118 protein-coding genes and 1 tRNA gene (2 of these 119 running past the window's edge) are annotated in these 113,931 nt (G+C 45.7%); 58 read left to right on the plus strand and 61 right to left on the minus strand.

What is annotated here, in order from left to right:
* From BC343_RS05905 to BC343_RS05925, 5 genes are all read left to right on the plus strand, one after another.
* Positions 1–1,812: the 3' portion of a SusC/RagA family TonB-linked outer membrane protein gene (locus BC343_RS05905; RefSeq protein ID WP_078346834.1), read on the plus strand. 1,221 nt of this gene lie to the left of the window's left edge; 1,812 of the gene's 3,033 nt are visible here — the last part of the coding sequence; its start codon lies off the left edge, out of view; its stop codon occupies positions 1,810–1,812.
* Positions 1,813–1,822: 10 nt separating this feature from the next.
* Complete coding sequence (locus BC343_RS05910) at positions 1,823–3,367, plus strand: RagB/SusD family nutrient uptake outer membrane protein (protein WP_078346835.1); 1,545 nt, start codon at positions 1,823–1,825, stop codon at positions 3,365–3,367.
* A gap of 176 nt (positions 3,368–3,543) precedes the next feature.
* Entirely contained in the window at positions 3,544–6,750 is a 3,207-nt protein-coding gene (locus tag BC343_RS05915; protein ID WP_162276828.1) for a VCBS repeat-containing protein, read from the plus strand.
* 17 nt (positions 6,751–6,767) lie between these two features.
* Positions 6,768–7,133, plus strand: a complete 366-nt coding sequence (locus BC343_RS05920; protein ID WP_078346837.1) for a cupin domain-containing protein — start codon at positions 6,768–6,770, stop codon at positions 7,131–7,133.
* A gap of 1 nt (position 7,134) precedes the next feature.
* Positions 7,135–10,515 (plus strand): FG-GAP repeat domain-containing protein, encoded by a 3,381-nt coding sequence (locus BC343_RS05925; RefSeq protein WP_078346838.1) that lies wholly within the window; start codon positions 7,135–7,137, stop codon positions 10,513–10,515.
* Between the two features lie 8 nt (positions 10,516–10,523).
* Here the strand turns inward: BC343_RS05925 and BC343_RS05930 are convergent, their stop codons facing one another.
* On the minus strand, positions 10,524–11,462 hold the full coding sequence (locus BC343_RS05930; RefSeq protein ID WP_078346839.1) for a GyrI-like domain-containing protein: 939 nt from the start codon (positions 11,460–11,462) through the stop codon (positions 10,524–10,526).
* 186 nt (positions 11,463–11,648) lie between these two features.
* Between BC343_RS05930 and BC343_RS05935 the strand changes: the two genes are divergently transcribed.
* The 3 genes from BC343_RS05935 to BC343_RS05945 all read left to right on the plus strand — a co-directional run bounded on the left by BC343_RS05935 (position 11,649) and on the right by BC343_RS05945 (position 15,675).
* Complete coding sequence (locus tag BC343_RS05935; protein WP_078346840.1) at positions 11,649–12,977, plus strand: vanadium-dependent haloperoxidase; 1,329 nt, start codon at positions 11,649–11,651, stop codon at positions 12,975–12,977.
* A 9-nt stretch (positions 12,978–12,986) separates the two neighbouring features.
* Positions 12,987–15,020, plus strand: a complete 2,034-nt coding sequence (locus BC343_RS05940; protein ID WP_078346841.1) for a glycosyl hydrolase family 95 catalytic domain-containing protein — start codon at positions 12,987–12,989, stop codon at positions 15,018–15,020.
* Between the two features lie 103 nt (positions 15,021–15,123).
* Complete coding sequence (locus BC343_RS05945; protein WP_078346842.1) at positions 15,124–15,675, plus strand: REP-associated tyrosine transposase; 552 nt, start codon at positions 15,124–15,126, stop codon at positions 15,673–15,675.
* A 185-nt stretch (positions 15,676–15,860) separates the two neighbouring features.
* Here BC343_RS05945 and treA read toward each other — a convergent pair whose 3' ends face one another.
* Both treA and BC343_RS05955 read right to left on the minus strand, forming a co-directional pair.
* The gene (gene treA, locus BC343_RS05950; protein WP_078346843.1) at positions 15,861–17,435 is read right to left on the minus strand and encodes an alpha,alpha-trehalase TreA; all 1,575 of its coding nucleotides are present in this window, start codon (positions 17,433–17,435) and stop codon (positions 15,861–15,863) included.
* A gap of 69 nt (positions 17,436–17,504) precedes the next feature.
* Positions 17,505–18,173, minus strand: coding sequence for a phosphatase PAP2-related protein (locus BC343_RS05955; RefSeq protein WP_078346844.1), 669 nt, complete (start codon positions 18,171–18,173; stop codon positions 17,505–17,507).
* Between the two features lie 174 nt (positions 18,174–18,347).
* Here BC343_RS05955 and eat point away from each other — a divergent pair, with 174 nt between their 5' ends.
* The 8 genes from eat to BC343_RS05995 all read left to right on the plus strand — a co-directional run bounded on the left by eat (position 18,348) and on the right by BC343_RS05995 (position 26,380).
* On the plus strand, positions 18,348–19,694 hold the full coding sequence (gene eat / locus BC343_RS05960; protein ID WP_078346845.1) for an ethanolamine permease: 1,347 nt from the start codon (positions 18,348–18,350) through the stop codon (positions 19,692–19,694).
* A gap of 40 nt (positions 19,695–19,734) precedes the next feature.
* Positions 19,735–21,120, plus strand: coding sequence for an ethanolamine ammonia-lyase subunit EutB (locus tag BC343_RS05965; protein ID WP_078346846.1), 1,386 nt, complete (start codon positions 19,735–19,737; stop codon positions 21,118–21,120).
* Positions 21,108–21,875: an ethanolamine ammonia-lyase subunit EutC gene (gene eutC / locus BC343_RS05970; protein WP_078346847.1), complete on the plus strand. Its 768-nt coding sequence runs from the start codon at positions 21,108–21,110 to the stop codon at positions 21,873–21,875. Before BC343_RS05965 ends, eutC begins: the two co-directional genes overlap by 13 nt.
* Positions 21,876–21,932: 57 nt before the next feature.
* The gene (locus tag BC343_RS05975) at positions 21,933–22,433 is read left to right on the plus strand and encodes a hypothetical protein (RefSeq protein ID WP_078346848.1); all 501 of its coding nucleotides are present in this window, start codon (positions 21,933–21,935) and stop codon (positions 22,431–22,433) included.
* A 198-nt stretch (positions 22,434–22,631) separates the two neighbouring features.
* A complete protein-coding gene (locus BC343_RS05980) occupies positions 22,632–23,402 on the plus strand; it encodes an FkbM family methyltransferase (RefSeq protein ID WP_078346849.1) in 771 nt (256 codons plus the stop codon).
* A 176-nt stretch (positions 23,403–23,578) separates the two neighbouring features.
* Entirely contained in the window at positions 23,579–24,151 is a 573-nt protein-coding gene (locus BC343_RS05985; RefSeq protein ID WP_078346850.1) for a Crp/Fnr family transcriptional regulator, read from the plus strand.
* 309 nt (positions 24,152–24,460) lie between these two features.
* Positions 24,461–24,904, plus strand: coding sequence for a carboxymuconolactone decarboxylase family protein (locus tag BC343_RS05990; RefSeq protein WP_078346851.1), 444 nt, complete (start codon positions 24,461–24,463; stop codon positions 24,902–24,904).
* A 267-nt stretch (positions 24,905–25,171) separates the two neighbouring features.
* Entirely contained in the window at positions 25,172–26,380 is a 1,209-nt protein-coding gene (locus BC343_RS05995; protein WP_078346852.1) for a GAF domain-containing sensor histidine kinase, read from the plus strand.
* Positions 26,381–26,444: 64 nt separating this feature from the next.
* Here BC343_RS05995 and BC343_RS06000 read toward each other — a convergent pair whose 3' ends face one another.
* Complete coding sequence (locus BC343_RS06000; RefSeq protein ID WP_078346853.1) at positions 26,445–26,789, minus strand: hypothetical protein; 345 nt, start codon at positions 26,787–26,789, stop codon at positions 26,445–26,447.
* 182 nt (positions 26,790–26,971) lie between these two features.
* Between BC343_RS06000 and BC343_RS31320 the strand changes: the two genes are divergently transcribed.
* Positions 26,972–27,577 (plus strand): hypothetical protein, encoded by a 606-nt coding sequence (locus BC343_RS31320; protein ID WP_202909735.1) that lies wholly within the window; start codon positions 26,972–26,974, stop codon positions 27,575–27,577.
* Positions 27,578–27,610: 33 nt separating this feature from the next.
* A complete protein-coding gene (locus BC343_RS31325) occupies positions 27,611–27,907 on the plus strand; it encodes a sugar phosphate isomerase/epimerase family protein (protein ID WP_262493366.1) in 297 nt (98 codons plus the stop codon).
* A gap of 67 nt (positions 27,908–27,974) precedes the next feature.
* On the opposite strand, the gene BC343_RS06010 is transcribed toward BC343_RS31325, so the two are convergent.
* Positions 27,975–28,499: an OmpA family protein gene (locus BC343_RS06010; RefSeq protein ID WP_078346854.1), complete on the minus strand. Its 525-nt coding sequence runs from the start codon at positions 28,497–28,499 to the stop codon at positions 27,975–27,977.
* Positions 28,500–29,028: 529 nt separating this feature from the next.
* On the opposite strand from BC343_RS06010, the gene BC343_RS06015 reads away from it, so the two are divergent.
* On the plus strand, positions 29,029–29,478 hold the full coding sequence (locus BC343_RS06015; RefSeq protein ID WP_078346855.1) for a KTSC domain-containing protein: 450 nt from the start codon (positions 29,029–29,031) through the stop codon (positions 29,476–29,478).
* Between the two features lie 11 nt (positions 29,479–29,489).
* On the opposite strand, the gene BC343_RS06020 is transcribed toward BC343_RS06015, so the two are convergent.
* The 4 genes from BC343_RS06020 to ychF form a co-directional block, all read right to left on the minus strand.
* Complete coding sequence (locus BC343_RS06020) at positions 29,490–29,843, minus strand: hypothetical protein (protein WP_078346856.1); 354 nt, start codon at positions 29,841–29,843, stop codon at positions 29,490–29,492.
* A 116-nt stretch (positions 29,844–29,959) separates the two neighbouring features.
* Positions 29,960–30,031, minus strand: a tRNA-Arg gene (locus tag BC343_RS06025).
* Positions 30,032–30,197: 166 nt separating this feature from the next.
* Complete coding sequence (locus BC343_RS06030) at positions 30,198–32,624, minus strand: outer membrane beta-barrel family protein (protein WP_078346857.1); 2,427 nt, start codon at positions 32,622–32,624, stop codon at positions 30,198–30,200.
* Between the two features lie 188 nt (positions 32,625–32,812).
* A complete protein-coding gene (gene ychF / locus BC343_RS06035; RefSeq protein WP_078346858.1) occupies positions 32,813–33,916 on the minus strand; it encodes a redox-regulated ATPase YchF in 1,104 nt (367 codons plus the stop codon).
* Between the two features lie 211 nt (positions 33,917–34,127).
* On the opposite strand from ychF, the gene mgtE reads away from it, so the two are divergent.
* Together mgtE and BC343_RS06045 are read left to right on the plus strand one after the other, a co-directional pair.
* Positions 34,128–35,498 carry a magnesium transporter gene (mgtE, locus tag BC343_RS06040; RefSeq protein WP_078346859.1) on the plus strand — a complete coding sequence of 457 codons (1,371 nt, stop codon included), beginning with the start codon at positions 34,128–34,130 and terminating at the stop codon, positions 35,496–35,498.
* A 53-nt stretch (positions 35,499–35,551) separates the two neighbouring features.
* Positions 35,552–36,034: a DUF5362 family protein gene (locus BC343_RS06045; RefSeq protein WP_078346860.1), complete on the plus strand. Its 483-nt coding sequence runs from the start codon at positions 35,552–35,554 to the stop codon at positions 36,032–36,034.
* Between the two features lie 80 nt (positions 36,035–36,114).
* Here the strand turns inward: BC343_RS06045 and BC343_RS06050 are convergent, their stop codons facing one another.
* Positions 36,115–36,435, minus strand: coding sequence for a DUF3276 family protein (locus BC343_RS06050; protein ID WP_078346861.1), 321 nt, complete (start codon positions 36,433–36,435; stop codon positions 36,115–36,117).
* Positions 36,436–36,685: 250 nt separating this feature from the next.
* On the opposite strand from BC343_RS06050, the gene BC343_RS30705 reads away from it, so the two are divergent.
* The gene (locus BC343_RS30705) at positions 36,686–37,261 is read left to right on the plus strand and encodes a hypothetical protein (RefSeq protein WP_143822080.1); all 576 of its coding nucleotides are present in this window, start codon (positions 36,686–36,688) and stop codon (positions 37,259–37,261) included.
* A 22-nt stretch (positions 37,262–37,283) separates the two neighbouring features.
* Here BC343_RS30705 and BC343_RS06060 read toward each other — a convergent pair whose 3' ends face one another.
* The 3 genes from BC343_RS06060 to parS form a co-directional block, all read right to left on the minus strand.
* On the minus strand, positions 37,284–39,071 hold the full coding sequence (locus tag BC343_RS06060; protein ID WP_078346863.1) for an ABC transporter ATP-binding protein: 1,788 nt from the start codon (positions 39,069–39,071) through the stop codon (positions 37,284–37,286).
* Between the two features lie 77 nt (positions 39,072–39,148).
* On the minus strand, positions 39,149–39,613 hold the full coding sequence (locus BC343_RS06065) for an RES family NAD+ phosphorylase (RefSeq protein WP_162276829.1): 465 nt from the start codon (positions 39,611–39,613) through the stop codon (positions 39,149–39,151).
* Positions 39,610–40,095, minus strand: coding sequence for a type II RES/Xre toxin-antitoxin system antitoxin (gene parS, locus BC343_RS06070; RefSeq protein WP_078346865.1), 486 nt, complete (start codon positions 40,093–40,095; stop codon positions 39,610–39,612). The genes BC343_RS06065 and parS overlap by 4 nt, the downstream gene beginning before the upstream one ends.
* A gap of 195 nt (positions 40,096–40,290) precedes the next feature.
* On the opposite strand from parS, the gene BC343_RS06075 reads away from it, so the two are divergent.
* From BC343_RS06075 to BC343_RS06110, 9 genes are all read left to right on the plus strand, one after another.
* Positions 40,291–41,376, plus strand: a complete 1,086-nt coding sequence (locus BC343_RS06075; RefSeq protein ID WP_078346866.1) for a Glu/Leu/Phe/Val family dehydrogenase — start codon at positions 40,291–40,293, stop codon at positions 41,374–41,376.
* A 49-nt stretch (positions 41,377–41,425) separates the two neighbouring features.
* Positions 41,426–42,373, plus strand: a complete 948-nt coding sequence (gene nusB / locus BC343_RS06080) for a transcription antitermination factor NusB (protein ID WP_078346867.1) — start codon at positions 41,426–41,428, stop codon at positions 42,371–42,373.
* 7 nt (positions 42,374–42,380) lie between these two features.
* Positions 42,381–42,809, plus strand: coding sequence for a DUF1573 domain-containing protein (locus BC343_RS06085; RefSeq protein ID WP_078346868.1), 429 nt, complete (start codon positions 42,381–42,383; stop codon positions 42,807–42,809).
* Positions 42,810–42,824: 15 nt separating this feature from the next.
* Positions 42,825–43,169, plus strand: a complete 345-nt coding sequence (yajC, locus tag BC343_RS06090; protein ID WP_078346869.1) for a preprotein translocase subunit YajC — start codon at positions 42,825–42,827, stop codon at positions 43,167–43,169.
* A 155-nt stretch (positions 43,170–43,324) separates the two neighbouring features.
* Positions 43,325–44,269: a CdaR family protein gene (locus tag BC343_RS06095; RefSeq protein ID WP_078346870.1), complete on the plus strand. Its 945-nt coding sequence runs from the start codon at positions 43,325–43,327 to the stop codon at positions 44,267–44,269.
* Positions 44,269–44,877, plus strand: coding sequence for a dephospho-CoA kinase (gene coaE, locus BC343_RS06100; RefSeq protein ID WP_078346871.1), 609 nt, complete (start codon positions 44,269–44,271; stop codon positions 44,875–44,877). Before BC343_RS06095 ends, coaE begins: the two co-directional genes overlap by 1 nt.
* The gene (locus BC343_RS06105) at positions 44,874–45,812 is read left to right on the plus strand and encodes an MBL fold metallo-hydrolase (protein ID WP_078346872.1); all 939 of its coding nucleotides are present in this window, start codon (positions 44,874–44,876) and stop codon (positions 45,810–45,812) included. Before coaE ends, BC343_RS06105 begins: the two co-directional genes overlap by 4 nt.
* Entirely contained in the window at positions 45,812–45,973 is a 162-nt protein-coding gene (locus BC343_RS31200) for a DUF5522 domain-containing protein (protein ID WP_162276830.1), read from the plus strand. Before BC343_RS06105 ends, BC343_RS31200 begins: the two co-directional genes overlap by 1 nt.
* A gap of 36 nt (positions 45,974–46,009) precedes the next feature.
* Positions 46,010–46,462 carry a MarR family winged helix-turn-helix transcriptional regulator gene (locus BC343_RS06110; RefSeq protein WP_078346873.1) on the plus strand — a complete coding sequence of 151 codons (453 nt, stop codon included), beginning with the start codon at positions 46,010–46,012 and terminating at the stop codon, positions 46,460–46,462.
* Between the two features lie 194 nt (positions 46,463–46,656).
* Here the strand turns inward: BC343_RS06110 and BC343_RS06115 are convergent, their stop codons facing one another.
* Positions 46,657–47,226 carry a phosphatase PAP2 family protein gene (locus tag BC343_RS06115; protein WP_078346874.1) on the minus strand — a complete coding sequence of 190 codons (570 nt, stop codon included), beginning with the start codon at positions 47,224–47,226 and terminating at the stop codon, positions 46,657–46,659.
* A 129-nt stretch (positions 47,227–47,355) separates the two neighbouring features.
* On the opposite strand from BC343_RS06115, the gene glmM reads away from it, so the two are divergent.
* The 3 genes from glmM to BC343_RS06130 all read left to right on the plus strand — a co-directional run bounded on the left by glmM (position 47,356) and on the right by BC343_RS06130 (position 50,471).
* Entirely contained in the window at positions 47,356–48,741 is a 1,386-nt protein-coding gene (glmM, locus tag BC343_RS06120; protein ID WP_078347037.1) for a phosphoglucosamine mutase, read from the plus strand.
* A 91-nt stretch (positions 48,742–48,832) separates the two neighbouring features.
* The gene (locus BC343_RS06125) at positions 48,833–49,969 is read left to right on the plus strand and encodes a cysteine desulfurase family protein (protein ID WP_078346875.1); all 1,137 of its coding nucleotides are present in this window, start codon (positions 48,833–48,835) and stop codon (positions 49,967–49,969) included.
* Between the two features lie 211 nt (positions 49,970–50,180).
* On the plus strand, positions 50,181–50,471 hold the full coding sequence (locus tag BC343_RS06130) for a hypothetical protein (protein WP_078346876.1): 291 nt from the start codon (positions 50,181–50,183) through the stop codon (positions 50,469–50,471).
* A 190-nt stretch (positions 50,472–50,661) separates the two neighbouring features.
* Here BC343_RS06130 and BC343_RS06135 read toward each other — a convergent pair whose 3' ends face one another.
* Both BC343_RS06135 and BC343_RS06140 read right to left on the minus strand, forming a co-directional pair.
* The gene (locus tag BC343_RS06135; RefSeq protein WP_078346877.1) at positions 50,662–50,991 is read right to left on the minus strand and encodes a YbjQ family protein; all 330 of its coding nucleotides are present in this window, start codon (positions 50,989–50,991) and stop codon (positions 50,662–50,664) included.
* A 37-nt stretch (positions 50,992–51,028) separates the two neighbouring features.
* Positions 51,029–51,949, minus strand: coding sequence for an alpha/beta fold hydrolase (locus tag BC343_RS06140; protein WP_078346878.1), 921 nt, complete (start codon positions 51,947–51,949; stop codon positions 51,029–51,031).
* Between the two features lie 84 nt (positions 51,950–52,033).
* Here BC343_RS06140 and BC343_RS06145 point away from each other — a divergent pair, with 84 nt between their 5' ends.
* From BC343_RS06145 to BC343_RS06165, 5 genes are all read left to right on the plus strand, one after another.
* Positions 52,034–52,816: a Rossmann-like and DUF2520 domain-containing protein gene (locus BC343_RS06145; protein ID WP_078346879.1), complete on the plus strand. Its 783-nt coding sequence runs from the start codon at positions 52,034–52,036 to the stop codon at positions 52,814–52,816.
* Positions 52,817–52,836: 20 nt separating this feature from the next.
* Entirely contained in the window at positions 52,837–53,169 is a 333-nt protein-coding gene (locus tag BC343_RS06150; protein ID WP_078346880.1) for a 2Fe-2S iron-sulfur cluster-binding protein, read from the plus strand.
* A 27-nt stretch (positions 53,170–53,196) separates the two neighbouring features.
* A complete protein-coding gene (gene iscX, locus BC343_RS06155) occupies positions 53,197–53,439 on the plus strand; it encodes a Fe-S cluster assembly protein IscX (protein ID WP_078346881.1) in 243 nt (80 codons plus the stop codon).
* Positions 53,440–53,600: 161 nt separating this feature from the next.
* On the plus strand, positions 53,601–54,122 hold the full coding sequence (locus tag BC343_RS06160; RefSeq protein ID WP_078346882.1) for a KdsC family phosphatase: 522 nt from the start codon (positions 53,601–53,603) through the stop codon (positions 54,120–54,122).
* A 41-nt stretch (positions 54,123–54,163) separates the two neighbouring features.
* Complete coding sequence (locus tag BC343_RS06165; protein ID WP_078346883.1) at positions 54,164–54,736, plus strand: Maf family protein; 573 nt, start codon at positions 54,164–54,166, stop codon at positions 54,734–54,736.
* A gap of 181 nt (positions 54,737–54,917) precedes the next feature.
* On the opposite strand, the gene BC343_RS06170 is transcribed toward BC343_RS06165, so the two are convergent.
* Entirely contained in the window at positions 54,918–56,903 is a 1,986-nt protein-coding gene (locus BC343_RS06170) for a M1 family metallopeptidase (RefSeq protein ID WP_078346884.1), read from the minus strand.
* Between the two features lie 109 nt (positions 56,904–57,012).
* Between BC343_RS06170 and BC343_RS06175 the strand changes: the two genes are divergently transcribed.
* Genes BC343_RS06175 through BC343_RS06200 form a run of 6 tightly spaced genes read left to right on the plus strand, consistent with a single transcriptional unit; the run spans position 57,013 to position 60,698 of the window.
* The gene (locus tag BC343_RS06175; RefSeq protein WP_078346885.1) at positions 57,013–57,762 is read left to right on the plus strand and encodes a prolipoprotein diacylglyceryl transferase; all 750 of its coding nucleotides are present in this window, start codon (positions 57,013–57,015) and stop codon (positions 57,760–57,762) included.
* Positions 57,755–59,158, plus strand: a complete 1,404-nt coding sequence (locus tag BC343_RS06180; RefSeq protein WP_078346886.1) for a radical SAM protein — start codon at positions 57,755–57,757, stop codon at positions 59,156–59,158. The genes BC343_RS06175 and BC343_RS06180 overlap by 8 nt, the downstream gene beginning before the upstream one ends.
* Positions 59,159–59,161: 3 nt before the next feature.
* Positions 59,162–59,413 carry a hypothetical protein gene (locus tag BC343_RS06185; RefSeq protein ID WP_078346887.1) on the plus strand — a complete coding sequence of 84 codons (252 nt, stop codon included), beginning with the start codon at positions 59,162–59,164 and terminating at the stop codon, positions 59,411–59,413.
* A gap of 2 nt (positions 59,414–59,415) precedes the next feature.
* Entirely contained in the window at positions 59,416–59,697 is a 282-nt protein-coding gene (locus BC343_RS06190) for a hypothetical protein (protein WP_078346888.1), read from the plus strand.
* Between the two features lie 2 nt (positions 59,698–59,699).
* Positions 59,700–59,981, plus strand: coding sequence for a hypothetical protein (locus BC343_RS06195; RefSeq protein ID WP_078346889.1), 282 nt, complete (start codon positions 59,700–59,702; stop codon positions 59,979–59,981).
* Between the two features lie 48 nt (positions 59,982–60,029).
* Complete coding sequence (locus BC343_RS06200) at positions 60,030–60,698, plus strand: carboxypeptidase-like regulatory domain-containing protein (protein WP_078346890.1); 669 nt, start codon at positions 60,030–60,032, stop codon at positions 60,696–60,698.
* Positions 60,699–61,009: 311 nt separating this feature from the next.
* Here the strand turns inward: BC343_RS06200 and BC343_RS06205 are convergent, their stop codons facing one another.
* The 4 genes from BC343_RS06205 to BC343_RS06220 form a co-directional block, all read right to left on the minus strand.
* Positions 61,010–61,960, minus strand: a complete 951-nt coding sequence (locus BC343_RS06205) for a Ppx/GppA phosphatase family protein (RefSeq protein ID WP_078346891.1) — start codon at positions 61,958–61,960, stop codon at positions 61,010–61,012.
* A gap of 74 nt (positions 61,961–62,034) precedes the next feature.
* Complete coding sequence (locus BC343_RS06210) at positions 62,035–63,288, minus strand: ABC transporter permease (protein WP_078346892.1); 1,254 nt, start codon at positions 63,286–63,288, stop codon at positions 62,035–62,037.
* 3 nt (positions 63,289–63,291) lie between these two features.
* Positions 63,292–64,200: an ABC transporter ATP-binding protein gene (locus tag BC343_RS06215; protein ID WP_078346893.1), complete on the minus strand. Its 909-nt coding sequence runs from the start codon at positions 64,198–64,200 to the stop codon at positions 63,292–63,294.
* Positions 64,201–64,249: 49 nt separating this feature from the next.
* The gene (locus tag BC343_RS06220; RefSeq protein WP_078346894.1) at positions 64,250–64,873 is read right to left on the minus strand and encodes a hypothetical protein; all 624 of its coding nucleotides are present in this window, start codon (positions 64,871–64,873) and stop codon (positions 64,250–64,252) included.
* A 302-nt stretch (positions 64,874–65,175) separates the two neighbouring features.
* Between BC343_RS06220 and BC343_RS06225 the strand changes: the two genes are divergently transcribed.
* Positions 65,176–65,622: a hypothetical protein gene (locus BC343_RS06225; protein ID WP_078346895.1), complete on the plus strand. Its 447-nt coding sequence runs from the start codon at positions 65,176–65,178 to the stop codon at positions 65,620–65,622.
* 225 nt (positions 65,623–65,847) lie between these two features.
* Here BC343_RS06225 and dnaJ read toward each other — a convergent pair whose 3' ends face one another.
* The 5 genes from dnaJ to BC343_RS06250 form a co-directional block, all read right to left on the minus strand.
* Entirely contained in the window at positions 65,848–67,011 is a 1,164-nt protein-coding gene (gene dnaJ / locus BC343_RS06230; RefSeq protein ID WP_078346896.1) for a molecular chaperone DnaJ, read from the minus strand.
* 149 nt (positions 67,012–67,160) lie between these two features.
* Positions 67,161–67,736: a nucleotide exchange factor GrpE gene (locus BC343_RS06235; protein WP_078347038.1), complete on the minus strand. Its 576-nt coding sequence runs from the start codon at positions 67,734–67,736 to the stop codon at positions 67,161–67,163.
* A gap of 234 nt (positions 67,737–67,970) precedes the next feature.
* The gene (locus BC343_RS06240; RefSeq protein ID WP_078346897.1) at positions 67,971–68,654 is read right to left on the minus strand and encodes a cell division ATP-binding protein FtsE; all 684 of its coding nucleotides are present in this window, start codon (positions 68,652–68,654) and stop codon (positions 67,971–67,973) included.
* 3 nt (positions 68,655–68,657) lie between these two features.
* Entirely contained in the window at positions 68,658–68,861 is a 204-nt protein-coding gene (locus BC343_RS06245; RefSeq protein WP_078346898.1) for a fructose-6-phosphate aldolase, read from the minus strand.
* Between the two features lie 181 nt (positions 68,862–69,042).
* Positions 69,043–70,068, minus strand: coding sequence for an acyl-CoA reductase (locus BC343_RS06250; protein WP_078346899.1), 1,026 nt, complete (start codon positions 70,066–70,068; stop codon positions 69,043–69,045).
* A 107-nt stretch (positions 70,069–70,175) separates the two neighbouring features.
* Between BC343_RS06250 and BC343_RS06255 the strand changes: the two genes are divergently transcribed.
* Both BC343_RS06255 and BC343_RS06260 read left to right on the plus strand, forming a co-directional pair.
* A complete protein-coding gene (locus BC343_RS06255) occupies positions 70,176–70,529 on the plus strand; it encodes a 4Fe-4S dicluster domain-containing protein (RefSeq protein ID WP_078346900.1) in 354 nt (117 codons plus the stop codon).
* A 154-nt stretch (positions 70,530–70,683) separates the two neighbouring features.
* Positions 70,684–71,409, plus strand: coding sequence for a C40 family peptidase (locus tag BC343_RS06260; RefSeq protein ID WP_238381712.1), 726 nt, complete (start codon positions 70,684–70,686; stop codon positions 71,407–71,409).
* A 4-nt stretch (positions 71,410–71,413) separates the two neighbouring features.
* On the opposite strand, the gene BC343_RS06265 is transcribed toward BC343_RS06260, so the two are convergent.
* From BC343_RS06265 to BC343_RS06320, 12 genes are all read right to left on the minus strand, one after another.
* Complete coding sequence (locus BC343_RS06265) at positions 71,414–71,653, minus strand: hypothetical protein (RefSeq protein WP_143822081.1); 240 nt, start codon at positions 71,651–71,653, stop codon at positions 71,414–71,416.
* A gap of 201 nt (positions 71,654–71,854) precedes the next feature.
* A complete protein-coding gene (locus BC343_RS06270; RefSeq protein WP_078346903.1) occupies positions 71,855–72,757 on the minus strand; it encodes a WD40 repeat domain-containing protein in 903 nt (300 codons plus the stop codon).
* Positions 72,758–72,940: 183 nt separating this feature from the next.
* The gene (gene hisIE, locus BC343_RS06275; RefSeq protein WP_078347039.1) at positions 72,941–73,528 is read right to left on the minus strand and encodes a bifunctional phosphoribosyl-AMP cyclohydrolase/phosphoribosyl-ATP diphosphatase HisIE; all 588 of its coding nucleotides are present in this window, start codon (positions 73,526–73,528) and stop codon (positions 72,941–72,943) included.
* A 172-nt stretch (positions 73,529–73,700) separates the two neighbouring features.
* Positions 73,701–74,459: an imidazole glycerol phosphate synthase subunit HisF gene (gene hisF / locus BC343_RS06280; RefSeq protein WP_078346904.1), complete on the minus strand. Its 759-nt coding sequence runs from the start codon at positions 74,457–74,459 to the stop codon at positions 73,701–73,703.
* A 138-nt stretch (positions 74,460–74,597) separates the two neighbouring features.
* Complete coding sequence (locus tag BC343_RS06285; RefSeq protein ID WP_078346905.1) at positions 74,598–75,347, minus strand: 1-(5-phosphoribosyl)-5-[(5-phosphoribosylamino)methylideneamino]imidazole-4-carboxamide isomerase; 750 nt, start codon at positions 75,345–75,347, stop codon at positions 74,598–74,600.
* Between the two features lie 5 nt (positions 75,348–75,352).
* Entirely contained in the window at positions 75,353–75,943 is a 591-nt protein-coding gene (gene hisH, locus BC343_RS06290) for an imidazole glycerol phosphate synthase subunit HisH (RefSeq protein ID WP_078346906.1), read from the minus strand.
* An 85-nt stretch (positions 75,944–76,028) separates the two neighbouring features.
* A complete protein-coding gene (gene hisB, locus BC343_RS06295; RefSeq protein ID WP_202909737.1) occupies positions 76,029–77,177 on the minus strand; it encodes a bifunctional histidinol-phosphatase/imidazoleglycerol-phosphate dehydratase HisB in 1,149 nt (382 codons plus the stop codon).
* The gene (gene hisC, locus BC343_RS06300) at positions 77,174–78,220 is read right to left on the minus strand and encodes a histidinol-phosphate transaminase (protein WP_078346907.1); all 1,047 of its coding nucleotides are present in this window, start codon (positions 78,218–78,220) and stop codon (positions 77,174–77,176) included. The genes hisB and hisC overlap by 4 nt, the downstream gene beginning before the upstream one ends.
* A gap of 159 nt (positions 78,221–78,379) precedes the next feature.
* Positions 78,380–79,669, minus strand: a complete 1,290-nt coding sequence (hisD, locus tag BC343_RS06305; RefSeq protein WP_078346908.1) for a histidinol dehydrogenase — start codon at positions 79,667–79,669, stop codon at positions 78,380–78,382.
* 157 nt (positions 79,670–79,826) lie between these two features.
* Positions 79,827–80,678, minus strand: a complete 852-nt coding sequence (gene hisG / locus BC343_RS06310; RefSeq protein ID WP_078346909.1) for an ATP phosphoribosyltransferase — start codon at positions 80,676–80,678, stop codon at positions 79,827–79,829.
* A 540-nt stretch (positions 80,679–81,218) separates the two neighbouring features.
* Positions 81,219–82,757: a hypothetical protein gene (locus BC343_RS06315; RefSeq protein ID WP_078346910.1), complete on the minus strand. Its 1,539-nt coding sequence runs from the start codon at positions 82,755–82,757 to the stop codon at positions 81,219–81,221.
* Between the two features lie 299 nt (positions 82,758–83,056).
* A complete protein-coding gene (locus BC343_RS06320) occupies positions 83,057–83,548 on the minus strand; it encodes a D-glycero-alpha-D-manno-heptose-1,7-bisphosphate 7-phosphatase (RefSeq protein WP_078346911.1) in 492 nt (163 codons plus the stop codon).
* A 251-nt stretch (positions 83,549–83,799) separates the two neighbouring features.
* On the opposite strand from BC343_RS06320, the gene gltB reads away from it, so the two are divergent.
* The 3 genes from gltB (at position 83,800) to BC343_RS06335 (ending at position 90,616) form a co-directional block, all read left to right on the plus strand.
* On the plus strand, positions 83,800–88,323 hold the full coding sequence (gene gltB, locus BC343_RS06325) for a glutamate synthase large subunit (RefSeq protein WP_078346912.1): 4,524 nt from the start codon (positions 83,800–83,802) through the stop codon (positions 88,321–88,323).
* Between the two features lies 1 nt (position 88,324).
* Positions 88,325–89,806, plus strand: a complete 1,482-nt coding sequence (locus BC343_RS06330; RefSeq protein WP_078346913.1) for a glutamate synthase subunit beta — start codon at positions 88,325–88,327, stop codon at positions 89,804–89,806.
* 111 nt (positions 89,807–89,917) lie between these two features.
* The gene (locus tag BC343_RS06335; protein ID WP_078346914.1) at positions 89,918–90,616 is read left to right on the plus strand and encodes a peptidase associated/transthyretin-like domain-containing protein; all 699 of its coding nucleotides are present in this window, start codon (positions 89,918–89,920) and stop codon (positions 90,614–90,616) included.
* Positions 90,617–91,052: 436 nt separating this feature from the next.
* Here the strand turns inward: BC343_RS06335 and BC343_RS06340 are convergent, their stop codons facing one another.
* The 3 genes from BC343_RS06340 to BC343_RS06350 form a co-directional block, all read right to left on the minus strand.
* Positions 91,053–91,712, minus strand: a complete 660-nt coding sequence (locus BC343_RS06340; RefSeq protein WP_078346915.1) for a YdeI/OmpD-associated family protein — start codon at positions 91,710–91,712, stop codon at positions 91,053–91,055.
* An 85-nt stretch (positions 91,713–91,797) separates the two neighbouring features.
* Positions 91,798–92,328, minus strand: a complete 531-nt coding sequence (locus BC343_RS06345) for an RNA methyltransferase (protein WP_078346916.1) — start codon at positions 92,326–92,328, stop codon at positions 91,798–91,800.
* A gap of 111 nt (positions 92,329–92,439) precedes the next feature.
* Positions 92,440–93,609: a galactokinase gene (locus BC343_RS06350; protein ID WP_078347041.1), complete on the minus strand. Its 1,170-nt coding sequence runs from the start codon at positions 93,607–93,609 to the stop codon at positions 92,440–92,442.
* Between the two features lie 130 nt (positions 93,610–93,739).
* Here BC343_RS06350 and BC343_RS06355 point away from each other — a divergent pair, with 130 nt between their 5' ends.
* Positions 93,740–94,033 carry a YciI family protein gene (locus BC343_RS06355; protein ID WP_078346917.1) on the plus strand — a complete coding sequence of 98 codons (294 nt, stop codon included), beginning with the start codon at positions 93,740–93,742 and terminating at the stop codon, positions 94,031–94,033.
* A gap of 76 nt (positions 94,034–94,109) precedes the next feature.
* Here the strand turns inward: BC343_RS06355 and BC343_RS06360 are convergent, their stop codons facing one another.
* Positions 94,110–94,535, minus strand: coding sequence for a hypothetical protein (locus tag BC343_RS06360; RefSeq protein WP_078346918.1), 426 nt, complete (start codon positions 94,533–94,535; stop codon positions 94,110–94,112).
* A gap of 101 nt (positions 94,536–94,636) precedes the next feature.
* Between BC343_RS06360 and BC343_RS06365 the strand changes: the two genes are divergently transcribed.
* The gene (locus BC343_RS06365; protein WP_078347042.1) at positions 94,637–95,161 is read left to right on the plus strand and encodes a VOC family protein; all 525 of its coding nucleotides are present in this window, start codon (positions 94,637–94,639) and stop codon (positions 95,159–95,161) included.
* A gap of 115 nt (positions 95,162–95,276) precedes the next feature.
* Here the strand turns inward: BC343_RS06365 and BC343_RS06370 are convergent, their stop codons facing one another.
* The 3 genes from BC343_RS06370 to BC343_RS06380 form a co-directional block, all read right to left on the minus strand.
* A complete protein-coding gene (locus tag BC343_RS06370) occupies positions 95,277–96,140 on the minus strand; it encodes an aldo/keto reductase (RefSeq protein ID WP_078346919.1) in 864 nt (287 codons plus the stop codon).
* Between the two features lie 276 nt (positions 96,141–96,416).
* On the minus strand, positions 96,417–96,821 hold the full coding sequence (locus BC343_RS06375; RefSeq protein ID WP_078347043.1) for a DUF1761 domain-containing protein: 405 nt from the start codon (positions 96,819–96,821) through the stop codon (positions 96,417–96,419).
* Between the two features lie 139 nt (positions 96,822–96,960).
* The gene (locus tag BC343_RS06380; protein WP_078346920.1) at positions 96,961–99,687 is read right to left on the minus strand and encodes a hypothetical protein; all 2,727 of its coding nucleotides are present in this window, start codon (positions 99,685–99,687) and stop codon (positions 96,961–96,963) included.
* A gap of 104 nt (positions 99,688–99,791) precedes the next feature.
* Here BC343_RS06380 and BC343_RS06385 point away from each other — a divergent pair, with 104 nt between their 5' ends.
* On the plus strand, positions 99,792–100,274 hold the full coding sequence (locus BC343_RS06385) for a CYTH domain-containing protein (RefSeq protein WP_078346921.1): 483 nt from the start codon (positions 99,792–99,794) through the stop codon (positions 100,272–100,274).
* Positions 100,275–100,517: 243 nt separating this feature from the next.
* Here the strand turns inward: BC343_RS06385 and BC343_RS06390 are convergent, their stop codons facing one another.
* Together BC343_RS06390 and BC343_RS06395 are read right to left on the minus strand one after the other, a co-directional pair.
* Positions 100,518–100,730, minus strand: a complete 213-nt coding sequence (locus BC343_RS06390; protein WP_078346922.1) for a hypothetical protein — start codon at positions 100,728–100,730, stop codon at positions 100,518–100,520.
* 147 nt (positions 100,731–100,877) lie between these two features.
* Positions 100,878–101,432 carry a GNAT family N-acetyltransferase gene (locus BC343_RS06395; protein WP_078346923.1) on the minus strand — a complete coding sequence of 185 codons (555 nt, stop codon included), beginning with the start codon at positions 101,430–101,432 and terminating at the stop codon, positions 100,878–100,880.
* Between the two features lie 123 nt (positions 101,433–101,555).
* Here BC343_RS06395 and BC343_RS06400 point away from each other — a divergent pair, with 123 nt between their 5' ends.
* Positions 101,556–102,053, plus strand: coding sequence for a hypothetical protein (locus BC343_RS06400; RefSeq protein WP_078346924.1), 498 nt, complete (start codon positions 101,556–101,558; stop codon positions 102,051–102,053).
* Between the two features lie 103 nt (positions 102,054–102,156).
* Here BC343_RS06400 and BC343_RS06405 read toward each other — a convergent pair whose 3' ends face one another.
* From BC343_RS06405 to BC343_RS30945, 8 genes are all read right to left on the minus strand, one after another.
* Entirely contained in the window at positions 102,157–102,348 is a 192-nt protein-coding gene (locus BC343_RS06405) for a hypothetical protein (RefSeq protein WP_078346925.1), read from the minus strand.
* A 75-nt stretch (positions 102,349–102,423) separates the two neighbouring features.
* Complete coding sequence (locus BC343_RS06410; RefSeq protein WP_078346926.1) at positions 102,424–102,615, minus strand: hypothetical protein; 192 nt, start codon at positions 102,613–102,615, stop codon at positions 102,424–102,426.
* Positions 102,616–102,688: 73 nt separating this feature from the next.
* Positions 102,689–102,880 (minus strand): hypothetical protein, encoded by a 192-nt coding sequence (locus tag BC343_RS06415; RefSeq protein WP_078346927.1) that lies wholly within the window; start codon positions 102,878–102,880, stop codon positions 102,689–102,691.
* Positions 102,881–102,934: 54 nt separating this feature from the next.
* On the minus strand, positions 102,935–103,126 hold the full coding sequence (locus BC343_RS06420; protein WP_078346928.1) for a hypothetical protein: 192 nt from the start codon (positions 103,124–103,126) through the stop codon (positions 102,935–102,937).
* A 54-nt stretch (positions 103,127–103,180) separates the two neighbouring features.
* The gene (locus BC343_RS06425) at positions 103,181–103,372 is read right to left on the minus strand and encodes a hypothetical protein (RefSeq protein WP_078346927.1); all 192 of its coding nucleotides are present in this window, start codon (positions 103,370–103,372) and stop codon (positions 103,181–103,183) included.
* Positions 103,373–103,426: 54 nt separating this feature from the next.
* Positions 103,427–103,624 (minus strand): hypothetical protein, encoded by a 198-nt coding sequence (locus tag BC343_RS06430; RefSeq protein ID WP_078346929.1) that lies wholly within the window; start codon positions 103,622–103,624, stop codon positions 103,427–103,429.
* Between the two features lie 63 nt (positions 103,625–103,687).
* Positions 103,688–103,831, minus strand: coding sequence for a hypothetical protein (locus BC343_RS30940; protein WP_156088736.1), 144 nt, complete (start codon positions 103,829–103,831; stop codon positions 103,688–103,690).
* Between the two features lie 36 nt (positions 103,832–103,867).
* Positions 103,868–104,008 (minus strand): hypothetical protein, encoded by a 141-nt coding sequence (locus tag BC343_RS30945; protein ID WP_156088737.1) that lies wholly within the window; start codon positions 104,006–104,008, stop codon positions 103,868–103,870.
* Between the two features lie 333 nt (positions 104,009–104,341).
* On the opposite strand from BC343_RS30945, the gene BC343_RS06435 reads away from it, so the two are divergent.
* On the plus strand, positions 104,342–105,781 hold the full coding sequence (locus BC343_RS06435; protein WP_078346930.1) for a tetratricopeptide repeat protein: 1,440 nt from the start codon (positions 104,342–104,344) through the stop codon (positions 105,779–105,781).
* Between the two features lie 9 nt (positions 105,782–105,790).
* On the opposite strand, the gene BC343_RS06440 is transcribed toward BC343_RS06435, so the two are convergent.
* The 5 genes from BC343_RS06440 to BC343_RS06460 form a co-directional block, all read right to left on the minus strand.
* Entirely contained in the window at positions 105,791–106,084 is a 294-nt protein-coding gene (locus BC343_RS06440) for a hypothetical protein (protein ID WP_078346931.1), read from the minus strand.
* Positions 106,085–106,305: 221 nt separating this feature from the next.
* Positions 106,306–106,674: a helix-turn-helix domain-containing protein gene (locus BC343_RS06445; RefSeq protein WP_238381713.1), complete on the minus strand. Its 369-nt coding sequence runs from the start codon at positions 106,672–106,674 to the stop codon at positions 106,306–106,308.
* A 162-nt stretch (positions 106,675–106,836) separates the two neighbouring features.
* Entirely contained in the window at positions 106,837–109,134 is a 2,298-nt protein-coding gene (locus BC343_RS06450) for an ATP-dependent helicase (protein WP_078346932.1), read from the minus strand.
* Positions 109,135–109,479: 345 nt separating this feature from the next.
* The gene (locus BC343_RS06455) at positions 109,480–109,869 is read right to left on the minus strand and encodes a hypothetical protein (RefSeq protein WP_202909738.1); all 390 of its coding nucleotides are present in this window, start codon (positions 109,867–109,869) and stop codon (positions 109,480–109,482) included.
* An 18-nt stretch (positions 109,870–109,887) separates the two neighbouring features.
* Positions 109,888–110,712 (minus strand): energy transducer TonB, encoded by an 825-nt coding sequence (locus BC343_RS06460; RefSeq protein ID WP_078346933.1) that lies wholly within the window; start codon positions 110,710–110,712, stop codon positions 109,888–109,890.
* 95 nt (positions 110,713–110,807) lie between these two features.
* On the opposite strand from BC343_RS06460, the gene BC343_RS06465 reads away from it, so the two are divergent.
* Positions 110,808–112,829, plus strand: coding sequence for a thioredoxin domain-containing protein (locus BC343_RS06465; RefSeq protein ID WP_078346934.1), 2,022 nt, complete (start codon positions 110,808–110,810; stop codon positions 112,827–112,829).
* A gap of 90 nt (positions 112,830–112,919) precedes the next feature.
* Positions 112,920–113,420 carry an FKBP-type peptidyl-prolyl cis-trans isomerase gene (locus tag BC343_RS06470; protein ID WP_078346935.1) on the plus strand — a complete coding sequence of 167 codons (501 nt, stop codon included), beginning with the start codon at positions 112,920–112,922 and terminating at the stop codon, positions 113,418–113,420.
* 95 nt (positions 113,421–113,515) lie between these two features.
* Here BC343_RS06470 and BC343_RS06475 read toward each other — a convergent pair whose 3' ends face one another.
* A protein-coding gene (locus BC343_RS06475; protein WP_078346936.1) for a toxin-antitoxin system YwqK family antitoxin crosses the window boundary here: on the minus strand, positions 113,516–113,931 show its 3' portion. It continues 289 nt past the right edge of the window; only the last 416 of its 705 coding nucleotides appear in the window; its start codon lies beyond the right edge, outside the window; its stop codon occupies positions 113,516–113,518.

Genomic DNA, 113,931 nt, shown 5'->3' on the forward strand with positions numbered 1-113,931 from the left:
ACTGCTCCTGTTTACGATGATCAGGGCCGCTTGTTCAACCTGAACGGTTACAATGCTGATGGTTACCCTAATGGTAACAGTTTCCGTAACCCGGTTTCGTTGTTGAACCAAATTGACGACAGGGATAATATCAACAGGTTCCTGAATAACATTACAGCCACTTTAAGATTATTTGCAGGTATCAGCTACAAAGGCAACTTCGGTGCAGATATGTCTACCGGTTTAAGAAAAACTTTCTACGACCCTAAAGTGATCGGCTTTACCGATGCTATTGGTATCAGGAACACAAACTTCCCTTCGCCAACAGGCAATGGTACTGCAATATACCAGCACAACAAAGTGCGTAACTACACCACAGAGCATACCCTTAACTGGGATAAAAAATGGGCAGATAATAGTTCGTTAACCGCTTTGGTTGGTTACTCATACCAAACTTTCAAAAACTATAACTACAACGAGTTTGGCTTTGGTACTAAAACAGCCGGCGTATTGGTTAAAAACTATGATGATTTTAAACAACACCTGCCTTACCCTGTAGGCGATACCGCCAGCTACAAACTGCAATCGTATTTTGCGCGTGTTAACTATTCTTACAAAGACCGCTATATCCTGACCGGTACTATACGCCGAGATGGTTCGAGCAAATTTGGTGCTAACCACAAATACGGTAACTTCCCGGCTTTGGCTGCTAAATGGCGCGTAAGCAACGAGAGCTTTATGCCAAAAGGTGGTTTCTTCGACGACTTGTCGCTTAGGTTAAACTATGGTAAAACAGGTAACCAGGAGTTCCCCCCATACTTATCGCAAACTGTAAAACAGGTGCAGAGCTTTAACGGCGGCATTGTTAACAGGTTGTATCAAGGTAATGCCGACCTGAAATGGCAAGCTAACACCACTTACGGTGCCGGTATCGATTTCACCATCATGAAAGGCCGCGTGTCGGGTTCGGTAGATTACTTTAACAAGTCTATTTCCGACCTGTTGTTTAATCAATACCTTGCTCAGCCGTCTTTCTCTACCAACTTGTACAACAACCTTGAAGCCACTGTGGAAAACAAAGGTGTGGAGTTCAACGTAAACATTGGTGCCATACAGGATAAAGACTTTAGTTGGGATATTGCTTACAACATGAGCTTTATCAAAAGCTCAGTAAATAACTTCAAGAGCCGTACCATTATTACAGGTAGTATAGAAGGCCAGGGTTTATCGGGTGCTTATGCGCAAGCTATTGTTGACGGCTACCCGCTGTTTACCTTCAACGTGCCTAACTATGCAGGCTTAGATAATAACGGTTTTGGTATATATCCACAAGGTATAGATGCATTAACGCTGCAAGGAAGCCCTAACCCTAAATTTGTGGCCAGCTTAACCAACAGCTTTGGTTACAAAAACTGGTCGTTCAGCTTCTTCCTGAACGCTGCTACCGGTTTCCAGATCTATAACAACACTGCCAACGCATTCTTTTACAAAGGCAACCTTGTAAGTGGCCGTAACGTAACAAAAGCAGTAGCTGCTACTAACGAGAGCCCGCTTAACTCGGGTGAGGTTTCTACCCGTTTCCTTGAGAAAGGCGATTTCCTGAGGTTAGCAAACACTACACTTGGTTATACCGTCCCGCTTAAAGGCAGCACCATAAAAACACTTCGTGTGTCTTTAACAGGCCAAAATTTATTCGTGATAACCAGCTATAGCGGTCTGGATCCGGAAGTTAACACAGACAAAGCAATTGGAGGCGTAGCGTCAAGAGGTATCGATTATACTTCGTATCCAAAAGCACGTATATTCACTTTAGGTATAAACGCAGGTTTCTAAAAATATGACAATGAAAAAAATAATATCTCGTGCAACTATTTGTGGTTTTGCCCTTTTAGCTGCTTCAGGTTGCGCAAAACTGGATGAGAAACTTTACGGATCTAAATCGTTAGACGATCCGAATGCAACAGCAGGCGCAGCCGACCTTAACGGCGTGTATTCTCAACTATATGGCCAAACAGACCAGGCCAATACTTATGCATTACAAGAGCACCCAACCGACGAAATGATGGGCCCGACCCGTGGTACCGACTGGGGCGATTTTGGTACATGGCGTAAATTGCATACCCATACCTGGACACCTACCCACAATCAGGTAACTGACACCTGGGACCAATTGAATATTGGTGTGTTCCGTGCTTCGCAGGTTATAAATGCCGCTTCGGATAATAATATCAAAGCGCAGGCCAGCTTTCTTCGTGCATATTTTACCTTCCAATTGGTAGATCTTTACGGGCAGGCACCTTTCCGCGATCCAAGCGCTCCGCCAAGCTCTATACCATCGGTAAAAACGCGCCCGGAAGCTACTGCTTTTATGATAGCAGACCTGGAGTTTGCCGAAACTAACTTGCCGGCAACATCTGCAAATATTGGCGTTGCCAACAAAGCAGCGGCTCAGGCCTTATTAGCTAAAGTATATTTGAATAAAGCAGTATACACCGCTGCTACGGTTGGTGGCCCTTTCACATTTGCTAAAGCAGATATGGACAAGGTTATTGAGTATGCCAACAAAGTAACCGCTGCAGGTTATACGCTTGAGCCTGCCGGTAAATACTTCCAGGATTTTGCCTGGGATAACTCAGAGCAATCTCATGGTAACATATTTGGTTTTTACAATACAACTACCAGCGCGCCTGCATCGGCAAAAAACCGTTGGAGAATGGGCTTGCACTACAACCAAACACCCGATGGCTGGAACGGCTTTACCACATTGGCCGATTTCTACAATTCATTTGAAGAAAGCGACGAACGCCGCGGTGTTGACTATCCGGGCCTGACAGACATTGTAGGTTTAAGGGCAGGTTTTGCTAAAGGCCAGCAATATGGCCCGGGCCACAAAGCCTTAACACAACGTAGCGGTAAACCTTTGGATTTCACCGAGAAAGTTGATCTTAACTTCTCTACAGAAGCACAAGGTATAAGGGTGTTCAAATACTTCCCGCAGCCAAATGCTAACGGTACAGTTAACGATGATAACTCATCTAATGACTACGTTATTCTGCGTTATGCCGACGTTGTATTAGAGAAAGCCGAAGCTATTATGCGTGGTGGTACCGATCCGTTGGGCCAAACAGCGCTTAGCCTGGTAAATTCTGTACGCACACCACGTGGTGCAACTGCATTTAGCACTATCGACGATGCAAAAATGCTTGCGGAGCGCGGCCGCGAATTATATTGGGAAGGTTGGAGAAGGAACGACCTGATCCGTTTCGGGAAATTTAACGACCCGGTTGATCAGCGCCCATTGGCAACTGATAAAACACGCACATTGTACCCAATTCCTCAACGTGCGGTTGATACCAACCCTAACCTGAAACAGAACCCGGGTTATTAATAAAAAGGAGTATTTTCAGTTTATATTTGATTTTGAACGTAGCGAAGTAATTCGCTACGTTTGTTTTTTCCTGCGTGCTCCAAATGCTAAAAAGAACGCCCCTTATATTTTTAACCCTCGTTGTTACCGCCTTGTTTTCATGCCGCGAGAGTAGTGTAGATAATACCTTATTTACCTTGCAGGATAACAGCGCCATTGGCGTAAATTTTGAAAACCGGTTAAACGAGCAAGACCGTACCAACGTGTTCACTTTCCGCAATTATTATAATGGCGGCGGTGTGGCCATTGGCGATATTAATAACGATGGGCTTAACGATGTTTACCTAACCAGCAACCAGGGTGGCAACCAGCTTTACCTGAATAAGGGTAACTGGAAATTTGAGGATATTACCGATAAAGCAGGTGTAAAAGGCACCAAATACTGGAGCACCGGCGTAACCATGGTTGACATTAACGGTGATGGCTGGCTGGATATTTATGTTTGCCACAGCGGCAACATTATTGACAGGAAAGGCAACGAACTTTTTATAAACCAACATAACGGCACCTTTACCGAGGAAGCCGCTAAATATGGCCTGGTAGATAACGGGCTTTCTACCCAGGCCATATTTTTTGATATGGAGAACGATGGCGACCTGGATTGTTTTGTACTCAACAATTCTTTCCGCCCCATTGGTTCGTTTGATTTTAGCAAGAACCTACGTGGTGTTGTAGACCCGCTTGGCGGCGCGCGTTTATACCGTAATGATGGCGGGCATTTTACCAATGTAACAAGTACAGCGGGTATTTTCAGCAGCGATATAGGCTTCGGGCTGGGCGTATCTGTAGCCGACGTAAATAACGATGGCTACCCGGATATTTACGTATCTAACGATTTTTTTGAGCGAGATTACCTATATATAAATCAACACAACGGCACTTTTAAAGAAGATATTCAAGCCGAAACAGGGCACCTAAGCCTGGCCTCGATGGGATCGGACATTGCCGATATAAACAACGATGGCAACCTGGATATTTTTACTACCGAAATGCTTCCCGAAGGCGATAAGCGCCTGAAGCAAATGACCTCGTTCGAATCATTCGACGTTATAAAACTGAAACAGCACGATGGTTATTTTAACCAGTACATGCAAAACTGCCTGCAACTGAACAATGGCGACGGCACTTTCTCGGAAGTGGCTTTTAATGCAGGTGTAGCCGCTACCGACTGGAGTTGGGGTGCGCTCTTTTTTGATATGGATAACGACGGCTGGAAGGATATTTTCGTATCTAACGGCATATATAAAGACCTTACCGATCAGGATTACATCGAATTTTTGGGCAACCGCGAGAACATGGATAAAATTGCGGAAAAGAAAAGCTTCGATTATAAAGATTTTACGGATAAGATGGTGAGCACGCCACTTACCAACTACGCTTACCAAAACAACCACAACCTCACCTTCACCAACAAGGCAAAAGAATTTGGGTTGGATAAGCCATCTTTCAGCAATGGCGCGGCCTACGGCGATCTGGACGGCGATGGCGATAACGACCTGGTAGTAAATAACGTAAACTCGCCGCTATACATCTACAAAAACAATGCGGAAACGCTGAAGAATAACTTTATTCAGTTGAAACTACAAGGCGAGGGGCAAAACCGCTTTGGCGTTGGTAGTACCATAAAGGTATTTGCTAAAGGCGAGGCATTGGTTTATTACCAACAGCCAACGCGTGGTTTTCAAAGCAGTACATCGCCAAACTTGATTACCATTGGTTTGGGAAAAGAGAACAAAGTTGATTCGGTGCAAGTAATATGGCCGGGCGGCAAATACCAACTGGTTAAAAACGTGCAAACCAATAAGGTTTACACTTATAAGCAGATCGACGCAAACCTCACTTATGACTTTAGGCCGAAAGTTGTTAAGCCCATGTTTACAGAGGTGGAGAAAACGCTTTTTGATTCGGTACCTACACATGCCGAGAATGGCTTTATAGATTTTGATAACGAGCGCCTGATGCTGCAAATGCTATCTACCGAGAACCCCTACATGACCAAAGGCGATTTGAATAATGATGGGTTGGAGGATTTTTACTTCGGCAGTTCTAAGGATAACCCTGCATCGCTGTACATTCAGCAAAAAAATGGCAGTTTCCATCAATACGTACCCGAGGATTTAGGCAAACAAAGCTATTTGGAAAACGCTGGTGCTGCTTTTGGCGATTTTGATGGCGATGGCGACCAGGACTTAATAATTGGAGTGGGTGGCAATGAAGAAAAGGCCGACGACCCGATATATTTCCCGCGCTTTTTTGAGAATGATGGTAAAGGCAACCTTCGTCGCAACGCGCAAAAAGCTATCCCTGCGCCGGTAAATGCATCGATTATAATGGCCTGCGATTATGATAAGGACGGCAAACTTGATTTGTTTATTGGCGGGCGCAGTGTGCCGGGTACCTATGGCGAGTCGCCAAAGTCGTATGTGTTTCATAACAATGGCGACGGACACTTTACCGATGTATCGGCCCAGGTGCTGGGTGCCGATACCAAATTGGGTATGGTTACATCGGCACAATGGGCCGATATTGACGGCAATGGCTACCCCGACCTTGTGGTGGCAGGCAACTGGATGGGGATTAAAATATTCAAAAACGATAAAGGCAAATTTACAGCCGATAACCAACTGGATAACTACAAAGGTTGGTGGAGCGCCCTGCAAATAGCCGACGTAAATGGCGATGGCAAACCCGATATTGTGGCCGGCAATATTGGATTGAACATTAAATTCAAAGCATCATTTGAGCAGCCGATGACGCTTTATGTGAAAGATTTTGACAAGAACGGCACTAAGGAATGCGTAACATCGATGTTTAAAAACGATGGTGTTGCCTATGTTTGGCACATGAAACCCGACCTGGTAGGGCAGATGCCGATATTGAAAAAACAATACCTAAAATATACTGACTATGCCGGTAAGCCCTTTAAAGAAATATTTGCCGACGAGATGCTGGAAGGGGCAGAGGTTCACCAAATGAACTACTTAGCTTCGGCAGTGTTTATGAACGAGGGCGGCAAATTTGTGGCTAAAGCTCTTCCTTACAACGCGCAACTGTCAAACGTAAATACCATTATTTGTGATGACCTGGATAACAGCGGCATCCCATCTATTATACTCGCCGGCAACTTTTATGGTTTTAAACCCGAGGTGGGGCGTTTAGATGCAAGCCACGGGCAAATTTATAAGTATACTAATAGTGGATTTACGTATATTTCGCCTGCCCAAAGTGGCATAAACCTAAGCGGACAAGTACGCTCATCGCTGATGATAAAAGACAGCCGGGGGCAAAAAAACTTTTTATTCGGGTTGAATGATGATAAGCTTAAAGCCTACAGGTTGCATTAAGCGGATCGGAGGATGTGATGAGTATTGAAAAGGTAAACATCGAGGATAAGTTATCGCAGTTTTCGGCACATTGGAGCCCTAAAATTGTGGGCGAACTAAACGGGCAGCATGTAAAACTGGTAAAGTTTGCAGGCGAGTTTGTTTGGCATAAGCACGATGACGAGGACGAACTGTTTTTTGTGGTGAAAGGCGCCTTTGAAATGCACCTGAGAGATAAGGTGGTGGAGCTAAAGGAAGGCGACTTTATCATCATCCCTCGCGGCACCGAACATAAACCCGTTGCTGCCGAAGAAGTGCAGGTTATGCTGTTTGAACCTGCCGGTACGCTGAACACAGGCGATAAAATTGGAGAACTAACCGTGGATAACCCGGACTATTTATAAAATGAAAAAAGCAAAGCGCAATAAACGCTTACCTGTTACTACCCCTAAAAAGCCCCGCATAGCTTTAAAATGGCCCACCATAGCCGTTTGCAGCGCTATTTTGGTGTGTATTGCTTTTTTCAATTCATGCGAAAAAAAGAAGGCCGGCGATGGCATTTTCAAACTGGTAGCCACCGGCGATAGCCACGTAGATTTCGTAAACCACAACATTGTAACCGATTCGGTTAACATTTTAGATTACCTCTATTTCTACAATGGCGCAGGTTTAGCTTCGGCTGATTTTAACAACGATGGCCTGCCGGATCTTTACTTCACCAGTAACCAGGGCGAAAACAAACTATACATTAATAAAGGCAACCTGTCTTTCGAAGATGTAACCGCCAAAGCTGGGTTAAAAGGAGCGGGGAACTGGAAAACGGGCGTTACTGTTGTTGATATTAATGGCGACGGTTTGAAGGATATTTACCTGTGCGTAGTAAGCAACTTCAAAGGCTTTAAAGGCAAGAATCAGCTGTTCATTAATAACGGCGACCTCACCTTTACCGAGTCGGCGGCCAAATACGGCTTAGATTTTTCGGGCTTCTCTACCCAGGCAAGTTTTTTTGATTACGATAAGGATGGCGATCTGGATATGTTCCTGCTCACTTCATCGGTACACAGTAACGATACCTACGGCGACAGCACGCAGCGTTTTAAATACAGCCACGATGCCGGCGACCATCTTTTCCGTAACGATAACGGGCATTTTACCGATGTTACCCAAGGTTCGGGCATTTACTCGGCACCAATAGGATATGGCTTGGGCGTAAGCATAGGCGACCTGAACAACGATGGCTGGGATGACATCTACGTAAGCAACGACTTTTTTGAGCAGGATTACTACTACGTAAACCAGCGCAACGGAACCTTTAAGGAGGAAATGAAAAGCGCCTTTGGGCACAGTAGCCTTTTCTCGATGGGGAACGCTATAAGCGATGTAAATAAAGACGGGCACCTTGATGTGATAAGTACCGACATGCTCCCTGAAGATATGAAGGTGCTGAAATCGACTATAAACGATGAGCCGCTTGACATTTACAACCAGGAAGTAAACGCGGGGTATTACTACCAATACTCCAAAAACAGCCTGCAAATTAACGTGGGCAACGGGCAAAAGTTTGTGGATGTGAGCCTATACTCGGGCATGTCGGCTACGGATTGGACATGGTCGCCCCTGGTGCAGGATTTTGATATGGACGGGCGTAAGGATATCTTCTTTAGCAACGGTATAAAAAAGCGCCTGAACGATATGGATTACCTGAAATATTTGGGCGACCCTAACGTGATAAAAGATTTTAAAACCAGCCGCTTCTTCGATAAAGAGAAAATAAACCTGATGCCCGACGGGCAGGTGCACAACTACCTTTACCACGGCGAGGACCTGCTGAAGTTTACGGATATATCTGCAGGCAATGATATGCGCGACACATCGGTATCGGCAGGTGCTGTAGCTATAGACCTGGATAACGACGGTGATTTGGATATGGTAACCAATAACATGGACGCCCCCGCATTTATTTATCAGAATACCACCATGGAGAAGATAAAGGAAGGCGATGCCAAGCCGCTTTACCTCAACTTCAGCGTAAAATATACCGCCCTTAACCCGGATGGCATAGGCACTAAATTCTTCCTCCGCTCCGAAAAAGAGTTAGACCACCAGGAGATACAAACCAGTACTGCTTACGAGGCAACGCAGAATAATAATCTCACGTTCACCTTTCTGCCCGACGATAAGCCGATAGAATTGATGGTGGTCTGGCCGGATAATTCGTACCAAATTATTAAAAACTTCAGCTCGAATAAAAAAACGCTGATTACCTACAACAAGGCGCAAACGCAAACCACTACGGATATGGTGGCGCTGATAACCGGTTACATAAAAGGCTCGGCGCAGTTTACATCAGTACCGGTTAAGGCAGATGTATTGGCTACGCTACAGCAATATGATACGCCCGATTTTAACTATTATAATCTGCTGCCGCATACTTATTTGCCGCATACCCCGGCTGTTGCAGTGGGCGATGCCAATAAGGATGGCTTGGGCGACATATATGTCGGCGGGCTTGCCGGAGATGAAAAGTATATTTTAGCCGGCAATAGCACCGGCGGTTTCACCAAAATTGCTGTTGATGCTTTTGCAGCCTTTAAAGATTATGGCGATACCGAAGCCCATTGGGCAGATGTAAATAACGATGGCCTGCCCGATTTGCTGGTAACCACAGCTAACCACCCGTTAGCCGAGCCGGATAAGCGTATGCCGCCGCGCCTCTATATTAACAAAGGCAATTTAAAATTTGAATACGCTAAACTTCCTATGCTCGAAAATACTACTGGCAAGCTGTTCGTTTACGATTTTAATGGCGACGGGCTAAAGGATATATTCTTTGCAGCAGCGGTATCATTCATCAACTATACCACACCAGCAAAGGGAACCGTGTTGCTAAATAAGGGCAACGGTACGTTCGCCTTAGCAGCGGCAAATGCTTATGAGCAGCTAACTACTATCTCTTATATTACTTCGGTATCGGCAAGCGATGTTGACCGCGACGGTAAAGATGATATCATTATTTCCTCGGAATGGGCACCCATACAAATATTCCTGAACAAGAATAAACAGTTAACTAAAGCAGAACTGCCCGTGCTTGACGATGCCAAAGGTTGGTGGCAAAGCGCCGCAATTACCGATTTTGATGGTGATGGCAAAGCCGACCTGATAGCCGGCAACTGGGGGCAAAACAATAAGTACAACGTCACCGCCAACCAGCCGCTTTATGCCTACAACCAGGATTTTGATAGCGATGGCAAAAACGACCTGATTGTTTCTTATGCTTATAAAGGCAAATATTATCCTTTCCGCCCTAAGAATGATCTGGAGCAGGAGTTGCCTTATTTGAAGAAAGAGTTCCTGAGTTTCCAAAAAATGGCGGATAAAACCACCGAAGAGATATTTGAAGGCTTGGATAAGGATAAGCGCATGGCCGCTAATCAGTTTAATAGCATATTGGTAAGCGATGTGCTGAATGCAAAAACTATAACCGAACTGCCCTACATGTATCAGCAGGCACCGATCCGTTCCATCAGCAGTTTAAATAAACAAGGCGATGTATTACTGAATGGCAATTTTTGGGGTGTGGTACCCTACGAGGGTAAGTACGACGCCTTAGGTTTGGTTGCTATGCACTACGATAAGCAGAGCAAACAAATAGCCCAGCCCGAGTATTGGGTAAATGCGCTATTCAACTTCCAGGAAATGGATGGCCCGAAGCCCATAAAAACATCTGCAGGAGATGCTTTTGTTGGGGTTACTTATGAGGGTAAATTGTTGCTGATCAGGAAATAGATACACCGTTACAATATTGGCCAGTACAACCTGGTAACCCATTTTGCGGTGTCTTTCTCCATGCTACGGTCGGTAACCATTAGTTCGAATGGCATGGCCACGCCGGTTAGCTTATAATCTTTGCGGAAGTTTTGCAACTGGGTAAAGGCGTTATCTATGGATTTTCTTCCTCCCTTTACTTCGGTTTTCAGGATGTTACCGCCAACCGCCATTTTATTAACCACCGAATTTGCACCGGGTTTTATTTCTTTATTGATAGGTATGGCCACCATCACGTGATATTCGTTGTCATCTGTTTGGTTAATATTCAGCATGGGTTTATTGGTTTCGGCGGCATTTTGTACAGCAATTTCTTTACGAAGTCCTGCTACCATATCGTATACCTCGGTAACCGTTGGGGTTGCTTTGAACACCTTATTGGTTGCCAGCATCAGGCCGTCTTTCACATGCTCTACTTTTATGCGCAATCCGTATACATTGGTATCAGTTTGCATAAAAGTTTTAAAGCGGCTTAGTATGGTATCCATATTTTGCTGCTCTGCCTTAATGCGCACAAATTCTGAAATGCGCGTAAACGGGTTAAGGCTGCTTTGCATTTGCCCTTCCCAATTTATAGTGGTGGCTACTTCATTCTCGGCCAGGTAGTTTAGTTTACTATCCAGTTGAACTTTGCCGGTATTAATGCCCAATTCTATAAAGCTGTTAGCATCTTTTTTTATGGTGTAAGTAGTGCCGTTGTAGGTGAATATGTTGGTGTCTTTGGCGTTATGCTCGCCGGGCCACCACTTAGGCCAAGCCTTCTTCTGCACCAGGAACCTGAACACATTACCATCGGTGGCATCAACCGAGATGCTGCTTTTGGCAGTGATGTATTGCGGGATGATAAAGTAGATGCTGATAAAGGCCAGTAATAAAATGCCTAATACTAACAGGGCGGGTTTCTTCATAAAAATAACTAACAGAAATAGGGGCTTGCCTAATTGGTTTTGCGTTGCAAATTAATCAATTCAGCGGCTTAAAATCAAACGGTATTTATCGGCCGCAATTGTGGCAAAAGCCTTATATTAGCTTCAAAAACAATAGAAAACACCGCTATTGAGGCAAATGTGTTTTCTTGAAACCAATTAATATTTATGAACCGTTTCCTGCTATTGCTTGCCGGCGCTGCGCTGTTTTTTGCATCGTGTAAAAAAGCTGATTACCAAAAAGTTACTCACGACCCCGAACTATACCGAACCACCGTAAAAAAGCTGAACGATATAGTGCTTGAAAATAACTTCCCCCCGGTAATTGCCTCACGTAACTATGTATACGCCAATATTGCCGCCTACCAGGTAATAGCAGCCGGCGACCCGAAGCACTACCGCTCCTTATCGGGCCAAATAAAGCACCTGCCTGCCACGCCACAGCCGCCGAAGGATAAAGAGATCGATTTTCAGTTCGCCTCGCTATTATCTTTCTGTTTTGTTGGCAACGCTGTAACGTTTCCCGAAGGAAGTATGTCAACCTATGTAGATGATTTAAAAGAAAAGGCGAAAGATGCAGGTATGCCTTCGGAGGTATTTGAAAACTCGGTAGCCTACTCGGATACTGTGGCCAAGTACATTATGAAGTGGAGCAAGAAAGATAATTACGCCCAAACCCGCTCGGCCAGCAAGTACACCGTAAAACGTAGTGATGGACGCTGGATACCCACACCGCCGATGTATGCCCAGGCATTGGAGCCGCACTGGGGCGAGATACGCCCGATGGTGTTAGATTCTGCCTCGCAAGTGCCCGCCCCCGAACCACCTGCCTATAATATGACGGATAAGAACAGCGTATTTTACAAGAACGTAATGGAGGTGAAAACCTGGGTTGATAGCCTGAATACCGATCAAAAACATATGGCCGACTTTTGGGATGATAATGCCTTTAAACTTACCGTGGTGGGCCATGCCTCGTTTGGTACTAAAAAGTTTTCGCCGGGTGGCCATTGGATGAATATAGCAGGTACAGGTTCCATCATTAAAAAAGCTGATTTTAGTACTACCGTTGCGGCATATACGGAAACATCGATAGCCCTTTTTGATGCTTTTATAAATTGCTGGTACGTAAAATACAAAGCCAACAGCGTGCGCCCCGAAACGGTAATAACCAAATTGATAAACCCCGACTGGCGCCCTTACATTCAAACCCCGCCTTTCCCCGAATACATTAGCGGGCACGCCGTTATTTCGGCAGCTGCTGCCGAAGTACTCACGCACGATTTTGGTGATAACATAGCTTATACCGATTCGTCAGAGTCGGAATTTGGGATTGAGCCGCGTAAATTCCCATCATTCCGTGCTGCTGCCATGGAGGCGGCCATGTCGCGCGTTTACGGTGGCATTCATTATAAAATAGCTTGCCAGGTAGGTAACGAGCAAGGCCGAAAGATAGGACAACTGGTGAATGAGAAACTACAACTGAAGATAAAGTAAACCTCTTTTATGAAGAAAAATATAGCGCTGGGCCTTGTGCTTGGCTTATGTGCATCGCTTAGCCTGAAGGCGCAAAGCCCCTGGGTAATAAAAGCCGATAAGATAGACCCTGCAAACTATTACGGTATTACGGTTGCCAATGGTATGATAGGGGTGGTATCGTCGCCGGAGCCATTTAAGGTTAAGAACGTGGTACTTGCCGGTGCTTATGACCAATATGGCCGCGGGCGGGTGAGTAACTTTTTGAATAGCTTTAACCTGCTGAATATGTACTTAGAGGTTGATGGCCGCCGCATTGACGCCAAAATGGTAAGCAACTTTAGGCAGGAACTGGATATGCAGCACGCCGCCATGACCACTACTTTCGATTATGGCGATAAAGCGACCATCAAATACACCTACTACTCGTTAAGGCAATTACCGTTTACCGTTTTGATGGATGTGGCTGTTACCGCCAAAAAGCCCATCAATATTACGGCTGCCAGCGTAATGGAAGCCCCCGATGCGCTGAAACAGGTAGAGAACTATTATAACGAGATAGATAGGCCGCATGTAACCATCAGCTTGCTTACCTCAACAGCTAAAAGCCCTACCGGGAAGCTGCAGCTTTGTGCATCAACATCGTTTTTGTTTAACGAAGAGCACGGCAAAGAGCCCCGCGTGATACACGAAATGTGGGATAACAACATGCACCTGATGAAGTTTAGCCACAAAATGGATGCAGGGCAGACTTACAGCTACGGTGTAACCGGTTCGTCCATAACCTCCGCACATCACCCCGACCCATTGAACGAAGCTGAGCGCTTAACCATTTTTGCTTTGCTGGAAGGCAAAGACAGGCTAATTAAATTCCACAACCAGGCTTGGGATAAATTGTGGGAAAGCGATATACAAATAGAAGGCGATGCACAGGCACAGCAGGATGTGCACAGCATGCTGTACCACCTTTACTCGTTCTCGCGCGAGGGGACAGCCTTGTCGCCATCGCCAATGGGTCTCTCGGGTTTAGGTTACAACGGCCACGTATTTTGGGATACCGACCTGTGGATGTATCCTGCCATGCTGGTGCTGCATCCCGAAATTGCCCGCTCGATGGTGGAATACCGTTTTGAGCGTTTAGAGAATGCCCGCAAGAATGCTTTTTCGCACGGGTTTAAAGGGGCGATGTTCCCATGGGAAAGTGCGGATAGCGGGGTAGAGGAGACGCCTGTTTGGGCGCTGAGCGGCCCCTTCGAACATCATATTACCGCCGACGTGGCCAACGCCGCCTGGAATTATTACTGTGTAACGCAGGATAAAGAATGGCTGCGCGAAAAAGGCTGGCCCATACTACAAGCCACTGCCGATTTTTGGACAAGCCGTGTAGAACGCAACGGCCGCGGCCACTACGATATCAAGAACGTGGTAGCAGCCGACGAGTGGGCCGAGAATATAGATAACAATGCCTTCACCAACGCTGCAGCACAGGTGAACCTTAAGAATGCCACCGCCGCCGCCAAAATATTGGGCCTAAGCGCCAACCCCGATTGGATGAACGTAGCCAATAACATCCCTATTCTGAAGATGGATAACGGCGTAACCGCCGAGTTTGCCACCTACAAAGGCGAAGGCATTAAACAAGCCGACGTAAACCTGTTAGCCTACCCGCTAAAAACCATCACCGATCCCGCACAAATAAGAAAAGACTTAGAGTACTACGAAACCCGCGTACCAAACGAAGGCACTCCGGCCATGACGCAAGGCGTTTTCGCCCTGTTATACGCTCGCTTAGGCAATGGCGAAAAGGCTTATCATTGGTTTAAAGATGCCTACGAACCAAACCTTAACCCGCCCTTCCGTGTAATAGCCGAAACAAAAGGCGGCACCAACCCATACTTCGCGACCGGCGCAGGTGGCATTATACAGGCTATGGTGATGGGCTTCGGAGGGATAGATATCACGCCAACAGGCATCACCCAAGTGAAAAGTAAACTCCCGCCTAACTGGAAATCGTTGAAGATAAGCGGGGTAGGGGTTAATAAGGTGACTTATACGGTGAAGTAGTGTCCGCTTTTGGTTTGCGATTGGGGACAATAACTGGTCTAAGTTTAGCGAAGCGTAACTTAGACCTAAAACACGGCAAGCATTCTGCTTGCGGAACACGACAATGGGGAGAAAATACAAATTCCACGAGAACGACAGCCTTTACTTTGTAAGTTTTGCAACGGTGAATTGGGTGGATGTATTTACGCGCCGAATTTATTGTGATATTATTGTTGATAGCCTGAAGTACTGTATTGAGAAGAAAGGACTGGAGCTATACGCATGGTGCATCATGTCCAACCATGTACATCTTATTATTAGTACTGAGAAAGGTAATTTATCGGATATTTTTCGGGATATGAAAAGGCATACCTCTAAAGCTATTTTAAAGGCCATTGAAGAGAATGCACAGGAAAGCCGAAGGGAATGGATGCTTTGGATGTTTAAACGGGCAGGGCAACACAATCCAAATAATGAGGTGTATCAGTTCTGGCAACAAAATAATCATCCGATAGAATTGTCGACCAACGAAATGATGCAGCAACGGCTTGATTATTTGCACAACAATCCAGTGGAATCCGGTTGTGTAGAATATCCGCCTGAATATCTGTATAGTAGCGCAAAGGATTATTACACAGATCAACCTGGCTTGTTGCCGATAATTTTAATAAGTTGAAAAGAATTCCTGGTCTAAGTTTAGCGAAGTCTAACTTGGACCTAAATCTTCGTAAGCACCTGCTTGCGAAGCACAGTTATGGATACGGCAGTTTGCAATGGGCAGTTCCGTTAAGCTGAAAGCTTAAACAATTTTAGGTCTAAGTTACGCTTTGCTAAACTTAGACCAGTGTTCGGGCTGATAACTTATTCCCCCTTCTTCTCCTCAAAATTATAACTGTTCATCAACTTTAAAAGCACCCCATTCGTCCAGCCGAAACCGTCTTGCAGGGGGTATTCGCCGCCGCCTGCCGTTAGGCTGGTATCTACCACGTTATATTTCTCTAATAGCTTTCCGGTCTGCTTAAATACCCGGATGTTGAGGGTCATCCAGCGGGTGGCTATGTCTTTGGCCAGTGCGTGATAGTTATAGTTCTCTAAGCCATCTATAGCAATATATTGCAATGGTGCCCAGCCGTTAGGGGCATCCCATTGCTGCCCGCTGAAGTTGAGCGTGGTTACCAGTCCGCCCGGTTTCAGAAAGTTGGCTTTGATACCATCTGCAACTTTTTTTGCCTGTACAGCGGTAGCAATTTTAAATTCGAGCGGGAAAGTACCTGCCAGCGTAGGGATGGCGCTCTTTTGGTTATTGGTCCAGTTATAGTCCACAAACCAAGCTGTTTTTTCGTTCCAGCAATATTTCAGGATAGCTTTTTTGCGGGCAGCTGCTTTGGCGGTGTAGATTTTATATTGCGCCGTATTGCCTTTTACCTGGTAGCTACGGGCAATAGTTAGCTCCATGTTATACATCAGGCAGTTCAGGTCTACAGGTACCAGGTCGGTAGTTTGTATAGTGCCAATTTTTGCCGGGTCGGTAAACCAGCGGCTGCTAAAGTCCCAGCCCGAAGCTGCCCCCGCGCGGATGTGATGGTAAAACTCTGGCAGCGGCGTTTTGGTGGTTTTGGCGGCATCCACATCTTTTATATACGATTCTTCGCGTGGTTGGTCGCTCTCGTCCCAATAGCGGTTCAGCAGCGTGCCATCGGGCATGCGCACTGCACGGTGAGTGGCTTTGCCTTTGGCTAAAGTTGCTCCGCCAAGCATCCAGTAATTATATTCTTTGATGAGTTGAGGCTGGTATTTGGTGTAAATGGTATTGCCCTCGCTTTTGGCCAGCAGGTTCACCATCATGGCGAAGAAGGGCGGCTGGGAGCGGGTGAGGTAGTAAGCGCGGTTGCCGTTAGGTATAAAGCCGTAGGTATCTATCAGGTATGCAAAGTTATCTACCATGTTCTCGATAACCTTTTCCTGGTGGCTTTGCTGCAGGCCCAGCATGGTAAAATAGCTATCCCAATAATATATTTCGCGGAAGCGGCCGCCCGGCACAATGTAAGGGTTGGGCAAGGCGGCTAATGACGATAGCTTGCTGCCCGCATCGGGCTTGCGCTGCAACACCTGCCAAAGCGTATCTATATGTTTGCGAATACCTTCTTCGATATTGGTTTGAAACGCATGCGTAGGTGAGGCCGGCGGCGTAAAGTTAAACAGCACGAATTCCTTCAGGTTGAAGCCGGTTTTACCCTTTTGCTCGTTGAACGATTTCATGATCTGGCTCGGCTCGTACTTGGGTGTACAATCCACAAAAGTTTTATTGTCAGGGAATATATCCGACGATTGCACCGCCTCGAACAAGCCCGGGAACAATTGGCGCGGTGTTTTCTGCTGGGCATGCGCGTAAGTGCCGGCGAAGGCCAAAGCGATCAGAATGATTTTTTTAAGCATAGGATAGCCGTTTATATTGGTACTAACGAGCTATAAAATTAAGATATTATGCTTTAAACACAAGCTTTTTTAAGCGTTGTTGCCGACGGATTTCGGAGGATTCTGCAGCTTTAGGAAACGGTTGGTTATGAGGAATATGATATACACAAAAACCGGGGCAGCCAGTACATCAATGGTGTAGTGGATATGTTGGATAAGTAGCAATACCATAACGCTTATGGTAGCGATAAAACTGATGATTTTATCCCTTCGTTTTTCGAGGCAGAGGAAAACCAGCACCATGGTAGAGGTATGCCCGCTGTAGAAAAGATCTTTCGTTATAACCTTGTTCCCATAGAAAATACCGGAGATAGGATCTATAAGATAAACCATACCATGCGGCGGGTTTAGCGCGAATAGCAGGATAGTGGCCATGCGGGTAAGGTTCACAAAAAACAGCGTCCAGGCGTATCTGATGTAGATATTGGGGTTGTATAACGCGCGCGATACGATAAGCCCGCCCATGCCCCAGATAAGTGCAAAAATAATGATGGATACGTTGTATGAGGGGATGCGCGCCAACAGCCAGTCGTTTAGCACCACGCCATTGCGTTTTTCGATGTAACCGAAAAAGAAAGGCATGCCCGATAAAATAAAGATGGTAACTACAGATGCCAGCAGTATTTTTGAACGGGTTTTAGGCTCCTGCAGGGCCTCTACCCAAATCTCTTTAATGGTACGTTTATTATTTTGCTGCACTACTAATGCTCGAATTATCAGGGCTGCAAAGTTAAAAATTAGTGCCAATATTAAGCAGGAGTTACATTAATATTAGATTAGAATGCAGTGTGGCGCGTTTTGCTATGTTTAACGCACTATATTTTCGATAGCCGTTAAAAAATCGTACCTTAAAGGCACATTTAACTGATCGGTTTGGAAAAAGTAGACACATCGCAGCTCAAAAAGGTGCTAAAACCTGTCCATTTGTGGGCAATAGCCGTAGGATTGGTTATCAGCGGCGAATATTTCGGTTGGAATTTTGGTTGGGATGTTTCGGGTACTATCGGCTTTCTGATCGCTACCATCATAGTTACGGTTATGTACGTAACTTTCATTTTCAGCTATACCGAACTCACCACTTCTATACCTCATGCAGGCGGCGCGTTTGCCTATGCTTATCGTGCCATTGGGCCAATAGGCGGATTAATAGCAGGCTATGCCACTCTCATAGATTTTTTATTAGCTACGCCGGCCATCGCTTTTTCGTTGGGGAGTTATGTGCACTTTTTGCATCCGGGCATTGGCGTGCTGCAGGCGGCGGTAACATTTAACATCGCTTTTATCCTGTTGAACATTTCTGGCGTAAAGGAGTCGGCTACATTTTCAGTTTTCATTACCATTTTGGCCGTAGGCGAATTATTGATGTTTATGGGCATAGTTGGCCCACATTTTAAAATGGATAATTTCATGAGTAATCCCATGCCTTTTGGCTGGAGCGGCGTTTTTGCGGCTTTGCCCTTTGCGGTATGGTTTTATTTGGCCATAGAAGGCGTTGCCATGGTGGCCGAAGAAGTGAAAGACCCTAGGCGGAACATTCCCCGTGGTTATATTTATGCTTTGGCAACGCTGGTGTTTTTGGCATTAGGCGTAATGATACTAACCGGCGGCGTTACCGATTGGCGCAAACTCAGCAAACTCGATTATCCTCTTCCTGAAGCTATTGGCATCGTTTTAGGCAAAGGCAGCGGACTAACGCAGATATTTGCCAGCATAGGCCTGTTCGGGTTGATAGCTTCCATACATGGCACCATATTGGCCTCATCCCGCCAGGTGTTCGCCATGGCCCGCAGCGGATATCTGCCAAAAGGATTGGCAAGTGTGAACAGCAGGTTTAAAACGCCACATTGGGCTATTGTTGTTGGCGGGCTTATCAGTTTTATTGCGCTGTTTACCAGCAATACGAGCGATATTTTGGTACTATCGGTAATGGGAGCAGTTACGATGTATATGATGAGCATGATAAGTTTATTTATGCTTCGCAAAAAGGAACCAAATTTAGAGCGTCCATTCGCCGCGGTGTTTTACCCGGTATTCCCGGCAATAGCGCTGGTGATATCTGCGGTTTGCCTGTTGGCTATAATGTATTATAATTTAAAAATAAGCCTGGTATTTTATGCCGGACTGGGTATAGCGCTGGCAGTGTTCGTTTTATTAAACAAGCATAAAGCAAAAATTATGGACGATGAGATGCTAAATGGGCCGCAAGCTATTTCGCTTTAAAACCATTCACCACTCACTAATTACTACTCACCAGAAAAACATGTACCGCCATACTATCCTCGGCAAAGTTTATAGCTTTGGTTCTCTTCGCGAGTTGCTGGCTAAAGCTTCTCCGCATCGCACGGGTGATGTGCTGGCCGGGGTGAATGCTACCAGTTACGAGGAAAGGGTTGCTGCGCAGATAACCCTTTCGGATGTACCGCTCACCGACTTTTTGAACGAGGCGGTTATACCTTATGAAACAGACGAAGTAACGCGGCTGATCATCGATAGCCACGATAAAGAAGCTTTCAAACTCATCAGCCACTTGACCGTGGGTGGCCTGCGCGATTGGCTGCTGCTGGAAGAAACTAATGCCGCCATATTAAAAAGTATTGAGGATGCACTAACGCCCGAAATGGTAGCGGCCGTATCAAAGATAATGCGCAATCAGGACCTCATAGCGGTAGCGAAAAAATGCGAAGTAATTACCCGTTTCCGCAACACTATTGGCTTGAAGGGGCACTTTGCTACTCGCCTGCAGCCCAACCACCCAACCGACGATCCGCGTGGTATCGCCGCCAGCCTGCTCGAGGGTTTGTTATATGGTAGTGGGGATGCTTGCATTGGTATAAACCCCGCTACAGATAGCCCGGCCGCTGTACTGAAGATAGTGATGCTGATTGACCAATTGCGCGAACAATTTGATATCCCCACACAATCCTGTGTACTCAGCCACATTACTACTACGCTGGAGTTAGTGATTAAGGGGGCACCGATAGATCTCTGTTTTCAATCTATAGCCGGTACGGAAAAGGCGAACGCCAGTTTTGGTATTAATTTATCCCTGGTACAGGAAGCTTACGAAGCAACACTTTCGCTTAAACGCGGTACCATCGGCCAAAATGTGATGTATTTTGAAACGGGGCAGGGGAGTTGCCTTTCGGCTAATGCTCATTTCGGGCTTGATCAGCAAACCTGCGAGGCAAGGGCTTATGCGGTGGCTAAGAGATTTAAACCACTGTTGGTAAACTCGGTAGTAGGTTTTATTGGTCCGGAGTATTTATACGACGGGAAGCAGATCACCCGCGCTGCTTTGGAGGATCATTTTTGCGGCAAACTACTGGGTCTGCCCATGGGGATGGATATTTGTTACACCAACCATGCCGAAGCCGACCAGGACGATATGGATAACCTGCTTACCTTGCTTGGCGTGGCGGGCTGTAATTTTATAATGGGTGTGCCCGGCTCTGATGATATTATGCTGAACTACCAGAGCACTTCCTTCCACGATGCTTTGTACCTGCGCAAAGTACTGGGCTATAAACCGGCGCCCGAGTTTGAGCAGTGGCTGCTACGGCAGGGGATATTAGATGACGATGGTAATATCCTGAAGGGAGCAAGCGAAAGATTGTTGAACAAAACCGGGCAGCTATGGCTAAGTTGATCAAACATCAGCCACACCCTGACGAGCCTCTTAACTTTTTAAAAGAGTTTACTCAAGCTCGTATAGCTTTAGGTAGCGCAGGCAGCAGCATACCCACCAAACCTGCTTTGGAGTTTAAGCTGGCCCATGCCCATGCACGTGATGCCGTATATTCGGTAATGGAAGTGGAGACCCTGGCTGATGCGCTGGAACAATTCCACCTGCCTGTTTTACACCTGTATAGCCAGGCCGCCAGTCGCGAACAATACCTGCAGCGGCCGGATCTGGGCCGCTTGCTCGACGAAACATCTGTAAACCGCCTGGCCGATCAGATAGCGAACGATGGCATAGTACTGATACTGGCCGATGGCCTATCGGCAACGGCCATCAACCAAAACGCGGTTGAATTGCTGCAACTGCTTATCCCCAAACTACGTGCGGCCAAATTAAAACTGGCCCCGCTTTGCCTTGTAGAGCAGGGGAGAGTGGCCATTGCCGATGGTATCGCTGCTGAACTGGGCGCGTCATTATCAGTAATTTTGATAGGCGAGCGCCCTGGATTGAGTTCGGCCGATAGTATGGGCGCTTATCTTACTTACATGCCCAAGCCCGGGCTGACCGATGATTCCCGCAATTGCATCTCCAATATCCGCCCCGAAGGTTTGCCGGTGGCACAGGCGGCCGACAAGTTGTTTTACCTGATACAAGAGTCGTTGAGCCGTAGGTTATCGGGCGTTGCCTTGAAAGATAACGAGGGACTGCTGCCTGATAAATAATTTCAATTTGCTGCAAAGCCATAATAATGCTGTATATTACCGCATTATATCATCCCTATGCAACCTAACCCAGCCCTCGAGTTAACCCCTGCAAAGTTTCTTCAGCGCATTACCATCATTCATCTGGCACTTGTAGCCGGGCAGATACTTGTTGCTATAGTAGCATTGGTGCAAACCGATAAGCTTGTCATCAATGTGCGTTACATGAATGACCCATTGCTATTTGTTGTACCTATTGCCGCTATGGGCGGGTTTATTGGTAGTAATGTATTGTACAAAAAGAAGATAAGCGAAATAAACCGGAATACCGCGTTGAAAAGTAAACTTACAGCTTATATCACGGTATTCATTATCAGGATGGCCGTGTTAGAGGGGGCCTCGTTGCTGGGAATCGTTGCTTTTTTGGTGACGGGGCAATTATTGTTCTTGTTGATATCGGCTGCTATCATTATTTATTCTGTAGCGCTGCGGCCCACTAAGCAAAAGGTGGAAGATGTTTTGGAGATGGATTTTAAGGAGAAAATGGCATTTGGGCAGGGGGATAGGGTGTTGGATTAATGTTCTGCAAAAAAACAATAGGCATTTATTTTAATATATTACTCTAAATATAGCCCATTGAAGCTACTAATTGCCCCAAGTTATTGAAAATGGATTTCCAAAGTCTGAGGCATTTATAAAGCTTTAAGGCTAATTAAATGCGATATATTTGCGGCTATATTTACAAAATATATCAACCTCTTTTGAAAAGCATTACAAATGAATCTATCATTACTATATAAACCTTTACGTTTGGTTGAGAGAGTTGCACTTGAAATAAAACGTAATCGCCGTTTCAAAAAGCTAAAAGGTACGCCAGCGGCAACTCTTGGTTTAGGGCATATCGATTCGATGGAACTTTTGGAAATTGTTCGGGATAATGCTGCGCCTACTTTACGGTTCAATATTTTCGATGTTGGAAGTAATGTCGGTACATGGACTTTGTTAGCTAAGGCGATTTTCCCAAATGCCAGAATAGATGCCTTCGAACCGCTGCAGGATCAAAATTTGCAATTTGAGGAAAATTGCAAGCGATTGGATAACATATATCTACACAAATTTTGTTTGGGTAGCGAGGAAGCAGCGGGGATAATTAACGTCTCCAGTTACCCTGATTCGTCAAGCTTGCTTGAAGCAACACCGCTTGAATTTGAACACTTCAAAATAAAAAAGGAAAGTGAGCTTTCAGTTGAAGTAAAACGCCTTTCGGGCTTAATTGATAACAGCACTGTGCCCTTACCGGATCTTATTAAACTTGATGTACAGGGGTTTGAATTGGAGGTTTTAAAAGGGTTGGGGGAATATCTAAATTCAATAAGCTATGTCATTTGCGAAGTATCATTTAAGGAATATTACTACGGCCAACCTCAATTTTTAGAAATCGCCAATTATCTTGCTGCTTACAATATACAGTTGTTTGCATTTGGTAACAATACACCCACAGGTACTGAGTTGAATCAAATAGACGTTTTGTTTAAGCGCCGTAATTAGGGATGAAAGTTCCAGTTAGGATACTTACCGTTGCCTGTTTATTGCGAATTGCCCAAAAGCGATTCGCCGGTTGTATGTGGTACAAATTATTGATGATATTGTGTTAAACAACTATGTCTAAATCGGTAAAAGAGATATAAAGGTTTGCTTATGAACTGGCGTAAATTTTAAACTACATGTACCCCGAACTTCTTGCCCATATTAAACGCTACATCAGCCTCACGCCGGAAGAAGAGGAGATGCTGTGTGCCCGCATGGAGCTTAAAAAGTTTAAGAAGAAAACCATGATACTGGAGCCTGGCAAGCACTGCGCCGGTAATTATTTTGTTCTAAGAGGACTGTTGCGCCAATATTTGGTCAATAGCAAACTAAACGAGCAAATTATCCAGTTCGCGTTAGAAGGTTGGTGGATAGCCGACCAGGACAGCTTGCTGAACAAGATTCCCGCTACTACGTATATACAAACAATAGAGGAGAGCCACGTGCTTTTACTGCATGAGAAAGACAGGATAGAACTCTTTCAAAAAATACCCGCACTGGAAAGCTACTTCCGCATTATGATGCAAAAATCGTTTATTGCTGCCCAGCGTCGCGTGAGTTATATCTTTAACCAAAACGATGAAGAGCGCTACCGATACTTCAGCAGCCTGTTCCCGGGCTTTGTGCAGCGCATACCGCAATATATGCTGGCATCGTACCTTGGCTTTACACCGCAGTTTTTAAGTAGGTTACGGGCTAAAAAGGTTTAGTTTGTTTAGGCTGGTTAATTTCACCGCGTATACTGAGGTAAAAACATGGGGGGGCTGAGTTTTGCAAACTCAATTAAGCCTACACGTGAAAATTTAAACTAATTACCACAATAACTCATTAATCCATTTACAAATCTCTGTGCCTCTCTGCAGGTTGCTGTCGCTCGGTGATTAGCCCCCCCCCCGCAAATCAAATTCGTGAAATTAGTTTTAATTAGAAAAATTCGTGTTCCCCCGTTTTCTTAAACTCAGTTCATTTTTTGAGACGTCTCTTATCCCCAACTTTGTCTCAACAAAAACAATAAGAAAATGAGCAGATTAAAATTAAACACCGCAGAACCCGCCGCCTATAATGCCATGTTAGGTTTAGAAAAATATATGGCAGGCAGCATTTTATCACCAAAACATAAAGAGCTGATCAAAATTCGTGCATCGCAAATAAATGGCTGTGCTTTTTGTATTGATATGCACACTCGTGATGCGCGCAAACTGGGCGAGACCGAACAACGTATTTATGCCTTGAACGCCTGGCGGGATACCAACTTTTTCGACGAGCAGGAGCAAGCCATACTGGCTCTTACCGAAGAAGTTACATTGATAGCCGGCAAGCACGTATCTAACGAAACCTATGACCGCGCCGCTTCGGTACTCGGGGAGAAATACTTGGCACAGGTATTAATGGCCATAATCATTATCAATGCCTGGAACAGGATAGGTATTACCACTGAGTTAATGCCGGAGTTGCAGAAATAAAACGAATGTATCGGGTGAATATGAATTTCACGAATTGAGGAGAATTTTCGCAAATGTGGGGCAGCAAATATTAGGTTGTGCCGCTCTGAGGCGATGAAGCTTGTCAAGATTGGTGAAATTCTTATTTATTCCCTTGCGTTTTTACGGTAAGACTTTCTCACATATCCTAAACGGCTGGTTAGGCACATTTTTTGAACGCTGAAAGGGTAGATAATAAACATCTGCCCCTAAAACAACGTAGAATAGGGCAGAAGCAATTTTAATAATATGCATACTACCCCGATGCCCCAAAACGAGATGGGCCGCATTATCAGCCTGTCCGACTACGACCTTGATTACACCAGTTTTCAGGATACGTTTAAGGACTTGGCCAAACTGGCGGCCAAAGTTGCCGGTACTTCTATCTCGCTGGTAAACTTGATAGATACCTTTACACAATGGACCATCACCAACCATGGGTTGGACATTGACCAGATGCCGCGCGAGGATTCGGTTTGCCAATACACTATATCCGTGCCCGAGCCGCATTTTGAGGTTAAAGATCTTACGGTTGATGACCGTTTTAAAGACAAATTTTACGTGGTTGACGACCCCAACCTGCGTTATTATTTCGGCATTCCTCTTAAAACAGATGAAGGTTATAACCTTGGTGCGCTTTGCGTTTTAGACAAGGACCTTAAAACTTTGCCACCCGAGAAGATAGAGATGCTGAAAATAATTGCTGATGAAATTGTGAACCGGCTAAAAACGCATAAAACCATAACCGGGCTTAAAAGCAAATTGCATGATGCTGTTGAAACCAAAAAGAAAGTGGCGCACGATATACGTGGCCCGCTGGGCGGTATAATAGGGCTGGCACAGGTTATCAGTGAACAGGGACACGAAAACGAGATAGATGAAGTATTAGAATTTATTAACCTGATACAACGCAGCGGCCGCTCTTTATTGGAATTGGCCGACGAAATATTGAGCACCGATTTGCCTAAAACTAAAGAACTTAAGACCGATGAATTTAACCTCATTGTTTTTAAGGATAAACTGGAAAAGCTATACACGCCGCAAGCCATCAATAAGAAGATCGGTTTCGTTATCAATACTTCGGTAAACTCATCTACCATTCCGTTCAGCAAGAACAAATTGCTGCAAATTACGGGCAACCTGATATCGAATGCCATGAAATTTACGCCTGTAAACGGCAAAATAACGGTTGACTTAAGCCTGAAGGTTGAAGAAACACAAAACCTGTTGCAGATAAACGTAACCGATACCGGCGTAGGATTGAATCAAGAGGCGATTGACACTATCCTGAAAGGTAAAGCAACGTCTACAGATGGCACCAGCGGCGAAGTCGGCTATGGTTTTGGTTTGGCGTTGGTGAAACATTTAGTCGACACGCTAAAAGGAACCATGCATATTTACTCTCAGCCGGGGCAGGGGGCAAATTTCGAGATACTGTTACCTCAGGCACAGGTTTAAACACCCTGCAATTCGGCCACTAAGCATTTATGCAACACGGACATAGTAACATGCCTGTGTTGCGTTATTTAAACTTAGAGATATGTTTGGTTTTGATAGACAGCACCATGCTTTTTCCAAGTGATATTTTCACGTTTCGGCCTTGCAGTAAGGGTTTCGCGCGCTCATCGGTAGTGAGTATTTCATAAAGGTCGCGCGCTACGGCAGAGCCGCTGATGTTATTAGTGGCTTTGCCGTTCTCCATTTCTAAATTGAAAGTGTAGCCGCTTTTGCCGCGATCGCCCGCCGAATCAAAATCTATGGCATCCAGGTTTAGCGTTTGTTCGGTTTCGGCACTGGCTTTAAGGCGCATGCGTATAACCGGTAAGTATTTATTCCAGGCTTTTTGGTATTTCTTCTCTAAACTCATGGGGTAAAGGTAACAATGTATAGGCAGCTATTGCCAACAAATTAATATTTGCTGTACCGGAAAGCATCATGCCTGTTGGCGCGACTATTGTGTCGTGGTAACACTTTTAATACAAACTTTGCTGCTATCAATAAAGTGATAACTTTGGTTTCAACCAAATTATCCAAAACCAATTAACATTTATGGAAAAGCATTACTTAAGCAGGCGCAGCTTTATAGGTGGCGGCGCTATTGCTGCCACGGCGTTTTTATTGTCAAGGTCGGCATTTGCAGGAGCTACTTTAAAGTCGGCCGGTAAACCCAACTCGCTGGTTAATGGCGTGCAAATAGGCGTTATCACTTATTCGTTTCGTAGCATGCCGGGTACCGCCGAAGACCTGCTGAAGTATTGTATCGACTGCAATATCAACGCGATCGAACTGATGGGTGACGCTGCCGAAGCTTATGCAGGTGCGCCAAAGCGCGCGCAGGGCGAAGACTGGGCTACATTTGCCCCCAAAATGGCCGAATGGCGCGCTGCTGCGTCTATGGATAAATTTGAAGAGTTGCGCAGGATGTATAAAGACGCCGGTGTGAACATCTATGCCTGGAAACCAAATGCCCTCGGTAAAAAGAATACCGATGCCGAAATTGAATACGCCTTTAAAGCCGGGAAGGCACTGGGTGCCAATCATGTTACCGTAGAACTGCCCGACGATGAACAAACCAAACGCCTTGGCGACTTGGCTGCTAAGCACAAAATGATGGTAGGCTACCATGCTCATACACAGGCCACGCCCACGCTTTAGGATACGGCCTTAAGTCAATCTGAATACAATGGTATCAACCTCGATATTGGCCACTATGCCTCAGGAACAAGCAGCAGCCCCGTGCCATTTATTGAGAAGTACCACAAGCGCATCACCAGTATGCATATAAAAGACCGTAAGTTTCATGATGGTCCCAACGCTCCATGGGGACAAGGTGATACCCCGATAAAGGAAGTAATGGCGTTAATGAAAGCCAATAAGTATAAGTTCCCCGCCACTATCGAACTGGAGTATAACCTCCCCGCCGGCTCGGATGCCGTGAAGGAAGTGAAGGTTTGCCGGGAGTATTTGGTGCAGGCATTGAGCTAAGCCAGCTGCAATAAAAAAGGGAGTTACCGATCGGCAACTCCCTTTTCGTTAACAAATAAAACAGCTATTACTGTTTTGTAATTTCTACACGGCGGTTAAGCACGCGGCCTTCTTCAGTTTTGTTGTCGGCAATTGGCTTGCTTTCGCCCCAGCCTTTTACAACCAAATTATCGGCGCTGATGCCGCTGTTGGTTAAGTACAGTTTTACTGCAGTAGCGCGCTCTACAGAAAGCTCCATGTTATGTTGCTCGGTACCTTCGGCAGATGCGTTGCCATTTAATGTGAATTTAACCGAAAGGTCTTTCTTCATTTCAGCAACGGCTTTATCCAAAATTGGGTAAGCTTCGGTTTTCAGGATACCTGAGTTAAACTCGAATTGAATTTTGCTGAAGTTGTAATCCGGTGGCGCTGGTGCCGGTGTAGTTTCTGCCGGGGCAGGAGCTGGTGCAGGCGCAGGTGCCGGAGCTGGTTTTGGCGCTTCAGCAACAGGTGCCGGTGGGGCAACTACAGCTTTCTTTGATTTACACGCCGGGAATAATACAGCAGCCGATAAAATTGAGGCCGCAAGAACGGTTGTTTTGAATAGTTTCATACTTCGATAGGGTTTCCGTAAAAGTATAAAACGTTCGTAAATTATGCATTATTGTTTTCGATAAAGTATATATCGGAGTTATAGCCTTCTTATTAAGTGCTTATATTAAGTATTATAAATTGATAATAAGCTAATTAACTCTTATTTCGTTCGTTCGGTCTGTGAGGGATTTGAATATTAACAGTTGCTTTACGTAGGCTAAATATGATTTGGGGTGGCTTTTTAATGTCGGAAACACTCACCTGTCGGGTCATAATAAATAATAGACCAACCGGGGGACTTAAATATTCTATATTTATTATAGTGATATACAATATCAAAACTATTGCTACAAAAGTTATTGTAGTAGTGCGGTTTCTATGAAATCATCCCATTATTTAGCTTCGGTTACACTCTCTTCCTATTTCCTGATCATCGTTGCACAGCAAATTTATAAATCGTACCTTTGCGGCATTATTTGGCTGGGCTGATGGAGTGCTTATCTGTCTCATTTTCAAATGGTAATTTAAATTTAACGCAGAGATAACAGATGAAAAAGATAACAGATTACCGCAGGCTTTTAGGCGTTACCGAAAATGCTGAACTGCAGGAACTAAAAATGGTTTACCGCGGCCTAATGAAAACCTGGCACCCGGATAAGTTTCAGCATAGCGAAGAGGAGAAAGCAGATGCCGAAGAAAAAAGCAAGGCTTTTATTGAAGCCTATCATTTTTTGGTAAGCATAGCTCCCGAAACTCGTAACCAAACCATAGCCGAATACACTGCGACTACCACACAATCGAACATTGCTGATTTTGAGTACAAATCGCAGGTACTTAAAGTATGGTTTTTAGATGGTGCCGAATACGAATACTTTGGCGTACCACGCGCTGTTTACGTAAAGCTGGTAAATGCCGATTCGCCGGGCCGTTTTGCACGCAGGCATATTTTTAACGAATACATATACCGCAGCGTAAGCAAACTGGTGGCCAGCGCCTAAGCAAAATTACCTTAATTTAACTGGCCAAGTATATGCCCGGCTACTTGTTGCTGATCGGCCGAGGATAGTTTTTCGCCAAGGTAGCTCCAGTTACCTTGTTCGCAAATGCTTATTTCGCCCAGGTGGTCTTTTTGGTTAATGTTATCCAGCCCGGGCAGGTTGTCGCCAATTTCGCCGGCAATGCTCAGGTGGTTAAAAATGCTGTCGTTTTTTTCTTTAGAGCGGTAGATGGCATACACGGGCGCATTTTCGCAGTTGGCATGGCTGGTATTCATCGGCTCAAAATAAACATGAAGCGTTTTGCCCTTATCGGTAGTAAAACTTAAAGATGGGATGTTGAGGTGGTTTGCGGTTGCGTATTCCATAGCTGTTAGTTTTATACTATAAAGTACAATCGTTAGCTATAAATGGTTCTTAAAAATTACAAAAAGCTGACCACCGCAAAATAAAAGGCCCCGCTTGTTTAAAAGCAGGGCCTTTGTGCTTCCGATGAGATTCGAACTCATATCAACGGCTTCGGAGACCATTATTCTATCCATTGAACTACGGAAACAATGCGGCGCAAATATAGGATAATTATGTTAGTCGTGTCACGTCATCCTGAACTTGTTTCAAGACCCCATCATACATTTCCACTATGCATTTCTGCTGTTCATGTTCATTACCTGCCGTGTGGGGTTCCGAAATAAATTCGGAATGACGCGTAGGGGAGTCGATGCCTACCCATTCCCAACCCTGTCCATCTCGTCACCCGCACCGCCGCTGCTGCGCCTTACGGCTTTGTATTGCTTGCCAAAGCGATAGGTGAACGATATGCTGTATACCCGGCTATCCCTGCGCAGCATAAAATATTCGGTAGCATTTGGGAAGGTAGTGAAGCCTTCCATAGCGTTGGTGTAAAACACATCGCGTGCGCTGAGTTTAATGGTGCCCTTTTTACCTAATATGGGGCGCGATACCCCTACCGACATTTGGCCCGTGGGGTACAACAACTCAGCAATATCGTTACGGGCGCGGGTGGTATAAAAGCCCGATAGCTCTGCCGTGTATTTGCCAAAGCTGAACTGGTTATTGGCGTTCAGGTTCAGTTGGTCTATTTGGGTGGCGTATACATTGCCGTTAAAACCTTTCAGCTGTTTATGGTTGTACTGCGCCTGTGCCGTTACCTGCCACCAGCTTGCAGGGGCAGTTGTTAGCGTTAGCGAAGCGCCAAAGTTGTAGGTATTGCCTACGTTGCCCTGGGTGTACAGCAGTATGGCATCGTTATTTGGGTCGGACACAAATATTTGAGAGAAGTAGTTTTTAATACTGCTGAACGATACCGCCGTGCGCAGCAAGCTTTTGTATTGGTGGCTCAGCTCAAAGTTCCAGCTGAATTGCGGCAACAGGTACGGGTCGCCGGTGCTGTAGGTGTATTTGTTAATAATGAGGTAAAAAGGGTTCAGATTCTGGAAAGGCGGGCGGTCTATCCTGCGGCTGGCGGTAAGCGTAAAGCCATTAGCAGTATCGGCCTGGAAGCTTAAATACCCGCTCGGGAAAAACTGCCCGTAGGAGCGAGTGAACGACGAATCTTTTTGCAAAGCGTTACCCATTTGGTTGGCATCGTAACCTGTATGCTCGTACCTAACGCCAAATTGCCCGGTCACTTTACCGAATTTAGTGTCGTACGAACTGTAAAGCGCATTTATCTTCTCCTTATAAATAAAGTGGTTGTTCTTCACATTGTCTTCTACCCAGTTGCCGCCCTGCAGGTTTTGGTAATAGGCCAGGTTATCGGTATTGCTGAAAGATGATTTACCGCCAAATGCGAGTATATCGTTTTGGTTAAGTTTAATGGTATAATCTGCTTTAGCTGAACCTATACTGATGCTGGTGGGGATATTCCCGCGCGAAATTTCCTCGTAACCGTTCGGCCCGCTCAATTCATTGCGGAAGTTTTGGTCGGCTTTAATGTCGTAATGCAGGTAATCGGCATCAACGGCGAGGTCCTGGTCGGCCGATACCTTGTGGCGAAGGTTGAGGTTAATGGCGCCGTTCTTAAAGCGGTTCTTGTTGGTATTGCGGGTGTAGATAGATGAATCGGTTATGCCTTGCGGACTCTGCCAATCTGCATTGGCGCGGTTGCTGCCGTTGCGCCGGGTGGCTATGCCGGTAAGCGCAATGCCAATGGTGGTTTTATCGCTCAGGTAATAATCGAAACCCGTTTTAATGGTATTGTTAAAATTGCTGGCGGGCGAGTAGGAGTATTGGTCCAGCATAGCGGTTAGCTGCTGGTTGCTGTCGTAATATTTTCGCAGCGCATAAATGCTGAAAAAGTTCTCGCTGTAGTTGAGGCTATAATTGAAAAATGTATTGAACTTTCCCGAACGGAAATTAAGTATCAGGCTGTTAAAAGTTTTGGCGTAAACGCCCTGCGCATAGGTATTGCTAAGCGAGCCATTAAAGCCCTTTATGGTGTTCTTTTTGGTTTTGATGTTGATGATACCCGCATTGCCGCTGGCATCGTACTTGGCGGTTGGGTTGGCTATCAATTCTATCTGCGAAATTTGGGTAGAGCTCATGCTTGCCAAAAAGTTGGCCAATTCGGTACCCGAAAGATAGGTAAGCTTATCATCTATCATCACTTGCGCGCCCGCCTTGCCGTTCAGCGCAATACCGCCATTACGGTCAACAGTTACACCCGGCGAACGCTCCAATACCTCCAGCACAGTGCTGCCTGTGTTGGTTACCGAGGCATTTACATCTAATATTACCTTACCTTGCTTGTAGCTCACAGGCGGCGTTTTGGCAGTAATGGTAACCTGCTGTAAACCCGTACTGCTGGCTTGCAGGGTAAGGGTATCAGCAGTGCTGCCGGGGAAATGATAAACCTTGCTGGTTTGCGCTTTATAACCGGTGTAACTAACTAAAAAAGTATAGTCGCCGGTTTTAATATTGTGGAATGTAGCAACGCCCTTCAGGTCGGTGATAATGGTTTGGATAACCGTGTTGGCTTTTTGCAGCTTCACGGTTGCCGCCTCGGCAGGCTGATTTTTTTCGATAGATACCTTCAGCGAAAAACTATAGGCGCCTGTTTGCTGGCTGTTGGCAGTAAACCCAAAAAGGCACAGCAAAGCTATGCAAATAATGCTTCGTAAAAATATCATCGATCAGCGTGTTTTTTGATAAGACAAAAGAGGGTTGCCCAACGTTACAAGATGCTGAAAAATATTGATACTAAACGCCGAACACCGAATCCTGAACGCCGAATTTCGAAGTAAAGCTACTTCATCATTCGATATTCAAAATTCGGTGTTCGAAATTCTTGCTCCCCCTTCAGGGGGCTGGGGGACTTTTACACATTAAACCTAAAGTGCATAATGTCGCCATCCTGCACAACGTAGGTTTTGCCTTCTACGCCCATTTTGCCGGCCTCTTTTATGGCAGCTTCCGAGCCGTTGTATTTTACAAAGTCGTCGTATTTAATTACCTCGGCGCGGATAAAGCCTTTTTCAAAATCGGTGTGGATAACGCCTGCGGCTTGCGGGGCGGTGAAGCCCTGCGTGATGGTCCAGGCGCGTACTTCTTGCACACCAGCGGTGAAGTAAGTAGCCAGGTTAAGCAGGCGATATGCTGCTTTGATCAGCTTGGTTACGCCCGATTCGCTTAAGCCAAGGTCGGCCAAAAACATCTGGCGGTCTTCGTATGAATCCATTTCCGAAATTTCTGCTTCTATCTGGGCAGAAATGATCAGCACTTCAGCGTTCTCTTCTTTAGCAACGGCCCTTACTTTTTCTACGTAAGCATTGCCGTTAACTACCGAGCCTTCGTCAACATTACAAACGTACATTACCGGTTTAGCGGTAAGCAGCCATATATCGGCAATGTATTCCTGGTCTTCTTCGGCAACGGCAGCAGTGCGGGCGTTTTTACCTTCCAGCAGGTGGTTGCGATAGATGGTAAGCACATCGTATGCTTTCTTAGCATCCTTGTCGCCACCGGTTTTGGCCATTTTCTCTATCTTCGATATCTTCTTTTCTATCGAATCAAGGTCCTTTAGCTGCAGTTCGGTATCAATGATCTCTTTATCGCGGATAGGGTCAACCGAGCCGTCAACGTGTATTACGTTATCGTTATCAAAGCAGCGCAGTACGTGGATGATGGCGTTAGTGGCGCGGATGTTGGCCAAAAACTGGTTGCCCAAACCTTCGCCTTTGCTGGCACCTTTCACCAAACCGGCAATATCAACTATCTCGATGGTGTTGGGTACTATGCTTTTAGGGTTTACTATTTCGGTAAGTTTGGTAAGGCGCTCATCCGGAACGGTTATTACGCCCACGTTTGGCTCTATGGTGCAGAACGGAAAGTTGGCCGCCTGTGCCTTTGCATTTGATAAACAGTTAAAAAGTGTTGATTTACCCACATTCGGCAAACCTACTATACCACATTGTAAACCCATTTGTTGTTTTTTAAGTCCATAGTCGATGGTCCATAGTCCATAGTATTCAGCGTATTTCGGCTATCGACCATGGACTATGGACCATTGACAAATCAGGCGCAAAGATAACACAAAAAAAGCCTTGAAATTTGAAAAAATAAACGACTTTTGCGGGCGTTACCGAAGGGTATAAAACAAGTATAAAACGATGTAAACACAAGGGGGGCTTTTTATGGAAGAAATGGTTGAGCAGGTAGAATTGCTACTGGAACAAGAGGATACAACACAGCTGCAAGAATATTTAAACAACCTGAATATTTCTGACGTAGAAGAACTTATAGGCGAACTGCCCGAACATGGCCCCAAATTCATCGCTACGCTTTCGCTTAACCGCGCGGTGAACGTTTTCCGTATTCTCGATTTCCCCACACAGGAACGCATCATCAAAAAACTCACCGGCGAAAAGGTCGGCGAGATCATAAACGCCCTGCCACCGGACGACCGTACCTCGTTTTTCGCTGAATTGCATGGCGATGCCGTAAAGAATCTCATCCTGCATTTAAGTCCCGCCGACCGTAAAGAAGCGCTGGTTCTGTTAGGTTATGAAGAAGACAGCGTTGGCCGTTTGATGACGCCCGATTACATCGCCGTTAAAAAAGGCTGGGACGTAACCCGAGTACTTTCGCACATACGCCGTTATGGTAAAAACTCCGAAACCATTGACGTTATTTACGTGATCGACGAGAACGGCGTACTGCTTGACGATATCCGTATCCGCGAAATACTATTGGTAAAACCCGAAACCAAGGTAAGCGACCTGATGGATGGCCGCCTAATAGCCCTTGACGCCAACGACCCGCAGGAAGAGGCCATCAACGTGTTCAGGATGAATAACCGCACAGCTCTACCGGTGACAGATAGCGAGAACATATTATTAGGCATAGTAACGGTAGATGATATCCTTTGGATAGCCAACGAGGAGTATACCGAAGACATCCAAAAGATAGGTGGTACCGAAGCGCTGGACGAGCCTTATTTGGATATCAACCTGTTCAAACTGGTGAAAAAGCGCGTGGGTTGGCTTATCATTTTGTTTTTGGGCGAGATGCTTACCGCAACCGCTATGGGCTTCTTCGAGCATGCTATAGAGAAAGCGGTGGTGCTGGCACTGTTCATCCCGCTTATTATTTCCAGCGGGGGTAATAGCGGTTCGCAGGCCTCTACCTTAATTATACAGGCCATGGCCCTGGGTGAGGTTACTATAGCTGACTGGTGGCGTGTAATGCGCCGCGAGATTATTTCGGGCCTGATGCTGGGCGTTACGCTGGGTATCATAGGCTTTTTGCGGATAGCAGCCTTCAGCATGTTTAGCGATATGTATGGCCCGCATTGGATGTTGGTTGGCCTAACCATAGGCGTATCGCTTATAGGGGTGGTGCTTTGGGGTTCGCTCTCGGGTTCTATGCTTCCGCTTGTGCTTAAAAAATTTGGTGCCGACCCGGCTACATCGTCTGCACCCTTTGTAGCCACGCTGGTTGATGTTACGGGGCTTATCATCTACTTTACGGTGGCCGTATTGTTTATGAGCGGGGTATTGCTGTAGGTTTATTCGGTGCTTTTATGTAGGTTTAAGAAATTTAAACTTAACACCTTATAATGGACACCACACATTTTCCTGATGCGGCCGACGAGCCGCAATTACTCATTTCTATTGATGCAAAGCAATACCTGCAAACGGCAGGCAAATGGGCAACCTTTTTAGGTATTGTCGGTTTCATCATGACAGGGCTTGTTGCCGTTATGGCCCTATTTATAGGCGCTATATTTGCGGCTATGGCGCAGTTTAACCCCATGATGGCCGCCATTCCCGCCGGTGTAGGCACACTACTTACGGTTGTTTACCTTTTAATGGCTTTACTTTCGTTTTTCTTTGCTTTGTACCTGTTCCAGTTTGGCAGCCGGGTAAAAAAGGCAATTGCGTTTAACGATACGGCAGAGGCAGCGCTCGCTTTCAGCAAACTAAAGTCGTTTTTTAAGCTTTGGGGGATAATTACCATCGTTGTTTTCGCCTTTTATATATTGGCGTTTGCGTTCGGCATTGTAGCAGGCATTGCAGGTGCAGCGGGTGCGCATGCATAAGGCTGTAAAACAAAAATACCCTGCCTTTTGGGCGGGGTACCTTTGCTTGTAATATTTAGGTTTAAAGTAGGGCCTAATATTTAGTAAGAGAAATCTTCGTCGGCCTTGGCAACTTCGTGGCCTTCGCTAAACTCGTAGCGTTTCTCTACAACTTCCTGGTGGTCTTTTATGTAATCTACCGTTTCTTTCAGTCCTTCTGCAAATTTTTCAAAGTCCTCTTTGTATAAAAATATCTTGTGCTTTACAAAAACACCGTCTTCTAAACGCTTTTTGCTCTCAGTAATAGTAACATAGTAATCGTTAGAGCGGGTTGCCTTTACATCGAAAAAATACGTCCTTTTCCCGGCTCTCACCTTTTTGGAGTACACTTCCTCACGTTCTCTGTTGTCAAAATCTCCCATAAATGCTAATCGTAATAGTTTTGGTTGGGATAAATATAAAGAAAAAATTAATGTGCAACTATTAATTGTAACAATATTAAATAAATATTAAACAATTGCGCAATAAGTTTGTATTCGTGTCGTTGCGACACAATTTCGTTTTGGAAAGAAATTCGTTATCTATGCATTCAATGCCGCGGGCATCTTCATTAACTTCCGCGACGCAACTGTATAAACAGTCGTTATTACTTCAACATCAATTAAGGAAATAATGGGACTTGACATTTCAATAGCAACTAACAATGATGAGGAAGTTTATTCTCCGGACTATGACGACGATATCCATGATTATTGTCATAAGCATGGTTTAAGCAGGGCTTTTTGTAGTTTTATATACAGGCGTTATCTAACAAGGTATTGTCCCGATCTCAAGCAAATTGGAGAATTGGTTGGAGTAGATATTACCCCGATTTATTTAATGCATGGTTATCCTGCTGACGTGGTGTTGGAATCTGCTATAAAGGTTGCCCAAACACAAGAGGAAAGGCAAAAAATCTTACATGACGCGGAGGCCTATAAAAAGAAATTAGAAGGGAATATTGATTTGGTAATTGCCGCCATCTCTGATTTGATTGCCAAGCTATCGGCCATTAAAGATCTGCCATCCATATTGCCGCAAATTGACTCTTTTTCAGGAGGCTGGGCCTTTTACTTTTCCGATTTCGAAATTGATAAAGGCGACGGTTATATTGCCAATAATTTCGGGCAGGACCTAAGAAATTTAAAGAGTTTCCTGGAATTTGCAAAAAACAAAAATGCAACAACTGTTTGGTTTCGATATGGTTAATCGTACAGGCAAAATGGGAACTTTACGCCTTCTCTGCCTCCTCCAGCAACTGCATCTCGTACAACTCAAAGTAAGCTGCTTTTAGTGCCATTAGCTGGTTGTGAGTGCCTTGCTCAATAATTTCGCCGCCATCTATTACCAATATTTTGTCGGCATTTTTTATGGTGCTTATGCGGTGCGATATAATGATGCTGGTTTTGCCCTGCATAATGCGGCCCAGGTTGCTTAGTATCTCTTCTTCGGTACGTGTATCAACGGCAGATAGGCAATCATCAAATATCAAAACCTGTGGCTGCTTTACAATGGCGCGCGCAATGCTAACGCGTTGTTTTTGCCCGCCGCTAAGGGTAACACCACGTTCACCTATTAGTGTATCAAACCCTTTTTCAAGTTCGATAATGTTATTGTAAACGGCAGCATCTTTAGCCGCTTGCTCTACGCGAGGCATATCCAGTACATCGGCGCTGAAGGCAATGTTGTGCGATATAATGTCTGAGAACAGGAAAACCTCCTGCGGTACAAAACCAATTTGCGAGCGGTAGCTATCCAGGTTTAGTTGGATGATGGGTTTATCATCTATCAACAGTTGGCCGCCCGTAGTATCATACATCCGCATGATCAAGTTGCCGATGGTTGATTTCCCGGAACCGGTGCGCCCTATTATAGCCACCATTTCGCCCGGGTTAGCCACGAACGATACATTTTTTAAAGCCTCTATTCCGGTATCGGGATAAGTAAACGATACATTGCTGAATTCGATCTTGCCTGCCAAATGCTGCGGCGCTGCCTGCGGCGACTGTATCTCCGGCTCCTCGTGCAGAAACTCATTAATACGTTTTTGCGATGCGGCGGCACGTTGTATCAGCGAAGTTACCCAGCCCAACGATATTACCGGGAAGGCCAGCATGTTTAGGTATACAATAAACTCGGCAATATTACCCGCGGTGATGTTGCCCTTCATTACCTCCACGCCGCCAATGTACATGGTGATCACGTTGCTCAATCCAATGAGTAATAACATAGATGGGAAAAACATGGCCTGCACTTTGGCCATGGCCATGCTTTGGGTTTTATAGTCTTCGCTTTCGGTAGCAAATTTTTCGCGCACAAAACTTTCCCGTACGTATGATTTTATCACCCTAATGCCCGAAAAGTTTTCCTGTACAAAGCTGGACAGAGCAGAGAGGCGCTTTTGGATGTTCTCGCTGCGGTGCTCTATTACCGTGTTTACGTAAAATATAATTACCGCTAAAACCGGAAGCGGTAATATGGAGAAAACGGTTAGCCTAAAGTTAACCGTGAGCATGGCGTAGATAACCAGTATAAAAAGTATTACCGTATTAATGGTATACATAATGCCTGGGCCCAGGTACATGCGCACGCGGCTAACATCTTCCGTTACGCGGTTCATCAAATCGCCGGTGTTGTGGCGGCGGTAAAAAGCAAGCGATAGGCGCTGGTAATGGGCGTATATCTCGTTCTTCATATCATACTCAATATGGCGCGACATGAGTATAATTGTTTGCCGCATAAAAAACAGAAACAGTCCGCGCAGCAAAGCCAAGATCAACACCAAAATACCGAATAACAATAGGCTGGAGCCAAAGATATCGTAGATCATCTCCTGTCTGTTAAAGCCCGAGAAAAGCTGATAGGTACTAATATTCTCAGTCACCAGGTCGAATGCCACCCTTACTACCTGTGCCGGCAAAACCGCAAATATGTTAGAGATGATAACGAACAGCACCCCCGGTACCAGCCGCCAGCGGTATTTATAAAAGAATTTATTGAGGTAGGCGAGTGCTTTCATTTGATTTCAGTCCGAAAGTCGGAGGTCGGGAAGTCCGAAAGACGGTACGCCAAAAGTATTAAAAGCTTTTGAAGATATTAGTTATTTGCCGCAAACAACCTTCTATCGAACCGGAAGGGGTGTGCTTCGGCTATTTTTAACGCAGCTGCTTCTGGGTGCATTGGGTTTATCAATACGTTTTTGGCCAGCGGGTCTATCACGCTGGGTATATAGAGTAATAAGGCGCTTTTTTGTCGCAGCCAGGCGTTACCTATTCGCTGTAAGCGCAAGGGGGCGGGGTAATCCTGCCAGTTAAGGGGTAATTGCGGAATGGTTACTTGTTGCGCGCTGGCGTCGTCTGGCACCAAAATGCCGGTCATCACCAAATCGTTGTGTATCTCGCCGGTTTGCATGTGCACTAATTTTTCCAGTATACTGGTTGATGAACTTAGTGAGGTGTATAAAACGGGCATATGATCGTGCCAGCGCGCGGCTGACAGTAAGCCGCCTTTGCCGCTAAGGTCGTAGGCGTATTTATCGCGGGCTATGCGGTATAATATCACGAGTAAAAACCGTATTCGATACTGGTGAGCAAATTATTTACCAAACGCAGGCCCTCACCGGTATCAAGCAGATCAACGGGGGCAACATTGCCAATAGCCAAATTGGGGCGGCTTATCCAATTGTTTATGGTAGCGGCATCGCCAAAAATATCAAGCCCGCGGGTGTAAATACGGGTAAACTCGTATAAAAAGTTTGACTGCTCGGGAGAGAGGCGGTCATCTTTTTCGTAACGATTTAGTTGGCGCGTACTGATATGCAGGATGTTAGAAAGCTGCGTGCGCGATATGTTGGTTTTCTCTAAAACGGTATCAATAGCCAGTTTTGGTATGCCATCCCTGATGTGCTCAATGGCGGCATCCCTGGCAGGCGGATTTGTATTATAGACTATTTCAGGCTCCCTTAACAGGAATTTTAGTACTTCATCACCCTCCGGCATTTCGTAGGGGAGTGATTCTACATTAAATATTTCGGGCTCTTTCATTTTATAACCTCCTGAATTATGTCTTCAAATGTACAGACAAATGTCTTCTTTTGGAAATTTGTTTTCATTTTTCCCTATAAAAAGTTTACGCTATGTTAGGCTGTTCAGACTTTCGGCTTTTTCCGACTTGCGGACTATTCAAAAAACCTCTATTTTTGCAGCAAAACCGGAAAAATACAAAATAGCCGTTCTGTAATGCCTTCACCACAGCCCACCGATAGTATTTTCAGCCAGCTTGATGCCCTCGGCCATAAAAAAGTTGTGTTTTGCAGCGACCCGGATACCGGTTTGAAAGCCATCATTGCTATTCATGATACTACTTTAGGACCCGCATTGGGTGGTACCCGCTATTGGGCCTACCGAAGCGAGCAGGAAGCTTTGCAGGACGTACTGCGGCTATCAAAAGCCATGACGTATAAGTCGGCCATTGCAGGTTTAAACCTGGGTGGGGGTAAGGCAGTCATCATCGGCGATTCGCGCAAGGATAAAACCGAGGCGTTGCTACGCAAGTTCGGCCGTTTCATCAAAAACCTTAACGGGGAATTTATTACCGCCGAAGATGTAGGTACCAACCCGCGCGACATGGAGTACATCCGCATGGAGACCCAGCATGTTACCGGCGTGCCCGAAAGCATGGGTGGCAGCGGCGACCCTGCACCTATAGCGGCATTGGGCGTATACATGGGCATTAAGGCCTGCGTAAAAGAACTTTACGGTAACGATACCATTACCGGCCGCTCGGTTATTGTACAGGGTATTGGCCACGTAGGTGAGCATTTGGTGAAACTGCTGCGCGAGGATAACGCCAAAGTTTACGTGAGCGATATTAACGATGAGCGCACCCGCCAGGTATCAAAAAAATACGGTGCCGAAGCTGTATCTAACAATACCATCTTCGATATCAACGCCGATATTTATTCGCCATGCGCATTGGGTGCTACCATCAATACGCAAACCATTGCCAAACTGCAGTGCGCCATTATAGCCGGCTCGGCCAACAACCAGTTGCAGGATGAGGCTGTACACGGGCAAATGTTGCTGGATAAAGGCATACTATTTGCGCCCGATTACGTTATAAGTGCAGGCGGCATTATCAATTGCTATTCGGAACTGATGGGTTTTAGCAAAAAACGCACTATGCAGCTTACAGAGAATATTTACGAGGCTACCCGCAATGTGTTAAAACTATCGGCAGCCGAGAAAATTTCCACGGTGGTGGCGGCAAACAAAATAGCCGAAAAACGTATTTCAGATATTAAAAAAGTAAAATCAACCTATTAATAATTATCATAAACAGCTCCAATTGTCCGGGGCATAATCGTTCTTACAAATGTTAAACAGAAGGCACCTTAGGGTAAAAGTATTACAATCTTTGTACGCGTACCATCAATCGAATTCGCGCGATATTAAACATCACGAAAAACAATTACTGAGCAGTATAGACCAGGTATTTGAAATGTACATCTGGATGCTCTCGCTTATCAGCGAAGTTATACTATATGCAGAGCGCGACGCCGAAGAACGTGCAAATAAACATCTGCCTACTAAAGAGGACCTGAACCCTAACCTCAGAATTTTAACCAACAAGTTTTACACCTCGCTTAACGATAATAAAGAATACCTTGTTGCTTTAAAGAAATACAAGGTAGAGTGGTCGTTCGATCCTGAACTGGCTAAATCGCTCTTCATTACACTGAAAAACTCATCGGAATACGCTGAATACCTGGCAAAAACCGATGATACCATCAGCACCGATAAAGACATCATCAAATTCATTTTCAAGAAAGTTATCCTGAAATCGTCGCTTGCCGAGCAGGTGTTTGAAGATAAATTTATTTACTGGCCGGTTGATAAAGAAGTGTTGCAGGCCCTGATAGCCAAAACCTTCAAAAACTTCGCTTCCGAAAACCCTAAAGAAAACCATTTGGCCGAGATAAGCGGTAACTGGGTAGAAGATAAAGAGTTCGTGCTGAACCTTTACGCACAAACCATCAAATTTGATGCCCCTTACCAGGAACTGATAGCTCAAAAAACCCAAAACTGGGAGCCGGACCGTATTGCCATGATGGATACGCTTTTGATGAAGATGGCCATTGTGGAATTTATTAACTTTACCTCGATACCGGTTAAGGTTACCATTAACGAATACCTGGAGATATCTAAGGAGTTTAGTACTCCTAAGAGTAACTCGTTCATCAATGGTATCTTAGATAAAATATTGGCCGAATTAAAAGCCGAGAACAAGGTAAAGAAAGTTGGCAGAGGACTAATAGAATAACCCGATAATGAAAAAACTAATTGTATGTGCTATGGTTGCCGCTACGTTATTGTCGGCAGCATGTGGTTCTTCAACCCAAAGCGGCAATGCAGCTACTGCCGAAAATGCAGGTGCTACCAATGCGCCGGTAATGAAGTTCGAAAAAGACACTCACGACTTTGGCAAAATTAAAACTGGCGACAAAGTAACCTACGAGTTTAAATTTACCAATACCGGCAAATCGCCCCTGATTATTCAGGATGCTATTGCTACCTGCGGCTGCACCAAGCCCGAGTGGCCAAAAACACCTGTGCAACCCGGTGCCGATGGCGTTGTTAAAGTAACTTTCGATAGCACGGGCAAATCGGGTTTACAGGATAAGCAAATTACGGTTACTGCCAATACCAACCCTGCCCAAACTATGGTGCACCTTATTGGCGAGGTAGCTACTAAATAATACATACACTATAAAATGACAGCAACTATTTTACTACAGGCGGCAGCGCAGCCTACTATTTTTGGCATGAACCCACAGATCATCATGTTTGGGTTAATTGCTATTGTGTTTTATTTCTTCATGATACGCCCGCAAATGAAAAAGGCTAAAGATCAGAAGAAATACGTTGAAGAACTTAAAAAAGGCGACAAAGTGGTAACCACAGCCGGCATACACGGTAAAATATACGAGATTTCGGAAGCGACTGCTACTATAGTGGTTGAGGTAGAGAACGGTGCACGCATCCGTTTCAGTAAATCGGCCATCTCGTTAGATGAATCGAAGGCATTGAATACGCCTGCCGTTGAAAAGAAAGCCTAATTGAGCTGAAAGCCGAAAGTTTAAAGCAGAAAGCAATTCAACGTTCGGTTCTTAAAACATAACAAATACAAAGCGGAAGGCTTAAAGCGCGAATAGAAAGTAGTATTTTTGTTCGATGCTTTAAGCCTTTCGCTTTCTGCTTTACGGGTAAACAAATGGCAATTATCAAACTATCGGCTATTGAGCGCAGGCGGTTATCCGCTTTTGTTACCTGCCTTGCCGTTGCTATTGTTGCCTGGGTATTTACGGTGCTATCAAACCCGCAAACCTATAAAGTAAAGCAAGCCATTGTTTTTAAAAATATGCCGCAGCGGCGCGCCTTTCACTCGCTACAGCCCGATACGCTTAATGCTACCGTAGTTGGCAGCGGCTGGAAGATGCTTTTTACACGTATGAGCGAGAGCAATGATAGGGTGACCGTTGACCTGAGTACGCTCGAAAGCAAAAACTACATTGTTTTAAATAACCAGCTAAGGCAGATAAACGCCCGCCGCGATGCCGAGCATCAAATTATCGGCTTCGACCCCGATACGCTTTTTTTCGATTTCTCTAACCGGCTAATTAAGCGCGTGCCCGTAAAGCTGGTGAACGGCGTAAAATATCAGAAGCAATTCATGCAGTCGGGCGCGATTGTTATTAAGCCCTCGCACGTAACCATTAGTGGCCCTGCCGAGGTATTGGCAAAAATATCGGCCTGGAAAACTGATTCGGTAAACTTGAAAGGGCAGAACGAGAGTTACCATAGCCGTGTAAACTTGCAGCCAAGTACCGAGGGTAACTTAACCGTATTGCCCAAAAGTGTTATAGTGAACATCCCCGTTGATGAGTTTACTGAGAAAACGTTACAGATACCTGTAAGGCTTATTAATAACCGCCATTATTACGATGTAAAGGTTTTTCCGCAAAAGGTGAAGGTTACGTTTACTACTGCGCTGAAAGATTTTGCGGATATTAACGAGGATGATTTTGAAGCCGTGGCCGATCTGGACCAATGGACGCAGGGTTATAGGGTGTTAACGGTAAGGCTTACGCATTCGCCATCGTACAGTAAAGTGGTTAAAATAGTGCCACAAAATGTAGACTTTATTGTTAAAAAATAATGTTTAAAGTAGGTATAACCGGCAATATAGGCAGCGGCAAAACTACGGTTTGCAAAATATTCGAGGTGTTGGGCATCCCGGTGTTTTATGCAGATGACGAAGCTAAAAAAGTAATGGTGAATGATGCCATACTTATAGATGGGGTAAAAAAAGCCTTCGGCGATGAATCATACCTGCCCGATGGGTCACTTAACCGCAAACACATTGCCGCTATAGTTTTTAATAACGATGAGGAACTGATAAAGCTGAACCGGCTGGTGCATCCCGCTGTGTTTCGTGCTTTTGATGTTTGGGCGCAACAGTTCAAGGGCCGGGCTGATATTCCGTATGTGATAAAAGAGGCTGCGATTTTATTCGAGAGCGAGTCTTACAAAAAAGTCCACCGCTCATTAATGGTATCCGCGCCGGAGAAGCTCAGGTTTCAGCGTGTGATGCTTCGCGATACTATAAGCGAAGAAGAAGTGCAGAAACGGAACGCCCGCCAAATGAGCGAAGAGCAAAAGACTGATATGGCCGACGATGTAATTTTAAACGACGATACCCAACTGGTAATACCACAGGTACTGCAAATGCACAAACTGTACCTTTCCCTGGCCAAGAGCGAATGATATTAGACGATTTCTTATCCTTTAACGCCAACGGGCTTTATTGCTCCTACGGCGATTTCTATTTAGATCCAAAGCAGCCCGTAACAAATGCCATTATCAGTCACGCTCACGCCGACCATGCGATTGCCAGCAATACTAGCGTTTACGCAACCGAAGCCACCATTGCTTTTATGCAGCTGCGTTATGGTAAATTGGCTGGTAAAGTGCTTTACACTGCAGCTTACTATGCCTCTTTCAATGTTGGTGGTGTAGATATTACCTTCATCCCTGCAGGGCACATGCCGGGTTCCGCGCAAATATTAATGGAGTATAAAGGCATCAGGTATTTATACACCGGCGATTATAAGCTGCAGCCCGATGCTACCTGCGAACCTATGGAATTTGTGAAAGCCGATGTGCTGATAACCGAAAGTACGTTTGCCGAACCCAATACCAGCCATCCCGACCCGGTAGAAGAAATAAAAAAGCTGAACGATATCAAAATAAATATCCTGCTTGGGGCTTATGCGCTCGGCAAAAGCCAGCGCCTCATCAGGATGATAAACGATTACGCCCCGCAGAAGAAAATATTGGTGCATCACCGTATTATGCCTATCAACGCCATTTACGAGAAGATGGGCTTTGCATTGGGAAAACACCAGATATACGGCCGTAAGCTGATGAAAACGCAAGAAGAGTGGGTGTATATAGTGCCGCCTTTTACCTTCGACAGTTATATCAGGGCGGTAGGGGTAAAGCGCTTGTTCGCCTCCGGGTGGAAAAATTTGCAGGTGAACACGCAGGATACTCTTTTTATATCCGACCATGCCGACTGGAACGATATCATCAAAACCGTTGAGCAAACCCAACCCCAACAAATTTGGACTTTGCATGGTGAGGGCAGGCATTTGAAGGAGCATTTTAAAAATGATATTTTTGTAAAGTTGTTGAACTAATGCTGCAGGAAAACGTAGACTACTACATTAACGCAGATGGCAACTTTGTTTTTACCGAAGCTTACCATTTAAAACGTGGTTATTGCTGCAAAAATAAGTGCCTGCATTGCCCATGGCATTATGCCCGCGAGGATAAGGTTAAACAAAAAGACAATAAATAAGTTATATTTGCATCAAAATCAAGCTATTGCACCACAATGGGAATAGAAGAAGATATACAGAGTACAAATTTTGAGGATAACTACCACAAAGCAGTAATTAACCTGTCGTACACCTACGGCTGGATAACCAACTTGTCGCGCCCCAAATTTGAGCAGTACAATTTAACGCAGCAGCAGTTTAACATCCTGCGCATTTTGCGTGGCCAGTACCCCAAACCGGCTACTGTGAACCTATTGAAAGAGCGCATGATAGATAAAATGTCGGATGCATCGCGCATTGTGGATCGTTTGGTACAAAAGGGCCTGGTATCGCGCTGCACCAATAATAAAGACAGGCGCGCCGTTGATATCCGCATCAGCGACCAGGGGCTCGACGTATTATCTACCATGGATAAAGAGTTCAAAACAAAGGATATGTTACAGGATAACCTTACGCTGGAAGAAGCGGGGTTGTTAAGCGATCTGCTGGATAAGATGCGGGGAGCTTAGCCTTTAAGTCCGAAGTCTTTAGTCCGAAAGTCCGAAAGATGAAAAATATAGGTGCCCGGTTATGCCGGGCATTTTTTATTGGTGGCAGTACGAGAGTTTGGCGGTGTTGAATTTGCTCCGTTAGGAGCTACCTGTTTGTAGAAAGAAATAAAAATATTTTTTGTGCGCCGTAGGTGCTACCCCTAAACATAAAGCTATGCCATAAACCCCGGCTGCCATTTCTTAAATGCCACAAAAAATAGCCACCCTACCAAACTCCCGTAAATAGCGCCGACGGTTACATCAACAGGGTAATGCACGCCAACATAAACCTGTGCAAAGCAAATTATGGCTGCCCACAATAGTATAGTTACACCGACCCATCTCCATCTTTTCCCAAATGCTAAACACAGAAACATGGCCATTGCAAAATGGTCGGTCGCGTGGGTGGAGGGGAAGCTATACCCGGGGCCGCAATCTATGCGGCTAATAACTGTTTTTGAGGTAACTGCATCCCGGCAGGGCCTGTCGCGCTGAACGGTTTTTTTGATGAGGCTGGCGCTGGTAAAATCGGCAAAGCCGGCACTTAGGGCAAGCATCAACACCAAAATAGCGCCTTGCTTTTTATAACGATAAATGCTGAAGCCGATGATGAAAATATACAACGGTATCCAAAACCTGGGGTTGCGCATCAGGGGCATTATCCAATCGAAGAACGCGTTGGCCAGACCGTGATTGATGAAATAAAATAAATGCCTGTCGAGCTGTAGGAGGAATTCGGGCATCGTGTTTTTAAACGGCTATTGATGTTTGCGCTTCAAATATAGCCATTTAATTGAGGCTTAAAAGTACAGCAATTTTACAATGCAATAAGTTAATTTACGTTATTTTTGCAGGCTAAAACAGGTACGGATTTGACACTGATAAAATCTATTTCGGGTATACGTGGCACCATAGGCGGCGCAGCAGGAGAGGGGCTTACGCCGCTCGATATTGTAAAATTTACTTCGGCTTACGGCAGCTGGGCGATTAAGCGCAGCGGCATAAAAAGGATAGTAGTAGGCCGCGATGCACGCCTCTCGGGCGATATGGTGAACAACCTGGTAATTGGTACTTTGCAGGGCCTTGGTATTGATGTAATAGACCTTGGCCTATCTACCACCCCAACCGTAGAAGTTGCCGTGCCTGATGAGCAGGCAGCCGGTGGCATCATCCTCACTGCCAGCCATAACCCCAAGCAATGGAACGCCTTGAAACTGCTAAACGCGGATGGCGAATTTATTAGCGATGCTGATGGCAAAGAGGTTTTGGAAATTGCTGAAAGCAGCGATTTCACTTATGCCGGTGTTGATGCTTTAGGCAAGGTAACCAAAGACGATACCTACCTGCAAAAACATATCGATAAAATACTTGCCCTGCCTTTGGTAGATGTAGCTGCCATAAAAGCTGCCGACTTTAAGGTGGTGATAGATTGCGTAAATTCTACAGGCGGCATATTTGTACCCGCGCTTTTGAAAGCTTTAGGCGTAGAAACCGTACACGAGTTGTATTGCGAACCCGATGGCCACTTCCCGCATAACCCTGAGCCTCTTCCCGAGAATTTGCAGGCATTATCGAAAGAAGTATTAAAGAAAAATGCCGACCTCGGTATAGCCGTTGACCCGGATGTGGACCGCCTTTGCTTTGTTTGCGAAGATGGCAATATGTTCGGTGAGGAGTACACGCTGGTTGCCGTGGCAGACTATGTGTTGAAGAACACTAAAGGCAATACGGTATCAAACCTGTCATCAACCCGTGCCCTGCGGGATGTTACCGAAAAGGAGGGTGGCGAATACCATGCTGCTGCCGTTGGCGAGGTGAACGTGGTTAATAAAATGAAGGAGGTAAATGCTGTGATCGGCGGCGAAGGCAACGGCGGTGTTATTTACCCCGAACTGCACTACGGCCGCGATGCACTGGCCGGTATCGCTTTATTTTTAACGCATTTGGCAAAATTCGGCAAGCCGGTATCGGTGTTGCGTAAATCTTACCCGGGCTACTTTATCTCCAAAAATAAAATTACCCTAACGCCCGAGATGGATATTGATGCCCTGTTGCTGAAAGTAGAGGAGAAATACCAAAAGCAGCCACATACCACCATCGATGGGTTGAAAATAGAATTTGACAAAGAATGGGTACATTTGCGCAAGTCGAACACCGAGCCAATAATCCGTATCTATTCTGAAGCAAATTCGGAAACGGTAGCGAATAACCTGGCCGAGAAGATAATAATTGATATTAAAGAAATTTTAAATTTATAAGGGTCGAAAGGAAGAGTCCGAAAGTCCGGAAGACGGCAAGTCCGAAAGATAAAACTATTCACTATTCAACCATTTACTAATCTCTACCCCCATGCGCGTTTACTTCGATAATGCAGCCACTACCGCCCTCGATCCTGAAGTTTTAAAGGAAATGTATAAGGTTATGGAAAGCCAGTTCGGCAATCCCTCATCTATCCATGCCCATGGGCGCGAAGTACGCACGCTGATAGAGCGTTCGCGCAAAACTATAGCCAACCTGCTGCATACCTCGCCCGCCGAAATATTCTTCACAAGTGGTGGCACCGAGGCAGATAACACAGCCATCCGCTGTGGCATTATAGACCATAAACTTACGCATGCTATCACTACCAAGCTGGAGCACCATGCCGTACTGCACACGCTACAAGCTATGGAGAAGGCAGGCGTTATCAAACTGAGTTATGTAGATGTAGACTGTAAAGGCAATATCGACTACAACCACCTCGAAACTTTACTGAAAGATAATGAGCGCAGCTTTGTATCGTTAATGCATGCCAATAATGAGTTGGGTACTATTACAGATATTGAGCGCGTAGGCGAGCTTTGCGAGGCCTACAACGCCATTTACCACAGCGATACCGTACAAACCATTGGCCACTACAGGCACGACCTAAGCAAGCTGAAACTGCATTTTCTGGCCTGCGCGGCTCATAAGCTGCATGGCCCCAAGGGTGTAGGCTTTTTGCACGTGAACCACAAGGTAAAAATAAACCCCATGATATACGGCGGCGCGCAGGAACGCAACATGCGCGGCGGTACCGAAAACGTATACGGCATTGCTGGCCTTGCCAAAGCATTGGAACTGGCCTACAACGAAATGGATGCCCACCAGGCCTACATACAAGACCTGAAAAGCTACATGATGACCAAACTACAGCAGGAAATTGCGGGCGTTGCCTTCAACGGCGAAACCGACCCTGCAAAAAGCCTGTATACAGTACTGAACACTTCTTTTCCGGAGATGGACATGGCAGATATGCTGCTGTTCAATTTGGATATTGCCGGTATTTCGGCATCTGGCGGTAGCGCATGTAGTTCGGGCTCGGATATTGGCTCGCACGTATTAACTGCCATTGGTGCCAGTGCCGATAGGCCATCGGTAAGGTTCTCCTTCTCTAAATACAACACGAAGGATGAGGTTGATTACACTGTTGCTAAGTTGAAAGAGCTTTGCATGGTGAGTGCGTAACGTCCCTTCTTATTTTTTGTCATTGCGAGCGAAGCGCGGCAACCTCGTAGCCAATGCATGAACGGTTTGCTTGCTACGAGATTGCCACGTCGCCCTCCCGCTCAGCCCTATGCCGCTCCTCGCAATGACAATGTGGTTGGAAAATTTCTTCTTTTGAAATTCTTGGCACCGATTTTGGTATTTATTAATTAACAATTAAAAACTAAATACCATGGAAACCAACGAAAGAAACCCGGAATACAATCCAAATTATAATCCGAACGAAACACCCGAAGAAGGCAAAAGCCACCAGGAGGGTTCGGGGTATCATCCGCAAACCGAGCAGGAGCAACAGCAGGAAGGTAACGATGCATCATACAGCGAACAGAACGATGTAACGCCTCCGAATCAAAAAGAATTTCCGTCGGAAGGCGTAGCTACTAAAACAAACTTCGAAAGTCGCCCGCATGGCCGCACAACCGGCAGGATGCTGGGCCACGAACCAGGTACCGAAGGGATATAAGCTCGAGCCCCCTCCGCCTCCGTTAGTTAACGGAGGAACTTTAGAAAGACATAGAAATAGTAAAGGCCCCAAGATGGGGCCTTTTATTTTTGAATGTCGAACATCGAATTTCCAATTTCGAATGATGAAGTGAAGATTTTTGAAACCTTTTTTACTTCATTATTGGGCGTTCGATATTCATCATTCGATATTATTCCTTTTTAACCACTACAGCGGTACCGTATGCCAATACCTCGGTGATGCCCTGCATTACTTCGTTGGCATCGTAACGCATGTTGATGATAGCGTTGGCGCCTAATGCGCGGGCGTGTTGTACCAATAGCTGGTAGGCTTCTTCGCGGGCGTTTTCGCAAAGTTCTACATAAACAGATAGCCTGCCGCCAAATAGCGACTGTATACCGCCTGCAAAATTGCCTACAACGCTGCGGCTACGCACGGTAATGCCGCGTACTACGCCAAGGTGTTTGGTAACTTTGTAGCCTTCTAAACTTGTGCTGGTGGTGATGAGTGAAGTGTCCATAGTATAGTGTTTAGTTTTTTTGTTCCTAATTTAGATACTATTTCTTCAAAAATGTTACCAAAGCGGGGTTTACTATGTCTTCCTGCTCAAGAAAAGGCAGGTGCCCGGCATCTTCCACAGGCAAAAATTCTGATTTTAAAATTCCGTTCAACTGATTGCTGAATGTAAAAGGCACAGTTTTATCATCTTTTCCCCATATCAGCATTACTGGCTTATGTAGGTTGTTGAGCTTACCATAACTTTCTTTCGGGTCGAAGTTATAGTTGAACTGCGTTGACACCAGTGCATGGCGGAAGCCTTTGTATTCCATTTGCGGGATATATTGGTCAACCCAGGTGGGGTGTTTATCGGGGTATTTAAAATCATCCATTTGGCCCGATGCTCGTTTATCTGCATTCAAAATTTCTTTGATGGTGGTTATCTGCGGCAAGGCATCCGGTTTCCCGAAATTAAAAACCGGGTCTACCAATACCACTTTGCTCACAATATCGGGGTAAGTGTTGGCAAAATCGGTAACAACGGCTCCGCCGAATGATACGCCAACCAGGCTTATCGGCTGTTTTAATTCCAGTTTGGTGGTGAGTTCTTTTAGCTGGTCGGTATACAATTCTTTATTGTAAACGGTATCGGGGCGGTCCGAATAGCCGCGGCCAAATTCATCGTAACGCAGCACGCGGAAGCCGTGGGCCACCAGGTATTCGTAAGTACCATTCCAAATATAGTAGGGAACGCTGAAACCGTGCACCAGTACCACCACGCGGCCGCTGTCGGGGCCATCCAGCTCGTAATGGGTAACGCCTCCGCTTAGTTCAACATAACTGCCGTTGGTGTTTTTGCGCAGGTTATAGGTAAGTTCTTTGGTTTCTTTGTTTTGAGTGAAGTAAATAACGGCAACTGCCGCAGCGGCAAATACCAGGATCACCAGCAGAAAGGTGACAATGCGTTTAACAAGTTTCATTTTTTAGGGGAGGATCACTAATCGGTTTCAGAAATAAAAGTAATAGAAATATTTAGTTTTGCATTATAAAATCATATTCGCCAAATGCGTATTTCACTCATAGGTTCGGGCAATGTTGCCACTCATATTGCCGCCGCTTTAAAAAACGCGGGGCACCGCATTGTGCAGGTTTACAGCCCTAATTTGCAAAACGCAGCTATGCTTGCTTACCATGTAGGCGCTACGGCGGTTGACGCCCTCAAAGATATAGATGCCGAGACGGATATTTTCATTATAGCCGTTAAGGATGACGCTATAACATCGATTGTCCCCCAATTGTCCACTTTTGGCAAGCTGGTGGTGCATACTTCGGGCGCAGTATCTTTGGATGCCTTATCGGCAGAAACTGCTAATGCCGGTGTATTTTACCCCCTGCAAACTTTCAGCAAAACCAAGGAGCTGAACTTTTGGCAGGTGCCCATGTGCATAGAAGGCGCTACCGAAACCATCACTAAACAGTTGGAAGAACTGGCCCGCACCATCAGCAATAATGTTTACCGGGTAAGCTCGGCGCAGCGGAAGGTGCTGCACCTCTCGGCGGTATTTGCCTGCAATTTTACCAACCATTTATACGGCGTTGCCGAGCAATTATTAAAAGAAAGCAATATGCCCTTTGATATGCTGCGCCCGCTGATAGCCGAAACCGCCGATAAAATAAAAGCGCATTCGCCTACTACGGTGCAAACCGGCCCTGCTGTACGTAAGGATGAGCGAACCATGCAGGCACACCTGCAAATGCTGGAAGGGAAGGAGGCCTTGCAGGAAATTTATTTGCTCCTCAGTCAGGATATTATCAAAAACTCCAACGCAGGCAACGGGGATAATTAACTTTTGTTACTTTTGCCAAAATGAATATTTTTAATGTAACGATAAACTTCGAAGAGGCCGACCACGAAACCGTGGTGCTGCCCATAGCCGAAGGAGAATCTGTTTTAGACGTTTGCCTGGAGAACGGCATCGAATTACAGCACAATTGCGGCGGCGTATGCGGTTGCAGTACTTGCCACATATACGTTAATAAGGGGATGGATAATATCCAGGAGATCTCTGACAAAGAAGAGGACTTTATTGACAGGGCCGTAAACCCGCGCATTACCTCGCGCCTGGGCTGCCAGTGCGTGGTAATTGATGGCGATATTGAAGTTACCCTGCCCGACCAATCGGGTTTTATGGGCCACTAATTATAAACTGAACTATTTAAGGAAGAAATGAACGACGATAAATTCGCCCTGCCCATACACTGGAACGATTACGAAGATATAGCCATGAGCCTGTACGAAAAGTTTGGCGACGATTTTGGCGAATCGAAAATATACCGCATCCGCTTTACCGACCTGCTGGAGTGGGTGCTGAGCCTGCCAAACTTTGCCGGCACACGCGAAGAATCTAACGAAGGCCACCTGGAGCAAATACAAAGCGCCTGGGTGTACGAGTGGAGAGATAACCAATAGGCAGTTCGCAGTTTGCGGTGGGCAGTTTGCAGTTTTTGATGTGCAGATGTACAAATTTCAGATGTGCAGATGAGTTCTAATCGGTGAAATCAATTTTCATCGGTGGAATCCCCTACAGTAATCGGTGGAATCATAAAAAATCGGTGTAATCCCAAAAAATAATGGAATCCTTTTTAAATAAGCTGAAAGATATTACCACATTTATTTTTGATGTGGATGGCGTGCTCACCGATGGCTCTATTATGGTTGCCGAGAATGGGGTGCAAAGCCGTGCCTTTAATATTAAGGATGGTTACGCCCTGCAGTTGGCCGTTAAGAGTGGCTACAATGTGGCCGCTATATCGGGCAGTAGGAGCAAGAGCGCCCTGTTCAGGTTGAATAGTTTGGGTATAAACGATGTTTACCTGGGCGCCCACACCAAAACCGAGCGCTTTAAGATATACGTAGAAGAAAAATCTATCAACCCCGGCAACGTATTGTATATGGCCGACGATATTCCCGACCTGGGCGTAATGAAAATGGTTGGCCTGCCTGTTTGCCCTGCCGATGCCTGCGAAGAAATAAAGGCCGTTAGTGCCTACGTATCGCCTTACCCCGGCGGCCGCGGCTGCGTGCGCGACATTATTGAAAAGGTAATGAAGGTACAAGGCAAATGGATGAACGAACAAGCGTACAGTTGGTAGGGTTTAAGTCAAAAGTTTAAAGTCAAAAGTCAAAAACTCGCATGGGCGTTTTTCCTCAACTAATTCTCGCATCCAAATCACCGCGCAGGCAGGATCTGCTGAAACTGATGGATATTGATTTCCGTGTGGTTTTGAAGGAGGTGGATGAATCTTACCCGGAGGGTTTAACGCCTGCCGAAATTGCCCTGCACATCGCTACCAAAAAAGCCGAAGCCTTTGATGAGGATATTACTGATGAGGTAGTACTTACTGCCGATACTATTGTGGCAATAGATGGCTTAATATTAGGCAAACCCGAGAATGCCGAACATGCAGTAGAGATGCTGCAACGCCTGTCAGGCAAAATGCACGAGGTTTATACTGGTGTGTGCCTGCTCCATAAAGGCCAATACAACAAATTTTACGACCGTAGCGAAGTATTCTTCCGCAAACTTACCGACGAGGAGATACGCAGCTACGTAGCCGAATACCAACCCTTCGATAAAGCCGGCTCATACGGCATCCAACAGCGCATAGGCCTCATTGGCATCGAGCGTATCAACGGCTCGTATACCAATGTGGTAGGCTTACCTACAGAGAAGGTGTATCAGCAGTTGAAGAAGTTGGGGATGTAATCCCATCAGCCATAACCACTATGTCATTGCGAGGAGCAGAAGGGCGGGACGGTGCAAAAGGGGCGACGTGGCAATCTCGTCGCATTGTATACGTTCATGCTTAGCGACGAGATTGCTTCGCCGCGCAAGCTCTCCCACAGGCATTCACTCGCAATGACAATTGGCCAATCGTGTTAATCGCTCAATCCCTAAATCGTGTCGTGTTATTTCCCCTGTTCACATCAGGCAGTGCATTATCCGGGTCAATAACCACGCTTTCAACATCACCTGTAGTAGGTATAATAATGGTAGCCACCTTTTGTTGCAGCCATGTCTCTACCGGAAAGTAGGTGCGTTGTTTGCTGCCGTTCTTCAGTTTTAATTCAACCGTAAAAGGCATAGCCATTAGCTCTTTATTGGCTATGGTTACTCTGATGCCTTTGCTGTGGTCTTTATCGGCGTATCGGGCGTCTATCAGCGCTATATCCAGCTTGTAATTGTTGTAGAACCAACCTTTCCAAAACCAGCTCAGGTCTTCGCCGGCGCCGTTCTCCATCGAACGGAAAAAGTCATCGGGCTGTGGGTGTTTGTAGGCCCATTTGTGTATATAGTTGCGGAAGGCGTAATCGAACCGGTCTTTGCCTAATATTTGTTCGCGCAGCAATATCAAACCAAAAGCAGGTTTAAAATAGGTATAAGGGTGGCGGTACTTTTCGGCGATGGCATCGGGCTGAGTCATCATGCTTGGTGCTTCCGGGTCGGTGATGAAAGGGATAATCTCATCGGCCGGGTTACCGCCTTTTTCGGCGTACTCGCTATCGCGTTTTGGTGCGTATTCGCCTTTGTTGAATATGTCGGAAGCATATACGTCAATAAATGTATTCAGGCCTTCATCCAGCCATGCAAAACGGCGCTCATCGCTGCCAACGATCATCGGGAACCAGTTGTGGCCTATCTCGTGCGCGGTAACCCAAAAAAGTTCTTTGCCTTTATCGGTAATACCGTCGAAAACAATACCCGGGTACTCCATACCGCCTGCAATGCCCGCCTCGTTAACGGCAACAGGGTAGGGATAAACAAACCATTTTTCGGAGAAGTATTCTATCGAGCCTTTCAAATATTCGGTAGCGCGGCCCCAGGCATCATTACCCGCGCTCTCTACCGGATAAACCGACATAGCCAGCGACTTTTTCCCGCCAGGCAAGTTCACTCTTGCAGCATCCCATATATAAGCTTTTGAAGCACCGAAGGCCACATCGCGCGTATTCAGCATTTTAAAATGCCAGGTAAGGTTTGCTTTACCTGCGGGGCGCGATGCCGGGTTGGTTACTTCTGCTGCCGTGCGTATCATTACGGTTTTATCGCTGTTTTTGGCAGCGGCCAGGCGGCTTACTTGGGTGGCGGTCAGTACTTCTGACGGGTTTACCAACTCGCCGCTACCCGCTACGATCATATCTGCCGGCAGGGTTACCTTGTAGTCGATATCGCCATACTCTAAATAAAACTCGCCGCTGCCCAGAAAGGGGGCGGTGTCCCAGCCGCGGGCATCATCATATACGCACATGCGCGGATAAAACTGGGCTATTTCGTATATCTTCCCGTTTTTGGTGTCGCAATAATCGGTGCGGCCGCCAAAATTTCCGGGGATGGTGTAATGGTATTTCACCACAAAGCTGATCTTGCCGCCCTTTGCCGTAACGGCGTTGGGCAGGCGCACCTGCATGCGGGTATCGGTAATTACATAGTTCAGCTTAGTCAGCTTGCCGTTTTGCAGCATCGAAACAGATTCGATATTGTAGCCTGTGGTATGCCCGCCTGCCGGGAAGCCGGTAACAAAATTAGAGCGGGCCTCTTTGCGGTAGGTATTCTGATCCAGGTGCAGCCACAGGTATTGCAGCGCATCAGGGCTATTGTTAGTATAGCTAATGGCAGCCGAGCCGCTGATGGTTTTAGCAACGGTATCCAGCTTGATGTCCAGTTGATAATCTACCCGGTTTTGCCAGTATTTTGGCCCCGGTTCGCCATTGGGCGAGTGTACTTCGTTACCGTTTTGCGAATAAGGCAGTGGCGAAAAAAGCAGCGAAGGTTGGTAATTACTGGTAACAGTATCGGCGGCGGTTTTCTTTTGCGCCTGGGCAGAAAGCATGGCTACGGATAGCAATGCAGCAGAGAGAATGGTAATTTTCATTGGGGCTGTGTAAAAAGCAGAGCAAGATACAAAGGCTGCGGCGTTATTTTATTTTTAGTTTGATATTGCCCCAATTGCCTACCTTTATTAAACACTAATACACGCCAATTTGCACTTTCCGGTCAATATTCCCATAGGTTCGGCAACCATTCCGGTTCATTTTGTTTGCGAAACGCTTTCGTACTTTTTGGGGTACAGGTATTATGCTTATTTGCGCCGGCACAGTAACGATGCTATCAGCGCGCATAACCGGCTGGTGATATTTATAGGTGCAGCGTTCGGGGCATTTTTAGGTAGCCATGTATTGGGAGTATTAGAGAACCCGGCTTTGCTTTCCAAATTCAACCTGCTGTATTTTATGGGCAATAAAACCATTGTAGGCGGTATGCTGGGCGGCTTGATAGGGGTAGAGCTTACAAAAAAACAAATAGGTGTTACCGCATCCTCGGGCGACCTGATGGTTTACCCGCTTATACTGGCTATGGTAATTGGCCGCACGGGTTGCTTTTTGGCAGGACTGGAAGACGGTACCTACGGCGTGGCCAGTACCCTGCCATGGGCCATCAACTTTGGCGATGGCATACGCAGGCATCCCACCAATTTGTACGAGATATTGTTTTGGTTACTATTATGGGTAACCCTGGCTTTAATAGAACGAAAGGGCGAATTGGCCAACGGCGCACGCTTTAAAATTTTCCTGGCAAGCTATCTGGTTTTCAGGTTGCTGGTGGAGTTTATTAAGCCTGCATACTTTTTTGGCTTTGGGCTCTCGGTGATACAGTTGGCTTGTATCGGCGGAATTTTGTATTATTATAAAGTATTTCTACACCCCTCAAAACTGATAAAAACCTATGCCTGAACGCCCGTATATATACTACGATTTTACTTTAAGCATTTGCTCTACCTGCCTGCGCCGGGTTGATGCCAAGATAGTTTTTGAAGACGGCAAGGTTTACATGCTGAAGAACTGCCGGCAGCATGGTTTCGAGAAAGTACTGATAGCTACCGATGTAGAATACTATAAAAACTGTCGCAACTATGCCAAGCGCAGCGAGATGCCGCTAAAGTTTAATGCAGAAACACATTATGGCTGCCCGTATGATTGTGGCCTGTGCCGCGACCACGAGCAGCACTCGTGTCTCACGGTAGTAGAGGTTACCGATCGATGTAATTTAAGCTGCCCTACCTGCTATGCCATGTCGTCGCCGCATTATGGCAGGCACCGCACCTTGCAGGAGATTGAACAGATGCTGGATGTGATTGTGGCTAACGAAGGCCAGCCCGATGTGGTGCAGCTAAGTGGCGGCGAACCCACCGTGCACCCGCAGTTTTTTGAGATACTGGATATTGCTAAAACTAAGCCCATCAAACACCTGATGCTGAATACCAACGGCATCAGGATAGCTAAGGACGAAAACTTTGTACAGCGCCTGGCAACTTATCAGCCCGATTTTGAGATATACCTGCAGTTTGATTCCTTTGAGGCAGAAGCGCTGATCAAACTGCGTGGAGAAGACCTTACGGATGTGCGCGCTAAAGCCATAGAACACCTGAACAAGTATAACCTGAGCACTACGCTGGTGGTTACCCTGCAAAAGGATTTGAACACGCATGAGATAGGCAAAATAATAGAGTATGCCCTGCAACAGCCCTGCGTGCGTGGAGTAACCTTTCAGCCTACGCAACAGGCGGGCAGGCTGGAGAACTTTAACCCGCAAACCGACCGCTATACCATGACGGAGGTGCGCAGCGCTATACTGGAGCAAACCAACGTTTTTAATGCCAACGACTTGATACCCGTGCCCTGCAACCCCGATGCACTGGTGATGGGGTATGCATTGAAATTGGGCGGCGAAGTGTTCCCGCTTACGCGGATGATAAACCCCGATGACCTGCTGGATAACTCGAAGAATACCATTGTTTACGAGCAGGACGAGCGCCTGAAAGGCCATTTGCTGAATATGTTCAGCACCGGTAACTCGGTTGATAAGGCCAAAGAGCACCTGCACTCAATAATGTGTTGCCTGCCCGAAATAGATGCCCCGCAGTTAAGCTACGATAATCTGTTTCGCATCATTATCATGAACTTTATTGATGCGCAGAATTTTGATGTACGCGCCATCAAAAAATCGTGTGTGCACATTGTTAATAAGGATATGCAGATCATCCCCTTCGAAACCATGAACATTTTTTACCGCGACGAGAAGCGCGAATACCTGGAACAATTACGTACCGAAATGGCTGCAACATTTTAAGCTATGGAAGAACCAAAGAAAGCCCCCGCTAACTATAAGGTGATAGGTATAAACGTTGCCATATTTGCCGTTTACACCCTTGGGTGCAAGCTGATATACGACGATATATTTAACGCCATACCGGTATATGCCATACATGTGTTAGCATGTTTTGTACTGGCCATTATATACAGGCAATTGGTGTGGGTACTATCGGGCATGCTGCTTTTGTTAATTGGTTTTTCTACTTGTGTGGCAATATTTACTTTAGGTTAGTTATGGAAGAGATAAATGAAAATACGCCCGCGCCTAAACCAGCTGCCAGCTATAAGATAGTGGGTGTTAATTTGGCAATACTGGCTGTCTACACCATAATTTCAGCCATACCGCAAGAGGGCATATTGTTCGATATGTTTGTCATTTTCTTCCACGTTATCACTTGTTTGATCCTCACCTTAACGGGCCCTAAGCGTTTGCAATGGCTGCTAAGCGCAGTATTGGTATTGGTGATTGGTTTTTCTACCTGTGTGAGTATAGGTAGTTTTAGAGGAGGCCTTTAACTATGCAAGAAACCGGACTAAGACCGCAACCCGAACCCCAATGGATAGTGGTAGGTATAAACATAGCTGTTGTGATAGCCTACACGATTTACCTCAGATATGTTGACAAAGGGCAATATAATATCATTGGCGATGCTATGCTCATAGGTATGCACGTGGTAATTTGCCTGTTGCTGGCCATATTTGTTTTGAGCAAAGAATTTTTAATGAGCGCCGCACTGGTGCTGGTTATAGGTTTTTCAACCTGCTGGACGGTGTTTGCTACAAAAGTTTTTTATAAATAATTTATGGAATTGTGGGCTTAATGGCATCCTGTAATAAAACCCAGCGTTATGCCACGTATCAAACACATCAGTATCTCCACACCCTGCCACGAAGATTGGCAGCAAATGACAGCAAACCAACAAGGGAAGTTTTGCCAAAGCTGCTGCAAAACGGTAGTTGACTTTAGCGAAATGACTAATGCTGAAGTGATTGCCTATTTGGCATCGCATAAAAATACTTGCGGGCGCATTCCCGCCCTGAAGTTGGCTGCCATTAACCACCAATTAGAAATTGATAACCGAAAACGCTTTACCTGGAAAGGGCTAATTGCGGCTGCATCATTAAGTATGTTGTTCCCGGTTATAAATGCCAAAGCAAAACCGGCGCATAAAACCGAGCAAGCACCTGTTGTACCGGCAAAAGCTAATATAATAAATAGAGTAGCAGACAGCGTAACTTACATAACTATAAAAGGTGTGATAAGGGCTAAAGAAGATGGCCAGCCACTACCGGGTGCATCTATTAAGGTAAAATATAGAGGTAAGTATATAGAGGGAATAACAAACGTGAATGGTTTATTTAGCTTACGCGTGCCGGCTAAGGCTAAGCGCGTGTTAGTGAGCTTTGTAGGTTATCAATCCCAGGATATAACGCTAAAACCCGGCGAAGAGGAGAAAGCAATGGAAATAATGCTACAGATGAACTCTTATATGCTGGGTGGATTTGGGATGCATTGATCAAGCTTCTACCAGCTTATCATTTAAATCTTAACAATAATCATTACGGGCTTGTCGGTGATAACACGCGACAAGGGCATAAAGCTATTTTATCCCGCCACTGTTGAGTGTTATCACCAACAGCTCCGATGCTTGTAAAAGAGGAAGGCCGTATGCTATTCAATTAATCCCGGCTTTTCGTTCAAATCGTAATAGAAGTAATTACGGGCTTGTCGGTGATAACACGCGACAAGGGCTCTTTGGTCATTACGGGCTTGTCGGTGATAACACACGATAAGGGCGGATGAGATGCCCTTGGGGTAAAAGGAGCTTTATCTACCCATCATCTCAGCCAGCACCCCTTCTTTCAATGAATACGTAGACATCCACACATCCACCAGCCCCAGCTTTTGCATCAGGTAAATAGTGAGCAGGCTTGCCGATACGATCATATCTACCCTAACGGGGATAATGCCTTTCATGGTGGCGCGTTTGGCGTGGGTTGATTTGATGAGCCGCTCTATCAGGTACAGCAGGTCGTCGGTGTCGAACTCGTAGCTTTTGGTGGATTTGAGATCGAATTTGCGGCCGGCCTCCAGCTCTATCACCTCGGCAAAGCTTTCGAATGCGCCGGAGGAACCTATCAAAAATGTTGGCTTGTACTGCATGGCCGCCTGGAATAACGGCACTAATTGCTGGTTGAGGTAAGCCGTCATGGCTTTTATAGATACTACATTCATCGGGTCGACTTTGTGGAATTTATCCATCAGCCTCGCCGCACCTATCTCGAAACTTTGTTTCCAAAGGGTTTCATCTTCGTTGCCTATGATGAACTCCACGCTGCCGCCGCCAATGTCTACTATTAGCGAATTTTTTTCGGTAAGTACGCCGCTGGCTTCTATCCCTTTATAAATAAAAGCTGCTTCCTTCGCACCGTCGATGATTTCTATCTGGATGCCTGCCTGCGCTTTTACTTCTGCTATAAAATCATTCCCGTTAGCAGCATTGCGCAGGGCAGAGGTGGCTATGGCACGTACCTCTGTTGCGGCTGCCTCGTCGATATGCTTTTTAAAATCCTGCATGGCCTTAATGCCACGGCTGAAGGCCGCTTGCTGGATAATGCCCTTGTTGATGCCGCCCTCGCCAATTTTAACCGCTTCGGTTTGCTGGTGGACGATGCGGAAGCCTTCGGTACTTTTTTCGGCAATAAGCAGGTGGAAGGTATTGGTACCAAGGTCCATCACGGCGAAGCGTTTGGCGGAAGCGTTGTTTTGTTCGGGCATGGGCAGAAATTACAAATCCCCGCAAAAGTATGGCTTTTGCAAGGGATTTTGTGAATTATGATGTGGTTAAGGAATTACTCTTTATAAAAGAACCATTTGGCCAACTCCTTAAAGCTGGCTTTTTTGCCATACATCAGTACGCCAACGCGGTAAATACGCGCAGCTACGTAGGTAGTAAACAGGAAACCGGCTATCATCAACGCCATCGATATACCTAATTGCCAATCGGGCACACCGCCAAATGGTATGCGCACCATCATGGCTACGGGGGCGGTGAAAGGTATCATAGATAACCACACTGCCAGCGGACTATCAGGCGCCTGGAACAATACCGATACCGATAAAATATAAGTGAACAGCAAGGGCAAAGTGATGGGGAACATGAACTGTTGTGTTTCGGTCTCACTATCTACCGCCGACCCTACGGCTGCAAATAAGGCGCTGTAAAGCAGGTATCCCGTCAGGAAATAAAAAATAAAGCACATTAAAATATAACCGAATGGGATTGTGCTCAATACGGCTATGGCACCCGCCATAGGGCTACCCGGTCCCGAAAAGGCATGGCCAGCAATTTTCGATGATACTACGGATAGCAGTATCCACGCACCGAATTGCGTTAAACCAACCAGCCCCACGCCGATGATCTTACCCAGCATCAGTTGAAATGGTTTTACCGATGATATGATAACCTCGATGATACGGTTGGTTTTCTCCTCGATAACGCCACGCATTACCTGCGCACCGTAGATGAACAGCGATAGGTATATCAATATAGCACAGGCGATACCCACACCCATGGTAGCACCCAAATTGGCATCTTTGGTACCTGTGGCGGTTACTTCCAGTGCGTTAACTTCTATATGGGTTTTGTTAATTGAGTTTAGCAGTGCGGTATCAATATGGTGCGCTACCAGGCTTTCGGCCGAGGCTATAGCGTTCATTTGTTTTTCTACCTCGTTGGTAACCTGGTAAGTAGGTTTCTTTTTCGAGAGTATCTGCACCTGCTTTTTAGTATAGTCAGCAGGTATCACCAGTACCGATAGGTTTTCGTCTTCCTGCAAAGCTGCTTTGGCCTCGGCAAGCGGTTGTTTGCCGGTTTCGAATTTGATGTGTTTAACGTTATGCAGCTTGCCTTCAAAAGCCTTGCTATCGTCGATCACTTTTACTACCTGGTCGTTGCTTAGCTCCTGGCTGTTTTTGGCAACCAGGCCTATCACTGCCGACATACCCAGTATCAGCATCGGTACTACAAATATCATCACTATGAAAGCCTTTTTGCGCACACGGGTAATGTATTCGCGCTGTATAATAAGTAATACTTTGTTCATAGCTTAGGCGTTTTGGTTTACTTTTTCAATGAAAATTTCGTGCATGCTGGGTATAACTTCCTGCAGCATATTAATGCGCGTTTTGGGCAGCAGGTATTGCAACACATCGTTGGCGGTGCTGCCTGCAGTAAGCTTTAGCTTTATAGTGTGGCTGTCGTCATCGCCGGCGGTTTCGCTTACAACGTTAAATGGCAGTGAACCGCTAAGGTCCAACTTGCCGCCGGTGTATTCTACCAGGTAGGTTTCGTTTTTGTAAGAATTACGGATGGTTTTCACTCGACCGTCCAATATCTTGTGCGACTTATTGATAAGCGCTATCGAATCGCAAAGTTCTTCTACTGATTCCATGCGGTGGGTAGAGAACAGGATGGTAGCGCCCTGTTTGTTTAGCTCCAGTATCTCGTCTTTGATCAGGTCGGCGGCTACAGGGTCGAAACCGCTGAATGGTTCGTCCAAAATGATCAGGTCGGGGTTGTGCAGCACGGTAGCCACAAATTGTGCCTTTTGCGACATCCCTTTTGATAGTTCCTCTATCTTCTTTTTCCACCAGGTCTCCATCCCCAGTTTCTCGAACCAGAATTTCAGCTTGGCGGTGGCTTCGGCGCGGCTAAGGCCTTTCAGGCGGGCCAGGTATATCATTTGTTCGCCTATCTCCATTTTTTTGTAGAGGCCGCGTTCTTCGGGTAGGTAGCCAATGCGGTTAATGTGGCTTTGGTCGAGCCGTTTGCCGTCGAAATAGATCTCGCCCGAATCGGGAGCGGTAATTTGATTGATGATACGGATGAGGGAAGTTTTACCGGCGCCGTTAGGGCCAAGCAGCCCGAAAATTTTGCCGCTTTCTACTTCCAAACTTACATCGTCTAACGCGCGGTGCCCGGCGTATTGCTTCACAATGTTGCGTATGCTTAGCATGTGTTTTGGTGGGTTATATGCCTGTTTAGAGTAGGCATGGTTAGTTTTGTTACAAATATTCCTCTTCGGCAGGAGCCGGTTCTACATAACCGCTAACTAAAGGGGTAGTACGTTTTAAAAGGATGATGATGGTGACCGGTATTAACAAAGAGAATATCGCGGTATAGTACCTGCCTAAGCTATATAAGGACATACTAAAATATTCGCCTATATAATTAAGCGCAAAAGGTGATGCGATGCGAAGCAAAGCCAGCGCCCCCAGCATAATTGCCAATATACGGTAGTATTTAGCTATTATGGGATGCTTTAAGCGGAAGACCTTTACAATTAAAAATATGTATACCGCCAGGCTAATAACACCTAATATAAGAGAGTAGGCCCTGAGTTGGACAAGATCTTGGATGAACATAGTGGGGATGCCCAGTATATTTATTGCACAATAGAGCCAAAATGAAGTAACCGCGGCGCGCGGCTGGTCTGATGCCGCTAAAAGCAAACCCAAGTATGCGAATAAACTAATATAGATGATTTGAATAGCCAATGAATTTAACGTTCCTAAAGGGCCGGATATGTAAGTTTCGGCCATGTTCAGTACAAGTGTAAACGCGAACAAGCCAATGTAAACACAGGCAAGTATTACAGCGTATTGGTGCGTTTTAACGGTAATTTTCATGCGATAAAGGTTTGCTTATACAGCTCGATTTATACTTGCGGGCAACAGAACTAATATAAGCTTTTACTATGTTAATGTTGCTCAGCCTTGTATTAAGTTTTACCTGGTATTTATTTGAGCATGTGGGCGTTTCGAGATGGAAAACCTGGCGCTAAAGTGTATAAGACGACGCATTTAATAAAAAATGGAAGTATTGTAAAACATATTTATAAACTGATAGTTACTATTGCGTGGTAATATTTCTTTACGGGCAATATTATTGCGATAAATAAAATATTTTTTTGTTCATCTAAATCACTTTCATGAAAAAAATTCTTTTGTTAGCTGTTGCCGGAATGTTTTATTTTGCAAACAGTGCCAGCGCCCAAACTTCTGCCGGGTTAGCTGTCGACTTCGGGGATGGTGCAACTTTGGTAGGCCCATCTATCAGGCACATGTTCACTAAAAATGCTGCAGGGCAGGCCGAATTAACTTTTGGCGGCGATCAAACTTTTGTTGGCGCTTACTACCAATACCAAGCGGGTATTAAAAATTCCGGCGGGTTAAACTATTACCTGGGCATTGGGCCGCAGTTAGGTTTTGGGAATGGCAGCACAGATTTCTACATCAGGCCAATGGCCGGGTTAGACTACAAATTAGGCACTGCGCCTATTGATCTGTCGTTCGATTGGCGCCCCGCATTTTACGTTGGCGATAATTCAGACTTTACCGCCGCAAGGTTTGGTTTAGGGTTACGCTTTTCTTTCTAAAGAAAAACCTTTATTGTTGAGTAAGCCGCAACGAATGTTCGTTGCGGCTTTTTTGTTGGTGTGTTTTGGGGTAATCCAATTCACCAAACTAATTGCCTATCAATAGAAATAGGATAATGCAAGGTTAATTGTATGCCAAACAAAAAAGCCCGGAGTCTAACTAACCCCGGGCTTTCTCTTATCTTTTCGGACTTTCCGTCTTTACCGTCTTTCGGACTTCAAATACTATTCAAAGTACTCTTTCATCCTCTCGAAGAAACTTTTCTCGTTCTTGCCGGGGTTTGGTTTGAAGTTTGGTGAGCCTTGCAGCTTTTCCAATATCTCGCGCTCTTCGCGGCTAAGGGCTTTTGGTGTCCAGATGTTTACGTGGATGAGTTGGTCGCCGCGATGGTAAGAGTTCACCTCCGGTACGCCTTTGCCTTTCAGTCGCAGTATTTTACCACCCTGTGTGCCCGGCTCAATTTTTATTTTGGCTTTGCCATCAATGGTAGGTACTTCTACACTTGTGCCTAAGGCGGCATCCACAAAGTTTACGTGCAGGTCGTATATCACGTTGTTGCCATCGCGTTTCAGCGTTTCGTGCGGTACTTCCTCTATCAGGATGATCAAGTCGCCGGGTACACCGCCGCGTGGGGCTGCGTTACCTTTGCCGCTCATACTCAGTTGCATGCCTTCGCTAACTCCGGCAGGTACGTTTATGGTAATGGTCTCTTCGCCGCGTACAACTCCGTCGCCGTGGCAAACAGTACATTTATTGGTAATGGTGCTGCCTTCGCCGTTACAGGTAGGGCAGGTGCTGGTGGTTTGCATCTGGCCCAAAATGGTATTGGTTACCCTGCGTACCGAACCTTGCCCACCGCAAGTTTTACAGGTGCTGAAAGATGATTTATCCTTAGCGCCGCTACCATCGCAGGTTTTGCAGACTACCTGTTTATTTACTTTTATTTTCTTTTCGGCACCGTTGGCAATTTCCTCTAAAGTTAGGCGCACTTTAATGCGCAGGTTGCTGCCACGGGCTACACGGCGGCCACCGCCACCTTGCCTGCCACCGCCGCCAAAGAAGCCATCGAATGCACCGCCACCGCCGAATATATCGCCAAACTGGCTGAATATGTCGTCCATATTCATGCTGCCACCGCCATAACCACCACCGCTGGCCGATGATGCATTGGCCGCGTGGCCAAACTGGTCGTACCGCTGGCGTTTCTCGGGCGAGCTAAGCACCTCGTAGGCCTCGGCAGCTTCCTTAAACTTTTCTTCGGCAGCTTTGTCACCCTCGTTTTTATCGGGGTGGTATTTAATAGCCATTTTACGATATGCCTTTTTTACCTCATCGGCACTTGCGCCTTTGCTTACACCAAGCACATCGTAATAATCTCTCTTAGCCATTGTATTAATTAGTGAATTTTTGAATGAGCGAAAAACACGCCCGGAAATATTATATGTATTTTTGAATCAGTAAGATAGCGATTTTAACAGAAAAAACCGAATCAGTTATTCACTAATTCAGTCCTTCCTTCATTCGCTCATTGTGAGGCTTACGCGCCTACAATAACTTTAGCGAAGCGTACCACGCGTTCGTTAAGTTCATAGCCTTTTTCCATCTCGTCAACCACCTTGCCTTTTAGGTCGTCGGTAGGGGCGGGGATGCTGGTGATAGCCTCGTGCAGGTCGGCATTAAATTCGGTACCTATCGATTGCATTTCTTTCAGGCCTTTTTGCCCTAAAATATTTTTCAGTTTGTTTTGTATCAGTATAACACCGTCGCGTACCGATGCTACTTCGGTAGCTTTTTCAGTAGCGCGCAGGGCGCGTTCAAAATCATCAAGCACGGGCAGCAGCGCAACAATTACATCCTTGCCTTCGGTTTTGCGTGCTTCTTCGCGTTCTTTTATAGTACGGCGGCGAAAGTTATCAAACTCGGCATATAAGCGTAAGTACTTATCATTTGCCTGCTGTACTTCCTCCTTTAATTTATCTTCTGCCGAAGGGGTGTTTTCTGCTGCTTCGGGTTGAGGGTTTAGTTCCTGTTTGTCGGTGTTTGCGCTCTCGTTTGCCATTTCCACAGTATTTTCAGGAGTTTCAGAATTTTCCTTCTTTTTTTTCTTCAACATGTCGTTAAAATTCATGAATAGTGCCAAACAAGTATCTTGCCATCGCTGTAAATGCGACAGCCTGTCAGCAGGGTATTCGTTTTTATGTAAAGTTTGTCGTGATTTATCTTTCAGTTGGCAGTTCTTGGTCAGTTAGCAGTTCCCGGTGCGCAGTTCGCAGTTAATAAAACCACAGCAAACTGTCGATTGCCCGTTGTCAACTGCAAACCGTCAACTGCCCACTGCAAACTGAACCTATGCTATTTGCACATCCTCCAGCACTTTGCCGTTCTCGCATTTAATGATGCGCGATGGGAAGGTGCGGATAATATGGTAATCGTGCGTAGCAATTACCACAGCGGTGCCCATTTGGCTGATCTGTTTTAGTAACAGTACAATTTCTTCGGAAGTATCCGGGTCGAGGTTACCGGTAGGTTCGTCGGCCAATATAATTTCGGGGTTATTAAGCAATGCACGGGCAATTACCACGCGCTGCTGCTCGCCGCCTGATAGTTCGTGCGGCATTTTTTTAAGTTTAGAACGCAGGCCTACTTTTTCTAAACAATCCAATATACGGTCGGCAATACCTTGTTTATCAGTCCAGCCGGTGGCGCGCAATACAAACTGCAGGTTTTGCTCAACCGACCTATCCGTTAACAATTGAAAATCCTGGAAAACGATGCCCAGTTTGCGGCGCAGGTAGGGTATCTCTTTGCTGGCCAGTTTACTCAGTTCGTAGCCGCAGGCATGGCCCGTGCCGCTGGTAACCGCAAGGTCGCCGTAAATAATTTTCAGCAAACTGCTTTTGCCCGATCCTGTTTGGCCTATCAGCCATACAAAATCGCCTTTATCAATATGCAGGTTTACGTTAGATAGCACCAGGTGCTTCTGCTGAAAAATATCAACGTTGTTTAGTTTTATAATGGAGTTGCCTATCATTTGTTAGATATCCAGTTTTAATATTTTGCCGAAGGGGAGGTCGCGCACCACACCCATTATGTAATCGTATTTATCGCCAAGCCCAATTTTATCAAGCGATTTTTCGGGCCTATCAACCCTAAAATAAGCCAGCAGCGTAAACTTATCATCGCGCAGCTGCACATAATCGGGTATTTTGGCAACGCCTTTTACTTTTATAAGGTACATGTTAAGCTTAAAGTCTAAAATCCAAAGCAGAAAGCTTTCAGGGCAAATTTATCTTTTTTAGTTGACTTTCTGTTAGTCCGGAAGTCGGAAAAGTCCGCAAGTCCGAAAGAAAAGCTCGGCTTTATTGTTAAAATTTGTCTTTCGGACTTACCTCACTTTCGGACTTTCCGAATAAAGAGCGTTAACTCAGCGTCGAAAGAAATTCCATCGTATCTACGCCATCGGCATAATCCCAAAGTTGCGGGTGCTGGCTTTGGCCGAATGGTACCTGCTGGTTTTGGGTTTTGATGGCCGCGGTGGTTACAATGCACTGCAATTGTTCGCTTTGCTGCAGCAGCGTTTCCTGTGCCGAGTCGAGGCTTTCGTAAATATCGTAAAACAACACAGCAAGCGGCGAAGTAAGGCGCTCATCCTGTTTTAGCATCAGGAAGCCGTTATCCAAATGCTGGTCTCCGTTTACCAGGTAAATGGATTTATTATAATCGTAATTGTTGTTGTATTTGTGGTGGTTAATAATGGGGTGGAAATCCTCTATCGCTTCAAAAAAACTGTTGAAATTATACCCCGCAGGCACCAGTAACTTTGAAACATTGCGGCAGCCAAGCCCAAAGTAATCGAAGATATCGTTGCCCAAAGCATGCAATTCTTCGGTGCTTTCGTTACCGGTTAACAAGGCAATGCTGTTGCGGTTTTTACGGATAATGTTGGGTACCTTGCCGAAGTAGTACTCAAAATAGCGCGAGGTATTATTGCTGCCGGTAGCTATAATGGCGTCAAAATCTACCAGTCGTTCTACAAAACTGGATTTGTCGGCATAGCTGCTATCTACTTCTACCAGTAAATTTAAAACGTATTTGATCAGCCTTGCATCCTGCGATGATGCTTTAATAAGCGCATGGTTGCCACTCACCAATACGCAAAGTACATCATGGAAACCTACCAAAGGGATATTGCCCGCCAATACCAGGCCTATGCGTTTGCCTTTGGCTTCAGTAATGTTATATTTTGCCAGCCACTGGCTTAAGTCGGTACTGTTGAGCATTTCACCGGTGGCTTTTACAGCACTCAATACACTTTCGGGTGTGAACCATGCATTGTATTGCCGCTCGGTGTTGATGATGCCCATCAAAGCCTCATCGGGGTTGGCAAGGCGTTTCCCCAGTTCGGCAAAGGTATTTATGGTGTTATTTATATCTATTTTTGACATATATATGTTGACGAGCCAAACGCTTGGCATGATTTTTTTGTTATATTTGCACGTTTCCCGTTATGTGGGGCAAAGTTAATTGAGAATATAAGAATATTTAAAAAAATATGGCGATCATAATCACCGACGAATGCATCAACTGCGGAGCCTGCGAACCAGAGTGCCCGAATAATGCAATTTACGACGCTGGTGCCGCCTGGCGTTTTTCTGACGGTACGGCATTAAAAGGAGTAATTGATTTTGGCGATGGCAACACCCTGAATGCTGAAGAGTCTCAGGCTGCCCTTTCTGATGATATATATTACATTGTACCCGATAAGTGTACCGAGTGTGTAGGCTTCCACGATGAGCCGCAGTGTGCTGCCGTTTGCCCGGTTGATTGCTGCGTAGATGACGAGGATGTGCGCGAGACAGACGAAGAACTGCACGCTAAAAAAGACTGGCTACACGCCAACGGTTAATTATAGCGCTGAAACAATATTGTTACAAAAGGGGAGGCTAAACAAGCTTCCCCTTTTTTTGTTACTTTACAACATTTATAAGCCGAAAACGTAATATAGATTTTTTGCTCCCGACTTGATGGAATACGGTATTTGTAATCTTGCTATTGTGCCTATGCGCGCCGAACCGAGCGACCGCAGCGAACTTGTTTCGCAGCTTTTGTTTGGCGAGGCTTTTGAAGTAACCGAATACAATAACAAATGGGCCAAGATACTTACCGCCATTGATAGTTATACCGGCTGGATAGATAGGTTACAGTTTACCCAACTGGGCCACATTGCCTATCGCGACTTGCAAAGCAAACCGGCGCCCATAACCTACCGCCCGGTTACACAGGCCTGGAAAATAGCCGATAATTCTATCGTTTTTTTACCCGCGGGCAGTTCCCTGGCTTTTTTGCAAGGGACTACCAGCTATGTGGGCAACAATAAGTTTGAAATAATTGGAGAAATTGGCGAAACCGACCATATAGCTAATGTGGCGCGGTCGTACCTTAATGTACCATATTTGTGGGGCGGGCGTACGCACTTCGGAATTGATTGCTCGGGCTTTACACAGGTTGTTTACAGGCTATGCGGGCACAATATTCAGCGCGATGCTTCTATGCAGGCGCAGGAAGGCACGGACGTAGAAAACCTCGCCCAAACCAAACTTGGCGACCTTGCCTTTTTCCATAATCCTGAAGGAAAAGTCACCCATGTGGGCATTATCCTCAACAACGGGCAAATCATCCACGCATCGGGCAAGGTAAAAATTGATATGATAGACAATGAGGGTATATGGTCTGAGGAGTTGAAGCGCCATACCCATAAATTGCACTCGATAAAGCGGTACTTTTAATTACTTAATATTTTTGCTTTCGTTGAGGCTCTTTGCGGCTCAGGAAAACCAGGTAGTTTACAAATACCAATGCCGCAATTACCAGCACTTTAATAAAACCGTTTGAAAACACAGCTGCAAGGCGTTCACCTGTGCCCGGCATATTCTGGGCATAAGTTGTTAGTGGCAGGCAAAAACATAAGAACAGCAAAACGAAAAAAACGCGCCATCCGGGCACCATCTTTTTGAAACGAATCTTTTCCATCTTTACAAATAATTTATTCTGCAGCAGGGGTGGCTGCCTGATCGGTTTATAATTATAAAACAAAAGGTATGCCGCGCGCAATCTTTTGCTTTATAGTTACATAACTCAATAATACCGAACTTTGTTGTAAGAGGTTATGGTTTTGTTAATAAAATGGCCAATGTTTGTAAAACTAACAGTTGTACGGCCAAGGGTAGTATCTTAGAAGCTTACCTGCCAGCGCATTATGGTTTTGTCGTCGCTAACAGATAACAGGTCATCGCCGGCCCAGGCCAGTTTGTTAATAGAGAGGACGTGGCAGGGGTAACCTTTTTCGCGGCTGATGATTTTGCGGAGTTTAAAATCAACAGCATCCCATATTTTAATGCTTTTATCCATACTGGCAGTGGCAAAATATGGACGGGTAGGGTGGAAGACGATATGGTTAACCGCAAACATATGCGCGGGGATACTTTGTATAAGTGTATAAGTTTTATTATCCCATATTTTTAACTGCGCATCGCGCGCCCCCGATACCAGGTACTCGCCATTGGGCGAATATTGAAGCGAGAACACCGCCATGGTATGCCCTACGAGTGCCTTAATGGGCGTATAATCCTGCGCATCGTACACCATTACCGTATTATCGCGGCAGCCAAAAGCAATGCGGTCTTCTGCCGGGTTTACGCTGATACAACGTATTGTATCATGCGACACCTGTATGGTGTGCAACAGCTCCATCGTTTTCAGGCTCCAAACGGTAACCGTACCATCTTCTGAGGCTACCAGCAACTCATCCTTGCTTTGGATAGATTTGATATCGAATATAGGCTTGATATGCTTGCGCAGCCTATGGGTTATCTTCTGCTCGATGAAATTAAAAACCAATACCTCGCCGCTGCGCAAACCCGCAAACATAAGCGGGTAACCCACTGGGCAATGGATGGCGTATATAGACGTGGGCACAGGGAACATCACTTTTATAAAAGCGTTATTCTCCAGCCCCCATTCCACCAGCCCCTTATCGTTACCGCCGGTAAAAAATATACCCGGCTTCTGCGAAAGCTCCAGCGTGAAAATAGGGTTGCTATGCCCGGTAAAGTCGGCGGTTTTTATTGCGTGCATCTTTTTCAGTTTGCAGTTGGCGGTGTGCAGTTAGCAGTCAGTAAACAGTTTGCGGGATGCAGTTAGCAGTCAGTTTTCAGTTAGCAGTTAGCGGTGCGCAGTTAGCAGTCAGTTTGCGATGTGCAGTTAGCAATTAGCTTATGATCGGCTTCTAACTGCAAACTGGCAACTGCCTACTGCAAACTACTTATGTCTCTCTTCCAAATTCTTGGCTATCCGCTCCAAAGTTAGGTTCTTTTCGCGAAGCAAAACCAACAGGTGGAAAACCAGGTCGCTGGCTTCATTAATAAGGTCGGTTTCGGTTTCGGCCAATGCGGCTATAACCGTTTCTACGCCTTCTTCGCCTACCTTTTGGGCTATTTTGTTAAGCCCTTTGTTGCGCAGTTTGTTCACATACGAGCCTTCTAACGGGTTGGTGTACCTGTCGGCTATGATGTTTTCCAACTGCATAATAAAGTTTTGGTTGTATTCGGTTTGGAAACAACTGCGCGCGCCGGTGTGGCAGGTTGGTCCATCGGCACTGGCTTTTATCAGCAGGGTATCGTTATCGCAATCGATATGGATGCTTTTTACATGCAGGAAATTGCTACTGGTTTCGCCTTTGGTCCAAAGGCGATTTTTAGAGCGGGAGAAAAACGTTACTACCTTTTCGGCAACGGTTTTCTCATAGGCTTCCTGGTTCATATAGCCCAGCATCAGTACTTCTAAAGTTTGCTCGTCCTGTATTATCACCGGCACTAAGCCGTCGGTTTTATCAAAATCGATGTTCATTTTCTCTATCATTTGTTGGCGGTGGGGACACCGCCAACGGGGTACTATTAATTACGTCATGCCGAATTTATTTCGGCACCCCACATGCAAAGTTAGCGACTATGCATGCGGCTCAGCGCGTGGGGTGCTGAAACAAGTTCAGCATGACGTTTGGGTAAGCTTTGGTGGGCTTTTACACCTCCCTCACCTCAATATCATTCTGTTTCAAAACCTTCTTCAGGTCGGGTATTAATATCTCACCGTAGTGAAAAACCGATGCTGCCAAAGCTGCATCTACATTGCTTTTCTGAAATACATCCACAAAATGCTGTACCGAACCCGCACCGCCCGATGCAATAACGGGAATATTCACTGCATTGTTTACCTGCGTAAGGAAGGGGTTATCAAAACCTGCCTTGGTGCCATCATGGTCCATCGAGGTGAGGAGTATCTCTCCCGCACCGCGGCTTTCGGCTTCCAATATCCACTCGAGGGTTTGGCGCTCGGTTGGCAGGCGGCCGCCGTTGAGGTGCACAATGTTTTTATCGCCCATTACGCGGGTGTCAACCGCAACGATCACAAACTGCACGCCGAATGCCTTAGCCAGGTCATCGATCAGTTGAGGGTTGCGTACCGCGGCTGAATTGATCGATATTTTGTCAGCACCGGCATTCAGCAGGGCGTCCGCATCGGCAATTTCGGTTATACCTCCACCTATGGTGAAGGGGATGTTTATTTGCCTTGCAACGGCTTTTACCAGTTCTACAAGGGTTTTGCGTTTTTCTACCGTAGCGCTAATATCCAGGAAAACCAATTCGTCGGCACCTTGCTGCGAGTAGTTCCAGGCAAGTTCTACCGGGTCGCCGGCATCGCGCAGGTCAACAAAGTTTACGCCTTTTACGGTACGGCCGTCTTTAACGTCTAAACAGGGTATAATTCTTTTAGAGAGCATGGGTTGTCTGTTCTGGTAGCCTAACAAACTATGTCATTGCGAGCGATAGCGTGGCAACCTCATAGGACGTTCGGGCATGCAAAGCGGTCATGCAAGGCTACGAGTTTGCTTCGTCGTATCTCCTCGCAATGACATATCTTAGATAGAGATAAGCGAATCCAAATTCCAGTTCTTAATTTCTTCGATGCTGATGTGTCCTTCGTAGATGGCTTTGCCAACTACGCACGACTCTACTTTGATAGCGCTTAGCTGTTCGATATCTTTCATGGAGCTTACACCACCCGAAGCGATCAGTTTGATGAACGGCGAATGATCCAGCAGTTTTTCGTACAGATCCACACCTGCGCCGCCCAGTTTGCCGTCTTTATTAATGTCTGTACACAGGAAACGGAAGAAACCTAACGCCAAGCACTTGTCAACATAGTCCATCAGTTTAATGGGCGAACTTTCCATCCAGCCCGAGTATTTTATTACCTCGTCCAATACATCGATAGCGATAACTACCTGGTCGCTGCATTTATCGCGGCCGCAGATAGCTTTGCTGAGTTCCTCAAGGAAGGCAGGGTTAGTGATGGCTTGCGTACCTACTATTACGCGGTGCACGCCGGCATCTATCAGTTCTTTCACCTTATCAATGCTGCGCACGCCGCCGCCATATTGCACCTGCATGTCTGTTTTGCGTATTACATCAAACAGGTATTGCTGGTTGCTGAAGTCGTTTTTAGCACCGTTAAGGTCGATGATGTGGATGAAGTTGGTACCATTGCTTTGGTAACGCTCTATCATCTCTTCCAGGGTAACGTCGTATTCGGTTACCTGCGAGTAATCGCCTTCGCGAAGCCTAACAACTTTTTTATTTAAAATGTCAATGGCGGGGATAATATACATTGCTATCAGATTTGTGAAAAGTTCTTTAATAATTGTTCGCCGTAGGTGCCTGATTTCTCGGGGTGGAACTGCACACCATAAAAATTATCCCTCCAAATTGATGCCGAAAACGGGTGGATATAATTTGTTGACGATAAAGTATATAACGGTTCATACTCAATAAAGTATGAATGTACAAAGTAAAAGTGTGAACCGGTTGGAATATTTGTAAAAAGCGGGTTTTCTTTCTCCGGAAAAACTTGGTTCCAGCCCGTATGCGGTACTTTAAAACCATCAGTTTGTGGGAATTTCATGGTTTTGATGGGGAACAATCCCAACAGATTGCTGTCGCCTTCTTCGCTGTACGATGTAAGCAATTGCATGCCCACACAAATGCCCAGCGTTGGCTTATCAAGCGCCTTTATTGCAGGCACCAGCCCGGTGCTTTCCAGCTTGTGCATAGCAGCACCAGCGTGGCCCACGCCGGGGATAATATACCGGTCGTACTGTGGCAGGTCGGCCTCGGTGTTTACCATGCCATAGGCAATGCCCAGCCTGTCTAAAGTGGCCGTTAGCGAGAAAATGTTGCCTGCGCCGTAGCGTATTATTCCTATCATTTTTTATTAGAATCAAGAACCAAGAGATAAGAATCAAGAAAGAGCGCATTGTCTTGTCTCTTGATTCTTACCTCTTGACTCTATCTTACAAAAGTCCTTTTGTAGAAGGTAAAACCATTTTATTTACGTCTCTTTTTACCGCCACTTTTATCGCTTTGGCAAAGGCCTTAAATATAGCTTCAATTTTGTGATGTTCGTTTTGGCCTTCTGCTTTTATGTTGAGGTTGCTTTTTGAAGCATCGCTGAACGATTTGAAGAAGTGGTAGAACATCTCGGTTGGTACATCGCCCACCTTTTCGCGCTTGAACTCGGCATCCCAAACGATCCAGTTGCGGCCGCCGAAATCGATAGCTGCTTGTGCCAGGCAATCGTCCATAGGCAGGCAGAAACCATAGCGCTCAATGCCCATTTTGTTGCCAAGGGCTGTTGCCATTACCTCGCCAAGGGCAATGCCGGTATCTTCAATGGTGTGGTGCTCGTCTATATGCAGGTCGCCTTTAGCGGTTATCTCCAGGTCCATGCTGCCGTGGCGGGCAATTTGATCCAGCATGTGGTCGAAGAAGTGCAGCCCGGTTGATATTTTGGCATCGCCGGTTCCGTCGAGGTTCAGTTTAATGTATATATCGGTTTCCTTGGTAGTGCGGCGGTGTTCCATCACGCGCTCGCCCAGTTTCAGAAACTCGTAAATATCTTTCCAGCTCAGTGTTTGCAAGGCGATAACATCTGCCAAATTGCTTTCGTTTTCGGGAGTGAACTCGCCATCGCCCAAACCGGAGTTGTTGTTTATCCAGATAGCTTTTGCGCCAAGGTTTTTGGCCAGCAGCACATCGTTCTTGCGGTCGCCAATGGTGAAAGAGTTGGCAAGATCGTATTTAGTGGTATCGAGATATTGCGTTAACAGTCCGGTCGCAGGTTTGCGGGTAGGGGCATTGTCTTTAGCAAAGGTGCGGTCGATAGCCTGGTAGCTGAAGTGAACGCCCTCGTTCTCAAATGTTTTCAGGATGAGGTTGTGCACGGGGTGAAACGTATCCTCGGGGAACGATGCGGTACCAAGGCCGTCCTGATTGGTTACCATTACCAGTTCGTAATCGAGTTCAGCGGCTATTTTTGGCAGGTATTGCAGTGCGCCGGGGTAAAAGGTAAGCTTGGCGAACGAATCTATCTGCTCATCAGTAGTTTCGTTGATGAGTGTACCGTCGCGGTCTATAAACAGTATTTTTTGCAGCTTGCTCATTTGTATTGCTGTAGGGTTTCTATAAGGGTGGTGTTTTCTCCGGGGGTGCCAACGGTAATGCGCAGGCAGCCTTCGCAAAGTTCTACATTGGTGCGGTTACGAACGATGATGCCTTTATCTACCAAATAATTGTATATGCCGGTAGCATCGGTAGTTTTTACCAAAATGAAGTTGGCATCAGATGGGTAGATATCCAGCACAAATGGCATGTCTTTAAGTGTTAGCACCAATTTATCGCGCTGGGCAAGGGTTTCTTTTATCCAATCGTTCACCTGCCCAACGTTTTGCAGTGCTTGCAGCGCTAATTGTTGCGATGCTTCGTTTACGTTGTAAGGCGGTTTTACGCGGTTCATCACCTCAATGATCTCTTCGCTGGCAAAGGCCATACCTACACGTAAGCCTGCTAAACCCCATGCTTTAGAGAGGGTTTGCATCACCACCAGGTTAGCATATTCGGTAAGTTCCTGTATAAAGCTTTTTTGGCGGCTGAAGTTGATATAAGCCTCATCAACCACTACAATGCCTTTAAAGTTGGCCAGCAGAGTTTCCACATCCTCGCGGTTGATGGAGTTGCCGGTAGGGTTGTTGGGTGAGCAAATGAATATCAGCTTGGTATGTTCATCAATAGCTTCGGCAATGCCATTAAGGTCGAGCTGATACTCTTCGGTAAGCACTACCTTTTTGGTTTCTACATCATTAATATTGGCCGATACCTGGTACATGCCGTAAGTAGGGGGCACAATGATCACATTATCAACACCCGGGTTGCAAAAGCTGCGGAACAGGATATCGATGGCCTCATCGCTGCCGTTGCCTACAAAAATATTGCGCACCGGCAGGCCCTTTATCTCTTTTAGGCGCAGCTTAATAGCATGCTGCATAGGATCGGGGTAGCGGTTGTACGCGGTAGGCAGGGGCGAACCGAAAGCGTTTTCGTTCGCATCTAAAAACACGCTGGCCTCGCCCTGGAACTCATCCCTTGCGGACGAGTAGGGGGTTAGGTTTTTAATGTTTTTACGAAGAAGGGTATTTATATCGAACATGGTATTGCGTCTGTATTAGATTTGACAACTTTTAAAAAGTTGTCAAATCTTGTTTGTCCTTTTTGTCATTGCGAGCGAAGCGCGGCAACCTCGTCGTTTGCATGGCGTTCATGCTTAGCTAAGAGGTTGCTTCGTCGTTCCTCCTCGCAATGACATTATTTATTTATTGTTAAGCCTCACGGAAACTGCATTCCGGTGCGCATGCAGTCCTTCCATATCTGCCAGTATCTCTACGGCCGGGCCTATGTTTTGTATGCCTTCGTCGGTTAAAAACTGGAAGGTCACTTTTTTTACGAACGAATCTACCGATACACCTGAGTAGGCTCTTGCATAACTGCTGGTAGGCAGCGTATGGTTTGTACCTGACGCATAATCGCCCACACTCTCGGGCGTTAAATTGCCCAGAAATACCGAACCTGCATTTTTGATGCCGGCAGTTAGCCCCTTCCAGTTGGTTGTGGCCAATATCAAGTGCTCGGGGGCGTACACATTGCTGAAGTCCATCGCCTCGTCCAGCGTGTTGGTGATCACGATGTACGAGTTATCTATCGCCTGTTTTGCAATTTCGGCACGCGGTAATACGGTCAGTTGTTTTTCCACTTCGGCAAGGGTAGCATCGGCAATGGTTTGCGATGTGGTTACCAAAATGGCCTGGCTGTCTACACCGTGTTCGGCTTGTGCCAGCAGGTCGGCTGCCACAAAGGCCGGGTTGGCAGTTTCGTCAGCAATAATTAATACTTCCGATGGGCCTGCCGGCATATCAATCGCCGTGGTAGTTGTGCTTTGGATGATGGTTTTAGCCTTGGTTACGAACTGGTTACCCGGGCCAAATATCTTGTCCACTTTACTGATGGTTTGCGTACCATAGGCCATAGCCGCAACGGCTTGCGAACCACCCACAAGGTACACTTTATCTATACCCAGCAACAGCGCCACATAAGCTATAAAAGCATTCACCTTACCATTTTTTTGCGGGGGCGAACAAACTACTATCTCATCGCAGCCGGCAATGCGGGCGGGTATGCCCAGCATTAAAAAGGTTGATGGCAGCACGGCCGTTCCGCCGGGTATGTACAGGCCTACTTTTTCTATGGCCCGCAATTCGCGCCAGCAGGTTACACCCGCCATAGTTTCTACCTTGTCCTCGGTTTTTAACTGCGACTGGTGGAATTTGTAGATATTATTATAAGCCGTTTGCAGAGCTTTCTGCTGGGCAGGGGATACAGCGGCGGCAATTTCCTCCAGCTCGGCTTTATCTAAATAAAGCCTATCCAGTTCTACCTTGTCAAACTTCAGGGCATAATCATACAAAGCCGCGTCGCCGTTTTGCTTTACATGCGCTATCACATCCTCCACCAAAGTACGTATCTCGTTAGCCGGGTCAACGTTGCGTTGGGTGAGGGAGTTTACGTCGTCTTTGCTTAAATTTCCGTAGTTATAAGTTTTCATTCCACTTACAATTATCTTTACAGTGGGCAGTTTACAGTTGGCAGTTTGCTTTTTTAGTTCGCAGTTTACGGTTGGCGGTTTGCAATTTTGTTTTCTGCAAACTGATCATTGCTATCCGCCCACTGCTAACTGTGAACTGCCCACTGCAAACTGTCAACTACAATATTATCTTCTCTATCGGCATTACCACAATGCCTTGTGCGCCGGCTTGTTTTAGCTGGCTTATGCGGTCCCAAAAGTCGCGCTCAGGGATAACGGTGTGTACCGCTACCCATTCCGGCTCGGCCAATGGCACTACCGAAGGGCTTTTTACGCCCGGCAATAAAGCTGTAACCGCGGCTAAGTTCTCTTTCAAAACGTTAAGCACCACGTATTTAGTTTCTTTGGCACGCAGTACCGATTGTATGCGCTGGATAAGTTCCTGTATCAGGTCGTCGTTCTCGTTGCCTTTGTTGCTTATCAATATGGCTTCGCTGCTCATTACATCAGCAAAAGGTTTTAAGCCGTTGCTTTTTAAAGTGCCACCGGTAGATACCAGATCGCAAATGGCATCGCTTAAACCTAAGCCCGGCGAAATTTCTACCGAACCCGAAATAGTGCGTATCTCCGAGTTGATGCCTTTTTCTTCCAGGAATTTTTTCAGGATAACGGGGTAGGTGGTAGCAATGGCTTTGCCGTTGAGGTCTTCAAGCGTAGCTATGCTGTTGTTGTTTGGTACCGCTATTTTAAGTGAACATTTGCCAAAGCCAAGGCGCTGCAGGTAAGCAACGTCCACTTCGGTTTCTTCTATCACGTTTTCGCCTACAATGCCCAAATCGGCAATACCATCCTGAACGTATTCGGGGATATCATCGTCGCGCAAAAAGAGTATTTCTAACGGGAAGTTTGATACCGGGGAGATAAGCGAGCTCTTGTAATTTTCAAAATTAAGGCCGCAATTCTTTAATAATTCAACGGATTTTTCGTTGAGCCGACCCGATTTTTGGATCGCTATTTTTAGTGTTTTCACAAAATGAGATTAAGGTACTATAATAAAATGGGGCTGTTATTTCACGTAGAAACATACATTATCTATTCATCACCGGGCGGTGATGGTGCAAATGCAGATGATGTTGTTTACGTGCGTCCATTTATTGTATAGTAAAACTATAGATTAGCGCTGCAAATATAAACACGAGAATGTTAAATCAAAATAATAACTCGTTTTTTTGACAGGATTAAGGGATTTAGGGATTATTGCAGGATTTTTTTTGCACCGATTCCACCGATTTTCTTTGATTTCACTGATGAATTTCATTGTAGAGACGCAATACTTTGCGTCTCCCGGTTGCAAGTCCACAATGCTTTTTTGACAGGATTAAGGGATGGGCACGATTTAACAGGATTTTTTTGTCACCGATTCCACCGATTTGTTTTGATTCCACCGATTTTACTTAGATTTTTTGTCTGAACTCGAATTAAACGAATTTTAATAATGGGCAGAATGGATTGTGGATATCGCTTCTGGCTATTCCTTAAATTCCTTAAAATTCGAGTTCAGAAATTACCCTTAATCCGTCCTCGTTTCGTCCTTGCTTTTATCGTACTCGTATATAGCGCCTTCGGGGAACTGTTTCAGCAGTTTCAGGTTGCGTACTTTTTGGATATCCTTAATGTTGATCAACTCTGGGTTTTCGAGGTTGTTGAACCACACGAGGTAGTAATGGTCGCGGCGGTAGAATAGGGCAACATCGTTTTTAAAATACCTGTGCGGTAATAAATAGGCCGACATGCCCGAGAAGAAGTAAACCGCCTCGTGTGCATCGGTATAAATAAGCACCTTGGGGTCCATGAATTTTTTGCCCTCGTCGCTGCGTAGAAAGTTGGCAAATTCGTTTTCCTGCCAGCTGCTGTCGGTATAGCCGGGAGCGCCGTAATCATCGGCCACCTGGTCCATGTAACGCTTATAATCTATATAGCCCTCTTTGCCAATAAAGCCCAGCATTATTATAGTAGCTATGGTGCCAATGATTTGGCGGGTGCGTTTGGTGTCGACGCTCTTTATCCACAACAATACCCAACTGGTATATCCCCAAAGCGCTGTTATATATAAAGGTGAGAGTAAACGGCTATTGATACGCTCGTACCGCGAGAAGGTGCTGGATAGGATGATGAACAAACCATAAACCAACGAGAAGGTGATGGCCAAATTCTCGTAGCTGTTCAAACTCCTGCGGAAATAATTAATAGCAAGTGCTACGATGAAACCTAATAGTATAACCGAAGCAATAGGTATGGCCAGGAAGTATTGTTCGGGCGTGAAACCCATCCAATCGCACATAATAGTGCCGAAGTAGTACAGGTTTTTAATAAAAGGGGTAATAGATGGTTCGCGCGGGCCGGTTACTGTGCCTGTTGCAAAGGTATTAAAGGTAAGGTTGGCCACCAGCAGCGATATACATATTATACCATATATAAATATATGCCCTATCTTCTTTTTAATAGGCAGCGATCTATCTAATAATAAAAGCAAGCCTCCCGTGCCTACTATGGTTACCGCTGCATATCGGGTAACGCAGCCAATGGCGGCAATAATGGCGGCCAATACCAGCCATTTGCCGGCATGCGTATTTAAATACTGGCGAAAAGCAACAATAAAGAATAATACCTCTAATATAAACAGCGTTTCCGACCATAAATACGAATATATCTGCAGTAGGCCCGGGCTTAATGCGATAGCCACCAGTAGCAACCATTTATACAATTGCGATGATGGAGCAAAGCGGTTCATGATCCAGCCGGCCGTATATAATAAGGAGGCGAATAACGTTCCGTTTAATATTACACCAAAGGCGGTAGGGTCTACCCGGGTGATCACCTTAATAATGCCCAAAAACAAAGGGTAAAACATCGGGAAATCGACGATAGGGATGCCGTTAAATGTTTTCAGGGTGCCTTCGGCAGAAAAGCTGCGGGCCGCGCTAGTGTACATAATAGAGTCGGGCGAAATGCCGATGCCGCTGTAACTGGTGTACAGGCAAATTAAAAAAAAGCCAAGCCCGCAAGCTATAAGCGTGCTGATATCGTGTATGGGTTTCGGTTTTACCATTACCGTGTAAAAGGAAAAAAGCTATAAATTGTTTTTATTGGCTTAATTATGGTGGCTATTTAACCGCAAAGGGCGCAGAGATTTGCAGTTTAGTTAGCGCAAAGAGGCACAAAGCCTGTCCTGCTAATTTATTTCACGCAAAGGCGCAAAGCCGCAAAGAAAAATTGTAACAGATGATAAACTTTTTGAAAACTCACTCCTTTAGCTCTTCATCAGTTTGCAAAGCCTTTGCGTTCTTTGCGCTCACCGCCGCGCTAATACTCTGCGTGCTTTGCGGTTAAATCCGCCACAAAGCAAAATTATGCTATTTGGTCCAGCACTGTTGCTATAGGCTGGTCGCTATCAATTAATATACCTTTTACGCCGGCGGCGGTGCCTGCTTCTACGTCGCGTTCACGGTCGCCAATGAAGTAAGATTTTGATGGGTCGATGTTGTATTTCTCTATACCTTGTAATAAAAGGCCCGGTTTTGGCTTGCGGCAATCGCAGTCGCCGGTAAAGTTGGGGTGGTGGGGGCAGAAGAAGAAATCGGTTATCTCTACACCATGCTGTTGGTATACCTCTTTTAAATGAGCGTGCATTTTGCCCAGTTCGGCCAAATCGTACCAGCCTTTGGCTATGCCGCCTTGATTAGTGGCCACCAGTAACATGTAGCCGCGATCTTGCAATTCTTTCAGTGCATCAAAGTTGTCTAAAACGTGGAAATCTTCGAACTTGCAAACGTAGTCGCCCATCTCGCGGTTAAGCACGCCGTCGCGGTCTAAAAAAACTGCTTTATTTTTATCTGCCATAAATATTACGCGGTGTTATGCGTGGGGCAAAATTACTGCAATATCATTATTTACTATGTGTGCATATTAAACAAACAATAAAAATTTAAAATTTCGTATAGAAAGCCTACGATTTTTGTCGACTTAATAATATTTTAATCTTAAATGCGCATTGTTTTAATAAATTTCAAAAAGTTAATGGCGTCCTTATTAAAAATCTGATAATTTGTTAACTTCGTTATTACCCGAATTACAAAAACTCGGATAATAAAATGGATCAAACCGAAGGCTACCAGCAAGGCCTCTACAGGCCGGAATTTGAACACGATTCTTGCGGAACTGGGTTTATAACCAATATCAACGGACATAAATCTTACCATATCGTTGACGATGCTTTAACCATGTTAGAGAACATGGAGCACCGTGGCGCATGTGGCTGCGACCCTGAATCAGGTGATGGTGCGGGTATTTTAATTCAGCTCCCCCACGAATTTTTAATGGAAGAATGTGCTAACCTCGAGATCAACCTCCCCGAACCGGGAGAGTATGGCGTAGGTATGATATTCCTCCCAACAGAGCCTGCCGCTAAGAAGGCATGCCGTTTAATTATTACCAACGCTATTGAGAAGATGGGCTTGCATAAGCTCGGCTACCGTAAAGTGCCGGTAGATTCGAGCACTATTGGCGAAACCGCCAGGCAAGTAGAGCCGCATGTGGAGCAATTGTTTATTGCCCGCCCGCACCATATTACCAACGCCGAAGATTTTGAGCGCAAGCTGTATATTTTAAGGCGTTATATTAACAAAACCGTAAACGAAACCGTAGTTGGCGCAAGTGATTATTTTTACTTCACTTCGCTTAGCTGCAAAACCATAATTTATAAAGGCCAGGTTACTACTTACCAATTGCGTAAGTACTTTACCGACCTTAACGATACGCGCGTTGCATCGGGCCTTGCCGTTATACACTCGCGTTTTTCTACCAATACTTTCCCGTCGTGGAAGCTGGCTCAACCGTTCCGCTTAATTGCGCACAACGGCGAGATCAACACCCTTACAGGTAACCTTAACTGGTTCTACTCGGGCCTTAAATCATACGTATCTACCTACTTCACTGCCGAAGAAATGGAGATGCTGTTACCGGTGATAGATAACAACCAGTCGGATTCGGCTTGTTTAGATAACATCATTGAGATATTGCTGCACACCGGCCGCTCGTTACCACACGTAATGATGATGCTGATACCTGAGGCTTGGGATGGTAACGTACACATGGACCCTATTAAAAAGGCCTTCTACGAATACCATGCTACTTTGATGGAGCCATGGGATGGCCCGGCAGCTATATCATTTACCGATGGTAAAATAGTTGGTGCCGTGTTAGACCGTAATGGTTTACGCCCGCTGCGTTATGTAGTTACCAGCGATGGCCGCGTTATTGCCGCATCAGAAGCAGGTACTTTAATTATCGACGAAAGCACCGTATTGCGCAAAGGCCGTTTACAGCCGGGCAAAATGTTGCTGATCGATACCGAGCAAGGTAAGATCATTACCGACGACGAGATCAAAAAAGAAATTACCTCGCAGCAGCCATACGGCCGCTGGCTGGATAATTATAAGATCCGTTTAGGCGAACTGTCGGAGCCGCGTTTGGCCTTCGCCAGTTTGTCGCCAGATTCTGTTTACCGTTACCAGCAGGTATTCGGCTACAGCCGCGAGGATATCGATACCATTATTAAACCAATGGCATTGGATGGTAAAGAGCCTGTGGGCTCAATGGGTACCGATGTGCCTTTGGCCATCCTTTCTGATAAACCTCAGCATTTATCAAGCTATTTTAAACAATTCTTCGCCCAGGTAACCAACCCGCCGATAGACCCTATCCGCGAGCGCTTGGTAATGAGCCTGGCTACCTTTATAGGTAACAACGGCAATTTGCTTGATGAAGATAAAATGCACTGCCATTGCGTAGTGCTTGATCACCCGATACTGAAGAACCACCAGCTGGAGAAACTCCGCAGTATTGATACCGGTTTGTTCCACGCTAAAACCCTGCAAACCTACTTTAATGCCGATGGCAACCCGGGTTCGCTGGAAAAAGGTATAGCAAGGCTTTGCCGCTACGCCGAAGATGCTGTGGATGATGGCTTTGAGGTACTGATACTGAGCGACCGCGCCGTTGACTCAGAGCACGCACCTATACCAATGCTGTTAGCAGTATCGGCAGTGCACCACCACCTCATTAAAAAAGGACGCCGTGGCGCTGTAGGCTTGGTTGTAGAGACGGGCGACGTTTGGGAAGTACACCACTTTGCTACCTTGCTGGCATTCGGTGCTACCGCCATTAACCCGTACCTGGCGCTATCTACCATTGAAACATTGAAAAACAATGGCAGCCTGGAAACCAACCTGGATCTGAAAACCCTTTACAAAAACTATGTAAAATCGGTTAACGACGGCTTGTTGAAGATATTCTCTAAAATGGGTATATCTACGCTTCAATCGTACCATGGTTCGCAGGTATTCGAGATACTGGGTATCAACAAATCTGTTGTAGATAAATATTTCTCGGGTGGTATTACCCGTATAGGCGGTTTAGGCCTTGACGAGATTGCACGCGAAGCTTTGTGCAAACACAAAATTGGTTTCAGCAGCGGCAAATCAGAGGTACGCTTACTGCCCGAAGGTGGTATCTACCAATGGAAACGCAGGGGCGAAGCGCACTTGTTTAACCCGGATACCGTTCACTTATTGCAGCATGCAACCCGTAGCAACAGCTACGCGGTCTACAAAAACTATGCAGCTAAAGTAAACGAGCAAACCGAAAAGCATTACACCATTCGTGGTTTGCTTGATTTTGCGCACCACCGCGAAGCTATCACTATTGACGAGGTAGAGCCGATAGAGAGCATCATGAAGCGTTTTGCTACCGGTGCCATGTCCTTCGGTTCGATATCGCACGAGGCGCACAGCACCATGGCTATTGCCATGAACCGCATTGGTGGCAAAAGCAATACCGGCGAAGGCGGCGAGGACGAGATACGTTATGACAAGATGCCAAACGGCGATTCGATGCGTTCGGCCATCAAGCAAGTGGCATCGGGCCGTTTCGGGGTAACTTCTAATTACCTTACCAATGCCGATGAGTTGCAGATAAAAATGGCGCAAGGTGCAAAACCGGGCGAAGGCGGGCAGCTGCCGGGCCACAAGGTTGACGACTGGATCGCTAAAACACGCCACTCTACACCGGGCGTAGGCCTTATATCGCCTCCTCCTCACCACGATATTTACTCGATCGAGGACCTGGCACAATTAATTTTCGACTTAAAGAATGCTAACCGCGCTGCACGTATCAACGTGAAGCTGGTATCAAAAGCAGGCGTAGGTACTATTGCCGCGGGTGTTGCCAAAGCACATGCCGATGTAATATTAATTGCCGGCTACGATGGTGGTACGGGTGCATCGCCAATAAGCTCTATAAAACACGCAGGTTTGCCATGGGAGCTTGGCCTGTCTGAAGCGCACCAAACACTGGTACGCAACAAACTGCGCAGCCGCGTAGTATTGCAAACAGACGGCCAGCTAAAAACAGGGCGCGACTTAGCTATAGCTACTTTATTAGGTGCCGAAGAATGGGGCGTAGCTACTGCTGCCCTTGTTGCCGGCGGCTGTATCATGATGCGTAAATGCCACCTGAACACCTGCCCTGTAGGTGTGGCCACGCAAGACCCTGAACTGCGCAAACTGTTCAGCGGTAAGCCTGATCATATCGTAAACCTGTTCCGCTTTATGGCAGAAGAGTTGCGCGAAATTATGGCCGAGCTGGGTTTCCGTACCATTAACGAAATGGTGGGCCGTGTGCAGTTCCTGAAAGTAAGGGATAACATACAAAGCTGGAAAGCCAAAAAAGTCGACATGAGCGGCATACTGCACCCGGTGAACAACACCAAAGGCATGACGCTTTACAACAGCGAAAGCCAGGATCATGGCATGGCCAATATCCTCGACTGGAAACTGCTTGAAGCTGCTAAACCTGCTTTGGAAGATAAAACACCGGTATTTGCAACCTTCGATGTAATAAACGTTGACCGTACTATTGGTACCCTGTTATCTAACGAGATTTCGAAAGTATACGGTGCTGCAGGCTTGCCCGATAATACAATCAACTTCAAATTTAAAGGGTCGGCCGGCCAAAGCTTTGGTGCATTCAACACCAAAGGTGTATCGTTCGAACTGGAAGGCGAAGGTAACGACTACGTAGGTAAAGGCCTATCCGGCGCGCAACTGGCGGTTTACCCGGCAGCGAACGCAACCTTCAAACCCGAAGAAAACATCATCATAGGTAACGTTGCCCTGTATGGCGCAACCAGCGGCGAGTTGTTTGTACGCGGTATGGCAGGCGAACGTTTCGCTGTGCGTAACTCGGGCGCAACCACAGTTGTTGAAGGTATTGGCGACCACGGTTGCGAGTACATGACCGGTGGCCGTGCACTTATCCTTGGCGAAACAGGCCGCAACTTTGCCGCCGGTATGAGCGGTGGTATTGCATGGGTATACAACCCTAACGGCACTTTTGCCGAAAACTGCAACATGGAAATGGTGGACCTGGATCCGCTAAGCGCGCAGGACGAAGAGCAAATAACCGCCCTGCTTAAAAAGCACATCCACCTAACAGGCAGTAAAGTTGCCCAGGGATTACTTAAAAACTGGAAAGAAGCTTCGGCCCAGTTTGTTAAAGTGTTCCCAAGAGAGTACAAAAAAGTTTTAGAGAAACAACAATTACAAGCTATAGGATAACATGGGAAAACCTACAGGATTTCAGGAATTTAACAGGGAACTTCCCCAAAAGCTGCCCGTGGGCGAACGCTTAAAAAACTATAACGAGTTTGTTGGCTTGTTTCCCGAAGAAAAATTGAACCAGCAAAGCGCGCGCTGCATGAACTGCGGCATACCGTTTTGCCACAGCGGCTGCCCGTTGGGTAACGTGATACCGGAATTTAACGATGCCGTGTACCGCAAAAGCTGGGCAGAAGCTTACCAGATACTATCATCAACCAATAACTTCCCCGAATTTACCGGCAGGATATGCCCCGCACCATGCGAATCGGCATGCGTACTGGGTATTAACAAACCACCGGTTGCTATTGAGGAAATAGAGAAGCACATCATTGAGGTGGCTTACTCTAAAAATATGGTTAAGCCTACCGCTCCGCTTATTAAAACAGGCAAAAAAGTTGCCGTTGTTGGGTCGGGCCCTGCGGGTATGGCCGCTGCTGCGCAATTAGCTAAAGCAGGCCACAAGGTTACCGTTTTTGAACGCGACGACCGCCCGGGTGGTTTGCTGCGCTACGGTATCCCCGATTTTAAATTGGAAAAATGGGTGATAGACCGCCGCGTACAGATCATGGAAGAGGACGGCATTGTATTTAAATGCAATACTGAAATTGGTAAAGATATCCCTGCCGACGAGATTGTACGTACGCATGATGCCGTAGTGCTGGCGGGTGGCTCTACCATTCCGCGTAACCTGCCTATCCCGGGCCGCGAGCTAAAAGGTATCCATTTTGCAATGGACTTTTTAAAGCAGCAAAACAAACGCGTTAGCAACACGCCTGTACAGGGTGAGGATATCCTGACTGGTGGTAAAGATGTAGTGGTAATTGGCGGTGGCGACACCGGCAGCGACTGCGTAGGTACATCTAACCGCCAGGGCGCCAAATCGGTAAGGCAATTTGAGGTGATGATGCAGCCACCGGCTGAGCGTACCGCTAATATGCCTTGGCCTACTTACCCAATGGTGCTAAAGACTACCAGCAGCCACGAAGAAGGCGTTGAGCGTTTTTGGGGTATAAACACCAAAGAGTTTTTAGGCGACGAAAACGGCGAACTGCGCGCTCTGAAGGTTGCCGATGTAACTTGGGAGATAGACGTAATGGGCCGTCCCATCAAATTCAGCGAAGTACCGGGCAGCGAGCGCGAGTTACCTTGCCAACGCGTTTTCCTGGCTATGGGTTTCGTTAACCCACAGTTTGAGGGCGCATTGGAGCAATTGAAAGTTGCTTTGGATGGCCGCAATAACGTGAATGCAAAAGAAGGCGTTTACCGTACCAACGTAAGTAAAGTATTTGCTGCAGGCGATATGCGCCGCGGGCAATCGTTGGTGGTTTGGGCCATATCGGAAGGCCGCGAAGCCGCCCGTAAAGTGGATGAGTTTTTAATGGGCCATAGCAACCTCGAAAGTAAGGATGCCGTGAACCAGTTTGACCAGGTGTTTTACTAAGCCCTAATCCAAACCCCATCATAGTTAAATTTGAAGCGCCCCAAAAGGGCGCTTTTTTTGTGGCGCGATAGTGGCTAATTTATATATTTGGCTTTAAACACATTTTTACTAATGCTTACAAAAAGTTTTAAATATAGCTTCGCAGTTGCGATGGTTTCGATTTTCGTTCTGTTTGCTAATTTTTCAAGGGCTAACGACCGTACCATTGAACTTTCCGGTTTAGTAGTTGATGCCGAAAACCTGCAACCGCTTGATGGGGCAGAGATATTCGACTCGAAGAATACACTGCTGGGCGAAACGGACGATAAAGGCTACTACCACATCACGCTAAATTGCACCTCTAAAGGCGACCTTGATTTTAAATTCAGTGTACGTAAACGGGGTTACAAAACCATTAACGAGCACGAGCACTGGGGCGAAGCCAACGCTAAAGGTGTGATATATTTCGGGTTAGAGGCCGGCTTATCGGGCGATAAGGAGTTTTCGGTATTGGGCGATAACAAGAATGCGCAGGAATATGCTGATGTACTGAGCAGTTTCGACAAAGTAAAAGTACAACAGCAATTTAACGCCGACCTGCGAGCGGCGAAAGAGGGGAACGAGGACGTTTTTATCAAACTTCACGACAAACTCTACATTGTAAATAACAGCGGCTGGATACAACTACAAACAGAAACCGACCCGGTAGCAATTGATAACAAACAAATAGTGCCTGCCAACAAACTGAACTATGTTATCAAACGTAAACAGATCAAAGGCATGACGCCGGTTGATGCTGTGGATAAGAAGTTTGTGGTGTATACGAAGTAAAATAGTAAGATTTGTCATGCTGAGGGACGAAGCATCTATTCGCGGATTTGCATAGCGTTTATTGCATCGTGGTTAATAGATTCTTCGCTCTCGCTCAGAATGAAAGGGGTTATTTTGTCGTGCTGAGGGACGAAGCATCTATTCGCAGACTTGCATAGCGGTTATTGCATCGTGGTTAATAGATTCTTCGCTCTCGCTCAGAATGACAGGGGTTATTTTGTCGTGTTGAGGGACGAAGCATCTATTCGCGAATTTGCATAGCGTTTATTGTATTGTGGCTAATAGATTCTTCGCTATCGCTCAGAATGACAAATGGTATTTTGTCATGCTGAGGGACGAAGCATCTATTCGCGAATTTGCATAGCGTTTATTGCATTATGGCTAACAGATTCTTCGCTATCGTTCAGAATGACAAGTTGGCTAATTATTGTCTTTATTACTTATCCGACGGATTCTTTTTCCCCGCTGCCAGCATCTCCGCCATTTTAGCTACACGGTTAAGCCGGGTTTGTTCCTGCCTGGCGGATAGCACCCAAACTACGTATTCTTTACGGTGCGAGTAGGCGAGCTTGTTGTAAGCTTCCAATGTACCGGGCGCGGCACTTAGCGCCTCCGCAACATCGGCAGGGAGTATTACGGTTTTAGTTTCGGGGTTAATGTAATTGGCGAAGTCGTTAGTTTTAATGGCCTCGTTGCGCGATTCGGAATGTTTTACGAGGTTCTCCGGACGGAAACGGAGCGTGGTCCAAATATCGTTTACCGCTGCCGACGCTACGGGGCGTAACCCATGTTTTTTGGCAACCTCCCAGCCACTCATCATCTCCAGGTCGGTATCTATGCCCTTATTCTTTTTGGGATAAATGCACCAAAGCACGGTTTCTGGTTTCAGTATTGGTGCCATGCGATCGAGGCTGATGGCTAATTCCGAGCTATTTCTCACGAAAAATTGTATGCCATCAACGGCTTCCTTCAACTCAAAAGTAAGCGATACAGCATCAGGCAAGGGCTCCAGTGCGGCCAGGTAGTCTTCGGGCGGGTCTAATATCAGCCAGTTTTGGCCGGGTTTCATGAGGAGTTTTTTAGCGAGAGGGCTCATTGGTTTATAGTTAAAGATTCGTAGTTGATATCAGATGAATAGCTATTCATCAAATTTAAATAATCTATGAACCATGAACTATTATCTATGAACTTATTTTCACCAGGAAGTCCCAAAGTACGATGCCTGCCGATACCACGATATTGAAAGAATGCTTAGTACCGAACTGCGGTATCTCGATACAAGTGTCGATCAATTCCATCGCCTCGTCGCTTACGCCGTTCACTTCGTTGCCGAATATAAGGGAATACTTTTCATCCGCCGATGGTGTGAATTTATTCAGCATTACGCTGTTCTCGGCCTGCTCTATGGCTACTATCTTGTAACCATCGTCGCGAAGTTTTGCTATGGCAGCTACTGTATCTGCAAAATATTCCCATGCTACTGACTGTGTGGCACCTAAAGCTGTTTTCTCTATCTCTCGGTGCGGAGGCTGCGCCGTTATCCCGCATAAATAAACAGCCGTTACTGCCAAGGCATCCGAGGTACGGAATATGGAGCCTATGTTGTGCATGCTGCGCACATTGTCCAACACCACTACAACCGGCAGTTTTTCCTGTTCCTTAAATTCTTCTACTGTTGCCCGGTTAAGTTCGTCTAATTTTAGTTTGCGCATCGTTGGTGAGTGGAGAATAGTTGAATGGTGAGTGGTTGGAGATAAGCGAAGTGGAGAATGGTTAACTAGGTTAAAACCACTCTCCACTCTCTATTCACCACTCACTAAAAGTTAAGCATGCGCCAGTTCCGGCAATAAGCCAACGCCATCGCCAATAAGCGAGCTGTATACCGATGGTGCGTAGCCAACTTCTTTGGTGTAATATTCGGTTACTTCGGCACTGAATTTATCAAAGGCATCCTTCTTAACTAAAGCAATAGCGCAACCACCGAAGCCGGCACCTGTCATGCGGGCACCTATGACATCGGCATTTGGCTTGCAGAAGTTTACTACGGTATCCAGTTCTTTACCGCTTACTTCGTACAAAGTGCTTAGCGAGTGGTGCGAGGCATACATCAATCGGCCAAACTCAGCAAGGACGTTATCATTAAGTGCTTTGGCCGCCAGTTTTACGCGGTCATTTTCTTCCACAACGTGGGTGGCGCGGTCTAATACTACTTTATCAGTTATAAGATGTTTGTGCTTGTTGAAAGTTTCGGTGTTTATATCGCAAAGATAGTTGATGTCTAATTCTTGCTTTAACGCAGCAAGGGCGGCATTACATTCCTGTACGCGTTCGTTGTATTTAGATTCGGCTAGCTTGCGTGGTTTGTTGGTATTGATAATGGCCAACAGGTAATCGCCCAGGTTACTATCTACCGCCTGGTAATCCAGCGTATCGCAATTTAACATCAGGGCTTTGTCTTTCTCGCCGAAAGCTACTGAGAACTGGTCCATAATACCGCTTTGCAGGCCAATGAAAACATTCTCTACCCATTTTGCAAGCTTTACCAATTCCAGCTTAGTGTAACCACCGTTGAACAAGTCGTTCAAAGCATAGGCAGTAACCACCTCGATAGATGCTGATGACGAAAGGCCCGAAGCGATAGGGATATTACCGAAATACAGCATATCTAAACCCTGCAACTCTTTACCATCTTTATTAAAATGTTCGATAACGCCAATGGGGTAGTTAAACCAAAACTGCTCTTTTTTTACGTTAGATGAGCCTACAGCCACTTCGGCCGTTTCCTTAAAATTAACGCTTTTGAAGCGGAAAACGCCATCGTTGTTCGGAGCCACCAACAAATAAGTACCCATAGTAACGGCGCATGGCATAACCAGGCCGCCATTGTAATCTATGTGTTCGCCAATAAGGTTTACCCTGCCCGGCGAGAAGTAAGTGTGTTGATGTTCTTTACCGTAGTGCGTTAAAAAGTCCTGCTGCAATTGCTCTCTCATAATGGTGTAATGGTTTAAGCAACAAATATTGTAAAACTTACAGTTAAAAGCTAAACCATTGTGCATCATTTTAAATTAATTTGCACCAAAAGGGCGTATACTTGTTACCGTAATATAAACCAACTTAAAAATGAACCAATACCTGATAACCGCATACGATTTTACCGACGAGCACGCTCTTGAACGCCGCATGGCCATACGCCCTCACCACCTCGATGGTGCATCGGCATTAAAAGCCAACGGTAACTTTATTTTAGGAGGTGCCATGCTGAACGATGAAGGTAAAATGATAGGATCTACCATGGTGCTACAATTTGAGACTGAAGAAGAACTGGAAGCCTGGAAACAAGGCGAGCCTTACATTACCCAAAAAGTATGGGAAACGGTAGATGTAAAGCCGTTTAAAGTAGCGACGGTGAGCTGAAGCTCAAAATTTAAATCCTAAAGACTAAACTCTAAATTCTAAGAAGGAAGAACTTCAAAAGTCGAAATTGCAAATTCTATAGGGGAGGGTTGGGGTTGTAACCTGTAAAGGCCCAATTCTCGTTCTCCCCCTTAGTATAATTTACAGTATAGCCTTTCCCGTTACTCCGAATATCAAAAGATAGGGTAGTAATGCTTTTATCGTGCGGGATGAACATCTCCAGTATGCTATCTGCCATTAGTTGGATGTTTTCTGCTTCGGATGGTTCGGGAGGAGGGGGGATTGCAGCCTGTAAACTGGCCTTGTATTCTGCATAGGTTGCAAACAGGTCTTTCCCGCCAATTACATCATCTTCGTATGCCTTTGCCGCGTTAAAGGCAGCTTCTTCGGCCTGTTCGCGGTACTCTTCCATGGCTTTCAGTAAACCATCGGCAGCTATTTCGGGCATGCCGTCGGGGCCTTGCGTGTAGTATTTGGCCAGTATATCTTCTTTGCTTTTCATCCGCAGCAAAAGTAAGCATCAAAATAATTATTACAGCTAATTTTCGCTGCTGACATAGGGCTGTCATGTGCGCCCCGCACCTTTGGGTAAAACAAAATATCATGACAAACACCCAAATAAAATTAACGCCCCAAGGTTACAGCACGGTAACGCCCTGGATAGTATCGCCATCAACCGCAAAACTGATAGACTTTTTAACCGGTGCTTTCGGTGCCGAAGAAATACCCCATAGCCGCATCACAAACGAGGAAGGCTGCATTATACATGTAGTAGTGAAGATAGGCGATTCGCTGATAATGCTTTTCGACTCGCGCAAATGCTGGGGGCCAACGCCCGCATTGTTGAATTTATACGTAGCCGATGTAGAGGATACTTATAATAAAGCATTGGACTTAGGCGCAACGTCGGTAACGGATATCACTACCCTGTACTTCGGCGAGAAAGTATGCCGCATCATCGACCCATTTGGCAACCTGTGGTGGCTGAACCAGCGTGTAGAAGAAGTAGATTTTACTAACGCTGAAGATATGCAACGAAGGGCATCTACACCTGAAGCCATTGCCGGTGTTGCCTATATCCAATCATCTTTGAACGATGCGATGCTGAGGCAGAAAGATTTCTTTTAAAGCGTTTATCTTTTTGAGTGAACACGAATTACACGAATTTTACAAATCATTTGGTCTAATTTAATTTGTGAAATTCGCATCAATTAGAAAAATTCGTGTTCACTCAAAAGTAAATTTATCCTACCGGCGGCGAAATACCATCCAGTTCGTCCATGTCTTCGGCATCCAGTACAACACCTTCGGTTTTCATGTTCTCTTTCAGGTGGGCTACGCTTGATGTGCCGGGGATGAGCAATATGTTTGGCGAGTGGTGCAGCAACCAGCTTAATGCTATTTGATGCACGGTTGCACTGTGCTTGGCAGCTATTTTTTGCAATATCTCCTGGCTGGCCACATTGCCGGCGCTTAGCGGATACCATGGTATAAAGGCAATTCCCTCGTGCTCGCAAAACTCCAGCACGCCTTCCCATTTACGATTATCTACGCTGTACATGTTTTGTACCGATACTACTTCAAAATACTCTTGTGCTTTTTTGATATCGTCTACATCTACTTCAGATAGGCCGATGTGTTTTATTTTACCATCCTGTTGCGCCTGCTTTAAAAACTCAAAAGTTTTTTCGACGGGCACGGTTGGGTCTATGCGGTGCAGCTGGTACAAGTCTATCTGCTCCAGCTTCAGGCGTTTAAGGCTGCCTTCTAAAGCTTCTTTTAAATGTTCGGGACTGGCATCAACGGGCCATTGGTTGGGGCCGGTGCGCAGCAGCCCGCCTTTGGTGCCTATTAGTAGATCTGCAGGGTAGGGGTACATTGCCTCGGCAATCAGTTCTTCCGATACATGCGGGCCGTAGCTGTCGGCAGTGTCAATAAAGTTTACGCCCAGTTCAACGGCGCGTTTTAGTACGCGGATGGCTTCGTCGTGGTCTTTTGGTGGCCCCCAAATGCCGGTGCCGGTAATGCGCATAGCGCCGTAGCCAATGCGGTTGATGGTGATATCGCCACCAAGGCTGAATGTTCTTTTGTAGGATGAATTACTCATGGTAGATACGGATTTATTTTTCGGTGCTAATGTAACGCTGCGGCTTGCGCTTTGTTCCACATGGGAGTGTCATCTTGTATTACTCGCTATTTTACCCCAGAGAACACAGAGGGAAAAACACAAAGGGGCACAGAGAGCTTTGCATGCGGACTAAGGAGTTGCAAAGCGTAATAAATTTGCTCAAAATGGCTAAGGCTCACATAAAACTCAATTAAACAGTTTGCAAAGCTCTGTGCCTCTCTGTGTAAAACTCTGTGTTCTCTGCGGTTAAAAAAATCACCTCCACGCCCCTAATATCAACCCCATCAGCGTTAACGATACAATACTATACCCGCCGTTAATGAAAATATGCCGCCACGATTTCAGTTCGAAAAGGCTGTGCGTAGCTATGGCGCCAAAAGTCCATATCCCGGCCAGGAAACCTGCGGTAGCGCCCCATGCCATATCGGTTTTAGCATCGGCTAAAAACATGGCCAGGTTGGCCGACATAATGATAGAGAACAAAGCTGTGAAACCGAATATTTTGCCTTTGTTGCCGGCCTTTATTTGGTCTTCGGTGAGCCCGCTGTCGGTCATCCAGGCGTTGCCAAAAAGTGCACGTGAATACCAAATACCGCCAACAGCAAATGCAGATAGGCCTGCCACTACCACGGCTGCCCAGTTTACGAGGTTCATGTCCATAATTAAATTGTTTAAGGTTTGTATAAATTTAAACAATTATGCAGGATAAATGCAAGGGTAGTTTCGCCGTAAACCATCTGGCTTAAAACAGGAAGAGCGGCCATAAAAGCCGCTCTTCTCATCATACTTTTTTAAAGTATTACTTCACTGTATAGCGGTAAACATATCGGCCCAGGTTGCCTTCGGCATCCATACCCTCAATGGTAGCGCGGTAGGTGCCATGGCCATCGGCATTGTAAAACTCTACAAAGGTAGCGCCGGTGGTTTTGTCGGTAGCTACTTTAGGGCTCCAGTAAATGGTGGTGCGCAGGTCGCCGCCCAGTGTACCCGGTTTTGGTACATCGTATTTAGGGGCATAAAACTCGCGGTTTACGGCATAGCCCACAGGCGAAATCTTGAGGATGTAAGGAGGGGGCATCAGTTCCTGCAACTCGGCCAGCGAAATTTTGGTGCCTTTTACTTCCTTTTTCAGGTTTATCTCAACTATACCATTTGTGCCATACATATCATCGATACCGCTAAGCCCCTGGTTTTTGAAAACCTCTATCGATTCGATGTTGTTTACCTGCACCGAGTTGAGGTACGAAATATCAACAGGCATACCGTTCACAAATATTTGTATCGGTTTTCTATCCTGTGCGGCATAATTTTTCATGAAGTACAGCTTGTTGTCGGCTACCGTAGTACCAAGTATAAAGCCCGAGATACAAACGTATAAGTTGTTACACCCGCGTAGGGCCGCGGCTGATACCTGTTGGTCCGGCATCATGGGTAAGCCCGTAAGTACCGAAAAATCTGTATGGCTTACTTTTTTTACAGGGCCGGCTTTAATAACAACTTCTTTTAGTTGGTGCATGTTGTTGTATTGCCTAAGACTGTTTACCAGGTATGGTTTAAATGTACTGTCGATATTGGGCACCTCATCTGCCGCGAGGTTGTTTTTTGATGGGTAGGCAAACGATTCGGGGTTGGCTGTTACGCTTAAGTTTTTGCCGTTTACATTAGTGCGACCATTGATGATCACCTTTGCCGAATCGGTAAAGTTTAGTTTAGAGAAACGGTAGTTGCCCACCATATCTGTTGTGGTTTCGGCATAAAAATTACGCGATGGTATCTGTAGCTTCAAGTAACCTTTGGCTATGGCCATACCGGTATTATTGCGTAAAACGCCGGTTATTTCTAAACCATTTTGCTCGGGCATAACGGTTATCTGAGGCACTTTATCGGCTATAACGTTACGGTACGATAAGCGCCTATAACCCTGCGTAAGCATTAATATATCCAGGTTGTCCGTCGCATCTGCATCTTTGCTGATGAAGTAGTAGTTTGGTTTTTCAATGTAACCTTTCAAATCCGAGGTAAGCAAGGTGCTGCTTAAAATGGTTGTTTCGGCATTTTCATCAAACGGAACCTTGGTTTCGTCAACAACCGATACCGAGAAAGAGCCTGCCACCGGCAAGGTTTTGTTTTTAGCAGTAATATTGAGCCTTACTTTTTGGCGGATGTTGTAGGCCTTTGCCGCGCTGGCCATTGATAAGTTTAACGCATCGTTACGTTGTATAAAGGTTACGCGTTCGCAAAGGGCAACACCGCGGTCGGTAAGCAGGGTAAGCTGCAATACACCTGTGGGGAATTTGGCTTTGAGAATAGAAGCGCTGTAACTTGCATCGGTTAAGATGGTTTGGCCAGCAAAATACACCGCGCCGCCATTTTGGGCTATTATATAGTATAGCTTACCCTTGTTAAGCTGCAGGTAAGGCTCGTTAGCCGAAAGCTTTATTTTTAGTTCGGCCGGGTCGTTGTTAAAAACAGAAAGGTTAATGCCCGATGCTTTAATGCGGGGCAAATCGTACACGCTTTTGCTGCCATCGGCGTATTCTATATTTGCTTTGTAGGTTTTACCTGTTTCGGGCATTAAAGCAAAAACGCCCATGCCCAGGTGCTGCGATTTTAGCTCGGCCACAACAGCGCCTGTGTTATCGGTAATGGTGCCTTTCACATCTATCCCCAGCCCGGCGCTGTTAATGGCTTTATAGGCCACTCTCGAGCGCACACCCGTAATGAGTTCGCCGCCTTCGGGGAAAAATTGAATATCCTTACCGCTTGCAGCCGTTTTTAGCGGGAAGGTACTGGTAACGGTTTTGCGGTTGCCAAGGTCAATAATAGCTATTAAATCGGCACCTTTTAAGGCGGCGGGGGCACCACTAAAATCTGCTTTAAAAAAGCCGTTATCATCAGTAGATCCTTTGCCTTTGGCTATTTCTTCGCTGTTGGCGCCTACCACGGTCCAGCTTATTTTTTTATTAAGCAAAGGCAGGCTTTCGCGCGGCTCTTTATAGGCAACCTGCGCTACCACCCGCGTAAGGCCCGCTGCTGCCGACGAACTGAACGACACGTTGGTCAATATATCCTTATCAACCGGGTTGCCTATTATCAGGTTCTTGTTAAAAAAGTATTCGGGGTCGTAATTGCGCATGTAGGCCGTGTAGCCGCGCAGGTGGTAATTGCCTTGTTTAAAATCTGCCGGGGGCAGGGGAATGTTACCACTGGCTACGCCATTTACTACCGGTAGCTTCAGGAAGCGGATCGCCGAATCTTGCGCATTGTAAATATCAACGTATACAATAGTGCTTAATACGGTAGGCGCATGCTGATCGATAGTTACGTACGATTTAAACCAAATGGTATCGCCGGCCGAGTAATACGGCTTATCGAAATGCATATAAACCTTCTCGAAAGGGTAGGTGCTGATGAGCTTTGTTGTTTTATTAACAATGGTGGTAAGCCCTACGGTGTCCTTTTGTGCAAAGGCGGGTAAAAAAAATATGAGCGATAATAGGAAAAGTACAGATTTTTTGAAGTTCATTTGAGCTATAAAATGATACCGGGCTAATATAAACATTTAGCTTTACGGCGTGTTGAAAGCTGTGGTGTTTTAACATTTTATAACAGTATTGTTAGATAAATAGTATGGCTGTAGAAATAGAACGTAAATTTTTGGTCGACCGCGAAAAATGGGAAGCACTCGGAAAGCCCCAAGGCAAATTACTTAAACAGGGCTATATTTTAAGCGACGACAAACGCACCGTGCGCATCCGCGTAACGGATGACGCCGCCTACCTCACTCTAAAAGGCAGCACCACAGGCATCAGCCGCGCCGAGTACGAATACACCATACCTATACCCGATGGCAACGAAATATTAGCCGGTCTTACCGTATCCAAAATAGAGAAGGTACGTTACGAAATACCCTATGCCGGCAACATTTGGGAGGTAGATGTTTTCAGCGGAGATAATGACGGGTTGATAGTAGCCGAAATTGAATTAGATAGCGAAGAGCAAACCTTTGATAAACCAGATTGGGTACTTGATGAAGTAACAGATGATTTTAGGTATACCAACGCCAGTTTATCAGTAAATCCGTTTAAGAATTGGGGCGGGGTGAGTATCTGAGGCATCGTTTTGCGCCCGGTCGGGCGTCCACGCCTGACTGTAGAATGGTTGAAGCGTCCACGCTTCATTTTATAGAAAGGTATCTTTTATAACTTACATGGCCGGCGCAGACGCTGGCAAGTTATTTCGGCAGGCGAGGACGCCTGTCGATGCGGAATATAATTAAGCATTGCTTTTTAAATCCCCATAAACAACAAAACCCGCCTCTCGGCAGGTTTTGTTGTTTTATAGCGTCAGTAATATTTACCAGCCAGAACCTTTTTTAGCTGCGCCAGAAGCAATGTGGCCTTCTGCTGTAGCTTTGCCCATTATAGCGGCCATTTTGTTTCCGTCAGCATCGGTACCTGTGGCAATATAGCGGCCAGATTTTACATCGATAACCGGGTTGATCATTGGAACATTTTTGGTTTTGGTTTTTACTGAATAGGCGGTAATGCCTGCTGCTTGTGCTGCCATGTCTTTAAAGTTTTTTTAGTGTAAACTGTATTAATTAATTTTTGTTTGCGCCCCTGTTTTAATAATTTAGGTTATGGGCGGGGCAATTGGTTTTTTGCGTGGCAAGTTATGTAATTATACTTAACTAACAAATTTTATACAGGGTTGTTATTTTTTTGTTGTAATTAAACTGTAGACCGCCGAATCAACAAAGGTTCCCTTATAGTTATAATTCTCTTTAAAGCAGGCCTCGCGCACAAAACCACAGCGCTCCAGTAGGTTTATCGATGCAATATTATCCGGGTTTAGGTTAGCTTCTACAGAGTGTAGGTTAATGTGGCCGAAAGCATAAGCAATAGCTTCATTTAAAGCTTCTTGCATAAAGCCTTTGCCTTGGTGTAGCGGGCTTAACATATAGCCAACTTCGGCGCGGTGGTGCTGTTTGTTTATATTCCAAATGCCAATGCTGCCTATCATTTCGGTACTTCCCTGCAAACTAAGCGCCCACATTACACCCTCATTTTTTTCGTGGATGCCCAGTATCATTTTTATCCAATCGTATACTGCTTCTATGGCTTTTGGCTGGTTTATATCAATGTATTTTAGCACATCAGGGTCGGTTCGCAGCGTAAAAAGGGCATCAGCATCGTCAAAATTTAATTCGCGCATGGTCAAACGTGCCGTTAGCAGGGTGGGGAAGGGGTGCAAATTTACATCGAGCATGGGGCTTATATTGGTTGCGTAAATATAACTTAAATTGCCGCCGGTGCATTTTGGTGCCGATAAAAAGGCATGAACTATTTGCCCGCAAAATTGTAGTATAGCAAAACAATAAAAGAGAAAATTATGAAACCTTATATGATAGTTTGCGCCCTTGCCCTGGCAGGTTGCGCGGGGAATGGTAATAAAGGTGCTGCCGATAGCGCAAAGGCTGATAGCCTGAAGATCGATAGCGCGGCGGCTTCAACAAGCGGAGCACCGGCTCAAAATATGGAATACTGCTTTGTACACACCGATGGCACCGCCGGGCAAGATACTACGGCCGTACACTTGGCCATTAACGGAAAAAAAGTAACAGGCGAAATGAGCTGGCTGCCTAAGGAGAAAGACCGCCGAAAAGGCACGCTTGAAGGTACTATTGATGGCGATAAAATAAACGCCGTTTGGAGTTTTATGCAGGAAGGGCAAACCGATACGCTTGGCGTAGCCTTTAAGCTGTCATCACAGCAATTAGCACAAAAGCCGCTAACGGTTGATACCAAAACCGGTCGCCAGTTAACCGACGGCAAAGCCGATTACACGGTTATATATAATATGGATAATTGCGATAAGTTTAAAAAGTAACCATTGCGGCAAGGCAAACGCTAAGTTTTAAATACTATCGATTTCGATGCACCGGGCAACCCCTGGTGCATTTTTCGTTTTCGGGATTATGCTGAAGGCTTAATTAGTCTGCCTGTCCAATGTCTTTTTTAGTGTCTGCTTGTCCGATATCTTTTTTGGTGTCTGCCTGGCCGATATCTTTTTTGGTTGCCGGTTTGGTGGTAGTGGTATCGCGTTTTACGGGAGTTGCTGCGGTGAATGCTGATACTACGCCGGTAGTTAATATAAGGGCTGCTGCTACAATTGCTTTTTTCATGGTGTTGAGGGTGTTATTCTATTTGTTTAGGGGTGATGTATGTTCTGTGCTTTGTTTTATATGCTGAAGGCTTAATTAGTCTGCCTGGCCGATATCTTTTTTAGTGTCTGCTTGACCGATGTCTTTTTTGGTATCAGCCTGGCCAATATCTTTTTTGGTAGCCGGTTTGGTGGTAGTGGTATCGCGTTTTACAGGAGTTGCTGCGGTGAATGCTGAAACTGCGCCTGTGGTTAATATAAGGGCTGCTGCTATAATTGCTTTTTTCATGGTCTTGAGGGTTATTTTGAGTTTGTAAGGGTTTGTTGTTTACTGTGCTTTTGTTTTATGATAGAGGGCTTAATTAGTCTGCTTGGCCTATATCTTTTTTGGTATCTGCTTGGCCAATGTCTTTTTTAGTATCTGCCTGGCCGATATCTTTTTTGGTTGCCGGTTTAGTGGTGGTGGTATCGCGTTTTGCGGGAGTTGCTATGGTGAATGCAGATACTACGCCGGTAGTTAATATTAAGGCTGCTGCTACGATTGCTTTTTTCATGATGCTTATGGTGTTGTTGGTATTATTAAAATTGATGATTGTGTTGATGTTTAATTAGTCTGCCTGGCCGATGTCTTTTTTAGTATCTGCTTGGCCAATGTCTTTTTTGGTATCAGCCTGGCCGATATCTTTTTTGGTAGCCGGTTTAGTAGTAGTGGTATCGCGTTTTACAGGAGTTGCTATAGTGAATGCAGATACTACGCCTGTGGTTAATATAAGGGCTGCTGCTACAATTGCTTTTTTCATGATGCTTATGGTGTTGTTGGTGTTTTTAAAAATGATGATTGTGTTGATGTTTAATTAGTCTGCTTGGCCTATATCTTTTTTGGTGTCAGCTTGGCCAATGTCTTTTTTAGTATCAGCCTGGCCGATATCTTTTTTGGTAGCCGGTTTAGTAGTAGTAGTATCGCGTTTTGCGGGAGTTGCTATAGTGAATGCAGATACTACGCCTGTGGTTAAAATTAAGGCTGCTGCTACAATTGCTTTTTTCATGATGCTTATGGTGTTGTTGGTGTTTTAAAAATTGATGATTGTGTTGATGTTTAATTAGTCTGCCTGGCCGATATCTTTTTTAGTGTCAGCTTGGCCGATGTCTTTTTTGGTATCAGCCTGGCCAATATCTTTTTTGGTTGCCGGTTTAGTGGTAGTGGTATCGCGTTTTACAGGAGTTGGTGTTTTTACAGTGAATGCTGATACTACACCGGTGGTTACTATAAGGGCTGCTGCTACAAATGCTTTTTTCATGATGAGGGAATTTTTATATTGTGTTTGTTTTATGCTTTAAAATTTATTGTGTTTGCTGTAAGCTTAATCGGCTGTGCCAATGTCTTTAATGTATGGCGCGGTGTTGTGCTCAATAACAATGGCAGTAGGTTTTACAACTTCGTTTTTACGGCACGATAGCGCCATGCCTGTGCTAATTACTATTGCTGCTATGACGATCTTTTTCATGTATGTACGCTGATAGGTTAGTATAATAATTTGAAATTAGTCTGCTGTTGCTATGTCCTTACGGATGCCTACCGTTGGCTTCAGTATCACATCAATGGCCTTGGTTGTGGTGGTCTTGACGCAAGAACTGATGATGCCCGTTAACAGGATAAGTAAGGCAAGGCAAACTTTTTTCATTGTATTGTTTATTAGTTTAAAACTTTATTTTATTTAACTATGCTGCAAACGCCTTTTGCAGCCATTTTTGCTTTTGGCCACAGGCTTATAGCCTGTAGTTTTTAACTTCAGTTGCTTAATTATTCAACTTTTTGGGCAATATGAAATCGCAACAAATAGTTTATAACGTATTGTTAGTCAATTAATTAAGCGATTCAAATATATAGATGTTTTTTAATTATCAGGAAACTTTTTCCATATTTTTTTTAGTATTTTTTTCTAAATTTAGTACAATAGCTATTAGTAACTAATTATTTTATAACTTTCGGCGCATTTACACGTATATATCCCCCGATGAACAAGATTTATGCCCTGGCTCTACTATTGATATGGTGCTGTTTGGTAACTGCTGTGCCCGCCCACGCAGCCATAAGCGCACGCGATACTGCCGAGGTTATAAAACTAAACAAACAAGCCTACGATAACCGCTACACCAGCCCCGAGCAAACCGTTGAGGTTGCCGAAAAAGCCCTTGCCCTTGCTACCGAGCTTAACTACACCCGCGGCGTTGGCGAAGCTTACCGTGTAATGGGTATTGGTAATTATTACCTTAACCAGGCCGGCAAAGCCATTGATAATTACCTTAAAGCCCGCGATGTTTTCCAGTCTATAAACGATCTGCGCAGCCAGGCCAAAGTGCTTAACAACATTGGCAACCTTTATCTCGATAACAATAAGGACAAAGCGCTGGAGTACCTCAATCTTGCGTTAGATATTGTCCAAAAACTAAAAGACGAAGACCTGAAAGCCTCGCTTTACATGAACATTGGCAACGTTTACTATCGTAACAAGAGTTATAACCAGGCATTAAGCTTTTACGATAAAAGCAACGTAATGTTTGCAAAAAACGGCGATTCGATAAATTTAGTTCAGGTGCTGCAAAACAGGGGAGTAATTTACTATAACCTGCACGAGTATGATAAGGCCGAAAGCCTGTTACTTGCGGCCAATAAGGCCGGTAAAGAGCAGGACCTTAACAAGCCCGTAGCCAGTACCAACCTCACGCTGGCTTCGCTGTACATTGCCCAGGGTAAGTTTGAAGCAGCCGGCAGCGTAGTTACCGAAGGGCAGGCTTACGCCAAGGTTTTAAAAGACGAAAAACTGATAAACGATTATAACTATATAAGCTATCAGCTGGAGCTAAAGCAACGCCATTACGAAAAAGCGCTTGGTTACCTGCAAACCATATTTAAGCAGGATAGCCTTATACACAGCTCTAACGAAAGCACGCAGATAACCATGCTGCAAGAGCAGTATAAACAAGCTGCTACACAGCGCGAGAAAGATGCCATTATTTTACGCCAGCAAAACGACAGGATAAAGTTTTGGGCTGTAACCGCCGTGGCGGGCCTGCTATTGGTGGTAATAGGCTTGCTTTATACCAACGTAAAACGCAAGGCCAAAACCAACCTGCAGCTTACCGAGCTTAACGGTGAGGTACTGAAGCAAAAAGACAACCTCGACCGCGTGAACCATCACCTGGAGGAGATCATTGACGAGCGTACCAAAGACCTGCAATTTAAGAACAAGAAATTATCTGAGTATTCATCTTACCTATCGCACCAGATACGCGGGCCTATAGCTACGCTGCGCGGGCTGATGAACCTTGAAAAAGAAGGGCTGGTTGATGAGAAAGAATGCATCCGTATGATGGATAAATGCGTTTTCGATATCGACCAAAAGATCATCGAAATGAGCGAGATGCTTAACGATAACGGCAAAACCGTTTTTTAGGCCCGCGGTTTAGTGCAGCGCAGGCCATGTGCTGTGTATCTGCGCCTCAATAAGCCCCAAATACATACAGTACCACGATATCATGTGCAGTATAAGCAGTTGCCTGTGCCTGCGGTAGCCCTGTGTTTCAAAAGCAATGGTTTCTTCGCCGGCGGTAACAAAAAATTGTACTTCGCCTTTACGCGGCTTAAACCTCGAGCGTAACATATCAAATGCCTTTACTTTTAGCTTGCTGCGCGGATCGTGAATGGTAGCATTCTTTAGGGCTTCGGCATTGGCTATGGATATCATGTAGTTGCTCATACAATTCTAATTTTGTTCGGTATTGGTAATACAATTTTGTAACCAAATGCCAAACTCTATCAGAAAGGTAGACTAAAAACAGCCAAAACACAACGAAAATTTCACCTTGCTCAATTCAATTAATTTTTGATTAATAAAATTGATCAAGGTGAAAATATGGCGCTGTCTATAAAAAAGTAATTGTTTTGTTTACCAAACAGTTATACAACTGCGGTAAAGTTTTACGAGTTATTTTTATTCAGCAGTTCTTCGTACAGCAGTATTACTTTGCGCTGCAGCCCGGTGATCTCGTTCTCGCGGTCGGTTAGTTTTTTCTGGAGTATATTAAGGCTCGCGTCCTGAACGCTTGGCTCTTCCACATATTCCAACGAAAGCAGGTTCACTACGCTCACTTCAAAAATGTTTGCAATTTGTTCAAGTCTTGATAAATTGATGTCGGTTACACCGGTCTCAATTTTAGAAAACGCAGGGATCGAAATGCCCAGGCGGCTTGCAACATCTTCCTGGCTCCAGCCACGTTCGTGGCGTAAAGTGCGGATGTTCTTACCTGCAGACTTGTTCGTTTTCTTCTTTATAGTCTCGCTCATCATGTACATAAAAAATTAATTAAGAGAAAAGGGTATTAACCCTTAACCAAATCAAATGCCACTGATGAAAAGTGCCCCTATTGCGTTGTATTAACACATAGTTAAGCACAGGTGAAGAAAATGTGTGGAATTACTTCTACAAAATAGTGGGAAAACCGGGTAGTTCTACTCGTTTACGATGCTCAGTTTTGCAAATTTTAGCAGCAGTTGTTTTTGCCCTATTTCCTTAAAAAAGATGGTTGCTTTAATATCCGGCTTGGTGCCTTCCAGGGTTAACACTTTACCAAAACCAAAGCGCTCATGCTCAACCTGCATACCTACCTGCAGGTTGCTTGTATCAGATACCTTAAAGTCTTTTGATACCACGTGTGCCTTCGCCAGTATAGATGTTGTTTTTACCGGTGCGGCACTGGCTGGCTTGGGTTTAGAGAAGGTATCGCCTCCACTACTTTTGTTAGTGTCTTTACGGCTCCACGCACTGCGTTCATCATCAAAAAACGAGCTTTGAGCAGGTTTTGCCGAATAATCAAGCTCAAGGTACTTCGCATCTATCTCGTCCAGAAAACGGCTTGGCTCGCTGTTTATAAGCGTTCCGAATTTGAAACGAGAGGTAGCGTAGCTGATGCTCAGCTTGCGCTCGGCGCGGGTAACGGCCACGTAAAACAGGCGGCGCTCTTCCTCCAGATCGCTACGGGAATTGAGCGACATTTGCGATGGGAAAAGATTTTCTTCCAGCCCCACAACGTACACCTGCGGAAATTCCAACCCTTTTGAGGAGTGGATAGTCATGAGCGAAACCGTGTCGGCATCCTTGTTTTTATCCTTATCGTCGTTGGTTAAAAGTGCAACATCCTGCATAAAAACATCAAGGCCTTTTTCCTCAATATCCTCTCGTTCCGAAAACTCTTTTATACCATTAAGCAACTCCTGTATGTTTTCGTATCGGTTAAGTCCTTCTACCGATTTATCGGCATAAAGGTCCTTCAATACGCCGGAATGCTGGGCTATGTATAAGGCTGCATCGTAAGCACTTTGGTTTTTTGCCAGTACCTGGAAGCTTTGTATCATGGTGCCGAAGGCTTGCAAAGCAGCAGGCGCCTTGCCATCAAGGTATTGCGCAGGTTGCAATACAACCTCAAACAAGGTAATGTTATGCTGATCGGCAGCAACAACAATTTTATCAACCGTAGTATCGCCAATGCCACGTTTCGGGTAATTGATAACACGTTTAAGCGCTTCTTCATCATTAGGGTTAAACGTGAGGCGGAAGTAGGCTATTAAGTCTTTTATCTCTTTACGCTGATAGAAGGATAGGCCACCGTATATTTTGTAAGGGATGTTCAGCTTACGCAAGGCCTCCTCCATAGAGCGCGACTGGGCATTGGTACGGTAAAGGATGGCGAAATCGTTCCACTTCATGCCATTGCTGCTGCGGTCCTGCATAATGCTTTCGGCCACGGTTTTGCCCTCCTCGTTATCGCTGTAGGCGCGCATCACCTTTATTTTATCGCCGCTTTCTTTTTCCGAGAAAACGTTTTTCTTCAGCTGGTCTTTATTGTTGGCAATAATGCTGTTGGCAACGTTTACAATGTTTTGGGTAGAGCGGTAGTTTTGCTCCAGCTTAAACACCTTCAAGTCTGGGTAATCCTTCTCAAAGTTGAGGATGTTTTGGATGTTGGCCCCGCGGAAGGCGTAGATACTTTGAGCGTCGTCGCCCACTACGCAAATATTTTCGTTAACGGCTGCCAGACGCTTTACAATCAAGTACTGCGAAAAGTTGGTATCCTGGTACTCGTCCACCATCAGGTATTTAAACTTCTGCTGGTATTTATTCAGAACATCCGGGTGCAGCTTAAGTAGTTCGTTGGTTTTGTATAGCAGGTCGTCAAAATCCATTGCGCCTGCGCGGTAGCAGCGCTGTACATAGGTTTGATAGATGACGCCCAATTTGCCGCGGCCGCCGCTTTGATCGTCGGCCTGTATTTGCGGGTTTTGTTGGTATTCTTGCCAGCCAACCAAATTGTTTTTGGCGGCGGATATGCGGTTAAGTACAAAGTTTACGGCGTACAGCTTATCGTCGAGGTTCATTTCTTTCAAAATGGCACGCAGAACGCTCTTGCTGTCGTCGGTATCGTAAATGGTGAAGTTGCTGGGGTAACCAATTTTTTCGGCTTCAACCCTTAATAATTTAGCAAAAACGGAGTGGAAGGTACCCATCCAAATATTTTTGGCTTCGGGGCCGCAAATATGGTTTATACGCTCGCGCATTTCGCGGGCGGCCTTGTTGGTAAAGGTAAGTACAAGTATGTTAAACGAATCTACCCCGCTGTTAATGAGGTGGGCAACCCTGAAAGTAATAACACGTGTTTTGCCCGAGCCTGCGCCCGCAATAATCATTACCGGGCCTTTAGTTTGCAGTACGGCGGCCTTTTGTTCGGGGTTTAACCCAGCTAAATAATCCAAATCCAGTTCCTCTTTTGTTAAGGGGCGAAATTAGGGAATTGAGGTTAAAGCTGAAAGATTAAAGCTTAAAGGTTTTCAACGCGATGTGTTTAAAAGGTAAATTTATTATTTAACCACAGAGGTCACGGAGTTTTACACAGAGAGGCACAGAGCCTGTATAGTGGTAGGGAGAAAGAGTTTATATTAACCGCGGAGATTGCAGAGGTTACGCAGAGATTCGCGGAGCCTATATAGTTATTATTGAGTTTTGCATAGGCGACAAATATATCTCATCACCACCATGCAAAGCTCTCTGCGAACCTCCGCGTAACCTCTGTGTTCTCTGTGGTTAAATAGCCACCCTCACTAAAACTTTTTCTTCATCGCCATAATAATCACCCAGCCGAAAGGCAGCAACCAAATAATATCGTTCCAAACATTTACCCAAAAGAAAGCCGGAGCAAGTTTGCCCATTACTATGTAGTAAACCGAGCCAATAGGTCCCAAGAGTTTGCCTATCCATCCCACCAATATCAGCGGCCAGTAAGTCTGCGGATCGCGCGAGGCAAAATAGTACGCAATGCCGTAAACGCCCACCAGCATACCCACGCAACGCAGAATGATGAGCAGGAAATCGGTAGGAGGGTTGCTGAAAAGAAGTATCTGCGGCCAGGCAGATATTATCAATCCCCAGAAAATGTTATAAATGGCCGCCAAAAGCATAATTGCTTTGGCGTATTTGAGTTTAGTTGCCAAAATAGGTGCAGGTGTTTTTTATGGTTCTAACTTAAAATGAATAGGGATGGAGTATTGGGTGCGTACCGCCTGTCCGTTCATTTTGCCGGGTATCCATTTTGGCGAAGCGCTTACCACACGGGTAGCCTCTTTATCGCAATCGGTACTTATGCCTCTTATAACTTTTATATCGGTTAAACTACCGTCCTTTTCAACTACATAGCTCAATATAACACGCCCTTGCACATTGTTTTCTTTGGCACTTGCGGGCATCTTTAAATTGTCGGCAACATACTTTTCCCAATTACCGTTAAACTTTGGCTGTTCTTCTACCGCCGTGTAAATACGTTTGGGGTCTACAGTTCGGTCAACGGTTATAACAGGGTCTCCCGCGCCAATTGGTTCGTCTATCCTTACATCTGCAAAACTGCCGCGGGGTATCTCCGGCGCACTAAATTTTTTGTATTCAGGCGTGGTGTAGGCATCCATGGCATGGGCCTGGTTGTAGGCTTTCTTTTTGTTCCACTCCGCTATGTATTGGGCAGAATACGCCGAGGTAAGGTCGTTCAGTTGAATATCCAATGCCTTTTGCTGCGGGCTTACTTTTACAACTACCTGCGGATCCTGCTTATTATCTATACTGATAAGTACGGGCCTGTCATTTGGGAATACGAAGCTGAATTTACCCGCTCTATCGGTTGTTGTGCCAATAGTGCCGCCAAATAACGATATACTGTAACCGGCCAAAGGCTTATTGGTGATATCGGTAATTTTGCCGGTTACTTTGCGGTAGGCTATTGTTTGCGCTTGCAATGCTGTTGTGAAGCTAATAAGTATAAACGATAAGGCTATAAGGTACTTCATAACTTAATTAGTGTAATAATTGCAAGCTAAAATACACCTTTGTTAGCTTTTGGCATTAATTTTATCACATTTGCGCAGCTAAGCACCTACCCGTTATGAATCGCCTCGCCAATTCCACTTCGCCATATTTATTGCAGCATGCCAACAACCCGGTTAACTGGTACCCATGGGGAGCCGAAGCCCTGCAAAAAGCTAAAGACGAAAATAAACTGATACTAGTGAGTATTGGCTACTCAGCCTGCCATTGGTGCCACGTAATGGAGCACGAAAGCTTTGAGGACGAGCACGTAGCTGCGGTAATGAACGAGTATTTCGTGTGCATTAAAGTTGACCGCGAGGAACGCCCCGATGTTGACCAGATATATATGAGCGCCGTGCAACTGATGAGCGGCCGTGGCGGCTGGCCGCTTAACTGTATTTGCCTGCCCGACCAGCGCCCTATTTATGGTGGCACCTACTTCCGTAAAAACGACTGGACGAGTCTGCTTTTCAACCTTGCCGATTTTTACAAAACCAAACCCGAAGAAGCTGAAGATTATGCTGTTCGCTTGACGGCTGGCATTAAACAATACGAATCGGTAGCCTTTGTTCAGGAACAAGCCGAATACGCCAAAGCCGATTTTGAGCCAATACTGAAAGCCTGGGGGCGGTATTTTGATGAAGAAGAAGGTGGCTTTGGCAATGCGCCAAAATTCCCGATGCCCAATAACTGGCAATTTTTAATACGCTATGCGCACCTGATGCAGGATGAGCATGTGGCCAACCTTGCGAAACTGACGCTTAACAAAATGGCCTTTGGTGGTATATACGACCATATTGGCGGCGGCTTTGCCCGCTACGCGGTTGATGGTGTTTGGCATGTGCCCCACTTCGAAAAAATGCTTTACGATAACGGGCAACTGCTTAGCCTGTATGCCGAAGCTTATACCTGGCAGCCCGACCCGCTTTATAAAACCATTGCCGACGAGATCATCAGCTTTGTGGAACGTGAACTTACTTCGCCCGAATATGGTTTTTACTCGGCATTAGACGCCGATAGCGAAGGGAAAGAGGGCAAGTACTATATTTTTACCAAAGACGAACTGGAGGGGATATTAGGCGAAGAAGCACAGCTGTTTTGTATTTATTACCATGTAACCGATATGGGCAATTGGGAAGAAGAGTATTCCAACGTATTCTTCCGCAGGGAAAGTGATGCGGAACTGGCGGCTACTTTAGGGGTATCTGTTGAAGAATTAACCGCCCGTATAGATCTTGCCCGGCAAAAGGTATTTGATGCGCGGGATAAACGCATCCGCCCGGGCTTGGATAATAAAATACTGGCATCGTGGAACGGCTTGATGCTAAAAGGGCTTTGCGATGCCTACCGTGCATTTGATGAGCCAGCATACCTCGACCTGGCCTTGCGGAATGCCGATTTCCTGACCAATAATATGCTCTCGGGCGATAAACTGCTGCGCATATTTAAGGAACCGGTATTGCTTTCCAATGGCGACCATGAACCCATTGCTACCTTTTTAGATGATTATGCCAATGTGGTTGATGCTTTTATCGCCCTGTACGAAGTTACTTTTGATGAGCAATGGCTTACCCGTGCAAAAGGCATTACCGACTACGCTATACTTCACTACCATGATAAACAAAGCGGCATGTTCTTTTACACTGCTGATGACGATGAGCACCTGATAGCCCGGAAATCTGAGATTATGGATGGGGTGATACCTTCCTCAAACTCCGTAATGGCGCGCAATTTGAAAAAGCTTGCCCTGTTTTATGATGAGGAGCGATACCACGATATTGCCGCCCAGATGCTGCGCAACATTGTGCCGCACCTTGCCAAATACGGCACCGCTTACAGCAACTGGACGGCTTTACTCTTAGATGAGGTGTTTGGCGTGTACGAAATTGCCATTACCGGTGAGGCTTCCACATCATTGCGTAAAGAATTGGAACAAAACTATATTCCTAATAAAATAATATTGGGCGGTACAAAAGGAACATTACCTTTGCTAGCAGATAAGCCTATGGACATCAGCCGCATTTACGTATGCAGTAACAAAACGTGCAGCCTGCCGGTTGATAATGTAGGCCAAGCGTTAAAACAAATAGATAAGTAATTGCTTTTATTTTAGGAGCAGAAAGCAAAAAGACCAAAGCAAAAGCTTTAAGCTTTACACTTTGAGCTTTAATCTCAAAAAAACATCATAATGAAAATAGAACCAAAACACGTAGTATCATTAACCTACGACTTGTATGTAAAAAAAGAAGACGGCGTTGAAGGCCTGGTAGAAAGCGCTACGCAGGAGCAACCCTTAACCTTTTTATTCGGCGCGGGCCAAATGATACCAAAATTTGAAGAGAACCTGAGCACATTGTCTACCGGCGATACTTACGATTTCCACATTGCTGCTGCAGATGGTTACGGCGAGTTTGACGAAGAGGCTGTAGCTAATTTGCCAAAAGATATGTTCAACGGTACCGAGATACCTGAAATTGGCGAGGTGTTGCCTTTGCAGGATAACAATGGTAACCGTTTTCAGGGCCAGGTTGTATCAGTTACCGAAGATTCGGTAATTGTTGACCTTAACCACCCTATGGCCGGCCAGGACCTGCACTTTAAAGGCGAGATATTAAACGTTCGCCCGGCAACTCCGGAAGAACTGGCTCACGGCCATGCACACGGCCCGGATGGCCATCACCATCATTAAGCCGAAAGCTTAAAGTCTAAAGCAAAAAGCCAAAAGCCAAAAGATAATTATAGAAAAGGCGCATTACCCGATAGGGTTTTGCGCCTTTTACTTTTTTAATTCCTGAAGTCGAGGTGCCCGTCTTCGGTGATACGCGCCTCTATAATAATACGGCAGGCTATAGGCTGGCCGTTTTTTGTTGCGGGGGTAAATACGTTGTCGGCAGGGTCGGGCAACTCCAGGTTCATGCGGAATACTCTTTCGTAATCGTTAATGCCGGTTAAGCGTACCCAGTAATAAGCAAGCCGCCCCAGCGGACTTATCAATAATTCTACCTGCGCGGTGTTGGTTATCCTGTTTATATTCCAAATATCGTTGGGGAGGGTAAAAAGCCTTAGGTAAGGTAAAAAGCCATAATACCTGCCGCCGATTTTTATGGGCTTGGTAACCACATCTGTCGAGTCTATATCCGTATCGGCAAAATAATGAAGTTTTGAATTGGAATACTCCGGCGCTTCGAATAATAGTTTGC

The organism is Mucilaginibacter pedocola, from assembly GCF_002013915.1.
Lineage (GTDB): Bacteria > Bacteroidota > Bacteroidia > Sphingobacteriales > Sphingobacteriaceae > Mucilaginibacter > Mucilaginibacter pedocola.

Excerpts from the sequence above, each read along its gene's own strand:
- BC343_RS05910 (WP_078346835.1), top strand. The coding sequence starts at position 1,823 with ATGAAAAAAATAATATCTCGTGCAACTATTTGTGGTTTTGCCCTTTTA.
- BC343_RS05920 (WP_078346837.1), top strand. The coding sequence starts at position 6,768 with ATGAGTATTGAAAAGGTAAACATCGAGGATAAGTTATCGCAGTTTTCG.
- BC343_RS05925 (WP_078346838.1), top strand. The coding sequence starts at position 7,135 with ATGAAAAAAGCAAAGCGCAATAAACGCTTACCTGTTACTACCCCTAAA.
- BC343_RS05930 (WP_078346839.1), bottom strand. The coding sequence starts at position 11,462 with ATGAAGAAACCCGCCCTGTTAGTATTAGGCATTTTATTACTGGCCTTT.
- BC343_RS05935 (WP_078346840.1), top strand. The coding sequence starts at position 11,649 with ATGAACCGTTTCCTGCTATTGCTTGCCGGCGCTGCGCTGTTTTTTGCA.
- BC343_RS05940 (WP_078346841.1), top strand. The coding sequence starts at position 12,987 with ATGAAGAAAAATATAGCGCTGGGCCTTGTGCTTGGCTTATGTGCATCG.
- BC343_RS05945 (WP_078346842.1), top strand. The coding sequence starts at position 15,124 with ATGGGGAGAAAATACAAATTCCACGAGAACGACAGCCTTTACTTTGTA.
- treA (WP_078346843.1), bottom strand. The coding sequence starts at position 17,435 with ATGCTTAAAAAAATCATTCTGATCGCTTTGGCCTTCGCCGGCACTTAC.
- BC343_RS05965 (WP_078346846.1), top strand. The coding sequence starts at position 19,735 with ATGTACCGCCATACTATCCTCGGCAAAGTTTATAGCTTTGGTTCTCTT.
- eutC (WP_078346847.1), top strand. The coding sequence starts at position 21,108 with ATGGCTAAGTTGATCAAACATCAGCCACACCCTGACGAGCCTCTTAAC.
- BC343_RS05975 (WP_078346848.1), top strand. The coding sequence starts at position 21,933 with ATGCAACCTAACCCAGCCCTCGAGTTAACCCCTGCAAAGTTTCTTCAG.
- BC343_RS05980 (WP_078346849.1), top strand. The coding sequence starts at position 22,632 with ATGAATCTATCATTACTATATAAACCTTTACGTTTGGTTGAGAGAGTT.
- BC343_RS05985 (WP_078346850.1), top strand. The coding sequence starts at position 23,579 with ATGTACCCCGAACTTCTTGCCCATATTAAACGCTACATCAGCCTCACG.
- BC343_RS05990 (WP_078346851.1), top strand. The coding sequence starts at position 24,461 with ATGAGCAGATTAAAATTAAACACCGCAGAACCCGCCGCCTATAATGCC.
- BC343_RS05995 (WP_078346852.1), top strand. The coding sequence starts at position 25,172 with ATGCATACTACCCCGATGCCCCAAAACGAGATGGGCCGCATTATCAGC.
- BC343_RS06000 (WP_078346853.1), bottom strand. The coding sequence starts at position 26,789 with ATGAGTTTAGAGAAGAAATACCAAAAAGCCTGGAATAAATACTTACCG.
- BC343_RS31320 (WP_202909735.1), top strand. The coding sequence starts at position 26,972 with ATGGAAAAGCATTACTTAAGCAGGCGCAGCTTTATAGGTGGCGGCGCT.
- BC343_RS06010 (WP_078346854.1), bottom strand. The coding sequence starts at position 28,499 with ATGAAACTATTCAAAACAACCGTTCTTGCGGCCTCAATTTTATCGGCT.
- BC343_RS06015 (WP_078346855.1), top strand. The coding sequence starts at position 29,029 with ATGAAAAAGATAACAGATTACCGCAGGCTTTTAGGCGTTACCGAAAAT.
- BC343_RS06020 (WP_078346856.1), bottom strand. The coding sequence starts at position 29,843 with ATGGAATACGCAACCGCAAACCACCTCAACATCCCATCTTTAAGTTTT.
- BC343_RS06030 (WP_078346857.1), bottom strand. The coding sequence starts at position 32,624 with ATGATATTTTTACGAAGCATTATTTGCATAGCTTTGCTGTGCCTTTTT.
- ychF (WP_078346858.1), bottom strand. The coding sequence starts at position 33,916 with ATGGGTTTACAATGTGGTATAGTAGGTTTGCCGAATGTGGGTAAATCA.
- mgtE (WP_078346859.1), top strand. The coding sequence starts at position 34,128 with ATGGAAGAAATGGTTGAGCAGGTAGAATTGCTACTGGAACAAGAGGAT.
- BC343_RS06045 (WP_078346860.1), top strand. The coding sequence starts at position 35,552 with ATGGACACCACACATTTTCCTGATGCGGCCGACGAGCCGCAATTACTC.
- BC343_RS06050 (WP_078346861.1), bottom strand. The coding sequence starts at position 36,435 with ATGGGAGATTTTGACAACAGAGAACGTGAGGAAGTGTACTCCAAAAAG.
- BC343_RS30705 (WP_143822080.1), top strand. The coding sequence starts at position 36,686 with ATGGGACTTGACATTTCAATAGCAACTAACAATGATGAGGAAGTTTAT.
- BC343_RS06060 (WP_078346863.1), bottom strand. The coding sequence starts at position 39,071 with ATGAAAGCACTCGCCTACCTCAATAAATTCTTTTATAAATACCGCTGG.
- parS (WP_078346865.1), bottom strand. The coding sequence starts at position 40,095 with ATGAAAGAGCCCGAAATATTTAATGTAGAATCACTCCCCTACGAAATG.
- BC343_RS06075 (WP_078346866.1), top strand. The coding sequence starts at position 40,291 with ATGCCTTCACCACAGCCCACCGATAGTATTTTCAGCCAGCTTGATGCC.
- nusB (WP_078346867.1), top strand. The coding sequence starts at position 41,426 with ATGTTAAACAGAAGGCACCTTAGGGTAAAAGTATTACAATCTTTGTAC.
- BC343_RS06085 (WP_078346868.1), top strand. The coding sequence starts at position 42,381 with ATGAAAAAACTAATTGTATGTGCTATGGTTGCCGCTACGTTATTGTCG.
- yajC (WP_078346869.1), top strand. The coding sequence starts at position 42,825 with ATGACAGCAACTATTTTACTACAGGCGGCAGCGCAGCCTACTATTTTT.
- BC343_RS06095 (WP_078346870.1), top strand. The coding sequence starts at position 43,325 with ATGGCAATTATCAAACTATCGGCTATTGAGCGCAGGCGGTTATCCGCT.
- coaE (WP_078346871.1), top strand. The coding sequence starts at position 44,269 with ATGTTTAAAGTAGGTATAACCGGCAATATAGGCAGCGGCAAAACTACG.
- BC343_RS06105 (WP_078346872.1), top strand. The coding sequence starts at position 44,874 with ATGATATTAGACGATTTCTTATCCTTTAACGCCAACGGGCTTTATTGC.
- BC343_RS31200 (WP_162276830.1), top strand. The coding sequence starts at position 45,812 with ATGCTGCAGGAAAACGTAGACTACTACATTAACGCAGATGGCAACTTT.
- BC343_RS06110 (WP_078346873.1), top strand. The coding sequence starts at position 46,010 with ATGGGAATAGAAGAAGATATACAGAGTACAAATTTTGAGGATAACTAC.
- BC343_RS06115 (WP_078346874.1), bottom strand. The coding sequence starts at position 47,226 with ATGCCCGAATTCCTCCTACAGCTCGACAGGCATTTATTTTATTTCATC.
- BC343_RS06125 (WP_078346875.1), top strand. The coding sequence starts at position 48,833 with ATGCGCGTTTACTTCGATAATGCAGCCACTACCGCCCTCGATCCTGAA.
- BC343_RS06130 (WP_078346876.1), top strand. The coding sequence starts at position 50,181 with ATGGAAACCAACGAAAGAAACCCGGAATACAATCCAAATTATAATCCG.
- BC343_RS06135 (WP_078346877.1), bottom strand. The coding sequence starts at position 50,991 with ATGGACACTTCACTCATCACCACCAGCACAAGTTTAGAAGGCTACAAA.
- BC343_RS06140 (WP_078346878.1), bottom strand. The coding sequence starts at position 51,949 with ATGAAACTTGTTAAACGCATTGTCACCTTTCTGCTGGTGATCCTGGTA.
- BC343_RS06145 (WP_078346879.1), top strand. The coding sequence starts at position 52,034 with ATGCGTATTTCACTCATAGGTTCGGGCAATGTTGCCACTCATATTGCC.
- BC343_RS06150 (WP_078346880.1), top strand. The coding sequence starts at position 52,837 with ATGAATATTTTTAATGTAACGATAAACTTCGAAGAGGCCGACCACGAA.
- iscX (WP_078346881.1), top strand. The coding sequence starts at position 53,197 with ATGAACGACGATAAATTCGCCCTGCCCATACACTGGAACGATTACGAA.
- BC343_RS06160 (WP_078346882.1), top strand. The coding sequence starts at position 53,601 with ATGGAATCCTTTTTAAATAAGCTGAAAGATATTACCACATTTATTTTT.
- BC343_RS06165 (WP_078346883.1), top strand. The coding sequence starts at position 54,164 with ATGGGCGTTTTTCCTCAACTAATTCTCGCATCCAAATCACCGCGCAGG.
- BC343_RS06170 (WP_078346884.1), bottom strand. The coding sequence starts at position 56,903 with ATGAAAATTACCATTCTCTCTGCTGCATTGCTATCCGTAGCCATGCTT.
- BC343_RS06180 (WP_078346886.1), top strand. The coding sequence starts at position 57,755 with ATGCCTGAACGCCCGTATATATACTACGATTTTACTTTAAGCATTTGC.
- BC343_RS06185 (WP_078346887.1), top strand. The coding sequence starts at position 59,162 with ATGGAAGAACCAAAGAAAGCCCCCGCTAACTATAAGGTGATAGGTATA.
- BC343_RS06190 (WP_078346888.1), top strand. The coding sequence starts at position 59,416 with ATGGAAGAGATAAATGAAAATACGCCCGCGCCTAAACCAGCTGCCAGC.
- BC343_RS06195 (WP_078346889.1), top strand. The coding sequence starts at position 59,700 with ATGCAAGAAACCGGACTAAGACCGCAACCCGAACCCCAATGGATAGTG.
- BC343_RS06200 (WP_078346890.1), top strand. The coding sequence starts at position 60,030 with ATGCCACGTATCAAACACATCAGTATCTCCACACCCTGCCACGAAGAT.
- BC343_RS06205 (WP_078346891.1), bottom strand. The coding sequence starts at position 61,960 with ATGCCCGAACAAAACAACGCTTCCGCCAAACGCTTCGCCGTGATGGAC.
- BC343_RS06210 (WP_078346892.1), bottom strand. The coding sequence starts at position 63,288 with ATGAACAAAGTATTACTTATTATACAGCGCGAATACATTACCCGTGTG.
- BC343_RS06215 (WP_078346893.1), bottom strand. The coding sequence starts at position 64,200 with ATGCTAAGCATACGCAACATTGTGAAGCAATACGCCGGGCACCGCGCG.
- BC343_RS06220 (WP_078346894.1), bottom strand. The coding sequence starts at position 64,873 with ATGAAAATTACCGTTAAAACGCACCAATACGCTGTAATACTTGCCTGT.
- BC343_RS06225 (WP_078346895.1), top strand. The coding sequence starts at position 65,176 with ATGAAAAAAATTCTTTTGTTAGCTGTTGCCGGAATGTTTTATTTTGCA.
- dnaJ (WP_078346896.1), bottom strand. The coding sequence starts at position 67,011 with ATGGCTAAGAGAGATTATTACGATGTGCTTGGTGTAAGCAAAGGCGCA.
- BC343_RS06235 (WP_078347038.1), bottom strand. The coding sequence starts at position 67,736 with ATGTTGAAGAAAAAAAAGAAGGAAAATTCTGAAACTCCTGAAAATACT.
- BC343_RS06240 (WP_078346897.1), bottom strand. The coding sequence starts at position 68,654 with ATGATAGGCAACTCCATTATAAAACTAAACAACGTTGATATTTTTCAG.
- BC343_RS06245 (WP_078346898.1), bottom strand. The coding sequence starts at position 68,861 with ATGTACCTTATAAAAGTAAAAGGCGTTGCCAAAATACCCGATTATGTG.
- BC343_RS06250 (WP_078346899.1), bottom strand. The coding sequence starts at position 70,068 with ATGTCAAAAATAGATATAAATAACACCATAAATACCTTTGCCGAACTG.
- BC343_RS06255 (WP_078346900.1), top strand. The coding sequence starts at position 70,176 with ATGGCGATCATAATCACCGACGAATGCATCAACTGCGGAGCCTGCGAA.
- BC343_RS06260 (WP_238381712.1), top strand. The coding sequence starts at position 70,684 with ATGCGCGCCGAACCGAGCGACCGCAGCGAACTTGTTTCGCAGCTTTTG.
- BC343_RS06265 (WP_143822081.1), bottom strand. The coding sequence starts at position 71,653 with ATGGAAAAGATTCGTTTCAAAAAGATGGTGCCCGGATGGCGCGTTTTT.
- BC343_RS06270 (WP_078346903.1), bottom strand. The coding sequence starts at position 72,757 with ATGCACGCAATAAAAACCGCCGACTTTACCGGGCATAGCAACCCTATT.
- hisIE (WP_078347039.1), bottom strand. The coding sequence starts at position 73,528 with ATGAACATCGATTTTGATAAAACCGACGGCTTAGTGCCGGTGATAATA.
- hisF (WP_078346904.1), bottom strand. The coding sequence starts at position 74,459 with ATGCTCTCTAAAAGAATTATACCCTGTTTAGACGTTAAAGACGGCCGT.
- BC343_RS06285 (WP_078346905.1), bottom strand. The coding sequence starts at position 75,347 with ATGTATATTATCCCCGCCATTGACATTTTAAATAAAAAAGTTGTTAGG.
- hisH (WP_078346906.1), bottom strand. The coding sequence starts at position 75,943 with ATGATAGGAATAATACGCTACGGCGCAGGCAACATTTTCTCGCTAACG.
- hisB (WP_202909737.1), bottom strand. The coding sequence starts at position 77,177 with ATGAGCAAGCTGCAAAAAATACTGTTTATAGACCGCGACGGTACACTC.
- hisC (WP_078346907.1), bottom strand. The coding sequence starts at position 78,220 with ATGTTCGATATAAATACCCTTCTTCGTAAAAACATTAAAAACCTAACC.
- hisD (WP_078346908.1), bottom strand. The coding sequence starts at position 79,669 with ATGAAAACTTATAACTACGGAAATTTAAGCAAAGACGACGTAAACTCC.
- BC343_RS06315 (WP_078346910.1), bottom strand. The coding sequence starts at position 82,757 with ATGGTAAAACCGAAACCCATACACGATATCAGCACGCTTATAGCTTGC.
- BC343_RS06320 (WP_078346911.1), bottom strand. The coding sequence starts at position 83,548 with ATGGCAGATAAAAATAAAGCAGTTTTTTTAGACCGCGACGGCGTGCTT.
- gltB (WP_078346912.1), top strand. The coding sequence starts at position 83,800 with ATGGATCAAACCGAAGGCTACCAGCAAGGCCTCTACAGGCCGGAATTT.
- BC343_RS06330 (WP_078346913.1), top strand. The coding sequence starts at position 88,325 with ATGGGAAAACCTACAGGATTTCAGGAATTTAACAGGGAACTTCCCCAA.
- BC343_RS06335 (WP_078346914.1), top strand. The coding sequence starts at position 89,918 with ATGCTTACAAAAAGTTTTAAATATAGCTTCGCAGTTGCGATGGTTTCG.
- BC343_RS06340 (WP_078346915.1), bottom strand. The coding sequence starts at position 91,712 with ATGAGCCCTCTCGCTAAAAAACTCCTCATGAAACCCGGCCAAAACTGG.
- BC343_RS06345 (WP_078346916.1), bottom strand. The coding sequence starts at position 92,328 with ATGCGCAAACTAAAATTAGACGAACTTAACCGGGCAACAGTAGAAGAA.
- BC343_RS06350 (WP_078347041.1), bottom strand. The coding sequence starts at position 93,609 with ATGAGAGAGCAATTGCAGCAGGACTTTTTAACGCACTACGGTAAAGAA.
- BC343_RS06355 (WP_078346917.1), top strand. The coding sequence starts at position 93,740 with ATGAACCAATACCTGATAACCGCATACGATTTTACCGACGAGCACGCT.
- BC343_RS06360 (WP_078346918.1), bottom strand. The coding sequence starts at position 94,535 with ATGAAAAGCAAAGAAGATATACTGGCCAAATACTACACGCAAGGCCCC.
- BC343_RS06365 (WP_078347042.1), top strand. The coding sequence starts at position 94,637 with ATGACAAACACCCAAATAAAATTAACGCCCCAAGGTTACAGCACGGTA.
- BC343_RS06370 (WP_078346919.1), bottom strand. The coding sequence starts at position 96,140 with ATGAGTAATTCATCCTACAAAAGAACATTCAGCCTTGGTGGCGATATC.
- BC343_RS06375 (WP_078347043.1), bottom strand. The coding sequence starts at position 96,821 with ATGGACATGAACCTCGTAAACTGGGCAGCCGTGGTAGTGGCAGGCCTA.
- BC343_RS06380 (WP_078346920.1), bottom strand. The coding sequence starts at position 99,687 with ATGAACTTCAAAAAATCTGTACTTTTCCTATTATCGCTCATATTTTTT.
- BC343_RS06385 (WP_078346921.1), top strand. The coding sequence starts at position 99,792 with ATGGCTGTAGAAATAGAACGTAAATTTTTGGTCGACCGCGAAAAATGG.
- BC343_RS06390 (WP_078346922.1), bottom strand. The coding sequence starts at position 100,730 with ATGGCAGCACAAGCAGCAGGCATTACCGCCTATTCAGTAAAAACCAAA.
- BC343_RS06395 (WP_078346923.1), bottom strand. The coding sequence starts at position 101,432 with ATGCTCGATGTAAATTTGCACCCCTTCCCCACCCTGCTAACGGCACGT.
- BC343_RS06400 (WP_078346924.1), top strand. The coding sequence starts at position 101,556 with ATGAAACCTTATATGATAGTTTGCGCCCTTGCCCTGGCAGGTTGCGCG.
- BC343_RS06405 (WP_078346925.1), bottom strand. The coding sequence starts at position 102,348 with ATGAAAAAAGCAATTGTAGCAGCAGCCCTTATATTAACTACCGGCGTA.
- BC343_RS06410 (WP_078346926.1), bottom strand. The coding sequence starts at position 102,615 with ATGAAAAAAGCAATTATAGCAGCAGCCCTTATATTAACCACAGGCGCA.
- BC343_RS06415 (WP_078346927.1), bottom strand. The coding sequence starts at position 102,880 with ATGAAAAAAGCAATCGTAGCAGCAGCCTTAATATTAACTACCGGCGTA.
- BC343_RS06420 (WP_078346928.1), bottom strand. The coding sequence starts at position 103,126 with ATGAAAAAAGCAATTGTAGCAGCAGCCCTTATATTAACCACAGGCGTA.
- BC343_RS06425 (WP_078346927.1), bottom strand. The coding sequence starts at position 103,372 with ATGAAAAAAGCAATTGTAGCAGCAGCCTTAATTTTAACCACAGGCGTA.
- BC343_RS06430 (WP_078346929.1), bottom strand. The coding sequence starts at position 103,624 with ATGAAAAAAGCATTTGTAGCAGCAGCCCTTATAGTAACCACCGGTGTA.
- BC343_RS30940 (WP_156088736.1), bottom strand. The coding sequence starts at position 103,831 with ATGAAAAAGATCGTCATAGCAGCAATAGTAATTAGCACAGGCATGGCG.
- BC343_RS30945 (WP_156088737.1), bottom strand. The coding sequence starts at position 104,008 with ATGAAAAAAGTTTGCCTTGCCTTACTTATCCTGTTAACGGGCATCATC.
- BC343_RS06435 (WP_078346930.1), top strand. The coding sequence starts at position 104,342 with ATGAACAAGATTTATGCCCTGGCTCTACTATTGATATGGTGCTGTTTG.
- BC343_RS06440 (WP_078346931.1), bottom strand. The coding sequence starts at position 106,084 with ATGAGCAACTACATGATATCCATAGCCAATGCCGAAGCCCTAAAGAAT.
- BC343_RS06445 (WP_238381713.1), bottom strand. The coding sequence starts at position 106,674 with ATGATGAGCGAGACTATAAAGAAGAAAACGAACAAGTCTGCAGGTAAG.
- BC343_RS06460 (WP_078346933.1), bottom strand. The coding sequence starts at position 110,712 with ATGAAGTACCTTATAGCCTTATCGTTTATACTTATTAGCTTCACAACA.
- BC343_RS06465 (WP_078346934.1), top strand. The coding sequence starts at position 110,808 with ATGAATCGCCTCGCCAATTCCACTTCGCCATATTTATTGCAGCATGCC.
- BC343_RS06470 (WP_078346935.1), top strand. The coding sequence starts at position 112,920 with ATGAAAATAGAACCAAAACACGTAGTATCATTAACCTACGACTTGTAT.